Annotated in this window: 96 protein-coding genes (2 of these 96 running past the window's edge); 17 read left to right on the top strand and 79 right to left on the bottom strand. The window is 55.2% G+C overall.

Annotation, left to right across the window (positions count from 1 at the left end; genetic code table 11):
* The 6 genes from GZH47_RS21555 to gatC form a co-directional block, all read right to left on the bottom strand.
* Nucleotides 1–893, bottom strand: the 5' portion of a protein-coding gene (locus GZH47_RS21555) for a glycosyl hydrolase family 18 protein (protein ID WP_225446155.1). Its footprint begins 754 nt before the window's first position; the window shows 893 of its 1,647 coding nt (coding positions 1–893); its start codon is at nt 891–893; its stop codon lies off the left edge, out of view.
* Between the two features lie 279 nt (nt 894–1,172).
* The gene (locus GZH47_RS21550; RefSeq protein ID WP_162643108.1) at nt 1,173–1,610 is read right to left on the bottom strand and encodes a Fur family transcriptional regulator; all 438 of its coding nucleotides are present in this window, start codon (nt 1,608–1,610) and stop codon (nt 1,173–1,175) included.
* An 81-nt stretch (nt 1,611–1,691) separates the two neighbouring features.
* Entirely contained in the window at nt 1,692–3,659 is a 1,968-nt protein-coding gene (locus GZH47_RS21545; RefSeq protein ID WP_162643107.1) for a DUF4097 family beta strand repeat-containing protein, read from the bottom strand.
* 110 nt (nt 3,660–3,769) lie between these two features.
* The gene (gatB, locus tag GZH47_RS21540; RefSeq protein ID WP_162643106.1) at nt 3,770–5,212 is read right to left on the bottom strand and encodes an Asp-tRNA(Asn)/Glu-tRNA(Gln) amidotransferase subunit GatB; all 1,443 of its coding nucleotides are present in this window, start codon (nt 5,210–5,212) and stop codon (nt 3,770–3,772) included.
* A gap of 30 nt (nt 5,213–5,242) precedes the next feature.
* Nucleotides 5,243–6,700 carry an Asp-tRNA(Asn)/Glu-tRNA(Gln) amidotransferase subunit GatA gene (gene gatA / locus GZH47_RS21535; RefSeq protein WP_162643105.1) on the bottom strand — a complete coding sequence of 486 codons (1,458 nt, stop codon included), beginning with the start codon at nt 6,698–6,700 and terminating at the stop codon, nt 5,243–5,245.
* Nucleotides 6,701–6,735: 35 nt separating this feature from the next.
* Nucleotides 6,736–7,023 carry an Asp-tRNA(Asn)/Glu-tRNA(Gln) amidotransferase subunit GatC gene (gatC, locus tag GZH47_RS21530; protein ID WP_162643104.1) on the bottom strand — a complete coding sequence of 96 codons (288 nt, stop codon included), beginning with the start codon at nt 7,021–7,023 and terminating at the stop codon, nt 6,736–6,738.
* Between the two features lie 403 nt (nt 7,024–7,426).
* Here gatC and GZH47_RS21525 point away from each other — a divergent pair, with 403 nt between their 5' ends.
* Nucleotides 7,427–8,284: a hypothetical protein gene (locus GZH47_RS21525; protein ID WP_162643102.1), complete on the top strand. Its 858-nt coding sequence runs from the start codon at nt 7,427–7,429 to the stop codon at nt 8,282–8,284.
* 116 nt (nt 8,285–8,400) lie between these two features.
* On the opposite strand, the gene GZH47_RS21520 is transcribed toward GZH47_RS21525, so the two are convergent.
* From GZH47_RS21520 to sigY, 7 genes are all read right to left on the bottom strand, one after another.
* Nucleotides 8,401–8,781: an ATPase gene (locus tag GZH47_RS21520; RefSeq protein WP_162643101.1), complete on the bottom strand. Its 381-nt coding sequence runs from the start codon at nt 8,779–8,781 to the stop codon at nt 8,401–8,403.
* A 94-nt stretch (nt 8,782–8,875) separates the two neighbouring features.
* Nucleotides 8,876–9,649, bottom strand: coding sequence for an ABC transporter permease subunit (locus tag GZH47_RS21515; RefSeq protein ID WP_162643100.1), 774 nt, complete (start codon nt 9,647–9,649; stop codon nt 8,876–8,878).
* Nucleotides 9,646–10,641: an ABC transporter ATP-binding protein gene (locus GZH47_RS21510; RefSeq protein WP_225446154.1), complete on the bottom strand. Its 996-nt coding sequence runs from the start codon at nt 10,639–10,641 to the stop codon at nt 9,646–9,648. Before GZH47_RS21510 ends, GZH47_RS21515 begins: the two co-directional genes overlap by 4 nt.
* Nucleotides 10,638–10,841, bottom strand: coding sequence for a PLDc N-terminal domain-containing protein (locus GZH47_RS21505; RefSeq protein WP_162643099.1), 204 nt, complete (start codon nt 10,839–10,841; stop codon nt 10,638–10,640). The genes GZH47_RS21510 and GZH47_RS21505 overlap by 4 nt, the downstream gene beginning before the upstream one ends.
* Before the next feature lie 12 nt (nt 10,842–10,853).
* On the bottom strand, nt 10,854–11,078 hold the full coding sequence (locus tag GZH47_RS21500; protein WP_162643098.1) for a transcriptional regulator: 225 nt from the start codon (nt 11,076–11,078) through the stop codon (nt 10,854–10,856).
* Nucleotides 11,075–11,416 carry a DUF5345 family protein gene (locus tag GZH47_RS21495; protein WP_162643097.1) on the bottom strand — a complete coding sequence of 114 codons (342 nt, stop codon included), beginning with the start codon at nt 11,414–11,416 and terminating at the stop codon, nt 11,075–11,077. The genes GZH47_RS21500 and GZH47_RS21495 overlap by 4 nt, the downstream gene beginning before the upstream one ends.
* Nucleotides 11,397–11,954, bottom strand: coding sequence for an RNA polymerase sigma factor SigY (sigY, locus tag GZH47_RS21490; RefSeq protein WP_162643096.1), 558 nt, complete (start codon nt 11,952–11,954; stop codon nt 11,397–11,399). The genes GZH47_RS21495 and sigY overlap by 20 nt, the downstream gene beginning before the upstream one ends.
* A 231-nt stretch (nt 11,955–12,185) precedes the next feature.
* Here sigY and GZH47_RS21485 point away from each other — a divergent pair, with 231 nt between their 5' ends.
* Nucleotides 12,186–12,638, top strand: coding sequence for a DinB family protein (locus tag GZH47_RS21485; protein ID WP_192043652.1), 453 nt, complete (start codon nt 12,186–12,188; stop codon nt 12,636–12,638).
* Between the two features lie 135 nt (nt 12,639–12,773).
* Here GZH47_RS21485 and GZH47_RS21480 read toward each other — a convergent pair whose 3' ends face one another.
* The 7 genes from GZH47_RS21480 to GZH47_RS21450 all read right to left on the bottom strand — a co-directional run bounded on the left by GZH47_RS21480 (nt 12,774) and on the right by GZH47_RS21450 (nt 20,264).
* Nucleotides 12,774–13,547, bottom strand: coding sequence for an SDR family oxidoreductase (locus GZH47_RS21480; protein WP_162643094.1), 774 nt, complete (start codon nt 13,545–13,547; stop codon nt 12,774–12,776).
* 29 nt (nt 13,548–13,576) lie between these two features.
* The gene (locus tag GZH47_RS21475; RefSeq protein WP_225446153.1) at nt 13,577–14,509 is read right to left on the bottom strand and encodes an AraC family transcriptional regulator; all 933 of its coding nucleotides are present in this window, start codon (nt 14,507–14,509) and stop codon (nt 13,577–13,579) included.
* Between the two features lie 33 nt (nt 14,510–14,542).
* Nucleotides 14,543–15,628, bottom strand: coding sequence for a Gfo/Idh/MocA family protein (locus GZH47_RS21470; protein WP_162643093.1), 1,086 nt, complete (start codon nt 15,626–15,628; stop codon nt 14,543–14,545).
* Entirely contained in the window at nt 15,628–16,773 is a 1,146-nt protein-coding gene (locus GZH47_RS21465) for a Gfo/Idh/MocA family protein (protein WP_162643092.1), read from the bottom strand. Before GZH47_RS21465 ends, GZH47_RS21470 begins: the two co-directional genes overlap by 1 nt.
* Nucleotides 16,770–17,642, bottom strand: a complete 873-nt coding sequence (locus GZH47_RS21460) for a sugar phosphate isomerase/epimerase family protein (protein WP_162645359.1) — start codon at nt 17,640–17,642, stop codon at nt 16,770–16,772. Before GZH47_RS21460 ends, GZH47_RS21465 begins: the two co-directional genes overlap by 4 nt.
* Nucleotides 17,643–17,656: 14 nt before the next feature.
* Nucleotides 17,657–18,703, bottom strand: coding sequence for a mannonate dehydratase (gene uxuA / locus GZH47_RS21455; RefSeq protein ID WP_162643091.1), 1,047 nt, complete (start codon nt 18,701–18,703; stop codon nt 17,657–17,659).
* Nucleotides 18,704–19,031: 328 nt separating this feature from the next.
* Nucleotides 19,032–20,264, bottom strand: coding sequence for a M24 family metallopeptidase (locus GZH47_RS21450; RefSeq protein WP_162645358.1), 1,233 nt, complete (start codon nt 20,262–20,264; stop codon nt 19,032–19,034).
* A gap of 206 nt (nt 20,265–20,470) precedes the next feature.
* Here GZH47_RS21450 and uraA point away from each other — a divergent pair, with 206 nt between their 5' ends.
* A complete protein-coding gene (gene uraA / locus GZH47_RS21445; protein ID WP_162643090.1) occupies nt 20,471–21,787 on the top strand; it encodes a uracil permease in 1,317 nt (438 codons plus the stop codon).
* A 62-nt stretch (nt 21,788–21,849) separates the two neighbouring features.
* Here the strand turns inward: uraA and GZH47_RS21440 are convergent, their stop codons facing one another.
* The 30 genes from GZH47_RS21440 to GZH47_RS21300 all read right to left on the bottom strand — a co-directional run bounded on the left by GZH47_RS21440 (nt 21,850) and on the right by GZH47_RS21300 (nt 56,661).
* The gene (locus tag GZH47_RS21440) at nt 21,850–23,130 is read right to left on the bottom strand and encodes an MFS transporter (protein ID WP_162643089.1); all 1,281 of its coding nucleotides are present in this window, start codon (nt 23,128–23,130) and stop codon (nt 21,850–21,852) included.
* Between the two features lie 181 nt (nt 23,131–23,311).
* Nucleotides 23,312–23,794 (bottom strand): hypothetical protein, encoded by a 483-nt coding sequence (locus GZH47_RS21435; protein WP_162643088.1) that lies wholly within the window; start codon nt 23,792–23,794, stop codon nt 23,312–23,314.
* 159 nt (nt 23,795–23,953) lie between these two features.
* Nucleotides 23,954–24,379, bottom strand: coding sequence for a hypothetical protein (locus tag GZH47_RS21430; RefSeq protein ID WP_162643087.1), 426 nt, complete (start codon nt 24,377–24,379; stop codon nt 23,954–23,956).
* On the bottom strand, nt 24,376–24,522 hold the full coding sequence (locus GZH47_RS21425) for a hypothetical protein (protein ID WP_162643086.1): 147 nt from the start codon (nt 24,520–24,522) through the stop codon (nt 24,376–24,378). The genes GZH47_RS21430 and GZH47_RS21425 overlap by 4 nt, the downstream gene beginning before the upstream one ends.
* A gap of 33 nt (nt 24,523–24,555) precedes the next feature.
* Nucleotides 24,556–24,711, bottom strand: a complete 156-nt coding sequence (locus GZH47_RS33875; RefSeq protein ID WP_192043531.1) for a hypothetical protein — start codon at nt 24,709–24,711, stop codon at nt 24,556–24,558.
* Between the two features lie 15 nt (nt 24,712–24,726).
* Nucleotides 24,727–25,617: a hypothetical protein gene (locus GZH47_RS21420; protein ID WP_162643085.1), complete on the bottom strand. Its 891-nt coding sequence runs from the start codon at nt 25,615–25,617 to the stop codon at nt 24,727–24,729.
* A 19-nt stretch (nt 25,618–25,636) separates the two neighbouring features.
* Entirely contained in the window at nt 25,637–26,572 is a 936-nt protein-coding gene (locus GZH47_RS21415) for a type II secretion system F family protein (RefSeq protein WP_162643084.1), read from the bottom strand.
* Nucleotides 26,569–28,047, bottom strand: a complete 1,479-nt coding sequence (locus GZH47_RS21410) for an ATPase, T2SS/T4P/T4SS family (protein WP_162643082.1) — start codon at nt 28,045–28,047, stop codon at nt 26,569–26,571. Before GZH47_RS21410 ends, GZH47_RS21415 begins: the two co-directional genes overlap by 4 nt.
* Nucleotides 28,044–28,907, bottom strand: coding sequence for a CpaE/TadZ family protein (locus GZH47_RS21405; protein ID WP_162643081.1), 864 nt, complete (start codon nt 28,905–28,907; stop codon nt 28,044–28,046). The genes GZH47_RS21410 and GZH47_RS21405 overlap by 4 nt, the downstream gene beginning before the upstream one ends.
* Entirely contained in the window at nt 28,904–29,629 is a 726-nt protein-coding gene (locus tag GZH47_RS21400; protein ID WP_162643080.1) for a CpaB family protein, read from the bottom strand. The genes GZH47_RS21405 and GZH47_RS21400 overlap by 4 nt, the downstream gene beginning before the upstream one ends.
* A 177-nt stretch (nt 29,630–29,806) precedes the next feature.
* Nucleotides 29,807–30,481, bottom strand: a complete 675-nt coding sequence (locus GZH47_RS21395; protein WP_162643079.1) for a cell shape determination protein CcmA — start codon at nt 30,479–30,481, stop codon at nt 29,807–29,809.
* A gap of 25 nt (nt 30,482–30,506) precedes the next feature.
* Entirely contained in the window at nt 30,507–31,196 is a 690-nt protein-coding gene (locus GZH47_RS21390; RefSeq protein ID WP_162643078.1) for a hypothetical protein, read from the bottom strand.
* A 215-nt stretch (nt 31,197–31,411) separates the two neighbouring features.
* Entirely contained in the window at nt 31,412–33,040 is a 1,629-nt protein-coding gene (locus tag GZH47_RS21385) for a response regulator transcription factor (protein ID WP_162643077.1), read from the bottom strand.
* Nucleotide 33,041: 1 nt separating this feature from the next.
* Nucleotides 33,042–34,967 carry a cache domain-containing sensor histidine kinase gene (locus GZH47_RS21380; RefSeq protein ID WP_162643076.1) on the bottom strand — a complete coding sequence of 642 codons (1,926 nt, stop codon included), beginning with the start codon at nt 34,965–34,967 and terminating at the stop codon, nt 33,042–33,044.
* A gap of 249 nt (nt 34,968–35,216) precedes the next feature.
* Nucleotides 35,217–36,974: a type 2 periplasmic-binding domain-containing protein gene (locus tag GZH47_RS21375; protein WP_162643075.1), complete on the bottom strand. Its 1,758-nt coding sequence runs from the start codon at nt 36,972–36,974 to the stop codon at nt 35,217–35,219.
* Nucleotides 36,975–37,042: 68 nt separating this feature from the next.
* On the bottom strand, nt 37,043–37,930 hold the full coding sequence (locus GZH47_RS21370) for a carbohydrate ABC transporter permease (RefSeq protein ID WP_162643074.1): 888 nt from the start codon (nt 37,928–37,930) through the stop codon (nt 37,043–37,045).
* Nucleotides 37,931–37,951: 21 nt separating this feature from the next.
* A complete protein-coding gene (locus tag GZH47_RS21365; protein WP_162643073.1) occupies nt 37,952–38,923 on the bottom strand; it encodes an ABC transporter permease in 972 nt (323 codons plus the stop codon).
* A 274-nt stretch (nt 38,924–39,197) separates the two neighbouring features.
* Nucleotides 39,198–39,548, bottom strand: coding sequence for a type II toxin-antitoxin system PemK/MazF family toxin (locus tag GZH47_RS21360; RefSeq protein WP_125664969.1), 351 nt, complete (start codon nt 39,546–39,548; stop codon nt 39,198–39,200).
* A gap of 2 nt (nt 39,549–39,550) precedes the next feature.
* Entirely contained in the window at nt 39,551–39,832 is a 282-nt protein-coding gene (locus GZH47_RS21355; RefSeq protein ID WP_090644307.1) for a CopG family ribbon-helix-helix protein, read from the bottom strand.
* Between the two features lie 521 nt (nt 39,833–40,353).
* Nucleotides 40,354–41,550 (bottom strand): alanine racemase, encoded by a 1,197-nt coding sequence (gene alr, locus GZH47_RS21350; protein ID WP_162643072.1) that lies wholly within the window; start codon nt 41,548–41,550, stop codon nt 40,354–40,356.
* Nucleotides 41,551–41,823: 273 nt separating this feature from the next.
* Nucleotides 41,824–43,116, bottom strand: a complete 1,293-nt coding sequence (locus GZH47_RS21345) for a LolA family protein (protein WP_162643071.1) — start codon at nt 43,114–43,116, stop codon at nt 41,824–41,826.
* A 264-nt stretch (nt 43,117–43,380) separates the two neighbouring features.
* Nucleotides 43,381–45,915 carry a glycosyl hydrolase gene (locus GZH47_RS21340; protein ID WP_162643069.1) on the bottom strand — a complete coding sequence of 845 codons (2,535 nt, stop codon included), beginning with the start codon at nt 45,913–45,915 and terminating at the stop codon, nt 43,381–43,383.
* 148 nt (nt 45,916–46,063) lie between these two features.
* A complete protein-coding gene (locus GZH47_RS21335; protein ID WP_162643068.1) occupies nt 46,064–47,827 on the bottom strand; it encodes a sensor histidine kinase in 1,764 nt (587 codons plus the stop codon).
* Nucleotides 47,828–47,850: 23 nt separating this feature from the next.
* Nucleotides 47,851–49,419, bottom strand: a complete 1,569-nt coding sequence (locus tag GZH47_RS21330) for a helix-turn-helix domain-containing protein (protein ID WP_162643067.1) — start codon at nt 49,417–49,419, stop codon at nt 47,851–47,853.
* A 90-nt stretch (nt 49,420–49,509) separates the two neighbouring features.
* Nucleotides 49,510–51,180 (bottom strand): extracellular solute-binding protein, encoded by a 1,671-nt coding sequence (locus tag GZH47_RS21325; protein WP_318653377.1) that lies wholly within the window; start codon nt 51,178–51,180, stop codon nt 49,510–49,512.
* A 72-nt stretch (nt 51,181–51,252) separates the two neighbouring features.
* Nucleotides 51,253–52,155 carry a carbohydrate ABC transporter permease gene (locus GZH47_RS21320; RefSeq protein ID WP_162643066.1) on the bottom strand — a complete coding sequence of 301 codons (903 nt, stop codon included), beginning with the start codon at nt 52,153–52,155 and terminating at the stop codon, nt 51,253–51,255.
* Nucleotides 52,156–52,201: 46 nt separating this feature from the next.
* A complete protein-coding gene (locus GZH47_RS21315) occupies nt 52,202–53,065 on the bottom strand; it encodes an ABC transporter permease (protein WP_162645356.1) in 864 nt (287 codons plus the stop codon).
* Between the two features lie 275 nt (nt 53,066–53,340).
* Nucleotides 53,341–54,648 carry an NAD(P)H-dependent oxidoreductase gene (locus GZH47_RS21310; RefSeq protein WP_162643064.1) on the bottom strand — a complete coding sequence of 436 codons (1,308 nt, stop codon included), beginning with the start codon at nt 54,646–54,648 and terminating at the stop codon, nt 53,341–53,343.
* Nucleotides 54,649–54,665: 17 nt separating this feature from the next.
* Nucleotides 54,666–55,424, bottom strand: a complete 759-nt coding sequence (locus GZH47_RS21305; protein ID WP_162643062.1) for a phytanoyl-CoA dioxygenase family protein — start codon at nt 55,422–55,424, stop codon at nt 54,666–54,668.
* 115 nt (nt 55,425–55,539) lie between these two features.
* On the bottom strand, nt 55,540–56,661 hold the full coding sequence (locus GZH47_RS21300; protein WP_162643061.1) for a mandelate racemase/muconate lactonizing enzyme family protein: 1,122 nt from the start codon (nt 56,659–56,661) through the stop codon (nt 55,540–55,542).
* A gap of 185 nt (nt 56,662–56,846) precedes the next feature.
* Between GZH47_RS21300 and GZH47_RS21295 the strand changes: the two genes are divergently transcribed.
* Both GZH47_RS21295 and GZH47_RS21290 read left to right on the top strand, forming a co-directional pair.
* Nucleotides 56,847–57,524, top strand: a complete 678-nt coding sequence (locus GZH47_RS21295; protein ID WP_162643059.1) for a GntR family transcriptional regulator — start codon at nt 56,847–56,849, stop codon at nt 57,522–57,524.
* Between the two features lie 22 nt (nt 57,525–57,546).
* A complete protein-coding gene (locus GZH47_RS21290) occupies nt 57,547–58,038 on the top strand; it encodes a DinB family protein (protein WP_162643057.1) in 492 nt (163 codons plus the stop codon).
* A 195-nt stretch (nt 58,039–58,233) separates the two neighbouring features.
* Here GZH47_RS21290 and GZH47_RS21285 read toward each other — a convergent pair whose 3' ends face one another.
* Genes GZH47_RS21285 through GZH47_RS21270 form a run of 4 tightly spaced genes read right to left on the bottom strand, consistent with a single transcriptional unit; the run spans nt 58,234 to nt 61,808 of the window.
* A complete protein-coding gene (locus tag GZH47_RS21285; protein ID WP_162643055.1) occupies nt 58,234–58,644 on the bottom strand; it encodes an antibiotic biosynthesis monooxygenase in 411 nt (136 codons plus the stop codon).
* A 29-nt stretch (nt 58,645–58,673) separates the two neighbouring features.
* On the bottom strand, nt 58,674–59,507 hold the full coding sequence (locus GZH47_RS21280) for an ABC transporter ATP-binding protein (RefSeq protein WP_162643054.1): 834 nt from the start codon (nt 59,505–59,507) through the stop codon (nt 58,674–58,676).
* Nucleotides 59,504–60,535, bottom strand: a complete 1,032-nt coding sequence (locus GZH47_RS21275) for a FecCD family ABC transporter permease (protein ID WP_162643052.1) — start codon at nt 60,533–60,535, stop codon at nt 59,504–59,506. Before GZH47_RS21275 ends, GZH47_RS21280 begins: the two co-directional genes overlap by 4 nt.
* A 4-nt stretch (nt 60,536–60,539) precedes the next feature.
* Entirely contained in the window at nt 60,540–61,808 is a 1,269-nt protein-coding gene (locus GZH47_RS21270) for an ABC transporter substrate-binding protein (RefSeq protein ID WP_162643050.1), read from the bottom strand.
* A 283-nt stretch (nt 61,809–62,091) separates the two neighbouring features.
* Here GZH47_RS21270 and GZH47_RS21265 point away from each other — a divergent pair, with 283 nt between their 5' ends.
* Together GZH47_RS21265 and GZH47_RS21260 are read left to right on the top strand one after the other, a co-directional pair.
* Nucleotides 62,092–63,006, top strand: coding sequence for an ornithine carbamoyltransferase (locus tag GZH47_RS21265; protein WP_162643047.1), 915 nt, complete (start codon nt 62,092–62,094; stop codon nt 63,004–63,006).
* A 202-nt stretch (nt 63,007–63,208) separates the two neighbouring features.
* Nucleotides 63,209–64,765, top strand: a complete 1,557-nt coding sequence (locus GZH47_RS21260) for an MDR family MFS transporter (RefSeq protein ID WP_162643045.1) — start codon at nt 63,209–63,211, stop codon at nt 64,763–64,765.
* A 62-nt stretch (nt 64,766–64,827) separates the two neighbouring features.
* Here GZH47_RS21260 and GZH47_RS21255 read toward each other — a convergent pair whose 3' ends face one another.
* The 5 genes from GZH47_RS21255 to GZH47_RS21235 all read right to left on the bottom strand — a co-directional run bounded on the left by GZH47_RS21255 (nt 64,828) and on the right by GZH47_RS21235 (nt 71,736).
* Nucleotides 64,828–65,664 carry a carbohydrate ABC transporter permease gene (locus tag GZH47_RS21255; RefSeq protein WP_162643043.1) on the bottom strand — a complete coding sequence of 279 codons (837 nt, stop codon included), beginning with the start codon at nt 65,662–65,664 and terminating at the stop codon, nt 64,828–64,830.
* Nucleotides 65,665–65,667: 3 nt separating this feature from the next.
* Nucleotides 65,668–66,558, bottom strand: coding sequence for a carbohydrate ABC transporter permease (locus tag GZH47_RS21250; protein WP_162643040.1), 891 nt, complete (start codon nt 66,556–66,558; stop codon nt 65,668–65,670).
* A 202-nt stretch (nt 66,559–66,760) separates the two neighbouring features.
* The gene (locus GZH47_RS21245) at nt 66,761–68,113 is read right to left on the bottom strand and encodes an ABC transporter substrate-binding protein (RefSeq protein WP_162643038.1); all 1,353 of its coding nucleotides are present in this window, start codon (nt 68,111–68,113) and stop codon (nt 66,761–66,763) included.
* 249 nt (nt 68,114–68,362) lie between these two features.
* Complete coding sequence (locus tag GZH47_RS21240; protein ID WP_162643036.1) at nt 68,363–69,922, bottom strand: response regulator; 1,560 nt, start codon at nt 69,920–69,922, stop codon at nt 68,363–68,365.
* Nucleotides 69,916–71,736: a cache domain-containing sensor histidine kinase gene (locus GZH47_RS21235; RefSeq protein WP_162643034.1), complete on the bottom strand. Its 1,821-nt coding sequence runs from the start codon at nt 71,734–71,736 to the stop codon at nt 69,916–69,918. Before GZH47_RS21235 ends, GZH47_RS21240 begins: the two co-directional genes overlap by 7 nt.
* Before the next feature lie 513 nt (nt 71,737–72,249).
* Here GZH47_RS21235 and trpS point away from each other — a divergent pair.
* On the top strand, nt 72,250–73,236 hold the full coding sequence (trpS, locus tag GZH47_RS21230) for a tryptophan--tRNA ligase (RefSeq protein ID WP_162643031.1): 987 nt from the start codon (nt 72,250–72,252) through the stop codon (nt 73,234–73,236).
* A 199-nt stretch (nt 73,237–73,435) separates the two neighbouring features.
* Here the strand turns inward: trpS and GZH47_RS21225 are convergent, their stop codons facing one another.
* Complete coding sequence (locus GZH47_RS21225) at nt 73,436–73,954, bottom strand: SgcJ/EcaC family oxidoreductase (RefSeq protein ID WP_162643029.1); 519 nt, start codon at nt 73,952–73,954, stop codon at nt 73,436–73,438.
* Between the two features lie 71 nt (nt 73,955–74,025).
* Here GZH47_RS21225 and GZH47_RS21220 point away from each other — a divergent pair, with 71 nt between their 5' ends.
* From GZH47_RS21220 to GZH47_RS21210, 3 genes are all read left to right on the top strand, one after another.
* Complete coding sequence (locus tag GZH47_RS21220) at nt 74,026–75,141, top strand: undecaprenyldiphospho-muramoylpentapeptide beta-N-acetylglucosaminyltransferase (protein ID WP_162643027.1); 1,116 nt, start codon at nt 74,026–74,028, stop codon at nt 75,139–75,141.
* Nucleotides 75,142–75,456: 315 nt separating this feature from the next.
* On the top strand, nt 75,457–75,645 hold the full coding sequence (locus GZH47_RS21215; RefSeq protein ID WP_162643025.1) for a hypothetical protein: 189 nt from the start codon (nt 75,457–75,459) through the stop codon (nt 75,643–75,645).
* Nucleotides 75,646–75,883: 238 nt separating this feature from the next.
* Nucleotides 75,884–76,165 carry a chorismate mutase gene (locus tag GZH47_RS21210; protein WP_162643023.1) on the top strand — a complete coding sequence of 94 codons (282 nt, stop codon included), beginning with the start codon at nt 75,884–75,886 and terminating at the stop codon, nt 76,163–76,165.
* Between the two features lie 171 nt (nt 76,166–76,336).
* Here GZH47_RS21210 and GZH47_RS21205 read toward each other — a convergent pair whose 3' ends face one another.
* Nucleotides 76,337–76,837, bottom strand: coding sequence for a hypothetical protein (locus GZH47_RS21205; protein WP_162643020.1), 501 nt, complete (start codon nt 76,835–76,837; stop codon nt 76,337–76,339).
* Nucleotides 76,838–76,928: 91 nt separating this feature from the next.
* On the bottom strand, nt 76,929–78,017 hold the full coding sequence (locus GZH47_RS21200) for a CobW family GTP-binding protein (RefSeq protein WP_162645355.1): 1,089 nt from the start codon (nt 78,015–78,017) through the stop codon (nt 76,929–76,931).
* Between the two features lie 149 nt (nt 78,018–78,166).
* On the opposite strand from GZH47_RS21200, the gene GZH47_RS21195 reads away from it, so the two are divergent.
* Nucleotides 78,167–79,333, top strand: coding sequence for a CobW family GTP-binding protein (locus GZH47_RS21195; RefSeq protein ID WP_162643018.1), 1,167 nt, complete (start codon nt 78,167–78,169; stop codon nt 79,331–79,333).
* A 194-nt stretch (nt 79,334–79,527) separates the two neighbouring features.
* Nucleotides 79,528–80,691 carry an MFS transporter gene (locus tag GZH47_RS21190; protein WP_162643016.1) on the top strand — a complete coding sequence of 388 codons (1,164 nt, stop codon included), beginning with the start codon at nt 79,528–79,530 and terminating at the stop codon, nt 80,689–80,691.
* 66 nt (nt 80,692–80,757) lie between these two features.
* Here GZH47_RS21190 and GZH47_RS21185 read toward each other — a convergent pair whose 3' ends face one another.
* From GZH47_RS21185 to uxaC, 3 genes are all read right to left on the bottom strand, one after another.
* Complete coding sequence (locus GZH47_RS21185; protein WP_162643013.1) at nt 80,758–81,402, bottom strand: SdpI family protein; 645 nt, start codon at nt 81,400–81,402, stop codon at nt 80,758–80,760.
* Nucleotides 81,386–81,670 carry an autorepressor SdpR family transcription factor gene (locus GZH47_RS21180; RefSeq protein WP_162643011.1) on the bottom strand — a complete coding sequence of 95 codons (285 nt, stop codon included), beginning with the start codon at nt 81,668–81,670 and terminating at the stop codon, nt 81,386–81,388. The genes GZH47_RS21185 and GZH47_RS21180 overlap by 17 nt, the downstream gene beginning before the upstream one ends.
* Nucleotides 81,671–81,889: 219 nt before the next feature.
* Nucleotides 81,890–83,299 (bottom strand): glucuronate isomerase, encoded by a 1,410-nt coding sequence (gene uxaC, locus GZH47_RS21175; RefSeq protein WP_162643009.1) that lies wholly within the window; start codon nt 83,297–83,299, stop codon nt 81,890–81,892.
* A 191-nt stretch (nt 83,300–83,490) separates the two neighbouring features.
* Here uxaC and GZH47_RS21170 point away from each other — a divergent pair, with 191 nt between their 5' ends.
* Entirely contained in the window at nt 83,491–84,348 is an 858-nt protein-coding gene (locus GZH47_RS21170) for a helix-turn-helix transcriptional regulator (RefSeq protein WP_162643007.1), read from the top strand.
* A 135-nt stretch (nt 84,349–84,483) separates the two neighbouring features.
* Entirely contained in the window at nt 84,484–84,654 is a 171-nt protein-coding gene (locus GZH47_RS21165) for a hypothetical protein (RefSeq protein WP_162643005.1), read from the top strand.
* A 71-nt stretch (nt 84,655–84,725) separates the two neighbouring features.
* Here the strand turns inward: GZH47_RS21165 and GZH47_RS21160 are convergent, their stop codons facing one another.
* From GZH47_RS21160 to GZH47_RS21145, 4 genes are all read right to left on the bottom strand, one after another.
* Nucleotides 84,726–86,120 carry a UDP-N-acetylmuramoyl-tripeptide--D-alanyl-D-alanine ligase gene (locus GZH47_RS21160; RefSeq protein WP_162643003.1) on the bottom strand — a complete coding sequence of 465 codons (1,395 nt, stop codon included), beginning with the start codon at nt 86,118–86,120 and terminating at the stop codon, nt 84,726–84,728.
* Between the two features lie 184 nt (nt 86,121–86,304).
* On the bottom strand, nt 86,305–87,165 hold the full coding sequence (locus tag GZH47_RS21155) for a phytanoyl-CoA dioxygenase family protein (protein WP_162643001.1): 861 nt from the start codon (nt 87,163–87,165) through the stop codon (nt 86,305–86,307).
* A 28-nt stretch (nt 87,166–87,193) separates the two neighbouring features.
* Nucleotides 87,194–87,601, bottom strand: a complete 408-nt coding sequence (locus tag GZH47_RS21150; RefSeq protein ID WP_162642999.1) for a hypothetical protein — start codon at nt 87,599–87,601, stop codon at nt 87,194–87,196.
* Nucleotides 87,602–87,638: 37 nt separating this feature from the next.
* Nucleotides 87,639–88,247: a transglutaminase-like domain-containing protein gene (locus GZH47_RS21145; protein ID WP_162642997.1), complete on the bottom strand. Its 609-nt coding sequence runs from the start codon at nt 88,245–88,247 to the stop codon at nt 87,639–87,641.
* A 398-nt stretch (nt 88,248–88,645) separates the two neighbouring features.
* On the opposite strand from GZH47_RS21145, the gene GZH47_RS21140 reads away from it, so the two are divergent.
* Nucleotides 88,646–88,870 (top strand): hypothetical protein, encoded by a 225-nt coding sequence (locus GZH47_RS21140; RefSeq protein WP_162642995.1) that lies wholly within the window; start codon nt 88,646–88,648, stop codon nt 88,868–88,870.
* Between the two features lie 140 nt (nt 88,871–89,010).
* Here GZH47_RS21140 and GZH47_RS21135 read toward each other — a convergent pair whose 3' ends face one another.
* Nucleotides 89,011–90,486 carry a sulfatase family protein gene (locus tag GZH47_RS21135; protein WP_162642993.1) on the bottom strand — a complete coding sequence of 492 codons (1,476 nt, stop codon included), beginning with the start codon at nt 90,484–90,486 and terminating at the stop codon, nt 89,011–89,013.
* Nucleotides 90,487–90,743: 257 nt separating this feature from the next.
* Between GZH47_RS21135 and GZH47_RS21130 the strand changes: the two genes are divergently transcribed.
* Entirely contained in the window at nt 90,744–91,547 is an 804-nt protein-coding gene (locus tag GZH47_RS21130) for a helix-turn-helix domain-containing protein (RefSeq protein WP_162642991.1), read from the top strand.
* A 208-nt stretch (nt 91,548–91,755) separates the two neighbouring features.
* Here the strand turns inward: GZH47_RS21130 and GZH47_RS21125 are convergent, their stop codons facing one another.
* From GZH47_RS21125 to GZH47_RS21085, 9 genes are all read right to left on the bottom strand, one after another.
* Nucleotides 91,756–92,583, bottom strand: a complete 828-nt coding sequence (locus tag GZH47_RS21125) for a hypothetical protein (protein WP_162642989.1) — start codon at nt 92,581–92,583, stop codon at nt 91,756–91,758.
* Between the two features lie 20 nt (nt 92,584–92,603).
* On the bottom strand, nt 92,604–92,963 hold the full coding sequence (locus GZH47_RS21120) for a VOC family protein (RefSeq protein WP_162642987.1): 360 nt from the start codon (nt 92,961–92,963) through the stop codon (nt 92,604–92,606).
* 1 nt (nt 92,964) lies between these two features.
* The gene (locus tag GZH47_RS21115; RefSeq protein WP_162642985.1) at nt 92,965–93,987 is read right to left on the bottom strand and encodes a dienelactone hydrolase family protein; all 1,023 of its coding nucleotides are present in this window, start codon (nt 93,985–93,987) and stop codon (nt 92,965–92,967) included.
* Between the two features lie 83 nt (nt 93,988–94,070).
* Nucleotides 94,071–94,820: a hypothetical protein gene (locus GZH47_RS21110; RefSeq protein ID WP_162642983.1), complete on the bottom strand. Its 750-nt coding sequence runs from the start codon at nt 94,818–94,820 to the stop codon at nt 94,071–94,073.
* Nucleotides 94,801–95,376 carry a hypothetical protein gene (locus tag GZH47_RS21105; RefSeq protein ID WP_162642980.1) on the bottom strand — a complete coding sequence of 192 codons (576 nt, stop codon included), beginning with the start codon at nt 95,374–95,376 and terminating at the stop codon, nt 94,801–94,803. The genes GZH47_RS21110 and GZH47_RS21105 overlap by 20 nt, the downstream gene beginning before the upstream one ends.
* Nucleotides 95,377–95,381: 5 nt before the next feature.
* Nucleotides 95,382–96,248, bottom strand: coding sequence for a GNAT family N-acetyltransferase (locus GZH47_RS21100; RefSeq protein WP_162642978.1), 867 nt, complete (start codon nt 96,246–96,248; stop codon nt 95,382–95,384).
* A 22-nt stretch (nt 96,249–96,270) separates the two neighbouring features.
* The gene (locus GZH47_RS21095) at nt 96,271–96,792 is read right to left on the bottom strand and encodes a hypothetical protein (protein ID WP_162642976.1); all 522 of its coding nucleotides are present in this window, start codon (nt 96,790–96,792) and stop codon (nt 96,271–96,273) included.
* Between the two features lie 146 nt (nt 96,793–96,938).
* Nucleotides 96,939–97,772, bottom strand: coding sequence for a sugar phosphate isomerase/epimerase family protein (locus GZH47_RS21090; protein WP_162642974.1), 834 nt, complete (start codon nt 97,770–97,772; stop codon nt 96,939–96,941).
* 104 nt (nt 97,773–97,876) lie between these two features.
* Nucleotides 97,877–98,020, bottom strand: partial view of an oxidoreductase gene (locus GZH47_RS21085; RefSeq protein WP_162642971.1) — the final stretch only. The gene runs 933 nt beyond the window's last position; only the last 144 of its 1,077 coding nucleotides appear in the window; its start codon lies beyond the right edge, outside the window; its stop codon occupies nt 97,877–97,879.

Here is a 98,020-nt window from a genome sequence, read left to right as displayed (position 1 = left end):
TCGAAACTGTTGCTGAATACCGCCCAAATCTGCATATTTTGCTTATGCGCCCAATTGACGTAGTTCATGTCGGCTTTACCTTTGATGCTGCCATTGCCGTCCGTCAGCTCGAACCAGGTAGGCGACACGACATTGACGCCAGTTAACTCCCCGATCGCATCCGGACTTGGCGTTTTCGAGTATACGGCTTCCCAGGTTAAATTGATTTTGGTCCCGATTGCCTTCCATGCCTGGTATGAAGGCACGTCCTGCAAAGGCTTGATTTGCTCGATGTTGGTCAAGGCGACAGAAGACTTGTCCGCATAACCAAGCGTACCATCGGCGCTTTGGACCAAATACCATTTGTCCTCTTCACCCCATACACGGACTTCCTTCTTCTCCGCGACGCTTTCGTAAATCGGCTCCTTAATCGAAGGACCGCGACGAATCGTCATTTTCCCCTTCGACTTCGCCCCTAATTGGACCGCATCGCCAGCCGAGAGAACCGTAACAATATTAGTGTCGGCATTGTAGCTTACTTGCAGGCCAAACAACTCCTGAAGCGGCTGCGTCGGAATATAGGCAACCTTATTCACGACTTCGGCAGCAATCCGAAGCTGGTAAGGTGATTTGTTCAGCTTTGCGGTCAAGGCATTCGTCTGCATGCGAAGCACTTTGTTAGCCGTCGTCAGCACGATGGAACCTGTCTTGCTCTCGTAATAAACTTCTTCTTTCAATCCCAGCTGATCCTGAATAAACGAGATCGGAATACGGATTTGCTCCCCGTCGATCAGGGCGCCTTGCTCAATAACTTGTCCATGGTATAGCAGAGGATGCTCTGCTCCGTAATCGGGCTTGACGATCGTATTGTTAGGCGCGAGCCGATCCCAGCCGAGCCAAATGACTATGAGCATCGCGGAAACCCCGCATCCTGCAACGAGCCACTTCAACCATCCACCGCTTCGTCGTTTAGGCCGATATCGAACCGTTTCCACGTTGTAAAACGCTCCTTTCATATAGACATGCTATTCCCGAAAACCGGAAAACATGCAAGACAAGATGAACCGAAAACCGCTCTCGCCGGTTTCAGCAGGTTTAGGAAATCGATTTTGCCCAAAATAAAAACGCGCCTGATGTCGAGCTTGCTCAACCCCTGCGCGTTCGTTCGATTTCATAATCGGTATCGGACTTGATTAGTTGGCCCTATGCCGCGATGCGCAGCCCGCGCACTGTCCATAGATCTCCATGCGGTGACCTTCCACCTTGAACCCGGTCTCCTTAGTAGCCGCGGCCTCAACATCCGTCAAAGGCGGATAATCGAAGTCGACGATCGTGCGGCAAGTACGGCAAATCGCGTGATAATGCTCGGATAAATCGGCATCGAACCTGCTGGAATCGTCCCCGTAAGTCAGTTCCCGAATCAGTCCCGCTTCGACAAACAGCCGCAGGTTATTGTATATGGTGGCCACGCTCATGCTTGGAAACGCAGGCGAGAGCGATTTATAAATTTCGTCCGCAGTCGGATGAGTCATGGAGTGCATGAGAAAACTTAAGATTGCGTGACGCTGCGGGGTCATACGGACGCCGGTACTTTTCAATTGCTCCAAAGCTTGTTCCACGGTCGCACCCATGCCCTACACGTCCTTTCTGCATTAGTTTAGAACCATTGTACGTGGATCGTTTTCAATTTGTCAATAAAACCGGGAATCATTTCATGGTTTGTGACGATTTACCTCGATGCTGCTATTCGCGTCAATGTTGATACGATAGGTGCCCGAACCGATGGTTCCGCGAATCGTTTTCTTATTGATCGTGAGGGGCAAATCGCTCGCTACATCACCGAATGTAACGGACCCATTGACGGAATAATTGCCCATTTCGGGAATTTGGACATGGATTTCACCGATCGAGCTGTTAATGTCCCAGTCGCCGCCTACGGTGCTGCTCGAAATTTGAATATCTCCGTTCAGCGTATCGGCCCTTACCGTGCTCTGCGCTTCATTGATTCCGATCTGCCCGTTCTTCGTATCCGTGTCCACATCGCCGGTCACGCGCTGCAAGTCAATGTTGCCGCTTAGCGTCGATCCGTCAAATCCTCCGGTAATATCTGCCGCCTTGATGTCGCCGTTATAGGTATCCAGTGTTACATTGCCTTCCAACTCCGTCGCAGCAATACTGCCATTCTTCGTCTCCGCGTCAACAGGACCGTACATATGATGAACGGTTATTTCTCCCGATGTCACTTTAATGGTCAAACCGCCGGTAAGTCTAAGATCCGCCGCTTCGACAGAGCCATTAACCGTACCGATACGAAGCTCGTTCTTAGGAGAATCTACTTTATTAGACGTGCTTCCCTGGTCTGAGGTTGCAGCATTCGCGCCATCGGTATTACCGGTGCCGTTCGATCCATTGGTGCTGTTGTTGCTGTTGGTGCCATCGGTGCCGGCTGCGCCGTTCGTGCCATTCCCCGCATCTTCCGCTGCAAGATTCGTTGCACTTGTATTATGAGATGCAGCGGTATCGTTGTCGACGACTGGCGGTTGGGCTTTCGTTACGAACGGAGAGTCCGCCGGAATAGTGACTATCATATTCATACGCGGCTTTCGTTCCCCGTTAGTACCATACGGATGACCTTGCGCCTTAATTTCAAGTTTCCCTCCGCCGTTCACTTCGACTGTCGACTTCTCGGCCGTATCGTCCGCTTCGTCCTTATCCGAAGAGTCGACCCACATTACCGTTTCCACGACAACGCCGTCCACATCGCCCTTCTTGACCGTCACGTTTCCGTTCGTATTGTCAATTGTGATCGCGGTCGTTTCCGGAAGCAGCGGCTGGTGGATCGCATCCTTCACATAGCGAAAGCCTTTCTCCTCGCCGAACCCGCTCGTTCCGGTCAAATTCACTTTAAACTCATCCAGCCACCGAAAAGGCATGGCGGCGTACTGGGTGACCGCAAACGCCGTGATCGTTATGACAGCGGCTAGCAAAGCACCGCCGATATCAAAGGAAAGGCGCCTTGACGACTTCCGATAGGCCATGCTCGAGATGACGATCTCGATGCCAAGCAGCACGAACGCCGCAGGCCACCACTGACCGAGCAGCCCGATATCGTTTCGTCCTTGCATTTGATCCCATAAAAGCAGCGCGCCTACCGCTACGAGTACGGCTGCCACCGTGTACCGTCCCATTTTGACCACGGCATTCTTCCTCCTTAACACGATCAAGAGCGCAAGCATACAGAGCAGCAGTCCGGGCGCGTAGGTTCCAAACGCCTCGATCAGAGGCGAAAAATCCAACGACGTCTGCACGAGAACCAATAAGACGCAGCTCAATCCTACGGCGGCTATGCCTTGCAGAATCACAGTCAGTCCCGCGCCATGCCCATCTTGATCCGCTTCCGGATGCTGCCCTTCCCGGCGAAGCTTGGCAGCCAATTGAAGCGTTCCGAACACGCTGTAAAACCAAAAACAAGGCACGCCCAAACCAAGAAATATAATGAACAACGCAAACTGGCCGCCGCTTTCATCGGCCAGACGTATGATAGCCGCGATATCGGTCAGCGTTCCAAGAAGGAGCAGCAGCCCTGCCGCGGCTCTGCCGAGCAGCAAATGCCCGCCGCCGGGAATCAGGAAGGCGATCAAGGGCGCTAGGAATGTTTTGACTCGTGATGTTTCGCGCATGGGCACCATCCAATCCTACACAGTCTTCTATCCATATTGTAACATATTCAGCACGCACGAAAGAGGCATGTCCGCGCGTGACGGACATGCCTCTTCGATAGCCTACGAAATTATTGATTGAGGCGAGCGAGCAGCAGCTTGTTGACCAGCGCCGGATTCGCTTTGCCTTTCGTTTCTTTCATGACTTGGCCGACAAGGAAGCCGATCGCTTTCTCTTTGCCTGCTTTGAAATCCTCGACAGACTGCGGGTTTGCGCTTACGATCCGGTCAACGACTTCGGCAATCGCGCCTTCGTCGCTGATTTGGACAAGCCCCTGCTCTTCGACGATTTGCTGCGGACGCTTGCCCGTTTCCAGCATTTCTTTGAAGACCGTCTTCGCGATCTTGCTGCTGATGATGCCTTTCTCCATGAGACCGATCATCTCGCCGAGCCCTTGACCCGTAAGTTTGATGTCTTCCAGCTCCAGACTCCCCGCGTTGAGGTAGCCCAGAAGATCGCCCATGATCCAGTTCGATACCGCTTTAGCATCGTTCGTGTATTGCAGGCTCTCTTCGAAGAAATCCGCCAGCTTCTTGGACGCCGTGATCACTTCCGCATCATAGGAGGGCAGACCGAATTCAGCCGTATAACGGGCTTTACGGGCATCCGGCAGCTCTGGAATGGACGCAAGGACACGCGCTTTCCACTCGTCGTCGATATGGATTTGAACAAGATCCGGGTCCGGGAAGTAGCGGTAATCATGTGCTTCTTCCTTGCTCCGCATCGAGAATGTCTTGCCTTGGGTCTCATCCCAGCGACGCGTTTCCTGCACGACTTTGCCCCCGCTGTCGAGGACGTCGGCTTGGCGCATCTCTTCGTACTCCAAGCCGCGCTGAACGCCGCGGAAGGAGTTCATGTTCTTGAGCTCGGCGCGAGTGCCGAACTGCTCTTGGCCGTAAGGCCGGATACTGATGTTGGCGTCGCAGCGGAGCGAGCCTTCTTCCATCTTCACATCCGAGACGTCGCAGTAGAGCATGATCGCTTTCAGCTTCTCCAGATAGGCCTTCGCCTCTTCCGGCGTACGGATATCCGGCTCCGATACGATCTCGATAAGCGGCGTACCGACGCGGTTGAAATCGACGAGGGAACCGAAGCCGCCGTCTATATGCGTCAGTTTGCCCGCATCCTCCTCCAAGTGGAGGCGCGTGATGCCGATGCGTTTCGTTTGGCCGTTCACTTCGATGTCGATCCAGCCGTGCTCGCCGACCGGTTTATCGAATTGAGAAATTTGATACGCTTTTGGCGAATCGGGGTAGAAATAATTCTTCCGGTCGAACTTGCTGATGTCCGCGATCTGGCAGTTGAGCGCCATCGCGGCTTTCATCGCATATTCGATCGCCTGGCGGTTCAATACCGGCAGAACGCCGGGGTGTCCGAGACAGACCGGACATGTATGAGAGTTCGGCGGCGCGCCGAAGGACGTGGAGCAGCCGCAGAAGATTTTACTCTTCGTATGCAGCTCTACGTGGACCTCCAGGCCGACGACCGTTTCGTATTTGTTCGGTTCAAACATGGTTTCGCCCTCCTGCTTCCTAGCCGTCCGCTACAGTTGCGGACGTTGTTTGTGATGCTCAGTATGCTGTTCGTACGCATGCGCGGCGCGAAGCACCGTACGCTCGTCGAATGCTTTGCCGATGATTTGCAAACCGACCGGCAGCCCGTTCGCGAAACCGCACGGCACGCTGATTGCAGGAACGCCTGCCAAGCTGACCGGGATCGTGCAGATATCGTTCAAATACATCGTCAGCGGGTCGCCGACCTGCTCGCCGATCGGGAATGCCGCCGTTGGCGCCGTCGGTCCGATGATGAGATCGAAATTCTGGAACACGTTGTCAAAGTCCTGTTTGATCAGCGTGCGCACTTTCTGAGCTTTCAAATAATAGGCGTCGTAATAGCCGGAGCTGAGCGCGTACGTGCCGAGCATGATACGGCGCTTCACTTCTTGGCCGAAGCCTTGGCTGCGCGACTTGCGGTACAAGTCAAGCAGGTTATCCGGATTCTCCGCGCGAACGCCATAGCGAACGCCATCGAAACGGGCCAGGTTGGAGGACGCTTCCGACGAAGCGAGCAGGTAGTAGGTCGCGACCGCATATTCCGTATGCGGCAGGGACACTTCCTCCCACGTAGCTCCGAGGCTCTCGAATTGCTTAAGCGCGGCAAGAACCGCTTCTTTCACTTGCGGATCGATGCCTTGTCCCAAATATTCCTTCGGAACGCCGATTCGGAGTCCCTTCACGTCGCCGTTCAGCGCGCTGACGTAATCCGGAATTTCGACGTTCGCCGAAGTGGAGTCGTTCTGGTCGTAGCCGGCGATCGCTTGCAGCACATAAGCCGAGTCCTCGACGTTCTTCGTCAGCGGACCGATCTGGTCGAGCGACGAAGCGAATGCCACGAGGCCGAAACGCGATACGAGGCCGTAGGTTGGCTTCAACCCGACGATGCCGCAATATGCAGCCGGCTGGCGGATAGAGCCGCCGGTATCGGAGCCAAGCGCGAAATACACTTGTCCTGCCGCGACGGAAGCCGCCGAGCCGCCGCTCGAACCGCCCGGAACATAATCCGTGTTCCACGGATTGCGCGTCGGGTGAAAGCTCGAGTTCTCGTTGGAGCCGCCCATGGCGAACTCGTCCATGTTCAGCTTGCCGATCGTGACCGATTGCGCGGCCTTCAGCTTCTTCGTGACCGTTGCGTCATAGATTGGGTCGTAGTTGCGCAGAAACTGGCTTGCGCAAGTCGTGAGCAAACCTTCGGTGACGATATTATCCTTGATGCCGGCAGGCAGGCCGAAAAGCAAACCTTGCTCGCTGCCGTCAGCCAGCGCTTTGTCCAGCTCGGCGGCCGCGGTGCGAGCGCCTTCTTCATTCAAGGTCAAGAACGCTTGGATGGAAGCGTCCGTCGCGGCGATACGCGAGAAAGAAGCGTCCACCAGATCAGCGACCGACAACTCTTTCTTTCTCAATTGATTATGTACTTCCTGAAGGCGTAAATCGAAAAGTGCCAACAGCCGTTCCTCCCTTCATTTCCTTGCAAGCGAATTTATTCCAGCACGGCCGGCACTTTAAACTGGCCGTCTTCATCTTCGGGCGCATTGCGCAGCGCGGTCTCGTTCGTAACGGACTCGCGAATAACGTCATCCCGCATGACATTGTACACCGGCAGCACGTGGCTGGTCGGTTCCACATCATCGGTTTGCAGCTCGTTCAGCTTCTCCGCGTATTTCAAGATCGCGTTCAACTGTCCGGCGAATTGTTCCTTCTCTTGCTCGGAAAGCTCCAGCCGGGCCAGATTGGCCACATGCTCAACATCTTTAATCGTGATGCTCATCGTCTCATGTCCCGTCCTTTCCATCGATAATGCACACATTCTACCTATTATAACGCAAGGCTGGAATTAAACTCAATGCAAATGCATCGGCTCTCGCAGGAGTGCGTTATGATTGTCGGAATGCAGGAAGACTGCAGCCCGATCGACGTCCGTTTACCGCTCGAAGCGCGAGCACGAAAAACCTGCCGGCGGAAGCCGGCAGAATCGGAAGATGCAAATGTAATTCAAGTGCGGATCATCGGAAGGAAAGAAGGATTCCAGAACAAGGTCTCTAATATGAAGCCAAACTTCATTTGAAGCTAATGGAACGCTTACGCCAATTTAAGCTTGTTTTAAGGTTGGCTGACCATACTGGGAACTGTAACCAGCTTTACCCACTACAATTATTTTGGAGGGAATACGAATGAAGATGAACAAAACGATGAAATCCTTGACGATCGCGGCGGCACTCGCCGTCATGATTCCACTGAGCGCATACGCGGCTACGGATACTACAACCACGACGGATTCAAGCGCTTCGAGCAGTGCGGCCGCGACGCAGAAAGATACGACGCAGGCACCGAAATTCAAGCAAGGCGGCTTCCGCGGCGGCGCTGTCAGCCAGGAAGTGCTGGACCTGCTTAAGCTGGACGCGAAAACGCTGCAAGAGAAGCTTGCCGCAGGCAAAACGCTCGCGCAAATCGCGGACGAGCAAGGCGTTACCCGGGATGCGCTGAAAGCTGCCATGACGACGGCCTTCGACAAGCAGCAAGCGGAACAAAAACAAAAGTTCACCGATAATCTCGACAAAACGTTGGACGGGCAGATGAAATTCGATCAAGGCAAAGGCATGGCAGGCCATAAAGGATTCGAAGGCCGCGGCGGCGGAATCGGCTTCGGTAAATTGGATCTGACCGCGTCCGCCAAACTGTTTGGTTTGAGCGCAGATGAGTTGAAGAAAGAGCTGGCCGCGGGCAAATCGCTGGCGGACGTCGCCAAAGAGAAAGGCGTTGACGTTCAAACGCTCATCGATGCGCAAAAACAAACGATCGTGGACAGCCTGAACGCTGCTGTAACGGCAGGTAAAATGACGCAGGAGCAGGCGGATAAAGCGATCGCGAACGCTGCCGGCATCGCCGAGAAAATCGTCAACGGCACGCAGCCCAAAGCCGGCGAACGCGGCGGCGCGAAAATGAAGCACCGCGCTGCAGAGAGTGACCAAACGGGATCTACTTCCGATTCCTCGGCCGCTGCGTCTGCAGGGGAAACCAGCGGCGCATAAGTCTAGAAGTCTTGCTTCAATGAGTAAAAAAGCCTCCATCCCGAGTCGGGCTGGAGGCTTTCTATTATGCCGCGCTATAGGCCGGCTATCGGACTGCATCCATCATTACGGATGGATTAAATCCACGCTTTCAATCGTACTTGACGCATGAAATCTTCTTTGGACTGCGGCTCGTTGCCGCTGTTGTCCTCTTCTTCCGGTTCCTGATCCCCGTTCATGATCCGATGGAACAGCTCTGCATTATGCGTAGCCAGCGCGAAATCGATCAGCGCTTCCCGCTCCAGCTTGTCGACTTCCAGCTTGATGAGCACTTCTTCAAGCTCGATATCGGCCGCCGGCACGTAGAAGTTCCGGTTCGCCTTCGGCACGCGAATCACGTAATCGAACGCATTGTCGGCATTCCGGTCGTACGCAATAATATAGCCATACTCCCCGATCGGGAGGCTTTGTTCAAACTTATCGGACATGATTATGATGCGTTGTCCTAATTTATACATTTTGTCAGCTCCTGTCACCCAATAGCCGTTACTCTATGAATCTATCCTACTAAAAAACGAGCTGGAAGTCCAATAGAGCGAAGCGGCGATTCGCCTAGAGCGCAGGGCGTTTGCGGAGGGCGAAGGCTGCCGTTTCGAGAGCCGCTGCCAAAACGCAAAATGTGACGATAACCGACAGCCAGCTTTTGCTAGAATCCGTATCGAGATACTGTGCCGCTGCCAGTTTGGGCAGCATGCCCGGGCTTGCGCCAAGCGCATCCGGCAAGAGCGATCCCAATACTGCAAGCAAGGCAAGCAGTCCAAGCGAGCATGCCGCTGCGGCCGCACCGCTGCGCAGAAGAGCGCTGAAGCATAGCGTAAGCGCACCTGCAAGCACGAGCCACAACCAATAGAATAGAAACGCGGCCAAGCTTCCTCTCCATTCGGGCGTGCCGATCAACACGCTCGTATAATAATAAGCCGCGCCGAAGCCGGCGGCGAACGCAATGCCGATCAGCGTGATCTGTGACGCCAGCTTTGCTGCGACGTAGCCTCGAAAGGCGATCGGTTTTACGAGAATCATGGCCGTTATGCCCCCGTTCCTTTCAGCGGAAATGCCGTTCATTGACGACAGAGCGATGATCAACAGCCCAATTGTATTGAACTGCTGCAGCGTCTGCGCCATCATTTCGCCCGCGGTCGGCATGGGGATGGAGATGACTGCCCCTTCCGGCAAATTCCCCGCATGCGCAAGAATATCAGGCATAAAGTACGTCGTGACCGGCTGCATGGCGCCGAGCAGCAGGAATACCAGCGGCACCCAGATCAGTTTATAGGTCCGAACGAGCTCCAGCCATTCTTTGCGGTACAATACCATCCACTTCCTCACCGCGCATGCACCGCCTTCAAAAAGATATCCTCCAGCGAGGCATGTCCGACTTCAAGCTTCGTGATCGGCATGGGGATCGCCAGCAACTGCTGCAATATATAGGTCTTGGCTTCTTCTGCTTGCAGGACTTGAAGCTTGGCGGAGAATTCGCCCGGCTGCAGAACGGCGGATGTGATGGATGGATGGGAAAGCCGGTTCAGCCAATCAGCCAGCCGTTTACGTGCAGGGCCGTTATCCTCGACTTCCACCGTGATGATCGGCGTACGATGAATGCCGCGAATCTCGCTGACGGCTCCGCTGACCGAAACTCGTCCTTGCTGCAAAATAATCACATCGTCGCAAAGCTCCTCTGCATCGTGAAGCACATGCGTCGAGAAAAGGATCGTCATCTCCCTTTTCAATTCGCGGAGCAGCTCCATCACCTCGCGTCTGCCTACAGGATCGAGCGCCGAGACCGGCTCGTCCAGTATGAGCAGCTTGGGACGGTGAATAAGTGCCTGCGCTAGGCCTAGCCGCTGTTTCATGCCGCCGGAATAACCCCCGATTCTTCTCTTGCCTGCAGCGGCTCCAAGACCTACGCGATCCAACAGCTCCTTGCATTGCGATGCTGATTCGCGGGCTGATAATCCGCACAGACTACCAGCAAAGCGGAGAAACTCGCTGCCGCTCATCCAGTCGTAGAAAGCCGGAATTTGCGGCAAATATCCGATAAGGGAACGCGGATCTGCTCCTGGCGCCAGGCTTTGAAAGCTTACGCTGCCCGATGTGGGGGCGAGGAGGCCGGTCAGAATGCGGAGCAGCGTCGTTTTGCCGGCTCCGTTCGGACCGAGCAGCGCCGTGCACCGGCCTTCGAACAACTTCAAGTCGATCTGGTCTAGCGAGCGGACAGAACCGAAATTTTTCGATACGGCGCTTATTGCAACCATTGCTTTTGCCCCGGCGAAGGGCAGTTGGCCTGCGGAAGTCATCCCTTCGTTCGCTCCCTTGCTCACGAGGATTTCCGCCCCGCCACGAAGAACACGATGGACCCGATGAGATTAAAAACGATGATGATCAAGATCCACAGCCACTTGGGACCGCGTGTACGCTCCGCCCGGACGCAAGCGACGATCGCCGTAATCATAAGTACGAGCTCCACGATGCCCAGCGGAACTAGGATGGAGACAAGCTGCGAGGTTGAAAGTTGATCCATGATATAAGCCTCCTAATCAATGTTGGAATTCCCGCCGCCGCGTTTGTTCTTCACGCGCTTCGGCATACGGACGATTAACCAGTAGAACAACAACGGGATCGGGAATTGCACAAGTCCCCAAATGCCCCAAAACCACGGATATCGACTATGCTTGCGCGCATCCGAGAACAACCAGTTGGCCTGGCACAACAGGATGACGACGACGGCAATGACCAGCGCAATTTCCGATCCTGTCATCTGTGGCTCCTCCTTGATTTGCTTGTTCGAATGAAGCCGAAGACCAGGAAGACGCCGCCGCCCGCGAACACGGCAGCCTGCAGGACAGCGAACATAAGCAGGCTGCTCTGCCAGAGCAGCAGCATGCCGCACAATACGATCGCGCTAATGAACCAGAACGCATAACGCTCGAGCCGCTGCCGACGGCGCCGTTCTTCCCTGCCTTCACGCACGAGCCTCGCGAAAGCTTCCTCATTCATAGGCGGCGGCACAATCGCTTCATCCCACATCTCCACCTGCCCGCCCAGCAGTTCCTGGAACATCTGCTCCTGACCGGCATCATCCTCGCGTTTTTTCATCGCCCTTCAGCTCCTTCCTCAGCTTGGTCAGCCCGTTGTGCAGTCTGGATTTTACCGTTCCGACGGGAATGTCCATCCAAGCGGCGATTTCCTCGTACGCGTAGCCATAATAATATTTCAGCAAAATCGGAACGCGCATGTCGTAGGACAGCCCGCCAAGCGCATCCAGCGCGTCCGGCCAATCCTGCTGCTGCAGCGCGGCTTGAAACCGTATCCCCTGCAGCGCCTGCTCTTCCGACTGCCATCGGCGCGATCGCTGCTCCTTGCGCATTTCATCGATGTACCGCCTGGTTGCAATGGAGATGAGCCATGTTGAAAACTTGCTCTTGTGCTGAAAGCTTCCGATTCGCTCGATCGCCCGCAGCATCGTGTCCTGCACGAGATCCTCCGCCATGGGTTTGTTCATCGTAACTTTGAGCATATATTTGTAAAGCATGCCGTAGCTGCTGCGAAGCAGTCCCGCCAGCGCTTCGTCGTCCCCGCGAACGGCTCGCGCAATTTGTTGTTCGTCTTCCGTTAGCGGCTCTGCGCTGGACATGCTCCCGCTCCTTTCGGCTCTCAATGCAAGAGGTATTGTTCTCGTTATCGCCTATATGACGATGAGGGATACGCTTTTGTTCACTTGGGAAAAAATAGCTTTGGAAATTATAAAATGTCATTTGATTTATGGGAACAAATGTTCTACTATAGGGTTAGTGGAAAAGAGTGGGAATAACTGGAGGAGTCCGAATGCACAGGATTATTCGAAGGGGGAATTAGAGTGATCAAGATGTTTCAGTATAACTGGATGGTCAGAGAAGAATGGTTTACGTGGTGCGAACAAGTCTCGACCGAAGAATTGCTGCGCACACGAATCGGCGGAGCCGGCTCTATTCTCTATACCTTGTATCATATCGCCGATGTGGAATGCAGTTGGATTCGCAGTATACAAGGAATGCCCGATATTCCGGAAAATTATGCGAGTTGTCGGACGCTCGAGCAAGTAAGAGCCATTTCCGCCGACAGGATAAATGAAACGAAGAAGTTCCTTCATACATGGTCTGACGCGTTCGATACGGAGATTGTAACCGCCTCGTGGATGAAGGACCCGTTTACGAAAGGCGAGATTTTGCGTCACGTCATTGCACATGGAATCCATCATACGGGGCAGTTGTCCATTTGGGCAAGAGAGCTCGGACTTCAACCCGTATCGGCAAATTTTATCGGCAGAGGGTTGTTCTAATCCAGAAGGATGCATACGTACGGCGCATGAAAAAACGGCCGCTCCCGGGCAACGGGAACGAACCGTTTGATTTGGTTCAATTGTTCATTTGTTCATTTCTTTATTAGTAGTTCGCTCGTTTAGTCGGAGCACTTGTTAGATCGTCATGGCGCCGAAGCCGCCGTCTACGCGGATCAGCGAGCCCGTTACAAACCCGGAAGCCGCTTCCGACGCCAGCCAAACGACTGCGCCCTGCAGCTCCTTCGGATCGCCGAACCGTTTCATCGGCGTATGTCCCATGATGCTGGCTACCCGCTCAGGCGACAGGATTGCGCGGTTCTGTTCTGCCGGGAAGAAGCCAGGGATAATGCCGTTCACGCGGATGCCATGCGGGGCAAATTCCCTAGCCAGAAATTGCGTCATGCTGTTGACCGCATGCTTCGACGCCGAATAGGTGAATACACGCGAGAGCGGCGGCCCCGCGGAGACGGAGCTGATCGTAATGATGCTGCCGCCATGGCCGGCTTCGACCATCGATTGGCCGAAAACTTGACAGGCGAGCATCACGCTCTTCGCATTCACGTCCATGATGGTATCCCATTCTTCCTCGGAGATATCGAAGAACGGAGTCGCGCTGTTCGTTCCCGCCGTATGCAGCAGAATATCGCTCCGACCGTTTGGCGACCAGGCATTGATTTCGCCGGCAACGCGCAGAAGATCGGCTTTGGATACAGCGTCCGCTTGAAAAATCGCGGCACGGCCGGTAGCGAGCAAATGCGCCAGCTTCGGCTCGGATTTCTCCGGATTGCGAACGACGAGCGCCGCATGCGCGCCGTGTTCGATGAGCGCCTCGGCCATAACGCTGCCAAGCGTGCTGCCCGCGCCGATCACGACCGCGGTGCGGCCCGTTAAGTCAAATAACGTCGTCATGATATGCTGTCGCCTCCAAGGGCGGCGAATTAAGTCAGGCTCCCGCTTTCGGCTGTCAGCTGCAGCATGCGCCGCCGGTACGATTCCGGGCTTTCGCCCACGGTCGTCTTGAACAACCGGCTGAAGTGCGGCAGCTGGTGGAAGCCGACGGCGCGGCATACGTCAGACACCGATTGCCGCGGTTCCAGCCGAAACATCATTTTGGCCTGATTGATGCGCCGATTATATAAATATTTGAATACGGTCGTTCCCGTAACGTCTTTGAACATATTGGACAGATACGGCTTCGTCAGATGCAGCGCGCCGGCAATGTCATCCAGCGTAATCTCCAGCGCATAATGGTCCTCAAGGTAGGAGATCACGCTTTGTACATGCTGCTCCTTCAGCGAACGGTGTTCCCGGTCGTTAACGGGCGCGACGCACCAGTCCCGAATCAGATGCAGCAGCTCGATGACGCGAATGACGAAACGGTCATAGGACATCCGGACTCCTGCTTCGTTGGTGCGTTTGTACAGCCGGTTCATCTCGGCAAGCAGCATCTCCAACTCTGCCTGATCCGCCGGGCTGAGCGAGATTCGAATGTTGCGCAAATTCTCGAACGGCTTCAGCAGCATCGTCGCCGTATCGGGCTGAAGAATGCGATGCACGTATGCCGGGTCCATATGGATAATCGTGCGAATATACGGCTTCTCCGGCGATGGATTGGGACAATGCAGCGTCATGCCGTGCATAAGGATTAAATCTCCGGGCTGAAGCGTAATCAGCTTGTCACCGATGAGATAATTGCACTCGCCTTCCTGAAAATAATACATTTCATAGAACGCATGCGAATGAAACTGCGCGCCGGGCATGGGTAAATCGTTGCGGTACATGAGTTCAATCGGCTGCTGCCATTGCATCGTGAGCGGCATTTCTGACCCCTCCAAATGGTTGCCCGTATCCGGGCGAGCTATTGAACTCATTGTATCATGCGCTCCCTTCCAAGCCCATAGCGGCTACAGCCGAACCGCTTTATTTTGCGCCGCGATGCAAAGCTCCGCCGCCTTGAATGCATGTGCCTGGGTCATCGCATTCTCCGTACGGTTCAAGCAGTCCAGAATCAGCTCGCCGAAGTACGGGAAGCCGACTTGACCGCCGACAGTCAGGTGATGCTCCCCCTCGTGGTTAACCAGATAGACGTGGTCGCCGCTCCGGTCGCGGCCGATATCGATGTATTTGCGCAGCTCGATGAATCCGTCCGTGCCAAGAATAATCGTCCGTCCGTCACCCCATGTGCCGAGCCCGTTCGGCGTCAGCCAGTCGACGCGGAAATAGTTCGTCGCCCCGTTGTCTCCGATCAGCGTCGCATCCCCGAAGTCCTCCAATTCCGGTACATCGGGATTGTTGTAATTCGCGACTTTGCTGCTTGCGACCGTGGCGTCTTGGCATCCGGCGAAGTACAGGAATTGCTCGATCTGATGGCTGCCGATATCCGTGAGGATGCCGCCGTACTGCTCCTTGCGGAAAAACCAGTCTGGACGCGAAGGCTTGTTCAGTCTGTGCGGGCCGGTCCCGATAACCTGAACGACCCGGCCGATGGCGCCTTCTTGGATCAGGCGGCCGGCATAGATGGCGCTCTCCACATGGAGCCGCTCGCTGTAATAGACCATATATTTGCGTCCCGTCGCTTCGGCAGCCGCGCGGGCGTCCTCCAGCTGCTCCAGCGTCGTGAACGGCGTCTTGTCCGTGAAATAATCTTTGCCGTGCTTCATTACCTTGACGCCAAGCGGACCTCGATCGGACGGAATCGCCGCCGCCGCTACGAGCCTGACTTCGCTGTCTTCCAAAATGACCTCAGGCGAAGAAGCCGGACGCGTCTGCGGATACGACTTCATGAATTGCTCGACTTTAGCGGGATCCGGATCGTAAACCCACTTCAACGTCGCGCCCGCTTCCAGCAATCCGTTCGTCATGCCGTAAATATGGCCGTGGTCCAGGGCCATCGCCGCGAATACGAATTCGCCCGGTCCGCAGACGGGAGCCGGCTTTACGATCGATACTGGCGCGTAGTTCATCCCGTCACCGCGATTAACCGCCGCCATCAGTTCTTGACCTCGGCCGGCTGCGCGCGCTTGAACTTGCTGGATGCGATCCGTTTGTTCAGCTCCGCTTCATGCAGCGCTTCATCAAGCGGCAGCTCGACCCAATCGTCCAGCCATGTGGACAGATGCATCGCATTGGAGAGCGTCAAACCGAAAATGCCTTCTTCGCCCGGAGCGACAAGCGGCGTGCCAAGCAGCACGGCGTCCGTGAAGTTCTGGAGGATGCCTGCATGTTCCGGGCTTGGGCCTGCGGCCGGCAGGTCGATTTTCCATACTTCCGGGGTAGCGAACGGTTCTTTGTTACGCGCGTTGAACGCCGCTTCGTCTTCGCGCAGGCGGTAGAGCGTCATCCGTTCTTCTTCGATCACGATCTTGCCGCGGCTTCCCGATACTTCAAGACGATTCGTGCCCGGAGCGTCGGACGTCGACGTAATGAAAACGGCCGTCGCGCCGTTCGCGTATTCCGCGTATGCCGTCACGTCGTTCTCGACTTCGATGTCGCGATTCTTGCCGAATTGGCAGAAAGCGCGCATGCGCGTCGGCATCATGCCCGTCGTCCACTGCCACAGATCGAGCTGATGCGGACATTGGTTGATCAGCACGCCGCCGCCTTCGCCGCCCCAAGTCGCCCGCCAAGTGCCGGAATCGTAATACGCCTGCGTCCGGTACCAGTTCGTGATGATCCAGTTGATGCGTCTGACCTCGCCGATTTCGCCGGATGCGATCAGCTCGCGCAGCTTCTGATAGAGCGGGTTCATACGCTGGTTGTAGACGATGCCGAATTTCTTGCCGCTCAATGCAGCCGCATCGTTCATCTCCCGGACCTGCTTCGCGTAAACGCCTGCCGGCTTCTCGATCAGCACATGCACGTTCTTGCCGAGCGCTTCGATGGCTTCCGATGGATGGTCGTAATGCGGCGTTGCTACGATAACCGCATCCACGAGGCCGGAATCGATCATCTCTGCCGCGTTCTCGAATACGGCTACTTTGCCGGCGAAGTGCTCCTTCGCCCATTCCCGCTTGCTTTCGAAACCGTCGCACACAGCAGTCAAAACCGCGCCTTTGATCTTGCCGGAAGTGAGGATCGAAGCGTGCCCCGACCCCATGTTGCCAATGCCGATAATGCCGTATCTTACTTGGTTCATTGGATTTCCTCCATCCATATTTTCATTTGATTGGCATACGTTTGAAGCATCGTGCGTGTATCGAATGTGCCGCTGAAATCCTCCACGCCGAACCAGCCGTCATAGCCGACCGCCTTCAAGTCGAGGAGCACCTGCTTCCAAGGCACGACGCCGTTCGCAATCGGCGCCCAGCCGCTGTTCCAGGCCACCGGCTTCAAGTGATCGGCCGTTTCTCCAGGAGACGCAGAATGCCAGCCTGCGTTCTTCACATGTACATGCGCTAAGTATGGTCCCAGCAGTTCCATGCCCATCCGGTAATTCTCGTAGCCTTCGTGCACCATATTGCCTGGATCGTAGAGCACGCCGATCGCGTCCGGATTGAACGGGGACACGAGTCGATGCGCCAAGGATGCGCTTGGCGTGATCGTCACATGATGCGTCTCGACCAATGCCTTGATGCCGTAATCCAAGGCGAGGCGCTCGACCTCTTTCAAATAATCCGTCGCCTGTTGAAAAAGCTCTCCATACGGTCGGCTTCTGTCATAGGACGGCACGCCGACGCGAACCATCGATGCATCTAGGCGTTTGGCAAGGCGCATGACCTGCTCGGTTCCTTCGATGTCGCCGCAGCTCAAGTAAGGCGTCACCGCGATGGACTGCCGGTTATGGCCGATTGCGGCTTGACGGAAGCGGCTGATTTCCTCATCGCCCGCCTTCGGCGAAATCGTGCATTGGTTGTTGCCCCAGAAGGACGGCTGTTCTATCAGCAGTTCAGGCGGCGTCTCCTTGCAGCGCCATTCCAAACCCGCGATGCCTGCGGCAGCGGCCGCTTCGCAAAGCTCGTCAGGCGTCAAATCCGGCGCCGCTACAGTAAATATCGAAAGTTTCAACATACGCTTGTTGTTCAGCTCCTTGTTTTGGAAATCGCTTCCCAGATGCCATTCAAATATGCGGCGCCGAGCGCGCGGTCGAACAGGCCGTAACCCGGACGGCCCTTCTCGCCCCAAATCATTCTTCCGTGGTCGGGACGAAGCGGACCTTCAAAGCCGGTTTCGTACAGCGCTTCAAGCACCCGTGTCATGTCGATCGAGCCGTCCGAGGAGAGATGGGAAGATTCTTGGAACGAACGCGGTCCCGTACGCAAAATGTTCCGCGTATGCGCGAAATGCAATTTGCCTTGCGATCCGAAATGACGAATGATGTCCAGCAAATCGTTGTCCTCGTTAGCGCCGAGCGAGCCCGAGCAGAACGTAATGCCGTTCGCCGGACTGTCGACATGCTCCGTCAGCCGGCGCAGCTGCTCCATATTGCTGACGATGCGCGGCAAACCGAAGATCGGCCAAGGCGGATCGTCGGGATGGATCGCCATGACGACGCCAGCCTCTTCCGCAACGGGAATGATACGCTCCAGGAAATAAGCCAGATTGTCGAACAGCTTCTCTTCCGTTACGTCCGCATAGGCTTCAATCAGTTGTCCCATTTCTTCCTTCGAGTAGCTGGAATCCCAGCCGGGCAAGGACAAGTCGCCTAGCACCGGATCCATGCGGGAAATCGTCTCGTCCTCGAACGTTAATGTCGTCGAGCCGTCCGGCAGTATATGCGCCAAGCTAGAACGCGTCCAGTCGAAGACCGGCATGAAATTGTAGCAAATGACCGGAACGCCGACCGCTCCCAGCCTGCGAATCGTTTGACTGTAATTTTCAATCATTCGATCGCGGGTAGGCTTCCCGAGCTTGATGTCCTCATGGACGGGAACGCTCTCGATCACGGCTATGCGAAGCCCCGCCGTCTCGATCGTTTCCTTCAACGCCAAAATGGATTCCATCGGCCATGCTTCACCGACCGGCACGTCGTACAAAGCCGTTACGATACCGTGCATGCCAGGTATTTGGCGGATATTTTGCAGCGTGACCGGATCGTCTTGACCAAACCACCTGAACGTCATTTTCATATTGCGCGCACCTCTTATATCCAAATTGTAAAGGCTTGCAATTATATTTTCATCTTAATCCAGCCTCATTGTAGCACAGGCCTGTCAGAATAAAGCCGGCTGCGGCAAGGAGATTAACCAGAGTTAAATGAATGGCGTTATTGGTTCGTTTGAATCAAGGCAGTCCCCGTAAAACAAAAGCTGTCCGCAGGATCCCTTAGGTTCCTTTGGACAGCTCTGGGTCGGACTTCGGTCGGCTTCAGATCGGATTTCAGTCGGCTTCCGGGCAACTTCGGACAACTTGTGGAGTTGTCATGCAGCAGTCACGACATACTCATCGTCTCAGCCGCTAAAGCACGATTAGCCCTTCAGACGATTTCGTAAGCTGCCTGCAGCCATCGTCAGTAATGAGATAACTGTTCTCGATGCCGACGACGCCGCTGCCGGGAAAGGTGAATTTGGGCTCGACGGCAAGCACCATTCCCGGTTCTAACGGGTTGCCGAAGCCGCGGGCCAGCACGGGCCATTCATCGACTTCCAACCCGATGCCATGGCCGAGGAACTTAACCTGGCCGGTGCCGAAGCCCATGAAATGGCCAGCGAGTCCCGCTGCTGCGGCATCCTCCAGGGAAGCGGCATAAATCGCATCGCATGCCGTTCCCGGTATCATCAGCTGCTCCGCATGGCGAATAATTCGCTCCGATTGGGCATATGCCGCCGCCAATTCGTCAGACAGACCGCCAATGACCGCGGTGCGCGTCTGATCGATGACGTAGCCGTCGATACAGCAGCCGATATCGATCAAAACCGGCTCGTTGCGCAAAATCGTCTTGCGGCTCGCGCTCTGCGGGGCAGCCGGACCGAGACCCAATCCTCCTGCGGGTCCGTCGAAAGCGCTCGGCATCGCGACGGCTGCGCCGGAACCCAGCATCCCTGTCATGATTTCCATATTGTAGCTGCGGGTCCGCATGAGGCCGATATGTCCGCGGATGCGCATTTCGTATTCGATGCGAGCCATCAGCTCCAGCTCCGATATTCCTTCCTTTAGAATCGGAAGCGCTGCGTCCAATGCCTCTGCCACCACCGTAGCTGCCGCTTCGATTCGGCCAACCTCCCAGGGCGACTTGATCATGCGCACGCTCCGAATAAGCGAGGATCCGTCGATGAGCGAACAGCCCCGCTGCCCGCCTGCCGTGATTTCGGCCAGTTTCGCGAAGGTTGCGGCCGGCAGAACGTCCATCTCGGTCGCTATCTTGATCGGCTTGCCCGCCGCCGCGACATCGCCGCCGAACACGGACGGATGTCCGCCTGCCAGCTGAGCGCGGAAGCCGCGCAGCGAAGACATGGCCTCCACCGCGATCGCCGACTCCTGTTCCGCCCGCTCCAAGCTGCGTCTCACGTAGAAAACCGCTTCGCCCTCGGCAGGGATGAAAGCATATCCTGCCTGCATCGAACCCGTAAAATAATATAAATCCACATGCTGCGTCACGAGAAAACCATCAACGCCTTCTTGTATCAATCGCGATTGCAGCCGCTTCACGCGTGCCGCTATTTCTTCTTGATCAACCTTCCCGATGTCCATGCCGTTCACGTCTTCCCGCTCCTCGCTTCTTCAAGGTCGTTTGCTCCTTTCATTACAACAAATGAAAGGCCGGCGCGTCAACTTGCCTTGCCGCCATACTTGAATGCGGATTGAGAATACACTTGTCAACCAACAATAGTCTATGTAGAATCGATAAAGTTGCGCTCGCATCGAAGATTCGTACAAACATGGAGGATTTGAAACTAATGAAACAACAAGAAATCGGCGTCCTCGACAGGCCGCCTCTCGCGCAAAGCCTCATGCTCAGCATACAGCATTTGTTCGCCATGTTCGGCTCGACGGTGCTCGTCCCCAACCTGCTCGGCGTCGACCCGGCGATATGCCTGCTCATGAACGGAATTGGGACCTTGATTTACTTATTTATCGTGAAAGGAAAAATTCCCGCCTACCTCGGATCAAGCTTTGCCTTCATCGCCCCGGCAGGCGCGGTCATCGGCAACAATACCGTTCATGCGGACGGCTATGCGGCGGCGCTCGGCGGTTTTATCGCTGCCGGGGTCGTATTTACCGTGATCGCCCTCATTATAAATGCTGCCGGGACCGGCTGGATTCATATGCTCTTCCCGCCGGCAGCCATGGGCGCGATCGTGGCCGTAATCGGTCTCGAACTCATTCCCGTCGCGGCCGGAATGGCCGGTTGGATTAAATCCCCCAACGCGGCGGCGGCTGATGTCTGGGTGCCGGATGCGACGACCATTACGATTTCGACCGTGACGCTGCTCATTACCGTACTGGGTTCCGTGCTGTTCCGCGGCTTTATGCGCATCATTCCCATTCTGGTCGGCATCGTCAGCGGCTATCTGCTGGCCTACTTGTTGAATGTCACTTCGTTCGGCGACGTGGCGAAGAGCGGCTGGCTGGAAGCGCCGACCTTCACGATGCCGTCTTTCGAATGGGCCGCGATCCTTACCATCGTACCCGCTTCGCTTGTCGTCGTTGCCGAACATATCGGCCATTTGATCGTCACCGGCAACATCGTGCATAAAGATTTGTCCAAGGACCCCGGCTTGCATCGCTCGATGCTGGGCAACGGCGTGTCCACCATCTTGTCCGGCTTCCTCGGTTCCACGCCGAATACGACGTATGGCGAGAACATCGGCGTCCTAGCGATCACGCGCGTGTACTCGACGTTCGTCATCGGAGGAGCAGCCGTCTTCGCCATTGTGCTATCGTTCATGGGCAAATTCTCGGCGCTCATCTCCGGCATTCCGCAACCCGTAATGGGAGGCGTCTCCCTGCTGCTGTTCGGCGTCATCGCTGCTTCCGGCTTGCGAATGCTCGTGGAATCGAAGATTGATTACAGCAAGCCCACGAACCTGTACTTAACGACAATCGTACTCGTTACCGGCTTGAGCGGCGCGAAAATCACGATCGGCAACTTCTCGTTGTCCGGCATGGCGCTCGCGACGGTTACAGCGATCTTGCTCAGCCTGCTGTTCAAACTATTCGAAATCACGCGGCTGTCCAACGATGCGGAGGCATCGGAGACTTCGGAACATTAATTCTGCATAACAAACGAACAGGCTGTGCGGTGTGTTCCCGCCAGCCTGTTTTTTTTCACACGTTAACCTTCTATCCGGTGAGCCTGTGATCGCTGCCGCTTCGGCAGCAAGATAAGCAAAAAACAAATCGCGCCCAGCACGCGAGTCGAACCGATGATGATCATGCTCGGCGAATAATCTACCCAGCTGTACAAGCGCATCCCGACGATTGGCGCAAATACCGCCGAGACTTGTGACAACGTGGTATATATGGAAATGGCCCGATGCCGCGTCTCTTGGGGAGCAATCTCCAACAGCCGGTTGAATATGGACTGCTGGAAGCCGCCTGTGACAAGACCTCCGAAAAAATCGTACGCATACACATAGGTCATCGACGGTGCATGTGCCCACCCGAAAGGCGATATAGCAAGCATCAACGACGACACGAATACGGTAATGCCGTTTCCTTTGCGGTCGGCTAATCGTGCCCATAAACTGAATGCGACCAGCGAGCCAATCGCGCCCACTACCGTATCGATGCTCATCTGCGTGTTCGTAGCATGAAGAACGTCCGCTTTCAGCTTCGAATAAATCGGCCAAGCCACCATCCATGCGAATGTATAGAGAATCGCGCTACCGCAGAACCAATAGAAAGGCCGGCCTCCTACGCCAGAGAAGAGCTTCCCGACCTTTAACCTTGGAGGAAACGCGCTCGGCAGGCTCGGCACCGCCTTCTCGCTCTCCGCATGAGGCGCAATCGATAGTTCCTCGCTAGGAATTCGCAGCTTGCTGAAGTACCAGGTCTCCGCTAATGAAGCTGCAAAACCTAGTAATATCGCGGCTTGATAACCGATCGGATAAGAGAACTGATCGATGCCCCAGCCTGCCGCCAGCGCGGTCACCATACCGGATATGCCTATCCAGATGTTACGCTGCGCGAACACTTTGTTTCGATAATTCGCGGGAATTATTTCTCCCATGATGGATTGATAGGACACCGCGATAATCGTGTTGGTCGCGCCATAAACGCTAACTAAAGCGATCAAAGCTGCTTTTGCCGATAAATCGAGATACGGTATGAAGAAGAGCAATAAGTAGCAGAATCGGCTCGCTAAGATTAGACCGGAGATGATCCGTTTCTTTTTCTGGAAACGATCCAGAATGAGCGAGGCCGGAAAAGTAAGTAAAATCGTGAGTATCGCGGGAACCGAGGATAGCAGAGCATAATCGTTATTCGTAGCTCCAAGGCGAGCCGCTATGATCGGAATGAAAGGCGTGACGAAATTAAACCCGATGGACCATGCAATGCCGTTATATAGATTATTTTTAATGTTTTGACGCAAAACGCGATGCTCAGCCTTCATCCGATTCACTCCTGTAGGGCGTGCTATAGCATCATTCTAATTCGTAACCCTCGGAATGAATAGAGCCCTTTGCAAAAAGTAAGCTGCGCTGGCATGCGAGACGCTTGAGAATGGTTTTTTTTCGTCTAAAACGAACAATCCGACAAGCGTCCGGATAAGCGGTTTGTTCGTTTCGCGAGTATTATGACGTCAGCTCTGCCGTGCCTTTAATCGTCCACTCAATCGGATCGATGACGTTGAACAGACGCGGGTATACGATTTTGGCGATGAGTACGACGCCCGGCCGGCGAAGCGTAACCTCGTAGTCATAGCTATCGTTCCGATATGTAAACGGAAAGCTCCGGTCATCGTTAATGACCATGAAATCCACGATTTCGACCCGCTCCTTCAAATAAGCATCCGGCAATGGATTGCCGTTCTCATCGAGCTGCAGGTTCCGCTGCAAATAGATGCCCGCTTGCCCGAAGGCGGCCGCTTCATCGATATGCAGCCTTCCCTCCCCCAATGCTGCGGCGTCCACTTGCTGGGCGGCGGCATGCGCGGCGCGGTTCACGGCGTGCTTGCCTTGAAATAAAGCCGCGACGGCCATCTCCTCATCGGTCTGAAGCGCGTGCAGCAGCATCCAGATGACCGACATCAGTATTACGAGCATAAGCTTATGCATCGTCGTTCTCGATCCTTTCCCGCAATCGCAGCAGGCCGCCATATGACAGCCCCGCTTCAAGAGGATGCTGCCCGCCGCCCGCCTCCTCTGCGCTAATGTCTGCTCTACGTCCCAGCATCGTCCCAGCAAAATCCAAACAACATCGAATCAACGTTTATTCTACGGGACATATTCGCTCATTTTCGTTCCGGCTGCTTTCAATCGATCGTCCGCCGAAGGAGGCGACACGCCAATTAACCGATCGATATTGAAGAGTCCTTCGACAGGGTAGCTTGCCGTCAGCGTCAACGGCGCGCCGCGCGGCAGCGGCTGCGCCTTATCCATCGCGTTCGCGCCGTTGTCCGACGTGACCTCGAACGCAAGATCCGCCGGATTCAAGCCGTAGGCAGCAAGCCGCTCCTTCGCTCCCTGCAGCATCGCTGCGTCAATGTAGCCATAATCCCCGCTCGCCCCGACCTCCAGCAAATAATCGACCTCTTGCTGCAATACCGCCTGGCGAACGATAAGAACATGCTTGTAAATTGGAGAAAACATGAACCAGCACATCAAGGCAGCAAGCAGCACGAACATGAGCAGACTCTTCATGGGCTCATCCTCTGAATGCCGTCGCTCATATGATGGCCGGACAATTCCAGCTGTCGGTTCATGCCGTCATCGCCGCCGGTCACGCTGCCGTAAATCACGATAGCGACGATAATCAGCAGCAGCGTCATAAGCAGCGAACGCATGGTCATGCCTCCTTCTTGTTACTTGGCATTCGCTTAAGGCGTGGAGAGCATGGTGCTGATCTTGGTGTTAGCAGCATTGCCTTGCGATTGGATTTGCGATTGGGTACCCGTCGTATCCTTGGAAATAATAGCATTGAACAGCAGAATAACGACGACCAGCATCATGACGGTAATCAAAATATTGCGCATTTGCGTTCACCTCCTTTAATTAAGGGATTGAAAGAGCGTCTGCCCTTCCCGGACCCAGGGATAGATAAAGATTTGAAACGTGTATAGAATCGGAATGCCCGCGAGAACGAACAGAAAATAGGACGTCGATTCCTTGCGGCTGTCCTTGGCCAGTTCCAGCTTCTCCTTGTAGTCCTGGATACGTTGGCGCAATAACTCGTAATACTGCTCGCTCTCATGCAGGCGCAGCGAATCGATCGTTTCCACGAAGCTCAGTCCCTCTTCAGTACCGAGCCGCAGCTTAAGCCTGCGAAGCGCTCCTTCCGCATCGTGATACCATTCGCCGAGCAGCGTCTGCAAATCTCCCCGCATCGTGCGGGTAAAAGGCAAACAGCGCATTAGCTTGGTATGAATGTGGAGCGAGGACCCCGAGAGGTAAAGCAGCTGATTGCTGACAATGTAAATCTCTTTGGTCATGCGTTCCGCTCTCGTCTTGCGAACCGCCTCCAGCCAAGGCTGATCCCAGAAGAGTAATAACAAGAAGACAACCAGCACCAACGGTGCAGCCACTGGAGGGAGCGAAGCAATCGGCAGATGCGCCACCCCATAAGCCCCCGCGCTCCAAATCGGCGTTCCCGCCAGAAACAATCTGCGCGGCAGCACATACAGCGCTGCATCTCCCGTAAAGCCGCATCCGGCAAGGAGACGTTCCCGTTCCTTGAAAGACTGTGAGCCGCGGTTCAATCCCGCTAGATGGAGCCAGCGGTCGCTCACCGTATGCATCCGCCATTTCAACAGCGCCAGGTGGGCGAAGCGTTGGCGCTTAAAGGAAACCGCCTTCAGCAGAAAGAAGACGAGCACGACGCCGAGCGTATACTGAACGGCGAGCGCGGCCCACATGAGGAGAATGCCAAGTTCATTGCTCATAGTCGGCGCGAGACTCCCTTCACATTTTTTTCCGCGAAAGCCAGAGACCCATGACGAACGACAAGAAGATCATGACGGCTGCATTCAAGAGCATGTTGCGGCCGCCGGGGTCCAGCACGTAATACCGATACGCATTCTCCGGGCTGTAATGGAAATTGACGCCCATGAACAACAGCAGAAACAAGAGCGGCGAGAAGTTCGCCAGCCGGATCTCCAGCAGCTTGTTGCGTTCCTGTTGATTAGCCCGGCGCGCCTTGCGCATGTCCGTAATGAGATCCTTCAAGTTGTCCGCAATGGGATGTCCCTCCGACAACCCGGCACGCACGATATTAATAAAATAGTCGGCCCAAACATGGCCAAGCGACGCTGCGAAGATCCGAAGGCTGGCCTCATCATCCCCGCGAACGGAAATATTCCGGTACAGCTGTTCGAATACGGCCTGCATCGGCCCCAACATCCGCTTCTCCTCCACCGTTCGCTGGAGTGCCGTGCGAATCTGTCTACCGCCGCTAACTAGACAGCATTGATAAAACAGCTCGATCGCCGGCAGGAAATCGATGCGCGTCTTCATCTGCCGGTGCACCTGCATTGATCGGAGCAGCAAATACGGCAGTGTCCCCAATACGCCGCCAAGCAGCAGCAGCCCCTTCATGCTCTTGAAGAACATGACGCCGAACGCAGCGCCTGCCAGAAGAAGCAGCAGGCTGAGAATGACGATCGAACCGGGACGCAAGCTGGATTGCAGCGATTCCAGCAGCTCGGACAGGTGGCGGTACGCCTTATCGTAACGCTGCAAGTACCTCGCCAAGCGTTCCCCGAGACGCCGCTCCTTCCGATAGTTCAACCTTCCGGCGATCTGCTGGCGGTGGAGCCAGATATCCAGCAGGCTTCGGACTGCCACGAACAGCGTACAGAACAAGGCCGCGCCGATGATGACTAGCCCGAAACCGGTCATGTCGCCGCCCACGCTCCTCCGTCCTGAAGCAACCGCGCAGAGCGCACGGCACCTGCGGCAGCAGGAACAATCCCTAGGCTTTGATCCGGCCAAGCATCCGTCCACTCCTGCCGCGCTCCCAGCTTCAATCTGCCCAATGCTTCAGCGGATGGAAGATGCGGATAATGCCATTCCCCGCTCCCTTCATCGAAGACCGCCCATTCCCTCACCGCCGTATCTCCCTTATCCCAGCCGATCTCGGCTAGGCGAACCAAGCGGCGGCGTCCTCCGATCAATCGCATTTCAATGCCGATTTGAGTCACATATTCCGCGATTCGCTTCGTCAACCGGTCGGGATTCATGACTCTGCCATCCTGCAGGCACATATCGGCGATTGCCTCCGGGACGTCTTCGAGCGTATTGGCATGCAGCGTCGTCATGCTGCCCGCATGTCCGCGGGTACAGGCCCGAACGTAGATATTCGCATCTTCGTCCCTGATTTCCGCATGAATAATTCGCTGCGGGGACTGCCTGAGCGCAAGCTTGAAAGCCTGCGCCGAACGATGCTGCGGATCCTCCTCGTCGACTTCGTATTCAATGACGTTCTTCGCCGGAAAGTCCCGCTGCAGCATCAGTTCGTGCCTGCCCTCGATCGTCACGAGGCGTTCCTCGTCAGGCAGTTCGCCGATCAGCGCCTTGATCAGGTTCGTTTTGCCCGAGTTGGTCGGACCGATGATCACAACATTGAATTTGGCCTGCAGCACGGCGAGCAGCATAAGCCGAAGCCGCTCGCTGATCGTGCCGAATTCCGGCTCGCTCAGCTGCCCCAGCTGGAAGCGGCGCACGGTATAGAACCGCAGCGTAAGCGTCGGTTTCGCCGTAAATCCGAAACCCGTCATCGTGACCCGCGTGCCGTCGCGAAGCATCACCTCTGCCCAGCGCTTGCGCGGAGTAATGCGATCGTTGTTGTACAGCACGAGATTTTGCTGAATCCGCTCTACCTCGCGAAGCGATGCAAAAGTATAAACGGAAGGACGGGCTATACCCCCTCGAACCTCGAATACCGCCGTGCCGACGACCTGGATTTCTTCCAAACCGTCCCGATTCCGGAGCACGAGCTCCAGCACGTTCATGCCGATCACCTCCGCGAACAATGCTTCCGCGAGTGTCGAATAGGGATGACGGTAACCGGGCAGCTCATGAATCCGCTGGCGCAGCAGCCTGTCCGCAATGACCGCCAGGATACGCTCGCGGTCGTCGGTATAGCCCAGCACCGCCCGGTTCAAACACTCGTTGTATTCTCGCCGTTCTTCCTCCGCTTCGCCCCGGGGCTGCGCCAAATACGACCGGACGTCCTCCGCCAAACGGCGGAAATCCCGAAGCGGCTCTGCACCGGCGCCAGCAAGCGAGGCGGCATACGCATCCGCATTCTCCTCCGACTCTCTCAGCTTCGATGAAAAAGCAGCCGGCGAGAAACGTGCCTGATCCTTCATCATGAGCTCACCCCTCCGCGATGCATCAGCAGCTTCTTGTACCAAGGCTGAATGGCCGGCTTCCGCTGACGCTTCCATCCGTTCGCGGTGGCGATCGCTTTCGCGGGTTCCTGCATCACCTTCTTGCCCTGTTCATTCTCAGCAAGCCATTCCTCCAGCGTTCCGCTATCGAGCTGAGCGAGCATCGGTTCCGTCAAAGCATGTTCGCCCAGCAACGGCACGCCGAGTTCATTGCAAATGTCTCTCACATGAAACCCTCCCTTACCCCATGGTGCATGAATGACAAGACTTTGAAACGAATCTGCCGGAATGCCATAAACCGGAGCCAATTGTTTCACCCAGCGCTGGCCGTCCTCTTGAAAATGCGATAACGCTCCTGTCGTAACGACAATTCGCGTGGCCGCCCGGCGCAGCGCGCATAATGTCGCGGCATTGTCCCAGTAGGCACCGACATCGGCGACTACGACGTCGAAAACCTGCTCTGCGACGTCAAGCAGATGATCAATCTCTTCCATCGCGTAAAACTCCGCTTGATCGCGCAGCATATTGCCGAACAGCACATGCACGCCTGATAATCTGCGGCAGCGATGCATGGAACGAAGCAGCTTCTCGGGATGCAGCGCCCTCGTCGCCAGCTCCGGCCGCAGCGAGTCTAACGTCACGGACGGCTCGTCGATGCCGAGATACCGATGCGTCTTCGCGCTCTTCAAATTGAGGCACAGAAATCCGACGCTGCCTCCGCTTTCCTCTGCGATTCGGCACGCCGCGGCGAAGGCAGCCGAGGATGTACCGATATTCGGCGTCGTACCCACGAACGCAATGAGCGGCGCCGCGGCCCCGAGTCGTGCTCCCTCGCGAATCATGGCGAATCCCCCGCCGCCGCAACGCCGACATCAAGCGATTCCGGCGAGTAGGCGATGACGACTTTGCTCTTGCCGCTCTTGCACAACGAGTCCAGTCGGAGCCACTGTTCCTCCGTCAAATTCAAGTTGATATAATCGATCATGCCGATGGCATCGCGTCTGGATGCATACATGGCTTCCTTGTCGCCGCTTGCCGTCGACATCAGGCTGGAATTCTTCACATCGTCGATTTCCATGTTGCCTGCCGTCTTAACGGAAGCGACCGTGACGGCATCCTCGAACAGCCGCTCCGACGCCGCCGATTCTCCTGAAGCGTAAACCATCACTTTATCGCCTGCCCGGATGCCGTTCGACACGGATAACACATAGTCGCGCGGAATACCGAAGGTCGATTGGCTCTTGTCCGGCAGCAGCCGAAACTTATCGACCTTCCACCGCAGCAGCGGCTCGTTCGCCCCTAGCGGAACGACGACTTCCATGCCGTTCAGTCCGTCCTTCGCAAGAAGCATCTCTTCCGAATAGGAAGCCTTGGCAATCTGCCTCACTCCAAGGAGGTCAGGCTTCAATCGTTCACCTGCCGCGACGAACCGTACAGGCACGACGACATCCACCGTCTCTTGAAACTTCACCTGCCTTAGCTGAAGCACATAGATGCCATATACGAGCAGCCCCGACAAGAGCGCAGCCGTTACCGAAATCAACACATTGCGTTTGCGATTCATAACCCCATCCCTCCGCGGCAAATAAGGACCGAAAAACAAAAAGAACGCAAGCCGGGCGTATTGCCCGAGCTTGCGTTCTTCGCATAGCGGTCGCTATTGATCTGCACATGTAATATTGACATCATCATAGCAGACATTATTTATGCTGTCTACATGAAATTGGAAATTCATCCAGCGCTATCGTTTCACTTCCTCATTCACTTGCGATGCGCCGATCCGCCTCAGCTGCTTGCGGTATTCCACAAGGCCGATTTTACAGCCCGGTCCGATCGTGACGTTCGCGCCTCGCACGACATCGGCAGTCGTATTCTCCAAGTAAACGTAATCGCCCTCGATCAGCTCGGCCGTCAGCGTCATCGCACCTTGACCGGAGAACAGCTGCTTCAGTCCGCCCCATTTGCTTTGACGAACCACGATTCGATTGCCGGCGATCTCCTTGACCCGGCAGGGTCCCCAAGTCCGGATATCAACCTCTCCCGCATTCAATAATCCATGGATATTGAAGCCGCCTCGCGCTTCGAAAGAGGTGGCTTCGCACTCGCCGCCATGCACGTCGAGCTGGCCTCTCAGCTTAACGGCGCGGCCGCGAATGCTGCCCGAAATATCCAGCTGACCAAGAATGCTAATCTGATTGCCGACCAAGTCGCCGTTAATGACGACTTCCCCGACTTGTCGGTAGTTTCCCGCCCGCAGCGTACCCGATACGTCGAGCGTGCCCATGCTGCGGAAGGATTCGCTTTCAAGCGGTCCGAGGATCTGAGCCTCGCCCATAACGCGGACGTTATGGAAGCTCCCGCCGTTCGTTGAACCGGTGCCGGTAATCTTCATATTCCGTTTCATTGTCGCTTGCATATTCGTTTCCTCCTCTCGTCCCTCATTACCCTTGGATTTGTTGGCGCCAGCGTACCTGAGCCTGCGGATGTATGACCAGATCGGTGACGTACTCCACCCTGTCGATGTCGCAGCCCGGACCGATAATAACCGTATTCCCGCGGACGAATTCCGCCATCGTCTCCTCAAGCTCGATAATTTCTCCTTCGATCGTCCGTGCTTTCATTTGCACATGCCAGACCGGAATAATCGATTCAATCAAGCGCCGCAGACCGCCTTTGCCGGCATGTTTAACCGTGATTTGCCGACCTTTGATGCCTTCTGCATCGCAGGGTCCTTCCAGCATGATTTCGAGCTGGTCGCCCGTCAGCCAGCCGGCTACGGACAGCGCTCCCCTCACTTTGCTCTCCTGCGTCTCGCAATTGCCTCTGACTTTCATATACCCGTTCATGACAAACTGATCCGCCTGCAGCGGGCCGTTGATCGTCAACTGGCCTTCAAGCTGCGCCTTACGCGTCTGCAAACCGCCATGGCAGGTCAATTTGCCTGCGGCCTCAAGCCGTTCTTCCGCCCGAATGCCGCCATCCACCGTCGTCATGCCGTTCGATGTGAAGACGAAGCAGTCGATGGCATCGCCTGCTTTGCATACCCCTTCCAACTTTACGCTATGGTACTGACCGCCTGCAGCGCTGCCGATGCCCGCGATTTCCAAATCCGGCCGACTCGTCACTCTCATTGTTCATTCCTCCGCTTTCGTTTCTTATGCTTTCATTATGCGCGTTGCAAGCGATCGAAGACAGCGGCGGGAGATGGAACTTCGGCTCAGCCCTCAGACGGATGAGCCGTGCGGACGTCCAATGCGCAAGAAACCCAGTACCGTTATCGGCACTGGGTTGTAATCGGTTCTGCTGCTCTACGAATCTGCTGCTCAGGCTCAACAGGTCAACAGCTCTACTGTCCCACCCTGCTGCTGCCAAACGCATCGAACTTCGACCGGTACTCCATCGCGGAGATCCCCTCCAGCTCGCGGAACACGCGGTTAAACTGCTTCGTATTCTCGAAGCCGACCTGCTCGCCGACTTCATAAATCCTGGCATCGCTTTCCTCCAGCAGCGCCTTGGCCTTCTGGATGCGCACCCGCTTCAGATAGACGACGAAGCTTTCGCCCGTGAATTCCTTGAACGTTTGGCTGAAATACGAATAATTAAGCGATACGTGGTTCGACACCATCGCCATATTGAGATCGCGATGGAAGTTCTCATGAATGTAGCTGACCGCTTTCTTCATTTCTTTGTGCTCGGCATGCACGGACCGCAGATTGCCCACATAGTCGCTAAGCCGAAGCAGCAAATCCTCCGCGGCATGATAATAGTCATGGATCGATTCAAAGCTGTAAATGCTGCCGACCTTCTTGTAAATCCTTAGAATCTCCACCGACTCTTCCCCGTATTGGTGGAATACGCCGTCGAAGACGAGCTCGTTCAGCTGCTTGCTGATCTCCTCCAAATAAGCGATATCGAAGGCGGTCAGACGTTTCGGATCGAGCAGCTCGGCAAGGATCTGCTTCATCTCCCGGTCCCGGTCCGTCCCCAGCATATTCGCCAGCTTGCGAATGTCCTCCAAGGGAACAGGCTGCCCGGCAAGCCGTTCCTTCTTGCCGTCGAAGACGAGCAGCGCAGGTTCCCGGCTCGCTTGCAGAAATCCGTACTTCAACGCTTCCTTGGCCTGCGCGTAAGCTTGCTTGACTTGGTGAGGGGCAGCCATGCGATCGCTGAGACCGATCAAGCCGGCCACATGATTCTCGCTCATGAAATCCAGCAGCGTATGCAGCGGCTCCACCCGCTCGCACAGAATGACGAGCCGATCGTCCTTATCCTTAAAATAGATCCGGCTCCCGCACTGCTCCGCCGCCAGCTGGGCAATGAGCGTTTCCGCCGTCCTCCCGCCCGTCAATCCGCCATGTACGTTCAGCAGCGCCACATAGTAATCGGCTGCCGGACCGGAAGCATCGCCTTCTCCGGCCGCGCTTGATCGGCCATCCGCAGGAGATGAAGCAGACAGCGTTCCCCAGCCCGCCTTCTCGCAGCGCTCCGTAATTTCGCGTTCTTCCATCGCCGGATGCAGAAAGATATAATTCAGCTGGCTGGCAAGCAGCTCTTCCCTGTAATGATGCGCCGCTTCCAGCCGCACGGACAGCTCCGTCTTGCGTTCCAGATCCCGCTCAGCCCGCTGCAGAGCGTCGAACAATTCATCGCGCACGATCGGTTTCAGCAGGTACTCTTTGACCTCGTGCTGCATCGCTTCTCTCGCATATTGAAAATCGTCATAACCGCTCAGAATCATCACGATCGGCCGCTCTTCGCCTTTGGCGATTTCCCCGATCAGCGTCAATCCGTCCATGCCGGGCATCCGGATATCGGTAATGACGATGTCGACCGGACGCTCCCGAATGACGCCGAGCGCCTCCTCGCCATCAGAGGCGAACAGCAGCGCATATCGGTCCGGCTGCCCGCGTTCGATAATCGCTTTCAGACCCAGCCTTATATTCTTCTCATCGTCAACAATGAGCAATGTACGCATGTCAGACCAGCCCTCCGCTTACGATAAAGTAGGGAATACGCATCTCCACGCGCGTATATGCCCCCTCGCCGCTCTCGACGAACAAGCCATATTCCTTGCCATAAAACAGCTGTATCCGCTGATGGACATTACGCAGTCCGATGCCGCTGCCCTCGCTCTGCTTCTCGTGCGGCACTACCGCCCGGTCGCTGGATGCGGCGACCTCGGACTCGTCGGAGGCGATTTTCCGGTTCAATTCCGCTGCCGTCCCTGCTGTCATTCCGACGCCGTTGTCGGCAATTACGATGACGATGGCCTGATCGACCAACGCCGCCGATATGCAAATCACCATGTTTCGGGCCTCGGAAGGCTTCATATTCATGCCGTGTTTCACGGCGTTCTCCACGATCGGCTGCAGCGACATCTTTAGCAGTTCCTGATTCATGTAATCGGGCGGCACGTCGATTTGCAGGCTTACCGTATGGTCGAACCGAAGGTTCATGACGGCAATATAATTAGTGATATGGCCCAGCTCATCCTTCAGCCGCACGTATTCGCTCTTCCATCGCAGGTTGTAGCGCATCATGCCGCCAAGCGATGTGAGCGCGTCCGAGATCGCGGGTTGATTCTCGATTTCGGCCAGCATCTTGATATTCTCGAGCGTATTGTACAGAAAGTGGGAATCGATCTGATTCTTGAGCGACCGCAGCTCGGTCTCTTTGGAAGCGGCTTGCTTCGTCACGGCATCGGCGATCAGTTCATTGATTTTCTTCAGCATTTTCCTGAAATGATGGGCAAGCTCGCCGACCTCGCCCCCGCCGCGTATCGTGAAATCGAAATTAAAATCTCCCTGACGGACCCGCTTCATGAAATGAGCCAGCGTATGGAGCTTCTTCAGAATGAGCGCGTTCAGCACATACGTTGAAATGGAGAGGATGACCAGCAGAATGATATTCGCGAAAACAATCCGGTTCCGCGTCCTATTGATATCGGCAAACACGTTTTTAAGCGAAACGACGTTCAGTACGTAGGCATCGATCTTCTCCACATAGATGTAATTGCCCAGGAATGGAGTCTTGTTCCATCTAAATGAAAAGTCGCCTTTCGCACCTGCCATATGCTCGCTCAGCTCGCCGCGAATGTCCGCTTCCGTCATGCCCGTATTCGCCAGCAGCGTTTGCTTGGCCTGAAGCGTTTGATCCCCGTCGCTGAACATTTTTCCTTCCCGATCGAGAACGAACATTTGCGACTGGCCTTCGTCGTTCGCGCCTCGAAACACGTTGGGGAAAACGTTCGGCAGCAGCATATCCACCTGCATGATCGCGACATGCTTGCCGGCCGGATACTCGATCTCGCGCAACAGCGAAAGCTTCGGCCTGTCTTCCTTGGCGTCGGCGACGATCGGACGAATAGGTTCGCGGTCCTTCCGGTCGAAATACCACCATTCGGTGCCGTTCAGCTCATTGACCTTCTTGTACCAAGGTTCGGATTGGATGCGTTTCTCCAGCAGAATGACCGGCCAGATTTCGTTGATTCGCATGTTGTTGGAGAAGAGCCGAATATGCTCGATGCTCGGATTGTTGAACTGCAGGCGCTGAATGCTCTTGACGACGGTCGTATCGAATTCGATCAGCTCCGACGCGTTCGGTTCGCTGGTTCGCTCCAAATAACTGCGCACGTCCATGTCGGATTGAATCAGCTGCGCCGTCCGCTCCATCGTCTCGAGATTGTTGTTCATGTTGATCCGTTCGATCTCGAGCTGATTCTCGCTTTTCTTGACGATGTCCTTCATATAATTGCCGTTCAGCTCATTGAAGATGTAGAACGAGATTAATAGACTCGGCAGCAGCAAAATAAGAATATACGCAATAATGAGCCGCTTCTGCAGAGAAAGCCGTTCGAGTTTAAAGAGGTATTCGCGTGCCAGAATACGCAGCCTGCCGGCCAAAACAATCACCGTCCGTATGGTGGAATGTACGCTCGAAGTATCGGCGATTGCCGCCGCTGAATCCCTCTTGCCGTAACGATTATTATAATATAAAACATAGCCTAGGAGCCGGACTTCCTCAAAATACCCGTGAAACGGGCATGAACAGCCGGCGCCCTCCCCTCGAAACCAAGCTGGGGGCGGCAATGCTGCCCTGCTTGGCCGAAGGCGATAGACCGCCGGCTGTTCGTATGCGTGATTACGTCACGATTATTTTAGAAACTCTTGAAGTTTAGTTACATTGGACTCGTAGTGCGCTTGCTGATACGCCTGCACCTTATCGAGACCTGCGCTCTTGCGCTTGTCGAGGAAATCGTTAAACTGCTTATCGAAGTCTTCGTCCGATTTGCTTAACAGCAGCTTCGGCAGCGTTTTACCCCACGCTTGAGCGATCTTCGTATTCGCTATACCTTCCGCGGAGTTGCCGGTCGGATCGATTTGATCGAATTGCGAGAAGCTGGTCGTCTTGCCTTTCGTCCAATCTTCCATTTGTTTCGAAGGTTCGACGCTAGGCGGCGCCCACTTCAGGTTCATGTTCGTGTCCATAAGCATCCAGAACGTAAACGATGCGCCGTATTTCTTGTCGAACGCGGAGCGATCCTTGTTCATCAGGTCGAGTACTTCCGGCTTGAACACTTCTTTGCCGTCAACCGTATCGTACGTCTCGCCCGGGATACCCATGTACAGGTCTTTATTGCCTTCCTCGCTGATCAGGTAGCTGAGGAATTTGATCGCTCTTGCTTTGTCCTTGACCTTCTTGGAAATGAGCGTTACCGTCCAGCCGGAGATGCCAGGGCCCGACAGCGTCGGCGGATCAAGCGCTTCGTCGCCCGGTCCGTCGATGGCGATGTACACCGAATTCGGGTCTTTGACGAACAGCGCGTTCTCCTGCGTAGCGAAATCGCTGCGTTGGTACAGCATGGCGAAGTAACGGCCCTGCGCGATCTTCTCTTCCATCTGCGGACGCTTGTCGATGAAGATGTCCTTCGACAACAGTCCCATTTCGTTCGCTTTGCGGAACGTCTTGAGCCAGCTTACATATTCCGGATCCGTCCGGCGGTCGTACAGCTTGCCGTCTTTCTCGTATGGAACGGCCAGGAAGTTCTGCAGATAGCCTTCCAGCGAGTAGTTGCCCGTGTCCGTGAATTCGTGCAGGCCGAGCGGAATGAGCGGCTGGCCGTTCACGTCTGGGAACTTCTCCTTCGCCATCTTGAGCGCGTTCAGGAAGCCTTCCTTCGTGCGCATATCCGGCTTGCCGAGCGCTTCGTACATATCCTTGCGCACGACGAACGTTTGGTTCGACGTATAGTCGCCCGAGAATTTCTGGAAGTCCTTCGGCGAGGACGAGGCGTTCGGATAGCCGTAGAAATTGCCGTCCGTTTGCGTGTACCACGATGTTTTGGCCGGATCCGCTACTTTGTAGAAATACGGATCGTATTCGTCGGCCAGCTTGTTAAGCGGTTCTACCAGGCCGCCTTCGATCATCTTCTTCACGTTGTCCTCGGACCAGCCAAGCGTAATGAAGTCGGGAAGGGATCCGGAAGCAATCATCGTGTTCAGCTTCTCGTTCTCGTTGCCTGCCGGCACGATGAAATTGATGTTCACGCCTGTCTTCTTCGTAATGTACTGGGAAGTCGCGTCGACGCCCCATTTGTTCGGGAACCAGGAGAAATTAAGATACCAGTCGAACGTGATCGGCGATATGTCGCTTTTCCAACCGGGCTCGTCCGCGGACACGGCCGTGGCATTCCCCGTCGTCGCATTGCCGGCTTTGTTACCGCTTGCATCATTGGTCGTTTTACCGTTGTCCGCGGTCGCAGTATTGTTCGTCGTACCGCCATTGCCAGCATTGCCGGCATTGCTGGCATTACCGCCATTGTTGTTGTTGCCGCCGCAAGCAGCCAGCGTTGCAACAAGCGCAGTGGCCGTCGTTATGGCCAGCAAACGTTTCACATTTCCTTGTCTCATGTGCGTTCTACCCCTTTGCTTCGCTTATTATAAGTCCCTTCCGGCAGTGATGCCAGGGGACGAACAACCTAACCTTTAATGGAACCGATCATCATGCCCTTGACGAAATACTTCTGCAAGAACGGATACACGATAACGATCGGCGCCGTGGTCACGACCATCGTCGCAAGCTTAACCGACTGAGAGGACACGGTCTTCGATATGCCGCCCGGCATCGACGCCATCATGATGTTCGAACTCGACTGCGCAATGACACGGAACAAGAAGGTCTGAATCGGCTGCAAGTTCATGTCGTTGATGTAGATCATGCCGACAAAATAATCGTTCCATTGATACACGCCGTGGAACAAGGCGATCGTCGCGATAACCGGCATCGAGACCGGAATGACGACGCGGACAAAGATGGAGAAGTCGTTAGCGCCGTCGATCTTCGCGGCTTCCTCCAGCCCCGCCGGAATTTCGCGGAAGAAAGCCAAGAAGATAATCAGATCGAAGAAATTAAACATCGCTGGAATGATGTAGACGAGGAAATTATCCAGCAAATGCAGATCGCGAGTAAGCAAATAGGATGGAATGAGTCCGCCTGCGAAGAACAATGTAATCGTACCGATCAGCATATAAACTTTACGACCGACCAGCTCCCGCCTCGAGAAGGCATATGCGACCATCGCGGTGAAGAATACATGCAGCGCCGTACCAATAATCGTCTTGGCGACCGTAATGCCCATCGCCTTTATAATGCCGGGATTTTGAAATACCGCCTGGAAGCTGTCGAGGCTGGCGACGCGCGGCCACCAGTAGATACCGCCTCGCATCGCGTCCTGTCCGTCATTGAATGCATTGACGAGCACATACCAGATCGGATAGATCGTGATAAAGCAGATCAGCAGCATGACGATGACGTTGAATGCATCGAACGTTGCCTCGCCGGCGGTCTTCCTTCGAAGTGTGAACATATTTGTCAAACCACCTTTAACTTAGAATAGCGATGTATCGTTCAGCTTCCGCGATACCGAGTTGGCGATTAACAGCAGAATGAGCGCGATGACTGATTTGAACAATCCTACTGCCGCCGAGTACGAGAAGCGGCTGCTGATAATCCCCGTCTGATAAACGTAGACGTCGATAACGTTGCTGGTGCTTTCATTGAGCGAATTCTTCAGGACGAAAATTTGATCGAAGTTCGAATTAAGCAGACCGCTGACTGCAAGAATGAACAGAATCGTGATTGTGCCCGCAATGCTCGGCAGCGTGACGAACCACATTTTCTGAAACCGTCCGGCGCCGTCGATCGTCGCTGCCTCGTACATTTCCGGAGACACCCCGGCGATGGCGGCGAGATAGATGATCGCGGACCAGCCAAGCTCCTTCCAAATATCCGAAGTAATGATGATGGACCAGAAGTAACTCGGTTCCGCCAAATAACTAATCGGCTCATGGATGAAGCCGAGTGCCATCAGCATTTTATTGACGATGCCCACATCGGCGAGCCAGGTGGTCAAGATCCCGCCTAGAATGACCCAGGAGAGAAAATGCGGCAGATACGAGATCGTTTGTACCGCCTTCTTCAGCCGAATGGAACGAAGCTCGTTCAAGAAAAGCGCGAACACGATCGGAAGCGGAAACCCGATGAGCAGTTTAAAGAAACTCATGCCGATGGTGTTCCATATGACGCTTTTCAACTCGTCGTCATCCAGAAATTCGCGGAAGTGCTCCAGCCCGACCCAGGGGGCATCGCTGATGGACTGCACGATATTGAATTCCTTGAAGGCGATGATAACGCCGTACATCGGAATGTAGTTGAATATGATCATCCATGCTACGCCGAGCAGCGCCATTGCTTGCAAATACTTCTGGCCGGCCAACTTTCGGACAAGCTTCTTGAACTTCGTTTTGCGGTTGATCGGCTGTTCTTGCAAAGACAGCTCATAGCTCAGATTGGCACTCATGTTGAAACCTCCAAAACCCGCAGAATTGTAAGTGCTTTCATTCGTTATGTGCTTATTGTATACGCCTATGCATGGCGTGCATAAGGTCTCATTTTTTGCTTCGTGGCGCAAAATTTCGGGTGGAGCCGCGTGCTGGATTGTGCCTGCTTGGCAAGGTAACGGACATGCATACACAGCAAAAAGGCAGGCATGAACGCGTTTGAGGCGTTCATGCCTGCCTTGTGACAGTAAAAATAAAGCTCGCAACAGCCGAATGATACGTATTCAATAAGCGTTAAAAATCGATAAGTCCGACGCTGATTTGGAGGGCTTCGTCGACCTTGCGCATCGTTTCGTCGTCGAGGTGAGTGATTTTGTCGGTGAGCCGCTGCTTATCTATCGTTCGGATTTGCTCAAGAAGAAGCACGGAATCCCGGTCGAACCCGTGGGAGGCCGCATCGATCTCGACATGCGTCGGCAGCTTCGCCTTCTGGATCTGAGCCGTAATGGCCGCGACGATCACGGTCGGGCTGAAGCGATTGCCGATATCATTTTGAATAACCAAAACAGGACGAACCCCGCCCTGCTCAGAACCTACGACAGGTGACAAATCCGCAAAAAACACATCGCCGCGTTTAACGATCAAGCTTACACCCCGCTTACGAGTCGGCCGAGCGTGTCGCCGGCATCTTCCTCCGCTTGAAAAGCTTCCGAAGCCATTACCAGGTTGATCTTGGCCATCTCCAGATAGCCCCGCTGCATCGAATCCCGAATTTGACGCTTCTTCCGTTCAATCAAATACAGTTTCATAGCCTGACGAATAAATTCGCTTCGGTTCGAGTTTTCTTTGGCGACGATTCCGTCGACTTCCTCCAGCAAATGATCCGGTAAACTGATCATAATCCTTTTGGTATTTTGCAAATTGGCCACCGAACTCGCACCTCCAAAACATTTCCAGGCAAGGTGAAACGGTCAGCACCATACATTGTGGTGCTGCGCGTTTCATTCCGTAGAATTCTAAGCAAAGTATAAGAGTAAACCTGATACATACTTAGAATTAAAGGTGAAACGGCATTCGCCGTCTATACGGCGAGGCGCGTTTCATTCCGAAGAATTCTAAGCAACAGTATAAGGTTTCTAACTTATACAGGCTTAGAATTAAAGGTGAAACGACTATCACCGACTTAACGGTACAGCGCGCTTCATTCCCGAGAAATATAAGCCTATTCGATCAAAAACTTATAAAAGCTGGCTTATATTTCAAAAAACAGTAACAGTATGTCATTGTTTGATCCGTATTATACACCCTCATATGATATGCAACCCGTATATCAAGTATGCTGCATCCATAGACTCGTCACGCGATCTCACTCGTATATACGCTTTCCCTACAATATTCGAGGCAAGACGATAAATTCCTCTAAAGCACACTCAATTCATGCCGAGGAAAATTATTCCGCATCGGACAGCAGCGGATTGATCGATGCCAGGATTTCCGTCCCCCGCTTATAGATGCGCGGCACACGCGCCGCGATCATGCAGGTCACTTCATAATTAAGCGTGCCGAGCTTATCGGCGACTTCCTCGGCCGAAATAAACGCTTCGCCTTGCGCGCCGATCAGCACGACTTCTTCGCCGTTATCGACCGGCGGACGTCCGGCAGCCGCGGCGGGATCCAGCGCGATCATGCATTGATCCATGCAGATCGTGCCAAGCACGGGCACGCGCTGCCCGCGGATCAATACTTCCGCTTTGCCCGTAAGCATCCGGCTGTAACCGTCGGCGTATCCGACGGGAAGCGTGCCGATCCGCTCCTTGCCCGAAGTGAAATACCGGGTGCCGTAGCTGATCCCCCAGCCTTCCGGGGCTTCCTTAACCATAACGACTTCCGTCTTCAGCGTCAGGACCGGTTTCAAGTCGATTCGCGTGTTGTTCACTTCCGTCGACGGGTAGAGGCCGTACATGCTGATGCCCAGGCGCAGCATGCCCCCGCCCATCTCCGGCGTATCGATGCCTGCGGCGCTGTTCGCCGCATGAATAATCGGAATATGCAATCCTTCTGCCGCGAGCTGCTTGACGACGCCGGTAAAGCGTTCATGCTGCAGCCGCGTATAGCTCTTGTCGGCTTCATCGGCGCGGGCGTAGTGCGTGAACATGCCTTCTACGCAGAGGTTCCGTTCCTCCATCGCGCGTTTGATGAACGGCAGCGCATCGTCTCCGGCCAGCCGGCCGAGACGCCCCATGCCCGTATCGATCTTGATGTGCACCGACAGCTTGCGGCCGTTATCCGGCAATGCCGCCGCCGCTTCGATGATATCGTCGCGGAACAAGGCGATGGCGATATCTTCGTCCCGCGCGGTCGCAAGTCCCTCCGGCGGAACGAATCCAAGCACTAGAATCTTCACTTTCAGTCCGGCTCTTCTGAGTTGAAGCGCCTCGTCCAGAAATGCGACGCCTAGAAAATCGACGCCGCAGCGTTCCGCTTCCCTTGCCACTTCCACGGCGCCGTGACCGTACGCATTCGCCTTCACGGATGCCATTAACAGCATCCCTTCCGGTATGGCCGCACGGAAAGCAAGCAAATTATGCTTCAGCGCATCCAACGATATCTCAGCCCGCGTCGGGCGATAATAGCTCGCCGTATTCAAGTTGCTCCACCTTCATTTCCAAAAAGTAAACGCCTGCCGCAAATGGGCAGGCGTTTATCTCAAAATCCAAGCCCGATAAGTGCCGTTTCGGCTTATCCGGTTGACGCTTGTATTTCACCGGAATGAAACGAGCCGCACCGCCGACTAGGACGGAGCGGATCATCCCACCTTGTTTATCCCATAACCTTTATGTTATACGGTAAAGCTTACGGCTGTCAATGAAATGGGGCCCGAACGAGAGGGGCAAGTGTTGGAAAAACCGCTTTCCGGCCATTATTTGGACATCTCTCCCTGGACGGATTGCGCGACTTTGACCATCTCGTCCACCGGCAGGTTATCGGTTCCGCTCGTAATCCGGAACTCCGTGCCTTCGTACGTCCATGTGAGCGTGCGCTGCTGGTCATCGCCGCTGACCGAGCCGTAAGTGAAGCCCATATCGACCAGATCGCCCTTCGTGGAAGAGACGGCGACATCCTTCGGCTGTGTTTCGATCAACGTATAATCATATGTTCCGGTGTAACGGATCATAATGCCCGGATTGCCGCCGAACACGATGTTCTGGCTGTCTTGCTCCGATACGCCCTCAGGTAAGTACATCGCATCCATGCCTGTGAACGTGCTGTCCGCCGAGGCAGATGTGCTATCGTCAGTAACTGCCGAACTATCCGACGTATCCCCGCTGCTGTTATCCTCATTGGTGCTGGCATTGTTGTCCGGGTTGTCGCCGTTCTTATTGCCCGCATTATCGGCGTTGTCCGCGTTGCTGTTCGTTGCGGCATTGTCCGCCTGATTCGCATTGTCCTGCGCGGCGGCATTGCTGCTGTTGTCCGTCGTTGCGGCCGCATTCTCGCTGTTAGCGCCGTTATTCGCGTTGGACGCGTTGCTGTCGTTGTCCGGGCTAGCCATCGTCGCCTGATCGCCGCCTGCTGCCGGCGTGCCCATGTTTTTCTGCGTATCGAATACGCTCTTCTCCAGCTTGGAGCCGAATTTGAACGAGTCGAATTTGACGGAAACCATGACTGCGTTGTTGGCGTCGCTGACCTCGACTTTGTTCGGCGCATAGTCGGATTTGTTCAGCCAAATTTTCTGGCGGGCCAGGGAACCGTTCTGATAATTCGCCATCACGTCAAACACGTAAGCGTCGTTATCGACCGCGAATTGTCTGGAGTTGTCCAGCAAAATGCTTTGGACGAGCGTTTGGTATAAGTATACTTGGCCTTGGTTCGCCGGCCAGTCGCTCTGGAAGCGGAATACTTTGTTAAGGCGCGGCGTCAGGACGAACACGCCTTCATCGTTGCGGAGCACGATCTGGGTGATGTCCTTCTTCGCGTTCGTGAGCGCGATGCGGTAGTACTGCGGCTTCTGATAGGAAACTTCTACTTGGTAGACCAGCGGCTGCTGGCCCGTGTACAGCGTCATCTCGCCTTTGCCCGTGTAGCTGTCCAAACTGCTTAACGTTTTGTCCAAATCCTTGACAACCGATTCCGCGTCCTTAGTCCCGCAGCCCGCGAGCACCGCCGTGAGGCAAAGCAGGATAGCCGCTATGAAACTGAATCGACGACGCATGAGATCAACCCCTCATCACATTTTTTAAACGTATCCGGAGTGGTACGGCAGCCCATGCGGATATCACGCACAGGTCGCGTACGGGACAAGAGCCGTTTACGCTTGACTTGTACTAATTTGTATGAGGGGACTTGGACGAATATGCAGACAAGTTGCGGCTTGGACACAAGAGATCAGCAACGCCTGCCGTCGGTGAACGGCCTTCAACGGGAAAATGCAGAATGGGGCGCCGCATCGATACGCGGCGCCCCTTCTAAGTCACGCTTAATTAATTACTTTGAAGGCGTCCAGTACAACATAGCAGTCCGATGAAGCCGCATTTTTCGTACCCGTCACGACCAGCTTGATGGTATGCGTTCCGCTGCCAAGCCCGGATTTCTCGTAAAGTACCGACTGCTGCGGACCGGTGCCCTCCGTGTACAGATCGACCGTCGCATCCAATGCGCCGTCGATATATACGGCTGCATTGCCGAGATTATGCTGCCGGTAGCCGATAAGCTGAATACGATTGCCCGTAAACGTAAACTGCGCATAATCGTTTGTCGTCTTCGAATACTTCTCTGTATCCGCGAAGTCGCCGGTCCAGTTATCTTCTGTCCAACTACCGCCGTAGACGATCGCAGAATCACGGTCATCCGTCATTACGACGGATTCAGCGACAATAACGACTCGGTCCGCCGTAACCACATAGCCCGATGAAGCGGCGTTCTTCGTACCCTTCACGCGCACCTTCAGCGTGTGATTGCCGCCTGCCAATACCGGGCTGGTCCAAAGCAGCGCATTATCTACCCGCGACGCGGCATAGAAGTCGACATCCGCTTCCGTTCCGCCGTCAATGGACACAGCCGCAACGCCGTGATGGGCGTCCTTGCTGCCATAGAGTTTGATTTGCTTGCCGTTGAAATCCACCTGGTAGTAGCTGTTCGTCGTCAGCGAATAGTGATCGTCGCCGTTGTACGTGCCAGGTCCCGTAGACGTATTCCAAGTACCGGCGTATTCGAATTGATTCAACCCGGTGCCGGTCGTCGCATCGTTGACCGTCGTTTCCGTTCCGGCCGCAGCGGTGCTTACATTGAGCGCGCTGCTTGCACCCGAAACATTGCCCGCGGCGTCTTTGGCCTTCACGGAGAAGGAGTAAGCCGTTCCGGCCGTCAAGCCCGTGACGCTCGTCGATGTGCTTGTCGTCGATCCGGCCAAGGAGGAGCCCTGATAAACGTCGTAGCCCGTAACGCCGACGTTATCGGTCGATGCGCTCCACGATAAATTGACCGATGTTTGCGTCTGCGATGGCGATGTCAATCCGGTCGGCGCCGTAGGAGACACGGTATCGGAGTCGATAACAACTCTGTCAGCGGTCACGACATAGCCGGTAGAGCTGGCATTCTTCGTTCCTTTGACGCGAACCTTAACGGAATGATTGCCCGCCGGCAATGTCGGACTGGTCCAAAGCAAAGCGTTGTCGGCTCTGGAAGCCGCATAAAAATCGACATCTACTTCGGTGCCTCCATCGATGGATACCGCCGCGATACCGTGATGGGCGTCTTTCGAGCCATAGAGCTTGATGCCCGTGCCGTTAAAATCCACCTGATAATAGTTGTTCGTCGTCAACGAATAATGATCGCCGCCGTTATATTTGGTACCGCTCCCCGAAGTCGCCGTCCACGTCCCGACGTATTCGAATTGGTTCAAGCCGGTTCCCGTAACGGAATCGTCGATCGTGCCCGCGCCGCCCCCGCCGATCCCGCCGGAGCCTGGGACGATGTTGACCTCGTCGAGCGTCAGCACTCTGGAATCGCTGTAGAGGTCCTGCGTTTGCGTGTTCGTGTTGCCGTTGGTCAAAAATTCGCCCCATGTCATAAACCAGCGGTATTTCGTTTGCGTCCCGGCAAGCGTCGTTGGACTAGGATGTTGGCCGCTCTCGCCGATGGATATGATTTTCCCCTGGGAAAGGGTCTGAAGATCGTCGTAATAGCTTTGCTGATAGTCATTGTTGTAGACATCCACGGCAAGCACGTCGACCTTGTTAATGCCCGGGAAGTAATTCGAGTACGGGGCACCCCAAGGGATGTTCGGGGTGTTGGCATTCCACACCCAAATCAGGTTGTTAAGGCCGTGGTAATTCGTGAATCTATCGTACATAATGTCCCACAGCTTATCGTAATTGGGCTGCTGTCCCCACCAGAACCAGCCGCCGTTCATCTCGTGAAAGGGCCTCCATAATACAGGAACGCCCGCATCCCGCAACTGTTCCAAGTAGCTTGCGACTAAATCGATATTGGCAATCAATTGATTGTATTGCGTCGTTCCGGGAGTCACGATTTGATTGAACTCCGTCTCGCTGGTTCCGGCTTGCACGCATTCGGCCCAGCAATAACCCGTTCCCGGTTTATTCGCGTGATACATCATGGTCACGATTCCGCCGTTCTCGTGCCAGTCGATCGCGCTGTCCACGACCGCTTGGCGCTGATCGTCCAACTGCGCTTCGGTTTGACCGGAAATAGCACCCAACTCATAACCGTGCACGGCCGGATATTTGCCGGTAATGGCATAGACCTGATTCGTCCAATAATCCGGCGCTTCGAGGAAATTATGCTGACCCGACAATATATTCGTGCCTTCAATGCTGTACAAATAGGCGAGTAGATCTTTGGCTGCCTGGGATGCGTCAGGGTTAATAGGAGCCGAGGCGGCGGCAGCCTTCTCCGAGCTGGCCGCATACAGGAAAGGCAGTGCAATTGCCGTGATCATGATGACGTGCAGCATCTTCTTCAACCATTTCGGAACACGTGGAATCATCATTATTCCCCCAATTCGCGAGTGTTCGCTTCCTGGCCATGTTTCACGCCCCGGGCCCGAAAGCTACATCCATAATGATAGTTTCGAATACCCGGATGAACAATGTGACTACGCAACGAATTCTAGCAGTTTGAACGGAAGACGCAGCTCCTTAGCCCGTCCTCTCCGCTGGTGCATTCTCGTCCGGATCCATGAAGCATGGAATTTCGATACGGATTGTCGTACCTTCGCCCGGAACGCTTTGAATGTCGACGCCATACGCGCTGCCGCACTGCAGCTTTATCCGGTCGTCCACGTTGCGTATGCCGTAGCCGCCGCTCGCTTCACGATTCAGCACGCGCTCGATGGTTTCTTGCGACATGCCGACGCCATCATCGGATATCATAAATACGATATGATCCTTGTCTTTATAGGCGTATAGATGGATATGGATATGATCGCCGTTCCACGCGTGCTGAAGCGCATTTTCGACGAATGGCTGCAGAATCATTTTCACTGTGCTGTAGGAGAGCACGTCGGGATCGATTTCGGTCGTTACATCGAGTCCGTCCGCAAACTTGATTTTCTGGATATCAATATAGGTTTGGATCTGCTGAATTTCGTGATCGACGGAAATAATCGTCCTGCCTTCGTTGAGCGACAATCGATAAAATTTAGCAAGTCCCATCACCATCCGATGCAGCCGTTCGATTTCTCCGAACCTGGCAAGCCTGCTGATCGAGGATAAGGTGTTGTATAGAAAGTGAGGATTAATCTGTTCCTGGAGCAGCGTCAGCTCCGCTTCCTTCTTCTTTAAATTGGATATATAAACCTCTCGGATCAATTCGTCGATATGCTTCCCCATATCATTAAAGGCCTCCGCAATTTGGGCAAACTCGTCGTTGCCTGAATACGAGATTCGTTTACGGAATTCCCCCCCTCGGAAGGCATTTAAGGAAGCGATGATTTTGTAGATTCGGACGGAGAACATGCGGGAGAGAATAACGCTGATCGCCATTAAGACGAGAAAGCTGATCAAACAGACAAGCACGGTAATCTGCCTAATGGAATCCGCGTTCGCCTCGAGCAGCTGCGTAGGGATGTACGCTACGATCCGCCAGTTCAATCCTTCGAGCCGTTCTTCGATATTGAGGTACCCGGACTTCTTGTCTCCCGCGGTCGGCTGAAGCAGCGCTTCGTCTTGATTGCCGGAAAAGAAGAGCGGATGGTTCTGCTCGTCGTAGACATACACCGTCGATTGATCGCCAATTTTCGTAAAATCGATGGAATCGAAAATTTCGCTTAGCTTAGCGGAAACGCGAAGAAAGCCAATCTGATCGGTCTTGGCATAATCATTCAAATTGCGAAGCAGCGAAATGTTTCCGTATTGCGCGTCTTCCGCGACTTGCATCCATTTCATCGCTTGATTGGCACCGTAAACAGTCGATACTTTCCATGGGTCGTACCAGGGCTCACCATCGATTCTGTCTAATTGATAGATGTTGTACCGCTTGCCTAGATCAAGCGGATTCTCTTTATTATTCTGAATAAAATAATACTCCGGTATGGTCTTGTTCTTCACGTAGGCCTGTATGTTGATGTGAAGCGCCGACAGATCGAGCGCGTTCTGGAAAGTCGGTTTCAAATGCTTGGTCAACGTCTCGTAGCTGTTCCAGCCGCCCTCGTTGATGCCAAGATAGCTCGTCAGCTGCTGATCCATGTAAAGCTGGTCGGACACGCGTTGAACGTCCATGATTTTATACATGATATTGTCCCGCATCTGCAGCAGCGTGCCTTGGATGTTGGAACGGGATTGCGTTTTGGCCGAATCCACCGATGACCGGTAGGAGAACGTACCGATGATAATAACAGGCGTCATGATCAAAATAATGTAGGATACCATCAGCTTGAACCGGAACGAAAGCTTGATCCTCATATGGCCCCCCGATTAATTGACATTCAGCATTGCTTGCGGAAATCTCCGGGAGTCATCCCCGACCATTCCTTGAATTGCCGGCTGAAATACGCGATGTTCTGATAGCCTGTCATATGCGCGACCTCGTATATTTTCATCTTCGGATTCTGCAGATGGGTTCGGGCGGCGGACATTCTCTTACTTATCAGATAACTGCTGAAGGTTTCTCCTGTTTCGTCTTTGAATAATACTCCGAGATGATTCGGGGAGAAGGAGAAGCGGTCGGCCACTTCCTTCAAGGTCAACTCCGTACCCAATCGCCGGTCGATATACATGCGGACTTCTTCGATAAGCTTTCTGTTCTTCTTCTGGCTCTTCATATGAAGCTTCTCCGAAACCTCGAACAACTTGCGCCTGAACCACGAAATAATGTCGTCGATGGTCTCGAACCGGTGCAGGACATCCAAGCTATGATAATCAAGGCCGATCATCTGGTAGAGATCTTCATTAATGCCTTGCAAATACTGCTCCAACTTCGAAATAAGGTGCAGCAGGAAGGTACACACCGTGCTCTTCTGCTCCAATCGAGCGGCAACCGCAAACAAATCGAGCAAACAATCGTCGACCTTCACGAGGTCATACTCGGATGCCGCCTTGAAGAGCTCGGACAAAATGCTCTCCAAATTGCTGCCGTCCGCAATCGGCGGGGCATCCAGCTCTTCATAGGGAATCAGTCTGCCCTTTCCGTAAAACAGCTTCGCGTACAATGCCTTCCTGGCCTGCCGATACGAGAGCGGTATTGCCTCGGGATCCTTGATAACGCTTCCAATACCGATCGTAACGGAGGCAGGAAATTGCTGCTTAACCTGCTCAATAAGCCTGTTCAATTTCGCTGCAAGGTTATCGCCTACTGTAATCAAGCCGATTCGATAGGAATCCAGTTTGCACGGGTATCCGATCGAATCCGACTGGCACGCCTCCGTGATAAAATCAAGCCATTGCCCGATCTGATCGAGGCGATGCTCGGATTCATTCAAAGTCAGCCTCCAAGAGACATCATCCATTTCAATGATTGCCGCCGCATAGGAGGCATCGCGGCTTCGCATCCCCATCCAATCCAGCTTCTTGTGTAACTCATCCCGATCGCCTATACCTTCCAGCCACTGACGGATGAATTCATTGCGAAGGTATGGAATCGACTGCCTGTACGTATCAATCCACGACTGCTTCTCCCGCTCCTCGTCCAGCTGCCGCCCTACCGCCTGCATTACTTGATTGAATTCCCCGTCGTCCACCGGCTTCAATACATAGCTGCTCGCGCCCAATTCAAGTGCTGTTTTGGCATAGTGAAAGTCCTCGAATCCGCTTACGAATACGACTTTAAGTCCCGGAAGCAGACCCAGTGCCGACCGCGCGAGCTCAAGACCCGTCATTCGCGGCATGCGCACGTCCGTCACCAAGATATCGACCGGCTGCTCGTTTAGAAAATCAAGCGCAGCGAAACCGCTGTTTACCGTCCCAATGACCTGCATGTTCAATCGTTCCCACGGAACGAGCCTTCGAAGGCCTTCCAGATCGAGCCGTTCGTCATCAGCCAGCAATACCGTGTACACAGCCAGTCTCCCTTCGCGATTAAACTGGTAAAAAAAGAGAGTATACCTAGTTTCAAGTATACTCTCCTTCTAACGATCGGCAAGATGCAACTAATTGCCTTCGACGATGGTCTGGTTCTTATGCCACGCGTTCGTTTTAAACGTCAGCACCTGGTCGAATCCGACCTTCCGCGCATCCTTCTCCGCTTGTGCCAGCACGGCATCGACTTCAGCGTCGTTCTTCGCGAAGATCGCCTTGGCAAGCGCCTCTTTGGCGATTTCGCTAACGCTCTGCGCCGCAATGCCTTCCGCTGTATCCGGAAGCGGATCCAGATTGACGAATTGCGTCGCGTTCATCGACGTTTTCCAGAACACATTCGTTTGCTGAACCGTCGACCAGTTGCGTTTCTCCTCCGGCAGCGCCATCTCGATTTTCACTTTCGCGCCGTCGATGAAGGTCGTATTGCCCACGAAGTTATACGATTGCAAACCGATCTTGTCCTTTTCTTCCGACGGCATCGATGTCCATTTATCGTTCGGCACCGGGATGCCGTCTCCGTCAACCGAATCCCACAGTACGCCCTGCGGACCGAACCATACGACCTGCTGGCCTTCCGGACCTGTCATCCAGTCAAGGAATCGGAAGATCCCCTCCGGATCCTTCGCGTTCTTCGTAATCACGTTTACGTTCCAGCCGAGCGAGTTCCAGTTGTTCGGCGTGATTTTGTTTTTGTCGAGACCTTCTTTGTGAATCGGCCAGACGGCCATATAGCCATCCTCCGGATCTTTCTTCTTCAATTCTTCATCCGGTGTACGTCCGAGATTGGCTGCATCGCCCGCGGCAATAACGGCTACGCGTCCGTTGACCAGCTTTTCAGAGAGCTGATCGCCTGTTTGCGTCAGCGCATCCTGGGAGATCAGTTTCTCCCTGAACAGCATGCTGACGTATTTCAAAGACTCGGCATAAACCGGATCGCCCCAAATCGGCTTGAATTGATCGCCGTCCACATAGACGGAATGGTCAACCAGCATCGGCGGGTTATTCTCTTTGAAGCCGGTATAGATCATGCGATGTCCCCAGCCTGCGGTATCGATCTCAAGCGGGATGACAGTCGGATATTTCTCTTTGACGAGTTTCAAATAGGCATGCAGATCATCGAAAGTTTCCAGTGCCGGCGAACCGAGCTCCTTGTAGATTTTCTTCTCGATCAGCCAGCCGGAGTTTCCGTTGGGCGTGGACGTATAGTAGTTCGGCAGCTGATACAGTTTGCCATCCGGGGAACGAAGCAGGTTCAACGTGGCTTCCCCGACGTATTGCTTGAAGTTCGGGTATTTATCCAAATAATCATCAAGCGGCACTAATGCCCCTGCTGCCCGCAAACGCTCTACGCCCGGCCCGCGGTCCATCAAGATGAGATCGGGGAGGTTGTTGGATGCAATCATCGTATTGAGCTTGGCTTGCGACGCGCCTCCGGTAGCGACCTCCTTGACCGTTACGCCCATCTTCTCCGTGATCCATTTGGAGATCATATCTTGTCCCCACGAAGTGATTCCCCACCAGTCGTAATTTCCGAAATACGAGAATGTCAGCGGCTCCGCTTTAATCGGTTCGTCCTCGCTCTTGTCAGCCGTCCCGGCTTTCGGGCTGTTTGCTTCCGCCTTGGCATTCGTCTCTTTCCCTTTGCCATTGTCATTGCCATTGCCATTGCTGCATGCGGATAGAATAAGAGCCGCGCCGAGCATGCTTACAAGTACTGCCGACCACATTTTTCCGGCCTTCAATTGAATACCCCCTGTTTACGGAATGTATGTGCAAGCTTTTCTTACCAGCTTATCACCGACTCTATCGTTCGATCAGCCCTTCAGTGAGCCAACGAGCACGCCTTTGACGAAATATTTCTGCACGAACGGGTAAACCAATATGATCGGCAGGGTAGCCACCATCATCGTGGCCGAAGATAGCGATTTCGTCGTTACCGACTTCAACCGGTCCAATGCGTCCAGCGCCGAGGCGTTGCCTCCCGAAGCTTGCGCCAATTGTTCCGAAACGATATTGGAATTCAGAATCTGATTCAGCAGCGTTTGAATCGGGATCAGATCCGGATTATTGATGAAGATCGTCGCCGTGAACCAGTCGTTCCAATGGCCGACTGCCGTGAACAACGAGAGCGTCGCTACGACAGGACCGGACAACGGCAAAAAGATGCGGAAGTAAATGCTGAAATGGTTCGCGCCGTCGATTTTGGCGGATTCTTCGAGTCCTTCCGGCAGCTCCATGAAGAAGGTCCGAAAGATAATCATGTTCCATACGCTGATCAACCCGGGGATAATCATGACCCAGAAGGAGTCCATCATGCCGAGCGCGCGGCAAACGAGGAAGAATGGGATTAATCCGCCGCTGAAATACATCGTGATGATGCAAAAGATCATGTAAAACTTCTTGCCGGCCACGCCTCTGCGGGACATCGCATAGGCGAAAATCGAGGTGCAGAAGATAGCCAGAAAAGTACCGATGACCGTTCTCAGGACCGAGACGAGGAAGGCATGCAGCAGGCGTTCATCCCTGAACACGATTTTGTAGTTGATCATCGTAAAATCGCGGGGCCAGAACGTGACGCCGCCAAGCGACGTATCCGTCCCCGAATTAAGGGAGATGATCAGACTGTTCCAGAACGGATACAGCGTCACGAAGGCGAGAATGACGAGAACGATATAAATACAGAACTGTAAGACGCGGTCTCCGCTGCTCAAATGCATAAACGGTCGCTCCTTCTTGTATTAATCGCTGCCGGGATCTGGCGGATTACCACAAGCTCGACCCCATGCGGCGGGCAATGCGGTTGGCCAGTACGAGCAGCCCGACGCTGATGACTGCCTTGAATAGTCCGGCAGCCGTTGCATACGAGTACCGGTTGCTCAGGATACCGACGCGATACACATACGTGTCGATGACATCGGAGACATCGCGTAGAATCGGGTTGCTCCCAAGCAGCAGCAGGTCATCGAAGCCCGCATTCAAAATTCCGCCTACCGCCAAGATCAGAAAGATAATGACAACCGGCATGATGCACGGGATCGTAATCAGAATCATCATCCGGAAGCGGCTCGCCCCGTCGATCGAAGCCGATTCATACAAGTGCGGGTCAACGCCGGCGATGGCCGCGAGGTACACGATCGTCGCGAAGCCGATATCCTTCCAAATGCCCGTCGTTACGATGATAGTCCAGAAATATTCCGGCATGGACAAGAAATTAATCGGCTCCTTGATCAAGTGAAGCTGCTGCAGCAAAATGTTGATGCTCCCGTTATCGGTGGAGAGCATGGACATCGCAAAACCGGCTACGATCACCCACGATAGGAAATGCGGCAAATAGCTGACGGTTTGCACGATTCGCTTAAACACCATGCTTCTGATTTCGTTCAGCAGCAGCGCCAATACGATCGGTGCCGGAAATCCGAAGAACAGCTTGAGCAGGCTGATCATGATGGTATTGCGCATGATTTGCCAAAACTCGGGCGCCTCGACAAACATCCGGAAATGCTTGAATCCCACCCATGGGCTTGCCCAGAAGCCTTCGAACATGTTGTAGTCCTGAAACGCCATCAGCACGCCGTACATCGGAATGTAGCTGAAAATAAAGATCAGCACGATGGAAGGGATGATCATGAGCTGCAAATCCCACTGGTTTCTTAATATCTCGAGCAGCTTCGGCTTCGAAGTACGCTTGGTTTGTTCCGTCGCTGCAAGGATGGATTGCTGTGCCTCCAACTTTTTCCCTCCTCTTGACCGGTTACATTTAGTATAGAAAAGAAGGGGAACCGTTCCTATGAGAGCAAGCAATGAAACCTATCACTTTTCAATGGCAGTTCGCTATAAGGGCGCAACAAAAAACAATCCATTCGGCCTCGTATAGAAGCGAACGGATTGTTGATCGTTCCGGATTAGAATTCGTTCAAACCGTCTTGAATTTCCCTCAACCGCCAAATGAAATCAGTGCCCCGTTCCCGCAGCATACCGTAGGTGATCATCGTTCCCTTCGGAATATCTACGCCGGCAACCACATGCTGAGCGAGCGCATAAGGGAGTCCGTCATCTGCCGAAGAACCGACAGCCGCCACCAAATGCGCACGCACCGATTCGCCGCCCATGCCATCAAGCGTCTCTCCTGCTTTGACATGCCTCTTGGCTACGGCCACGACGTCGCTTGACGCCCGGGGTTTAGGGCTTCCCGTTGCCTCGCCGAGCAAGACGGCTTTCGCGATGGATATAGGTGTCTCCATGCCGACAAGATGATGCGCGCGATAGATGATGCCTTGCGACCCGTCCGATGACATGGGTATGCCTTTCTCCCGCAGCTGGCGCCGGACGAAGGGATCCGGGCTTCCGATGACAATGAAGACGCCGCCATTCAGATGATCCCGGTTGAAGTCGCCCGTGTATGGGACATCCACGACGTCGACAACGCCGCTCCGATTCAAAATGCCCCCTTCAACGCGGAGACGGAACGCTTCCGGAATCTCCACAAGCGGTATCCGGGGCTTATGCATGCCGGGAATATCCGGTACGTAACCGGTCATATTCGCCATGCACGCCATTTCGATTTGATACTTGGAACCGTCCCAATACGCGATATCCGTATCCCGCATGCCATTGCGGTCATTCAGACGACGATCCGCCTCCTCCTGTGAGTGGACCGTCATCCATTTACCAAGCACGGGGACGTCGAACCCTAACGTTTGCGCCCAATCGTACAACCCCTTCGCCAAACTGGGCTGATCGCCGTCGGCGAGCGTATAGACGACTCCTTCTTGCTCTGCCAGTCTGCGCAGCGCCGGACCGACACCTACGTCCGCTTCGATATTAACCATCACCACGTGTTTCTTATGCCGTAAGGCCTCGTAAGCGAACTGCGCGCCGAATACTGGCAATCCCGTGGAATCCACGATGACGTCCAGGTCGCATGCCAGCATATCGAAAGGATTCGCAGCGATGACGGGCTTGCCTGCTTCGATCGCCTCTTGAATGCCGGCCGGAGAATCAGCGCCGCGAATATCATTCTTATCGTGGCCGGCAGCCATATACGCCTCAACCGCATACTGTGGCTGAGCATCGTACAGTACCGATATTTGCAGCCCCTTCATGCGCGCGGCCTGGATGACAAGTCCGGCGCTGAACCGGCCTGCCCCCGCCACGCCTACTCGAATCGGCTTGGATCTGGCCGTCAATTGCCGAAGCAGCAAGTTATCCAATTCATCGTCCTCCCGGGCTATTGGAACACATGCGGAGCATTGGGCCAAGGAGAAGCGCCCAGCAGCATGTTCCTCAGCGGCGTATTCGCTTGGTTCTCCAGCAGTCTCTGACTCGGCTCATAACCCGGCCAAGTCCGGAGGAACAGCGGTCCGTAATTATAAATGAGCGATCTTCGCTGTTGATTGGACTTGTTGTCCATGGCGGCATGATACGTGGCCCCGTCGAAGAGCACCGCCGTGCCTGCTTTGACATTCATGCGCACATGTCCAGGCATCTGTTCGCCATGATCGCTGGACGGAAGCAGCTCATCCGGCATATGCCGGCTGCCCGGGAGGAAGGATAGACATCCGCCGTCATAAGGAACGTCTGCCATGAAGTAGAACACTTTGACCATGAACGGAACCCGCTTCTTGCCAAGATGCATCGTCGTGGTCGTGTCGCGATGCCAGGAAGCATGCGTAACCTGTCCGGGATGTTTGATGAACAGCTCGTTGTCGATCATCGTAAACGCATCGCCGAAGACATCGCGCATCACGCCCATCATGCGCGGATGCTCCATTAGCTGCAGATAGAGTTCGCCATGCTCGATGACGCCGCTGACCTGATCAATATTCGGCGGCATGACATTGCCCTTCGCTTTGTAATCCGCCAATGTCTGGTCCATCGCCGCATTGTAAACGCTTAACTCTTCCGGATTTAGAAAATCCTCGATCGCAAGGTAACCGTCCCGCTCCCAAGCCAACATTTGTTCCATCGTCAAAGCATGCAATTTCATCGGATAGGCCTCCTGTTTAAAGTGATTGCTTCTGGCATGATGCTAAAACAATGCTAAAACAGCCGCTGCTTCCTAATAGTAGATCATTGTCGTTGTCGTTGGTGCGGCGCGCAAGTTACGTTACGAGATACTTCTTCACGGTCTGCTCGTCGAGCTCGATGCCCAGACCCGGGCTTTCCGGCAGCCGAACGCAGCCGTCCTTGATCGCAAGCGGATTCGCTACGGCATGCCTGGCGAGCGGGGAATCCGAGAGCGTATATTCAATCAAGTCGCCTTGCGGCATGCTCGCCGCGAAATGCGCGCTCGCCGCCACCAGCACGCCCGTCTTGAACGCATGAGGAACGACCTTGCGGTTGCGATCGTAAGCCATAACGGCGATCTTGCGTGCTTCCGTCAGCCCCCCGCAGCGTCCTAGATCCGGCTGCAGAATGTCGACTCCGCCTTCGCGCAGCAGTCTGTCGAACGACCTTCTGCCGCTCTCCTGCTCGCCTGTCGCGATATAAATGCCGGCTTGCTCCGACAACAGCTTGTAACCGGTTAAATCGTCCGGCGGCAGCGGTTCCTCCATCCAGTACACGCCGTAACGCTCGAATTCCGCCGCCATCCGGATCGCGTGCTTGACGTCCCAGACTTGGCCGACATCGATCATAAGCCGGTTCTCGTCGCCGATGACCGACCGGATCGTGCGGACAAGCTCGATATCGAAGGCCTGCGATACGCGTCCGATCGGGCCCCAGCCGAATTTGATTGCTTTGTAGCCGAGGTTCATGTACTTCTCGGCGAGCTTGGCAGCCTCTGCAATCGTGTCCGGCATAAGCAGGCTGGCGTAGACGGGTATTTCCCTGCGATAGATTCCGCCCAGCATTTGAGCTGTCGGACGGTTGGCAGCTTTGCCGATGATGTCCCAAAGCGCAATGTCGATCCCGCTCATCGCATGAAGCACGGGACCCGTTCGCCCGTAATAGAGCGCGCCCATGTACATTTTGTCCCACAGCCGCTCAACCTCGAAAGGATCTTCGCCTATTAACAGCTCCTTGAGGCCTGTCGCGATCGAATGCGATGGCGGGGCTTCGATAACGGCGCGGGCAACGACCGGAACAGAGTCGATTTCGCCGATTCCGTCGATCCCTTCGTCTGTCCGTACCCGGACGATCAACGTGTCCTGCGTGCCGTCGCAGCGCGACGCGTCGACCTGGGGAAGCTTCAAATAAAGCACTTCTACATCCGTGATCTTCACGTGCATGGTCACCTGCCTACTGTATGAGTTAGAGAATATTCCGCATGCTGTTCACGTTCAAGGCGAGTATAAAATCATTTCGTAAGATTGTCAACAATCTTATTGTTTATTTTTTTTGACAGGAAGATGGGATTCGCCTATCATTGACCTATCTATTCATGTCGAGATCAGCGAGGTACGCAAGCATGGACAATTTCAGCTTCAAAGAGCAAAAGCCAACATCATTAAGACATCGAATAACGGATGACATACGCAATGCGATTCTGAACGGCCAACTGAAGCCGGGCGATAAGCTGAGGGAAAGCGCGATTGCCAAAGAAATGGGCGTCAGCCGCGGACCGATTCGCGAAGCGATGAGAACGCTCGAGCAAGAAGGTCTCCTGCACTCCTCGCCGTACAAAGAAACCGTCGTAGCGGAATTCTCGCAGGAGGAAGTCATCGAGGTGCTCATACCGATCCGGCTTACGATCGAGCTGTTCGCGATTCGCTCCGGTCTCTCTCAAATGACCGATGCGGATTTCGCGCACATGCAAACCTTCGTCGATGGCATCCGGGAAGCCGTCGAACGGGAGGATCCCGCCGGGATCGTGAATAACGACATTGCCTTTCACGAATACATCATTCAGGCGTCGCGCGCCAGCAACGTCATGAATATCTGGTCGAGCATCGTCAATCGGATTCGCTTGCATTTCTTCATCCAGAACCCGATGTACAGCGACCCTCGCCAAATCTACGAAGAGCACGACATTCTCCTGCAGGCGATGAGAGCGAAGGATATCGAGCTGGCATGCCGGCTTATGAAGGCGCATATCCATGACGAGAACGTAGCCTTGTTGCAGCCTGCTCTCCCGGACGATAAATAACGCGGCAAAGGGGCGTTTAACGATGTACGATTTCATTGAGGCGTTCAAGAAGGATTTGAAAAGCTATCCTCCGGACAGGCTGCGGCGCATCGCCAAACAGGGCGGCTGGTCGCTGGGGCAGCTGATCGACCATCTCATCGCGGTAGCTGACGAATATTTGTCCCATGTCGCCTTCTGCGCGCAGTCGGTCGAAGAACAACCTGCCGGCAAGACCGAAGCCGGCGAGGACGTATATCTGCGCGGCGCGTTTCCGCCTATTCGCATCAAGCTTCCGGATACGCCGGAGTTTACGCCGAGCAACGAACGCAGCAAAGAAGAGCTGCTTGCGGGATTGGACCGGATCGAACGCGACATGCTTGCCTGGGAGCTGCAGCTGGAAGCGATTAATCCGAGCATGAAATGGCAGCACGGCGGCTTCGGCTGGCTAAACGCGCGCGAATGGTTCGACTTGATCGGCATGCATACCCGGCATCATTTTCGGCAGAAGGCGGAGCTGGAAGCGCTGACGGCGTGAGTGACGATCTCAATAATAGAAACAAAAAACCTCCGGAACCGTGCGATTCACGCACGATTTCGGAGGTTTCTTGTTCGCCTGAACGAGACGGTCAGCCGCCGCGGAACGCAGCAGCATAGAACGCCGGCTGTCTCCGACTGGCGGCTCTCCGCCTTGCGCCTGAAGTCCAGCCCCTCTCGGGTGCCGGCTCCGGCTTTATTCCGCCTCAGCGGGCAAATGCGTCACGACGACGTTGTATCTCGTTACTTTGCTGCTAATGATCGGACTGCTTGCCGGGGCGCCGGTTGCTGTGCTTCCATGGCTTCCATGACCGCTCCCGTGAGCAGCAGCGGCCGGAGCTTCCGCACGTTCGGCTCCCGCAGTCTCGGCACGCCGGCCATGCGCATGACGGAACGAGTCGCTATTCGTCCAAGCTTCGAAAGCCGCCTCGCTCTCCCAAGCCGTGCATACCCGCACCTCTTCCGTCTCGTCGGACAAGACGGCATGCAGGACGTCCATGCGCACGAAACCCGGGAAGGTATGAACGCTCTTAGGCGAACGGAACCGTTCCAAGATGGCGTCCGCCGCGCCCGCTCTGATTTCGAATCGGTTTTCCACAATAATCATCGGTCGAATGCCTCCTCGTTATGTTTCGATTATGCCGTAACGTATGCGTTCATGCCCTCAGGCTCTGACTTTGCAATGCCGCACGGCAAATAAACAGGTACGCCGTCATCGTAATACAATTTCGCTTCAATGCCAAATACCTCGCGGAAGAACTCCACGCGGAACACGTCGCCCGGCGTGCCTTCCCGCACGATCTCGCCCTGCTTCATCGCCACGATGCGATCGCAGTAACGGGCCGCTTGATTCAAGTCGTGCAGCACCATGATCACGGTAATGCCCTGCTCGCGGTTCAATTGCCGGATCAGCTCCATTAATTCCAGCTGATGCGCGATATCGAGATACGTCGTCGGTTCGTCGAGAAGCAGCAGCTTAGGCGTCTGCGCCATGCACATCGCAAGCCACGCCCGCTGCCGCTCCCCGCCCGAAAGCTCCTGCAGCGGCCGATGCTGAAGATCCTGCATGCTCGTCACTTTCAGCGCCCAGTCGACGACATCTTCGTGCTTGCCCCTGCATTCCTCGTACCATTTCAGATGCGGATTGCGTCCTCTGCGCACGAGTTCGCGTACCGTGATGTCCTGTACCTGCTCCTGCGTTTGCGTCAGCATCGTCATATGCCGGGCGATCGACTTCGTGTCCATGCTCGCCATATCCTTGCCGTCCATCGTAACCGATCCGCCTTGCGGCGAAACGAGCCTGGCCAGCATGCACAGCACGGTAGACTTGCCCGAACCATTGGGACCGACGATGCCCAGCCATTCGCCGGGCGCCGCACTTAGATCAAAGCCGTTAACGATCGCTGCTTCGCGTCCGTACCCGTACTTGAGATCGGCTGCACTCAGCGCTTGCGTCGTCGTCTTCGTCATCGTTTAATCCCCCTTCGCAGCAGATAGAGAAAGAACGGCGCTCCGAGCAGCGCGAGCAGAATGCCGACGGGAAACTCGATCGGGTCAAACCAGCTGCGGGCAGCCGTGTCCGCCGCAATAATCAGCGCCCCGCCTCCGATCGCGGAGATCGGCAGGAAAATCCGATAGTCGTTGCCGACGAGCAAGCGCACGATATGCGGCACGACCAAGCCGACGAAGCCCACCATGCCGACGATGCTGATCGCGGCGCCCGCAAGAAACGTGGAGAGCAGGATAATAAGCAGCCTGCCGATTTCGACGCGGCTGCCGAGCAGCTTGGCGGCATCGTCGCCCAGAACGAGCAGGTTGGCTGTTTTGATCAGGAAGACGGAAGCGATCAAACCAGCAATCGTGTAAGGAAGCAGCGTATCGAAATGCGGCCAGCTTCGGCCGTTCAGGCTTCCCGACATCCAGGGGAGGACGGACTGCACTTTCTCGCTGTTCAGAATCATCAAGGCCGTCATCGCCGCGCCGAGCAGCGAGTTGACGGCAACGCCTGCCAAGATGAGCCGCAAAGGCGAAGCGCCGCCTTTCCACGCCAAGGCGTAGACGACTGCGGCAGCAGCCAAAGCGCCGAGAAACGCGGAGATCGGCAGATAAGCGATTTTCTCCGGAAACAAGATCATAATCGCGACCGCCGCTAGACCGCCGCCGGACGATACCCCGATAATGCCGGGATCAGCAAGCGGATTACGGAATACGCCTTGCAGGAACGCGCCCGAAACTGCCAGGCAAATGCCTGCCAGCATGCCTGTCAGGACGCGGGGAAGCCGCAAATTCCATACGATTTGCCTCGCTTCCGAATCGGAAGAATGAAAGAGCGACGTCCACACGTCGCGAGCCGGAATCGAGATGGCGCCGGACATCAGGCCCGCAAGCGCGGCAGCGAGCAGCAGAACCAAGCTGATGATCAGCACTGCGCTTCCGCGGGCATTGCGAGAGAGCGCGGCTTTATGCGCGCGCTCTCTGCCGGATACAAGAGTAGACATCGGATTACTTCACCTGCAGCAGCAATTTGTTGATCGCTTGAATCGCTTGCGGTGCGCGCAGCCCCGGGTTTGCCGCGAACAAGTCGGATGGCAGTACTTCGAAACGGTCGTTCTTCACGGCCGACAAGCTCTTCCAAGCCGGATTCGTCTCGAATTGCTTCTTGAAGCTTGCTTTGACTTCAGCTGCATCGCCGTGGGTAATGAACAGGATCAGATCCGGATTAGCCGCGATGATCCGCTCCAAGCTGAGATCCGCGTACTGCGGCATCGAATCCATTGCTTTGAAGTTGGACGCGACGTTCTTGCCTCCGGCAAGCTCCAAGAAGTTGCCCGGGTAGCTCGTCGGCAGCGCTACGACGAAGCTGCCTGGAGCGCCGTATACGATCAGCGTCTTCGGTGCCGTGCTCGGTTTCTTGAGCGAGGAGACATCGGCATTCATTTTCTTGATCAACTGTTCCGCTTTCGCCTCTTGGCCCAGTACTTTGCCGTACAGACGGACGGAAGCTTGAATTTCCGTAAACGTGTTATGCGAGTTGAACATCACTTGAGCGCCCAGCTTCTCAATCGTCGCCTTGCTGGATTGGAGCGCCGGGCTGGCAATGACGAGATCCGGCTTCACCGAAGCCAATTTCTCGAATTCGATGCCGTGCGTGCTTCCGACTTCGGGAGCGGATGCCGCAGCCGCAGGGGATACCGCGCCGAGCGCAGTCGAGCGGCCGACAACCGTGCTTCCGAGCGCATAGATGATTTCCGTATCGGAAGAGGAAAGCGTAACGATGCGTTTCGGCTTCTTCTTGAGCGTGAACGGGCCCGTGCTCGTGTTTACGGTCAGCGTGCTGCTGATCGCGACGGCAGCCGCGCTCTTGCTGTAGGAAACCCATTTGCCGAAAGCTTCGGAAACGAGTCGCAGCGGCACGAACGTCTTGCCGTTTACGATGGACGGAGCTGCTTCGAGCGTTTGCGCGGCGCCGTTTATGTAAGCCGTGCGGGAACCGACCGTCAATTTGACGGAGACATCGCCTTGAACCGCGGATACGGTTTTGTTCTTCGCGTCCCAAGTCGCCTTGCCACCAAGCGCGCTTACGATGCCGCTGTAAGGAACCAGCGTACGGCCGTTAACGATCTTCGGAGCGGAATCCAGAGAAACGGACTTCCCGTCCAGCGTAACCTTAATTGCCGTGCTTGCAGCGCTTGCCGTATTGCTCAAACTTGTTACCGGCGTTAGCAGCACGGCTGCCGCCAACACACCACGAGATAATACTTTCAAAAACACAAAATCAGCCCCCCTGATCGATAATGAGAATCAATATCAATTAGTACAAGTAGATATTAATCGATAATGATTCTCATTGTCAATTAAAAATTTAATCATTTGCGTCAGCTTTTCTTCCGCTTTTTATGATTGGTAACACCCCTGCGAACCCCCTTTAGCGGCGAATGCATTTTCATGCAAATAAACTGAATATTTATAAATTGACTTCTGCATAAACACTCATTATAGTGAATATAAATACTTTTATATTGAATAATTATTCACACATGCGAGGTGTCCAACGTTGAAACATTTTCTTTCCCTGCAAGATCTGGACCGGAACGAATTGATGACAATCATCCAGAACGGCATCGCCATTAAGCGGCAGCCTGAACGATACGCAACCGCCTGCGACCGTAAAGGCGCACTGATGCTTTTTCAGAAAACGTCGACCCGGACAAACCTGTCCTTCCAATCCGGTATCAACCAAATGGGCGGTTACGCCGTACCGATGGACTGGAACGCCAGCAACTTCAGCATCTCTCCCATCCGGTACGAAGCCCGCTACGCGTCGCGCAATTGCGATTTCATCGTGGCTCGTTTAAAGAAGCATTCCGACTTGCGGGAACTGGCCGCCTATGCGACGGTACCCGTCATTAACGGCTGCTGCGACCGTTATCACCCTTGCCAAGCGCTGGCTGATCTGATGACGATCTACGAGGTGTCCGGAACCTTTGAAGGCATTACGGTCACCTATGTCGGCATCCTCAACAATGTCGCCAATTCCTTGATTGCCGGCTGCGCGATGCTCGGGATCCGTTTGCTGCTTGTCACCCCCATCGTCAACGAAGCCTCGTGGGACGGGGAGCTGATGGACCAAGCCATCGGCAGCGGCCTCGTGACGCGAATGAACTCGTTAACGGATGCGGCTGCCCAATCCGATTACGTCTACACGGACACGTGGATCGACATGGAGCATTACCACAGCGCGGACTATGAGGCGGTCAAAGATTTCCGCATGCAAACGATGCTCCCTTATCAGCTGAACCGCAAGGCGCTGAACGGCAGCACGCCGTATATCATGCATGACATGCCGATTCACCCCGGCTTCGAAATCGAAGAGGAACTGATCGAATCCGCCAGCTCGGTCATCTATCAGCAGGCGGAGAACCGGATGCACGCGCAAAAGGCGCTGCTGCTGCATTTGATGGAGAGTTGATGATCGGTTATAGAGAGGACGGCCTCGCGGCTTCGGAAACGAAGCTTCGGGGCCTTTCGTGTTTTTGCGAGTATGGCGCCTGCGTTCATGGGCTGCCTCTCTCGGTCCAATGGACGTCGCCCGCATCGGTCCCGCGATTGATTCCCTGCTTCGCTTTATAACCTATAATCAGGTCAGCTAGTGAAGACAGGAGAGATATCCAATGGTTGAAACGAACAAAACCAACAAACGGCTCGTGCTCGCGGGCCTGATGCTCGGCTTGATTTTCGCCGAACTGGACGAAACGGTCGTCTCGACGGCGATGCCGACGATTATCCGCGAGCTGCACGGCTTGTCGCTCTACGGCTGGGTCGCGGGCGTCTACATGCTCGCCGCCACGATGTTCATGCCCATCCTCGGCAAGCTTGCCGACTTGTACGGCCGCAAACGCGTGTACTTAAGCTGCATGGCGTTGTTCATCGCGGGTTCCATCGTGAGCGGCTTGGCCGGGTCCATGACGATGCTGCTCGCCGGGCGAGGCATTCAGGGTATAGGAGCCGGCGGGCTCATGCCGCTCGCGCTCGTTATTATCGGCGACACCTATCCGCTGGAGCAGCGGGCGAAGATTCAGAGCCTGTTCGGTCCGCTGATGATTTTGCCCCAATTGCTCGGTCCGACTGTCGGCGGATACATGGTCGGTCACGTGAATTGGCACTGGGTATTCTTGATCAACATCCCTGTCGGCCTGCTGGCCGCGGCGGTGCTCAGTATCGGCATGCGCGAATCCCGGGGAACCGAGAAGAAATCGATCGACTGGCACGGCGCTTCCACGCTCGTCGCCGCCCTGCTCTCCCTGCTGATGACGCCGGTGCTGATCGACAACGAAGGCTTGTCTTGGTCATCGCCGGGCATCATCGGACTGCTGGCACTGTCCACGCTGTTCACGGGTCTGTTCGTCTTCATCGAAAGTCGAGCGAAGGAGCCCATTATTCCGCTGCGCCTCTTCCGCCATCGGTCCGTCGTCGTCCTCTCCATTATCGTTCTGATCTTGATGCTCGGCATCATGGGCGGAATCGCGACGTTCCCGTTCTTCGCCCAGAACGTCATGGGACTGACGCCGACGGCATCCGGTTATCTGATGCTCGCTTTCATGGCCGGCGCGATTCCGTCCAGCATCGTGAACGGCTTCCTGATTACCAAGGTGCCGTACCGCAACTTGTTCATCGTCTGCTTCCTGCTCCCGATCGTCGGCTTCTACCTGCTGACGCAAATCGGCGTCGCTACGAGCGTCCTCTATGTCGTCGTCACGTTCTTCATTCTCGGACTCGGCATCGGCGTCCTGTTCGGCAGCGACAACCTGATCGTGCAGGAAAGCGTCGACAAAGCGGACAGCGGCTCGGCGCTCGGCACCGTCCAGCTGTTCCAGTCCCTCGGCGCGACGATCGGACTGAGCATTTTCGGCAGCCTGCTGGCGCGTCACATCAATCAAGGCGTGTCGCAGATGGCCGATCAGCTGCCCGACGGGACGGCTAAGAACATCGCGACCGGCGGCATTCCGGAAGGACTCCCGCACGATCTGCTGATCAAAGTGCAAACCGTTTTCTCGGAGGCGTTCCAAAATATATTTACCATCTCGTTCGCCTTCGTCATCGCCGCCTTCATCGCCTGCTGGTTCCTGAAGAAGGAAGTGCTGCAGAAACGGGAGGAAGATCCTGTTGCGGATGGGGCTGCGACTACGGGAACCTCCTCCTCTGCCGGGGCTGCCTCTGCTGCGGAGTGATCGAGGCGCGAAAAGGCCAGCTGCGCGAGGCAACCGGCCTGGAGATATAGGATAGATGCGAACTATTTGACCGAACCGCTCACGATGCCCGAGAAAATATAACGCTGCAGGAACAAATAAATGATGACCGTCGGGATGAGAATGATCACGACCGCCGCGCTGATCAAATTCCACTGCGCGCTGTTGACCCCGGCGAATTTCATGAGCGACGTCGAGACGACGCCTAGCTTCTGCGCCGGCATGTACAAGTACGGAATGTACATGTCGTTGTAGATCGAGATCGTCTTGATGATCGTCACGGTGGCCGTCGCCGGAATGAGCAGCGGGAAGATGACCGACCGGAAGATCCGGAACAGGCTGGCCCCCTCCATCATCGCGCTCTCGTCCAGGTCGAACGGAATGCCGCGGATGAACTGCAGGAAAATATAAATTTGCACGACGTCCGTGCCCAAGTAGAGCAGCACCGGCGCCAAGTGCGTGTTGAACAAGCCCAGGTTCTTAATAATGGAGAACGTCGCGACCTGCGTCGTCACGGAAGGAATAAGCGTCGCCAGCACGTAGCCGGCCAAGATGACGCGCTTCAGCTTGAAGTCGAACCGGCCCAGCGCGTAAGCAGCCGTCGTGCCGATCAAGATGTTGCCGATGAGGGAAAGCACGAGAATGATGCCCGTGTTGTAGAAGGCGCGTCCCATATGACCGATTCGCATGACCGTTCGGAAATTGTCCATATTGAAGAAGCTGTTCGGCAGATCGAATACGCCGGAAGCGTTGTACTCCTCTGTCCCTTTGAACGCGTTCAGCACGACGACGGCCGGCGGAAACAGCACCGCGAACACGGCCAGCGACAGAAGGAGGTAATGCACGGCCTGCAGGGGACGTTTGCGTTTAAGTAGCTGCATGCGTTATCGCCCCTTCTCTTCCCGTAAAATAAGTTTGCGCTGCACCGTGATGACGACAATGACGATCGCCAGCAGCACGACGCCCATGGCCGAAGCCAAGCCGTAATTGCTGTAGTGGAACGCCGTATCCACCGTCTTCGTCACGAACGTTTCGCTTGCGCCCGCCGGGCCGCCCTTGGTCATGATAAACGGCAAATCGAACACCTCGAGCGCGCCCGTCACGGTCAGCAGCATGCTGAGCTCGATGATTTTGAGCAGGCTCGGCCACGTAATGAAGCGAAAGGACTGCCATCCGTTCGCGCCGTCGATGCGCGCGGCCTCGTACAAATCTTCGGGGATCGACTGGAGCGCCCCGATATAGATAACCATGTTGAAGCCGAGGTATTTCCACATGGAGATGAGTGCGAGCGAAATGTTGACCATATGCTTATTGCCGAGCCAGCTCGTAATGAGATCCCCGAGCCCCAAATTCGTAAGCAGCGCGTTCAAGGAACCATGCTGCGCATCGTATACGTACGAGAACATGTAGGCGATCGCCACGCTGTTCATGATGTAAGGCAGGAAGATCAGAACGCGGAATCCATTTCGTCCGCGAAGCTTCCGGCTCAGAATGACGGCAAAGTAAAGCGCGACGACGTTCTGCAGAATGCCGCCGAAAAAATAATAGAGGTTGTGCCCGAATACGCTGAAAATCTCGCTATTATGAAAAATCTCGCGGTAATTATCGAACCCGACCCAGCCTTTGTCCGAGCTGTAGCCGTCCCAGGAAGTCAAGCTCAGGTAAAGCAGGTTGGCGCCGGGATACAAGGAGAAGAGTATCAGCAGGGTGACTGGGAGCAGGAGAAACGCAAACAGAATGACCGTCTTCTGCTTCTTGTATAGGGAGGAATACATCGTTAGCCCTTCCTTAACCGTATTTGTTGCCTCGTTCCGCGGCCGATAGTAAAAGGGCATGACCGCGGATGTCATGTCATGCCCCTTCGGCAGCCGCTGCGGAATTGGAGGAATTTAAGGTGTTGCGTGCCGTCCATTACTTCGGGATAGCGTCCGCTACACAGTGGCCGTTAATTAGCGACCGTTAGTTGGCAACCAACCGTTAGTTGGCAACCGCCGCGCGCGCTTCTTTCCAACGTTTGTTGTAGTCGGCGAATACCTTCGCCATGTCTTTGCCCATGATGACGTCTTGCGCCAAGCCGCTCGTGTCGAACTGCATTTTGTTGCCGATTTTCAGGTACTCGTCGCTCTCGGCTTGCATCTCCACGACTTTCGGGTTGAAGGCCATGAACTCGGCCAGCTGAGGCAGCGCCGGTTTCTTGTCCTTCAGCACTGGAATGAAGCCGCCGAAATCGTCATAGCCGGATTCCTCGACGAGCCATTTCAGGAATGCCTTGGCCGTTTCCAGGTTGCCGCTCTTCTTGCTGACGGCATACGCGTAGTCGGGGCTCAGCAGCGCTTTCGCTTCGCCGCTGTTGTCGATCGGGAGCGGGAAGAAGCCGACGTCCTCGGATTTGGCGCCATTATCGATGACTTGAGGCACGACCCAGTTGCCCAGCAGATACATGGCCGTCGTACCGGAAGCTACGTCCTTCTTGGAACCTTCCCAGTTCGTGGACATGAGGTCCTTCTCCGCATAGCCTTTGTCGACGATCGTCTTGATGATCGACATCGCCTGACCGTAAGGTCCGTCCATCGTGAACGGCTCGTCTTGACCGGCCATCGTGTTATGAAGCGCCGGGTCGTTCGCGAAGAGGAACGCTTCCTGATCCCAGCCCATGAGCGGCCATTTGTCCTTGAAGTTCGTGGACATCGGAATGATGCCCGCAGCCTTCAGCTTCTCGCAAGCTGCGTAGAATTCGTCGAGCGTCTTCGGAACCGCCGTGATGCCGGCTTTCTCGAACGCCTTCTTGTTGTACGTGATGCCCATCGCCGAGCTGCCGGAGACGATGCCGTACAATTTGCCGTCTTGGCTGCTGTAATTGTCCTTGAAGTACACCTTGTCGTTCAGGCCAAGATCGTCCAGCGGCGCGAAGAACTCGGGCAGCTTTTCTTTCGTGACCGTCTTCGGCACGAGGATGACATCCGGGAACTCGTTGGACGCGAGGCGTACTTTCATGGATTCTTCATAGTCCTTGATCGCTTCGAATTCGACAGTCGCTTCCGGATATTTCTCGTGGAAACGCTGCGCGTAGCTCTTCAGTTCCGTCTCGACAAGGTCCGTGCGGTTCGTCGCGAACGTGATCTTGCCTTTGATCGCGCTCTCCGGAGCGGCGGCCGCGGCATCGCCGTTCTCTGTCTTGGCTCCGTTATTCGCGCCAGCCGCTGCCTGATTGTCTTCTTTTGGGGCTGTGCCTTCGTTGGCGCTACCGTCGTTGCTACCGTTCGAACCGCAGCCTGCGAGCACGACGCCGCAAAGCACGGTTGAGAGCATTAGAGATGCCCATTTCTTCATTTCTTGCTTCCCCCTTATCGCGTATGGAGCATAATGGTATCGGTTACAAGTTCAATTATGGAGGGATTTGAGAACGCTTTCTACGTAACGGTTTTGGATTTATTGTCTTTGGTTTGGGTAAAGGTTGAAGCTGTGATTCCGTCGCGAGACGGAAATACAGCTTCAGCCACTTCGGAAGCATAGGCTTAGCGAAAGCTGCTTATACAGTTCTCTCCTGCTTCGGAAGCACTGGCTTAGCGATTGTCCTGCTTATCTCCCCAGCGTCTGGTTCCGATATTGCTGCGGCGTCACGCCGATGGTTTTCTTGAACAATTTATTGAAATAAATACCGTCGGCGTATCCGACCATTTCCCCTACCTGATAGGCCTTCAAATCCAGTCTTTCTTTCAAATATTCCTTCGCTTTCGCCATGCGGACCATCGTCACGTATTCGGTAATCGTCTGTCCCGTCTCTCTCTTGAACAGATAGCTGAAGTAGCTGGCATTGAGGAAGACGGTCTCCGACAGCACCGTCAGCTCGATCTCTTTGCGGTAATGTTCCTGTATCCACGCCTTCGCCTTCTCGATGGCGCGATTGCCGTTCGCCGTCCTGCCGGGTTCAAGCGCCTCCATGACCTGAACGGCGAAGGAAACCAGCCAATCCCGGACATCCTGTATGGCGTATAGAGCCGCAGCCCGTTGATGGAAGTCGAAATTGCCGCCCTGCAGTCCCTGAAGCGCATCCGCAAATCCATCGATACGGGTCGCCAAGGTATAGAACAAATGATTGGCCAAATGAATGACCTCCTCGTAGCCCGCCTTGCCCTGCTCCGCTTCGGCGAAGAAGCGCGGCAGCAATGCCTTGATCGCCTGCGCGTCCAGCATCTCGCACGCCGTCTTCAGCTGCTCCTCCAGCACCGGCGCAGTCAGCCGCCATGGCTCCGCCTTCGTCTTCAAATCCGCGGCCGATTGAAGGACATTGCCCCGGTCCGCGCTGAAGAGATGGCGGCTGGCCGCCAGTGCGTCGCGGTAGGCGCGGCTCCAGCCCGCGGCGCCTGCCTGCGGATCCGCGAAGCATTCGCCGATGGCAAGGAAACCTCCGCCTCGGATTTGCAAATGGTCCATGACGCGCAGACTGACAGCGCGCAGCGCGCGCTGCGGCTGCTGAACCGCTTCCCTGCCGGACAGCAGTACAACCGCTGCGACGAGACCCTCTTGCATCACGACCGCTTCCCGTATCTGCTCCTTCAGCGCATGCAGATAATGGAGCAGGCTCTCTTGAACGAGCGGATTGGAAGAGCGGAATACGAGAATCGCGCCCTGTCCCTCGTTCGGAAGTACCGACTCTTCGCCCGCGCCACCGGCGAGCAGGCGCCGAAGCCGTTCCTCGCGCTGGCCCGCTTCCAGCTGACGCGAGGAAAGTTCCTGGCGCTCTTCGTCCGCGCGCAGCCGCTCTCTTCGCTGCGCAACCTTCCCCAGCAGAACCGCGAGCTCCTGCGCATCGACCGGCTTCAGCATGTAATCGTCGACGCCGGACTGGATCGCCCTGCGCGCATACTCGAAATCATTGTAGCCGCTCAATATAACGCACGGCATCTCGGGGTGCTTCTCCCTCAGCCGCTCGATGAAGCTCAGGCCGTCCAAATACGGCATCTTAATATCCGTAATAATCAAATCCACGCTCGCGCCCAGTTCCTCCAAGGCGGCGAGCGCCTCTTCCCCATCCTCGAAACTGCCTGCAACCTGGTATTCACCGCTCAGCTTGCCGATCATTTTCGCCAGCCCGAGCCGGATGATCTCTTCATCGTCCACGATCACGATGTTCAGCACGGCAATCCCTCCTGTTCATTCCAGCCGTTAGGCGACGGATACGGCAGCGCCAGCGTCACGATCGTGCCTTCGTTCACGCGGCTGTCGATCGACACGCCGAAGGATTCGCCGTAATACAGCTTGATGCGCTCATTGATATTTTTGAGCCCGATGCCCGACTTCATGGCCGTTTCCCCCGTCTGCCCGCCGATATACGATTGCAAATGCGCCAGAATAGCCGGCGGTATGCCGTTCCCTTCGTCCTGAATATAGATATGCAGCCGTTCTCCGGCGATCTTGGCGAAGACGCGAATATGAACTTTCACCTTCTTGCCCTCGAGTCCATGAAGAATGGCATTCTCGACGATCGGCTGAAACGTTAATTTCAGCACGTCGTAACGCAGCACGTCGGGCGGCAGGTCCGCTTCCCAATGGAATTGGTTCTTGAACCGGTATTTGAGCAGGTTCAGATAGTTGTCCAAATGCTGCAATTCCTCCTGCACGGACACGGTCTCTTTGCCCCGGTTGATGCTGTACTGCATCAACTTGCCGAGAATGAACGTCATGTCCGCCACCTCCTCGTCGTCGTTCAACAGCGCCTTCATCCGGATGGTCTCCAGCGAGTTATAGATAAAATGCGGGTTGATCTGGCTCTGCAGCGCCTCTAGCTCCGCTTCCTTCTTCCGATTCTGGATGACGTAGATTTCGTCGATCAGATCCTTGATGCGCCGCAGCATCCGGTTGAAGTGAAGGCCCAGCACGCCGACCTCGTCCTTGTTCTTGACGCGGAAACTGATGTCGAGATTCCCCTGTTGGACCTCGATCATCAGATTAGTCATCGTGCGGAGCGGTTTGGACAGCCGGAACGAGAGGACGATCGAGACGACGAGCGCGGCTATGACGATGAGCACAGTGGCGATGGTCGTCAAGTTGCGCGTGATTTTGGCATCATGATGCAAATGATCCACAGGAATATAGACAATCGTGTTCCAACCCGACACATCCGAGCGATTATATGTCGCAATATAATCGATGCCGTCCACCGCCGTCTCCACGGTTCCTGTGCTGCCCTCGATGCCCTTCAGCATGGCCGGGTTGCCGAGCGGCTTGCCGATCCATTGCTTGCGGCTGTCATAGATGACGTTGCGGTCCCGGTCGACGATCAGCGTCATCCCCTTCGTGATGGCATCCATCTGCTCCACGGTCTCCTGAATCGCATCCAATTTCGTGTCCACGACGATCGTGCCGATGGAAGCGAACGAATTGACGTCGCGGATATCCCGAATAACGGAGAATACATAGTACGACGGGTGGTTCGGAATGGAAATTTCCTGCGTGCTCAGAATCGTCGGGTTCCCTTCGGCGCGTTCGGCGATCGACTGCCATTCGGCATGCCGCTGCTTCAGGTCCGGACGAACGGCATCGGTTTTGATGCGATAGAAGAGGTTGCCGTAATGATCCAAAATGTACGTGGAGCTCATATCCTTGTTGAGGTTGTTCATCAGCCCGATATAGAAATCGATTTTGTTCTGCTTGGCCAAATCCAGGCTTGGCGTCACCAGATATTGCTGCAGTTCCTGGGAGTATAGCGGGATTTTCGTGACCACCATCATATTGGCAATCGTCTCTTCCAGCTTGCTCTGGAAATTCGCGATGACCTGGTTCATATATTGCGACGTGTTTTTGTTAATGGAATCGACGTAGTTCTGGTAAGAAATATAGCTGATCGCGATAATCGGCGTGATGATGAGGAATACGAACACCGCCGTCAGCTTCTTCTGCATGCTGCTTTGCACCTTGAATATCGACCCGACCCATCGTACGGCTCCTTGCATGGCGATCCCCCGTAATCGTTTTCATTTTAATGTTCATCGTAACGTAAGGCCGCCGGTTTGATCAATCGCTTTTTCCCTTGACTCGCATATGATGCTGTACTATACTGATTGCTAACCATTACCAAAATTGGATATGCGCAAAGCTATGAATGGAAAGAGTACTCTTGCTGCGACTGTCAAAGCGAGCCGGCGATCGGTGAAAGGTCCGGTACTTTCGAGCAAGACGAATGGCTCCGTTCGCTTCAATCCGAACCTCGGCACGCTGTTGTCGGCCAGTAGGCGTTGACGGCATTCCCTCCGTTACCTCGGGGAAGCATGCCTATGCTTTCGAAGCTGCGAATGCTGCATTCCCAGTCTCACGACTGTGAACGCAAACCAATCGCCTTAGACATGAGCAGAGCGCGGCCTTTTGGCCGAATTCGGGTGGTACCGCGGAGTCCGACACTTCGTCCCCTTTTTGGGGATGGGGTGTCTTTTTGTTTGTCCAAAATCGAATTTCGTGGAGGTCATCGCATGAAACGAGTCTTATCGGGCATCAAACCAAGCGGGGACATGAATATCGGCGGGTATGGGGGCGCCCTGCACCAATTTCTGACCATGCAGGACGAATATGAATGCTTCTTCTTCGTTCCTGATCTGCATGCCATTACGGTGCCGCAGGATCCAGCCGCGCTGTTCCGGCGCTCCAGGGAGATCGCCGCCTATTACATCGCCGCGGGGATCGATCCGAAGAAAGCAACGATTTTCGTCCAGTCCCATGTACCGGCGCATGTCGAGCTCGGCTGGCTGCTGGAAACCCAGGCGCATTTCGGCGAGCTGGGCCGGATGACGCAGTTCAAGGAGAAGTCGCACGGCAAAGACGCCGTCAGCTCGGCGTTGTTCACCTATCCGGTGCTGATGGCCGCGGACATTCTGCTGTATCGGGCCACGCACGTCCCCGTCGGCGACGACCAGAAGCAGCATCTGGAGCTGACCCGGGACTTGGCGATGCGCTTCAACAACCGGTTCGGAACGACGTTCGCGCTTCCCGAGCCGATCATTCAGCAGATCGGTTCTCGCATTATGGGCCTCGACGACCCCGCCAAGAAGATGAGCAAAAGCAATCCGAATCGGAACAGTTACATCCTGCTGCAGGACAGCCCCGAGGAAATCCGGAAGAAGCTGGCGCGGGCCGTGACGGACTCCGAAGGGGTCGTTCGTTACGACTGGGAGCAAAAGCCGGAAATCAGCAACCTGATCGAAATCTACGCGGTGTTCGCCGGAGAATCCGTGGATACGATCGAACAGCGGTATCGCGGCGTCGGATACGGCCCGTTCAAACAGGATATCTCCGACGCGGTCACGGCGAAGCTGACCCCTATCCAGAGCCGGTTCAACGAAATCGTCGACTCGGAGGAACTGACCGCGATTCTGCGGCAAGGCGCGCTGAAAGCCGCCGCCGACGCCAGCGAGACGCTGCGGAAAGCGAAGCAGGCGATGGGACTGCTCACGTTGGATTGATTGACGGGAGTGATCGTGCGATGGAGCGCTGTCGCTTAAGTGCTAGACTCGCAAGCTCTTGATGAATGAAAAAGGCGCATTCGTCCGAGGACCCGTAGTCCTTGGGCGAATGCGCCTTTTGTCATTTAGAAACCAGCTTCTCTTCCTTCATTCCTAGCGGCGAAGCTACCTGCCTCAGTCGTTAGCGAAAAGTTCCGTCCTATGGCCTAAGCAGCTTGCGCAGCGCTTCGGTAATCGCCGCTCCCCGCTCGGGCTCCATATGAAACTGCGCAGGCGTATTCTGGAACAAGGCAATGAACCAGCGGCCATCACGCTTCACGGCCGTCAGGGAATGCTGGGCATTCAGCTTCGGGTCGATATCGGACGCGCCTTCCGCCACGAGCCCGGAGTAGGCGCGAAGGATAGCCGCCTCGGGCGTAACCAGCTTGACGGATTTGACGATCGCGCAGTAACGCGGGGTCTTATGATTCGCGAAGATCGGCGCCAGATGATCATGAACGCCCTGTCTGCCCGAAGCTTCGCTCCCGTCGAATCCGATTAATTCGCTGTCCTCCGCGAACGAGGCGGCCATCCCTTCCGCGCTGCGGTCGTTCCAGCCAGTCAGCATGTCTTGGTACAAGCGAACGACTTCGATTTCATCCGGCTGCACGTTTTCGTCATGCGCACGGCGCAGTTCCGCATACTGTTGAATGACGTAACTCAATTCCGGCAAGAACATTCACCTTCACTCCCTATTGAAACGATTCTGTGATACGCTTATATGACTGATTCTATCAAGGAGAGCCGCCTATGCCAAATGCAATCCCCGCTCGCCCCCAGGGCGAGAAGCCGCGCCGGATCCTCTTCACCGGAGGCGGATCGGCGGGACATGTGAGCGTCAATCTTGCGCTCATCCCGCTCCTTCAGTCCCAAGGCTGGAACGCCGTGTACATGGGCTCCAGCAGCGGCATCGAGAAACAGCTCATCGGCAGACTGGACGATGTCGATTACTACAGCATTTCGACGGGCAAGCTGCGCCGTTACGTCGATCTGCAGAACGTGAAGGATCCTTTCCGCGTCGTCAAAGGGGTCTTCCAAGCCTACCGGCTCATCCGGAAGCTGCGGCCCAGCGTCGTCTTCTCGAAGGGCGGCTTCGTCTCCGTCCCCGTCGTGCTCGGCGCCTGGCTGAATCGCGTGCCCGTCATCATCCACGAGTCGGATTTGACGCCGGGGCTCGCGAACCGGATCGCCAATCCATTCGCCCGGAAGGTTTGCGTGACCTTCGGCGAGACGACCGCCAGCATCAAAGGAAATAAGGCCGTGCACGTCGGCCCGGTCGTCAGAAACGAACTGCTTCGCGGCAATGCCCTGAAAGGGCTGCAGTGGAGCAAGCTTCTCCCCGGCAAGCCGGTCCTGCTCATCATGGGCGGAAGCCTGGGGTCGAAAAACATTAATGAAGCGGTTCGCCGCAACCTGCCGGTGCTTACGCAGACGTATCAGATCATTCATCTCTGCGGCAAAGGCGAGCTCGACGATCGCTGTAACGGCGTGAAAGGCTATCGCCAGTACGAGTATGTGCACGATGAGCTGCCTGATATCGCAGCATGTTCGGAGCTCGTCATTTCGCGCGCCGGCTCGAACTCCATCTTCGAGTTTCTGGCCCTGCGCAAGCCGATGCTGCTCATTCCCTTATCCAAGAGCGCGAGCCGCGGCGATCAGCTGCTGAATGCGGAATCGTTCCGGAAAGCCGGCTTTTGCGAGGTGCTTCAGGAAGAAGAACTGACGGACGACGCCTTCTTGGCCGCGATTAGCCGGCTATATGCCGACCGGGAGGGCATTCGCGCCCGGATGCGCGAGCGCGACAGCGGCCCTTCGGCAGTAGAAGCCATCACGTCGCTGATCCGGGAAAACAGCCTGCGGCGATAACCGTCGCAGCTGTTTTCCTGCTTACTCGCGGCTGCTCCGTCATCACGTACCGCAGCGAGCCGCTGCTCACAGCAGCAAGCCGCAGCGCACAGCAAGCCCCGGCAAATCCCCTTCATTTCCGCTTAGCAGCGGAAGCGGAGGGGATTTGCGTTTAAAGGGACGATACGCTTACTCGCACCGCTGCCTTCATGGATGCACGCGCCGATGCGCGAGCCTGCGCCCGCAACTAAATTTCCTTCCCCGCGGGTACAAGCCCGAACCCTATCGATTCATTTTCATAGAAATAGAAATGAGACTTTAAGGAGGGGATCCTCCATGGCTGCGCTATTGAATCGTTTTCGCGGAACATTCGTCGTGCTCAAAACGGTGTCATCCGAAGAAATCGGAGGCCGGATCGTCAAAATAAACAACGGCATCGTCGTCTTAAAAACTTTATTGGGAACCCGTATATACGTACCCATCTCGAAGATCACCGCCGTCATTACACGCGGAATGAATAAATAAGGATCAGAATATTGGATGCGGCGTCCTCTACGGACGCCTTTTCTTCGTACCGGCCCGCTTGAAGCACCGTGCAGCACGGCACGGGTGCCGGCCGCTAAGGCTTGCAGCTTGCAGCTCGCCGCTTGCCGCTGGAAATCCGCTCCGTTTACAGCGCACCGGGAAATATGGTAATGTGAAGCATATCTCACTTTACTACGTAGAAGCGTTTACGCGTGAAATTTTCGAAGGAGTGCATAATATGGCAGATCTGGCTGAACTGAGAACGAACATCGATGATATTGACCGGCAACTGATTGCCCTGCTTGCCAAGCGCTTCGCATGCACGGAAGAAGTCGGCATCTATAAAGAGCAGCACGGCCTGCCCGCCCAGGATGCGTCCCGTGAAGCGCAGCAGTTTCAGAAAATCGCGCAGTACGCGCAAGAGCACGGGTTGAATCCGGAGTATGCCGCGGCTATATTCAGGCATCTGATGGATCTCGTCATCTCCAGGCATCTGGAGCTGCAAACCGTCAAAAAGTAACGAGATGCGAGCGAGCAAGGCGCATGGGGCTAGTGCGGACACGCTAGTGCTAGCATGTCTGTGCGGGGGCCAGCGAGCTAACCGATTGTCCCGCGCCACGCGCAAAAAAGCAGCAATCGAGCAGCAGGCGGTTGGAACGCCTGACGCTCGTTGCTGCTTTTTACGTTTCAATCAAGATTGGGATTTCGCGTCTGCCGATTTCTTTTCTTCCTTTTGCTTGATCATGCGGTTCTTGCACAGCTCGCGGATTTCGTCCTGCAGCTGTCTCGCGGTCTTGCCCTCCGTCGAGATGCCGAGCCGTTTGGCCGTATCTTGCAGGCGGGCCATGTGCTGCGCTTTCTTCTCGGATTTGAACTTCTCCCACTTGGCCGGATTCGCTTCGCGGGCGGCCTTCAGTTCCTTATGCAGCTGCTCGGCGCTTTTGCCTTCCGTGGCAATGCCGAAATACTGCGCCGCTTCCTGCATGAACTCCAGCTTGCGGGCTTTGCGCGCCTCGCTTTTATGGCCATGACCGCCGCCGAAGCGCCAATGGTCGCGTTCTTGCTCGTGCTGCGCTTGCAGCTGCTCGGAAGAAGGCGTCGCCGCCTGTGCGCAGATCGGCATCGCAGTCAATAGCAGCGCGGCCGCCGTTCCCAGCGCAGCGAGTTGCTTGCGCCATGTTGGTGTTTTCATCTCAATCAGCTCCCTTCGCGGGCCATGCTTCGACCCATTCTGAGGTAGCTTGTCCATCGGAAATGCTTTTTATCCAACAATGCCCATTTTATTATGGTTCGAGTTTCGCCAGCTCCGCCAGAAGCGCATCCTTGTCGAAATGCTCTCCGATAAACACCGCCACGTCGTGCACGTCCCCCTGGGGCGTGATCCGGATGAACTCCGTCTCGCGGTACGCGAACTGGAACAGGAATCGGCTGTTCGTATCCAAGAACGTCACGATGCCTTTCGCCCGATAGACGTTCTGCGGCAGCTGGTTCAGCAGCTCCTCGAAGTCGTAACTGTTTACCGCCCCGGCAAAATAATGCGTCAGCGTCATCACGTGCGCGTGCGATTCATGCGTATGGCCGTGCGCGTGCCCGTGCGCATGATCGTGGTCCTCATGGCTGCAGCCCGGACCGCACTCGTGGCCGCCCGGAGCAGCAGGATCCGATGCCGCGGAAGACGAGGAAGATGCGGCCGCGGCGGAACTTGCCACGGCGCTAGCCGTCTCCGAGCCGCCCGCCGGGTCGAAAATCGCGAGATCGATGACGCTGCGAACCGTCACCGTGAGCGGCGCGAACGCATTCAACTCCCGCACGAGCTGCTCAACTTCGACGAGCTCTTCCGGCGCAAGCTTATCCGCCTTGTTCACGATCAGATCGGTCGCGCAGCGAATCTGCTCCTGCATCAGCTTGAACGTGCGGCCGCCGCGCTTGCTGCGCGCAAGCAGCTCCGGTCCGTCCACTACCGTCGCGATCGTGCGCAGATCGATGCGCATCAAGAGCGCGGCTTCCGTCACGGCGTCGATAATTTCCATCGGATTCGCGGCGCCCGTCGATTCGATCAGCACCACGTCCGGCTCATGCTCCTCGATCAATTCCTTCAGCTCGAGGCTAAGATCGCTGCGGATCGTACAGCAAATGCAGCCGCCCAGCATTTCGGCCATCGGCACGTCGCCGTCTACGAACTGCCCGTCCAAATTGACGTCGCCGAGCTCGTTCATAATGATCGCGACTTTGATGTCCTGTGCTTTATAGTAATCGACAACCTGGTTAAGCAGGGTCGTTTTGCCGCTTCCCAGAAATCCGGACAGCAGATGCACGGCGACTGCGCGGCCGTCCTGCCGGATTGGTGATCGGGTTGGTTCTCCGCCTGACATGGTCATTCTCTTCTTCCTCTCTTGAATAAACTGGCACCATTATACCGTTCCCCGCCGGATTTTAACAGCATCGCCGAAAATGGTGTTAATTCCGGACCGAGCCGCATAAAGTTCATGAATGTGAACCTTGGAAGGAGGGTGTGGCCAACATGGAGCAACAAGCGATACCGGTGGTCGTCCTTAGCGGTTTTCTCGGCAGCGGCAAAACGACCCTGCTGCTAAGGCTGCTGCAGCAGGCCAAGTCGAACGGTCTGCGCGCATCCGTGCTCATGAACGAGATTGGCGCGGTAGACGTCGACGGCATGATGGTGAGCAGCGAATCGGCGTATCAGCTGTTGGAGCGCATTACGGAAGGCTGTCTCTGCTGCAGCAAGAAGAGCGAGCTCGCGCAGTGTCTGGAGCGGCTCGCGCTCATGCAGCCGGACGTTATTGTCATGGAGCTGACCGGCGTCGCGAATCCGGAGGAAATCGTGGAAGCGATGACCGAGCCGGCCATCATCGGCAAAGTCGCGCTGCACCGCATCGTCACGGTGCTCGATGCGGAGCATGCGCTTGATTATAACAGTATTTTCTCTTCGGACCGGGAGCTGATCCGCACGCTTCGCCGGCAAATCGAGGTCGCCGATATCATCGTCGCCAACAAATCCGACTTGATCTCGAACCGCACCGCCGACAAAGTCAAAGGCCTTGTTCAGGACCGCAACGCTTCCGCCTTGTTCGTCAGCGCGGTGCGCTGCGAGCTTGATGCCTCCATCATTCTGGAAGGCATTCCCGCGGCAGCCGACCGGCGGCAGCCCGTCATCTCCGGGACGCGGCCGTCTGCGACAAGCGTACGGGCGCCAGGCGCGGCGGCAAGCATTCCGCCTGCATCGCCACGGTCCAGCGGCGAACGCGCTGGCGGCACGGCAAACATCAGATCCGCCGCGCAGCCATCCGTACGCATGAACGCGGGCACGGCGGCGGGCAGCCGTCCGGCAGCCGCAAGCACGGCCGCTCCCGGTGCAGCCGCGAACCAAACCGCGGTCCCGGGCTCGTTCTCGCGTATCCGGACGGCCTCCATCTACACCGATCCGGCTGCAGGTATCACCCGCCGCCAGTTCGAAGCCTTCTTCGGCGGACGCGGCAACGGCTGCTTGCGCGCCAAAGGCTATATGCCCTACGGCAAGGACGGCGCCCTGATGTTGTTTCAGCTTGCGGGCAAACGGATCGAATGGTCACCCAGTACTTACGACGGCGCGCCGTATTTCGTCATGATCGGCATCGATCTGGACGAAACCAAGATCCGGCAGGAATGGGCCCGTCTCACGCGCAAATAAGCGTCACAACATAAGGAGCGTTGAACTGACAGAAGCCAGCCGCCGGCTGGCTTCTCTTCGTCATTGTCTGCTTGGTTACAACACGGAGCAAGCGTTTACGCCGCGCCAAAGAGGATTTTCAAGATAAACAAGGAACTAAATAAAGAACGACAATCAACGCTAGCGCAGCGCGAAGGAAGGTAAGTAACGGACTCATGCAAGTCAAACTCGGTTATTTCTTGTTTTTCTATGTCTTCTTGTACATGGCCAATGCCGTCTACGGCACATTCATCCCGCTTTATTTTCAACACATCGGATTCACGCAAGCCCAGATTGGCACTTTACTCGGACTCGGCCCGCTGATCGCCATTCTCGCACAACCGGTCTGGGGGCTATTCAGCGACCGCGCCAAGACCAAAAACAGCATTCTACTTCTGCTGATCGGCTGCAGCGGGCTCACCGTGATGTTCTATCCGCTGTCCGACCAATTCTTCTATCTGCTCATTTGCATCTGCATCTTCACGTTCTTCCAATCTTCCATATTCGCGATTGGCGATGCGGTCACGCTGGAGACGCTGGACAAGCGGGGCAGAGGGAATTTCAGCCTGATTCGGATGGGGGGAACATTCGGTTTCGCCATCATGTCGATCATCTTCGGGCTCCTCGCCAAGAAGCACATCGATCTCCTGTTCGTCGTGTACGCGTTTCTGCTCGCGATCACTTTGCTGCTCGTACTGCGGTTTCCCGCCATCGAAGGCCATCAAGCGCGGAATCGCAAAATGTCCGTCTGGGTGCTGTTCCGCAACCGGAAGCTGATGATGTACATCGGCGCGAATTTCGTTTTCAATATCACGCTCGGTTATTATTATGCCTTCTTCCCGCTCTACTTCAAGGAAATGGGAGGAGACAGCGCGTGGCTGGGCTGGTCGATGCTCATCTCGTCCCTGAGCGAAGTGCCCTTCCTGCTGCTGTCGCATCACCTCTTCAGACGCGTTCAAACCTGGCATATCCTGCTCGGTGCCGGGGCGGCCGCAGCGCTTCGGTGGTTTCTGTTCTCGCAGATTCACAGTGCCGCTTGGCTGCTGCCCGCCCAGGCGCTGCATGGCTTGATCTTTATCGTCCTATCGGTGACGCTGGCCAACGTCATCAACAAAGAAGTCCCGAACGAGCTGAAGGCCAGCGGCCAGACGTTAAACGGACTATTGACCATGGGCGTCGCCCGCGTGATCGGGAGCTTGGCCGGCGGGGTCGCCAGCGAATGGTTCGGCATGCGCAACATGTTCTTCTATAATTCCGTGCTTACCTTGGTATGCGTCGTGATCTTCGCGATCGTCTTCAAGCTCCAGCAAAACAAAGAAACGGCGGTTTTGCATGCGTAGGCATGCCGATCAATGAACCAAAGAACCTCCAAGTCCGCGCGGACCTGGAGGTTCTTTGCTTTGAGCTTAGCTCTTCAGACGGGCAAAAAGCACATACGAGTAAACGACCGGAATGAGCGAAGCGACGACAATAGCGGCGATGAACACGGCGACCGAAGCACTGCCGTCGAAGAAAGCCGCGATTAGCGCAATCAACCCGCCGAGCATCATCACCGGGCCGCCGAAGCGATGAGTCTTGCGCCACACTTCTTCATTGGCCAGCGTCCAAGGCGTACGAATACCGAACATGTAATTGGGCCGGACCTGCGTCATGTAATTGCCCATGACAGCGAACAGCAGGCCGACGGCGATCAGAATGATTTTCCGAATATCGATGTGATACCCCAGATTGTAGGCGACCATCATCCATCCCGCCGCCGCAAGCAGCAGTGCGGCGCCGAAACGGCTGATCTCGAATGCCGTCGTAAAGCTGGCGAAGTTCGCCCGCTTCGGGTCCAGGCTGCGCCGGATGCGCATCAGCAGCGGCACGAAGCCGAGCAGCGCCAATACGAGAATCGCCGTGTTCTTGCCCATCGTGCCATTCACTTCATTATTCGCGCCGAAATGCGTCGCCATTGTCTCCGGCAGTTGATCGTATAACAGCAAGGCGCCGATCGCGGGAGATAAGGCGAGCAAGAGATAGAGGATTTCGCGTTTATTGTTCATCGTCATGCGCCTTCCCTTCTTTACCGAGAATCTGAAACATCCAGCCGATCACGTCTTCGACGACCGTCGTATGCAGCGAGTAGATCATACTCTGCCCCTGCCGTTCATCCAGTACGAGCCCCGCCTGCTTCAGCAGATTGAGGTGATGGGAAATGCTAGGCTTGCTTATGTGAAAATGATCCGCGATTTCCCCGGCGCTCCTACTCCGTTCCCGCAGCAGCCGTAAAATTTCCCGCCTCGTCGGATCGGCCAGCGCTTTGAATGCGTCATTCATTGCTTCACCCCTCCAGATATTTAGAACATTATCTAAATATCTAATTAAATCTTATACCTGACTGAAGTTCCTGTCAACGCGCGTCTCTCCCCTTTCCCAGGCATCTGCAGGCGATAACGAACTCCCCTACTCCTCCATCCCGGCAGGCATCACCCCAACGATGCAAAAAAAGAACCGCCGCGAACCAGCAATGGCTGCGGCAGTTCTTCAAGCGATCCTTTAAAATCTGAAATACGCCTTCGCGTTGTTATAGCTGACGCCCTGCACGATCTCCCGCAGCAGCTCCGAATCGTTCGGCGCTTCGCCTTGCTCGACCCACTCGCCGAGCAGATTGCAGAAGATGCGGCGGAAATATTCATGCCGCGTGTACGACAGGAAGCTGCGGGAATCCGTCAGCATGCCGACGAAACGAGGCAGCAGACCCATGTTGCCCAGCGATTTCAGCTGCGCCAGCATGCCGTCCTTCGTATCGTTGAACCACCATGCGGCGCCGAGTTGGATTTTGCCCGGAATGCCCCCGCCTTGGAAGCTGCCGATCAGCGCCGCGAGCACATCGTTATCCGTCGGATTGAGCGAATAGACGATCGTCCGCGGCAGCTGGTCGTCCGCATCCAGCCGGTCCAACAGCCGCACGAGCGGCACGGCCACCGGACTGTCGCCGATGGAATCGAAACCGGTATCTACCCCGAGCGAGGCCAAACGGCGCGCATTATTGCTTCGGTGCGCATTGATATGGTACTGCATCGACCAGCCCAGCTCCGCGTAGAGCCGTCCGAGGAACAGCAGCGTGTACGTCTTGTATTTCTTCTCTTCTTCCAGCGTCACGCCTTCGCCGAGCAGCGCCTTCTCATAGATAAGCGCCGCTTCCTCGTGCGTCGTCTCGGCCCAAGGCACGTAATCCAGCGCGTGGTCGGATACCCGCCCCCCGACGGCATGGAAGAATCTCGCCCGCGCATCCAGCGCATGCAGCAAATCATCGTAGCTCGCCAGCTTGCGTCCCGCCGACTCGCCTAGCTTCTCCAGGTAGCCCAGATACGCGGGGCGGTTGATTTCAAGCGCCTTGTCCGGGCGGAAGGAAGGCAGCACGCGGAAGCCGAGCTGCGACTCCTGCGCCGCGAGCAGCTGATGATGCTCCAGCGAATCCGCGGGATCGTCCGTCGTGCACACGACTTCCACGCCCGCGCCGCGGATGAAGTCTTGAACGGCGAAGCCGCCGCCTTGCAGCTTGGCGTTCGCTTTCTCCCAGATGACCGGCGCGTTCTGCTCGTTGATCAGCTCCTCGATGCCGAACAGCCGCCGCAGCTCCAGATGCGACCAGTGGTATAGCGGATTGCCGATCGTCATCGGCACGGTGCGCGCATATGCCAGGAACCGGTCGTAGTCGCTGACGCCTTCCCCGCCGGTGATGTACTTCTCTTCGATGCCGTTCGCGCGCATCGCCCGCCATTTATAATGGTCGCCGTACAGCCAGACTTCCGTCAGGTTCGCGTAGGTTCGGTTCTCGTAAATCTCCTGCTGGCTCAGATGGCAGTGATAATCAATGATCGGCATATCGGCCGCGTACTCGCGGTACAACCGTTTGGCAGTCTCGTTATGCAGCATAAAATCGTCATTCATAAACGCTTTCATAATAGAACAGACACCGTCCTTTGCCTTAGAGTATACCTCCCCAGCATAACGCAACATTTGCGCGGAATCGCGGCCTTTCTTGCCGAAATCCGTTCCGTCTTCACTTATTTTGCGCTAAAATAGGGCTATATCGCGAGGTTATCCAGCAATTAAGACGACCCCGAATCCATCGGCGAACGGAGGAACGGACCATGAAGCTGCAGCCGGACCAGCCTTTCACATTCGGCGACGAAGAAGGCGATTTCTACATCCAACAGGTGCGTCGGACGAAGCCGTTCGGGCGGATGAACCATATTCACCATACGTACGAAATCTATTATTTGCTGTCGGGCGAGCGAGTGCATTTCATCGATCGGCGGACCGTGTCCCTGACGGCGGGCGATCTCGTTCTCGTCAACAAAGGCGTCGTCCACAATTCCTCCGAAATCGGTTCCCCGGAGCATGAGCGGATCGTCATTAATTTCAGCGACGGCTTCCTCGGGACAGGCCATCCGCTGCACGACCCGCTGCTGCTGGCGCCTTTCTCGCAGCAGGCCTGCTTGTATAAGCTGAGCTCCCAAGAACGCGTCTTCGCGGAACAGCTGCTTGGCAAAATGATCGCGGAAGCTGCCCAGCAGCGTCCCGGCCATGAAGTGTACCTGCGCTTGCTGCTCACGGAGCTGCTGCTGTTCGCCGCGCGGCATCCCGTGGACGAGCGGCCGGAATCGCCCGAACAGCAAAATTCGCTGCATCAGAAAATCACCGAGATCGCCGCGTTCATCGGCGGCAGCTACGAAACGAAGCTCACGCTGCCCGATCTGGCAAAGCGGTTCTTCGTCAGCCCGTATTACTTGAGCCGCTCCTTCAAGGCGGTGACCGGGTTCACGCTGATCGAGTACGTCAACCTGACCCGCGTGCGCGAGGCGCAGCGGCTGCTTCGGGAGACGGACCTCAAGATCATCGCCGTCGCCGAGCGGACGGGCTTCGAAAGCGCGGGGCATTTCGACCGCATGTTCAAGAAGCTGACAGGAACGACACCGCTGCTGTATCGCAAGCTGAACCGGATGTAGCGGGCGGGGTTCTGGTTATGGGCCTTATGTCAATTTACATGACATTGACATCCCATTCCCTCTAGTCAGCAGCCGCCGATTAGGCTATACTTCTTGCAACAGCTATCCCAGCGATGAAGCGAGGTGTATCGTAAAGTGAGTCCGCGTTTGCTTGTCGTCGTCAGCATCTTCTTTATCGGATACGGAATCGTCGATATTTTGTTCGTGAACTACGTGCTTGGCGTCGCGCTCCTGCTCGTCGGCGTTTGGATGAACGTCAGCGCCTACAAGAAGCGCAAAGCGCTTCGTCAGGCCAAGTCGCAATAGCCTTAAACAAAAGCGGGGATGGAAGCACGCCGAAAGCGTGCATCCATCCCCTTCTTCGATTGCCCATTTCCTTAATCGCACTGCTTCAACGCCTCGCAAACCTCTTCCAGCTTCAGTCCCCGCGACCCTTTCACGAGCAGGACATCATCCGGCTTCAACAGGCGGCGGCAGGCGGCAACGAGCTCTTCTTTGGCCGTAAAATGCTCCACTTCTCCTGTGAAATCCGAATCGCGGAGCGTATCCGATAGGATGCGGCTGAGATTGCCGATGGTATAGACGACATGGATTCGTGAAGGATCAATGCTTCTGGCCAGTTCTTCATGAAAGGCATGCTCGGCCTCGCCCAATTCCAGCATGTCGCCTAGAACCAATACCCTTCTCTGGAAACCGTCCAGATTCGAAACCGTCTCAATGGCTGCTTTCATCGAGACCGGACTCGCGTTCCAGGCATCGTTAATCATCAAGAATCCGCGCCGGGCGGCGATTCGTTCCATTCTCATCCCCGTGATTTCGGCATGAGCAAGTCCGGCTTGCATATCCTGCAGGGGGATTTGAAAACGGTCTGCCACGGCAATCGCAGCGAGTACATTCCAGACATTATGACCGCCCAGCAAAGGCACCGAAAATGCCTCGTTATGCTTGTTCATTGTTACTGTGAAGCCGGTTTGATGATGTTCAATGGTTAATGGAACGTAATCGTTGGTTGAAGCTTCCCCGAAGCGAATAACGTCTAGCGTCGCTGGCAGGTTTCTCTCCGCGAGCGCTTGCGCGAGTAACGGCTCATCCCCATGAATAATCAGCGCACCGGCAGGATGCAAGCCCTCCAGAATTTCCAGCTTGGCTAGCGCAATGCCAGCCCTGGATCCCAGATTCGACAAGTGCGAGACGCCGATCATCGTGATGACGCCCACGTCGGGTCTCGCGATCTCCGACAGCACCTTCATTTCGCCGGCATGACTCATGCCCATCTCCAGTACAACCACTTCTGTCGTTTCTTCAACGTCCAATAACGATAAAGGGAGTCCATACTCTCCATTTAGATTGCCGTGCGTTTTGTGAACGGTATAGTTCGTGCTTAATATCGAAGCGACCATATCTTTCACCGTCGTCTTCCCATTGCTTCCCGTTATCCCGATCACTTTGACGTTCAATTGGCTTCGGTAGGCTTGCGCAAGCCGTTGCAGCGCCTGCAAGGTGTCCTCTACGATGATGAGCGGCAGGTCTTCGGGGATCGGAACATGATCGGCTTGCCATAACGATGCCGCCGCGCCTTGCTCGAAGGCCTTTTTCACGTAACGATGACCATCATCGATCCTGACGATCGGAACGAACAAATTGCCGGCTTGCAGCGTTCTTGAGTCGATTGAAACGCCCTGAACGGTCTCCATTTCGGGAGCATCGCACATAGCGGTTAGCTCCATGACTTCCATCATGGACGCGATCTCATGAATGGTACGTTTGATCACACGATCCCTCCTTGGCTCCTCACTATAGTATGACATATTGCCCTGTAAAATTTCACCAAACCATCTAGTGGGGCATAGCGCCAAATAGCAACATCGGCGGCTTATCATCGCTTTAGTTAGCAACGACAAGCCGCCGAATAAGTTGCGTGATCGCTAGCCAGGCCAGCAATCCCGTCGGATCAGATTATTCCTCGCCCCATGCATCCAATCCGAGCAGTTTGCGCCCCAGCGGAGTCAATTCAGGCGGTCCTTCAAACGCGGTCTGCTCCCAATTGCGAGGATCTCCAGGGAAGGCGCTGTGACGTTGAGGCGCTTTGCGTTCCCGCCACATGTCCACGCGCTGCTGCCGCGACTCCTCGTTCCCCTCGGGATACATCGTAATGTATTGCGCATAACGAGGAATAGTATTCCGGTTATGCCCGTTTCCGTGCGCCAGCAGCACGTCCCAGATGACCAAGTCGCCGGCTTTGCCAGGAATGACTTCGACCTCGTAGCCCGTCAGATCCGGCACGCGCGGATTGCGATCGGCCGGCTGCCTCTGGAGATAGGCCTCCAAATCCCGGTAAATCGAGGGTACGCATTGAAAACCGCCCTGGTCCGGAGCCGTATCGGCCAAATAGAGCACGCCCTGCACGCGCCGCCCTTTGGGAATAGGAGAAGGAAGGTTGTTCGTATCCGTATCCCAGTGGATAAAGCTGTTATCGAGGTGCTTTTTATCCGCTTTCGCAGGCGGCTTCATATTGACCCGGTCGATGCTCACCCAGAGCTTCTGCTGATTCAGCAGCTGCGCGAAGGCGTCGTAGACGTCGGGCAGCTGACGGTTATCCCACATCGATTGGTGATGATACAATTCGACCATGCCGTCTCCGTTCATAACGCCTTGAGGCGGATTGTACCAGTTATCGGGATCGGATCGATCCTGCCCGAGACAAGACCAAATCGCCTCGATCACCCGGTCGCAATTCTCTTTGGACACGATGCCTTCCAGCTTGACGTAGCCGTTCTGTTGGAAAAACTCCACCTGCTCCTTTGTAATCGCCGCCATCCTGTACGCCTCCCGAATTGGATTACGTTCACTGACTCCGAGCGTAAATCATTTTCCTCAATGCACTCGTCGGCTCTGGAGGGATTTCATATCCTTGGCCGCTATCCGCCCGATCGACGAGCAAGGCGGTTCGCCCGTCCTCGTTATCCACGTTCAACACGAATTCCTGCTGGGTGTGATCGGAATAGGAAATGCTCATCAGAAACACAACCCCGTAGTCCAAATCACCTTGCATGATTTTAGCTTTATCGATTGCGTGCTTGAAGGTCTTCAACTCTTCCACCTCTGTGATGACCTTCTGGTTGAACGGGGGATCGGACAATTCCTTGCATAGGTCCGCGCATACCAGCGTAATGGAAGTGATCGCTTGATCCTTCACAACCTCAGCCTTTGAACCGCAGCCCGCACTTCCCATTACGATGAATAGGATCGCCATGAGAAGCCATATTCTTCGGATCGCACTTCCTCCTCCTTTACAGCGCCGACGGCAAGCCATTCAAGCACATGGTGATACAATTCGTATGCTGCTGCAGCGCTTCGATCGTTTTCGGATGTGGCAGCGAATGGATGAGCGGATAGTCGATTTCGTCGTATGCTGGCCGTACCGGAAAAGCCAGCTTCTCTTCCGAGACCGAAAATTGCGCATCGATACCGATCTTATTGCCGCGTGCGTCCAGGCGTACCCATCTTCCTATGCTGGTTAGATAAACGGCATTTAGCGCATGAACGCAATGACCCGTATCCGGCGTATCTCCCAACGTAAGCCGTTGATAACAAAAGCCCGCGGGAATTCCTTTGCTCCTTAACAGAGCGCACAGCAAGTTTGATTTTGCGTAACAGATGCCTTCTTGATCGCGAAGCACTTCCGAAGCTTTACAGGTAATTCGAGTACTCCGTATATCCCACGAATGCGATATTCGATCACGAACATATTCATAAGCATGCTTAACGAAATCCGTTTCATCTAAGGATGCGGTATATAAGAGTGATGATAATTCTTGAATTGCAGGGTGACTGAAATCAACATGCTCGGTTTCCGCTACATAATCTTCCCAGACGTTCGATTCACATCGTATGGTCATCTCATCTCCCCTTTAGTCTGATTCGGCAGTTCCACCCAAGTTCATATTCTCATAACTCGTTCCTATTTGTCGAACCTAATAGTTAGCAGGTTTTCTTAACGAGGGGCAGAATACTATTTAAGAAATGAGGTGGTTTACATGCTTACGTCGATTAACGATCTTTTTGATAAGTTTCTTCACTCGCTGACCGGCGTGTGGATCGGTACGCATATCGAAATCGTCCGAACCTCTCAATACGAGATTGTTTTTGAAAGAAACCCATCTATCGATCCATTGTATCGGTCGGCACTCTATGCGATCCGTTTCGAGAACAACCAATTAAGAAAAACCTTAATCGGCCTTTGCGAATACTACGCAGCGACTGCTCGCAAATTGAGAAATACGGCAAACAAGCCTATATGCTGCCGGACAATATGCTTGCCCTTGAACCGCTGATAATCAAGCCTGACTATTTTGATTTTGATACGTGTACGGTGACGCCGGAAGAAGAAGGCGGCAAGATGGCCGGTATTTACTGGTCGGTCAAAGATCAATCGGATCATTTGATTGTTCTGCACGGGTGTCGAGGGGATCATTATTACTTTCCTCGTGTTAGGAAGGACTTGGTGGAGTTCTTTAGCTGATAGCGGAAGAAGCCTGACGATACTTCTATTGCTGAAAGGAATAACTTCACGAGTAACAGGGATGCCGCATCGGCATCCCTGTTTGTTCGTTCGACTGCTGCTAGCTGCTTCTATGATCCTTCTTCTATTCTTGCTATAGACTACGAGTTCAACTGCCGTTCCATCTCTCGCGGATGGCGCCGGATCAGTTCCTCCACCGCATCTCCGCGCCCCGTTTGGCGAAGCCGTTCGGCGTATTGAGGCAGGAAGCCTTTGGCATGATAAGGCCCGCCTTCTTTGATAACCGTCCATAGCGGATCGACGTCATGCGGCATCGTCGACATCATATCGTCATGCCACTCGTTCAACAGGTAGACGGCCTCGCGGCACAGGTCCGGCCTGTCCTTCGCGACATTATGCTGCTCATGCGGATCCTCGGCTAGATTGTACAGCATTTCCTTATCGAACAGATGATAGCCGTCGTGGTAGGTGCGGATATACAGCCAATCCCCGAAGCGTACGCTGCGCTGGCAGACATGGGCGCATTGCGAGACGACGAGATAATCCCGTCCGCTCTCCTCGCCGGTCTTCAACACGCTCGCGTAACTGTTTCCGTCCCAGCTCGGAGCCGGAACGCGGCCGAGCAGTTCGGCGACCGTCGGCGGAAGATCGAGATGATAATGCAGGCCGCGGTCGACGGTCCCCTGCTGCAGGCCCGGCCAGCGAATGATCATCGGAATGCGGCAGGTGCCCTGATCCGCCGTTCCGTGTTCGCCATAAATCCCCAGCTCGCCCATGTTCTCGCCGTGGTCCGCCGTGATGATGATGACCAGCTCCTCCATCACCCCTTTGCGCTCCAGCAGATCGAAAATGGCGCCGATATTCTCATCCATGAATCGGATACCGCAATCGTACCCGTCAATCATGGTGCGCAAGCCGTCCATGGAACGAATTTCCCCGGGATGGCGCGGATACTTCGGCGTCGTCTCGCTGTCGTACATGTTGATTTCGCTCGCGCTGTGAGGCCCTACTTTGCGCATATGTCCTTCCAATACATCCTCGGTGATCCAGGCCGGCAGCGGCTCGTTCTCGAACGGATTGCCGAAGGAAGCCGGAGCCCGGTACGGCGTATGCGGATCCCAATAGTTGACGTAGAGCATCCAATCGTCCCGCTCCGCGTTGCGCTCGATCCAATCCAGCACGACGGGCGTGACCGTCTCCCCCGATTCCATGCCGCCTTGCCCCGTATTATGGATTTCGTTGAAGCCCGCATAGAACGTCCATGCCGAATGCCGCTCGCCGAACGGGCTGATGAGCGACGTCTTCATGCCCGCCTGCCGGAAAAGCGCCGGGAAGCTCTCGGATGCCAGCCGGTCGCGGAACTGGCGCCCCGCTCCTTCGTGCCGGACGTCCGCAGCCGTTCCGCCGTGGCCCACGACGCCGTTGTGAATGCCGAACTGGCCGGTCATCATCGCCGTACGGGATGGAAAACAAGGCGCATCCGACGTGTAATAGTTGTCGAAGCGCACGCCTTCGGCCGCGATCCGGTCGATGTTCGGCGACGTGTTCCGGCCGTAGCCGTAGCAGCCTAGATGGTCGGGCCGCGTCGAATCCAAATCCAATAGTAATACTCTCATGCTCATCTGCTCCTTTACTGGTTAGAAACAAGAAGATTGCGAGGATCGGCGCGAGCCGTATGTCTTGAACGAATGGCAGCTTATCTTCACTACTGTAGCTGTATTATAGGTTTCGCCTTTGCCGGGAGTCACGTACATTTCGATTCCTTCTTGTACATTTCTATTCCTATCTTTCATTCGGCATTTAAAGCAGCGATTTACCATAGCTCCATATTATGATAGGATTTTATCAACTTTTTAACAGGGAGCGCGGTCGCATGATTCAGATCCTAAGTGTACATTTCGATCATTATATCCCCCATTGGCGCACGCAGCCGGAAGCAATCGGGTACAACGTCATGGTTCTCGTCACAGAAGGCAAAGTACGCTACCAGATCAACGGCGAAGACATCGTCGCGGAGCAAGGGGACTTTCTGTACATCCCGCAATCCACGCATCGCTGCGGCGAGAATCTGCCCGGCTCCCCGCATCAGAAATATACCGTCCTGTTCACCTTCGAGCCAGGCAGGAATACCGGCATCCCGTTTCTCGACCAACGGCGGTTCCTGCGGTTCCGGCTCGCGAACTTCCAATATGCCCAGCGGCGGTTCGAACGCCTCTACGAAGAAATGCGCGGCAGCGAAAGCTTCCGTTCCGTCATCTGTCTCGGCATCGCGCAGGAGCTCCTCGGCATTCTGTCACGCGAGCTGGAGAAACCGGAGATGACGCCGATCAAGATGCAATACGCTCAGATCGTGCGGCATTACGTGCTGGAGCACTACCGCGAGCCGATCGAGATCGAGCAGCTCGCCAGGCTGATCCATCGTTCGCCGAATTACACGACCGCCTTGTTCAAGGAAGTATTCGGCCATCCGCCTATCCGGTACATGCATCAACTGCGGGTGCTCGAGGCCTGCAATCTGCTGCTCAATTCCGACATGACCATCGCGGGCATCTCGCAATATTTGGGCTATTACGACTCCTCCTACTTCTTCCGGATCTTCAAGAAATACAGCGCCATGACCCCTGCGGAATTCGTCGCCCGCGGCCGTCAATCGGAGCTGAATCCGATTTTTTCATGACCTTCGGCTTTCCAGCGCTTCAGACCGAGGTTGGCTATGAATTTCTGTCGCGGCGGCAGTTTCCGGGCGTTAACCGCCTGGGAGTGGATTAGCGGAAAAATCAAAAAGGCAGCCTCCGTTAGGAGACTGCCCCTCTTACCCGTTCATGCTGTTTACCGTCAACCACGCGCCATCGCAATCAGGATACGCCGCCCTGTTCCATCTTCACTCAATTCAACACCCGCAGCATCTGCACGACCGGGCGGCCGTCGCCGCTCAGTCTGATTTCGCGGCTCCGCAGCTGCGAGGAGCCGTCCCCGTCCAGGAAAATCCCGCCTGTGAGCTGGCCCGCCCCGATCTGCTCGATGATCGCAAATCGGAAATCGGCCAGCGTCCCTCTCGTCGTGCTCACGATCAAGTACAAGCTGCCTGCGGTATCGTAGACGGCCGCCGAACGAAGCCGGTCGTCATCGATATTCGGCGAATGCTCCGCTTCGACTTGGCTGAGCCATGCCTCGTCCCGGTCGAGGCTCATGCTGATGCCCCCTTGCGCCCAAAAGTTCGAGCGGTCCGTGACGCGCAGATCCGCTGACCGGCTAACGGTCTGCACGCTCAGCTTATCCATCGTGCCGTCCCAGACGAGCGTCCCGCGGGCGTACTTCGCATTGACGTCGCCCGAACCGTAGGCGCCAGGCTCCGCATTGACGGGCATGTCGTCCACCTCCGCAATGCTGAGCAGCGACTCGTCGTAGAAGAACCCGCCATTCACGCCGTAATAGGGTCCGGCTGCGACATTGGCATGGATGGATTCCGGCCGTACATTGCCCGGACGCGTCTTCATATAATGCAGCTCCATGCCGTTCGCGGCGGTGGCTTTACCATATGCATAGTTATGGGGCATGTTCAATTCATCATCCTTCGGCTGGCCGCCGAAAGGACGGATGAGCAGGAACATTACGGCGCCCAGGACGAACACCAGGGCAAACCCGCCGCAAATGACAGGCAGCAGCAGCGATTTCCGCTCCGCAATCGGCGGCTTGTGTTCCGCGTGCTCCATCCCCTCTACGTCCGCGTTGTTCACGGCGTTTCCGACAGATGCCAGCACACCCCGGACGGATCAATCAGATGCACCTCGCGTTTGCCCCAGGGATAACGCGTCGGCTCCTTCGCCTTCATATTGTAGGCTCCGCCTTGCACCATCGCTTGAATGCGAGCCCACCAGCCGTCCAGATCGTCAACGGCCAGCTCTAGCATGAATTGATTTTGAAAAGCCTGATCATCAAAATTCTGCAGGTAAAATTCCTGTTCGCCGATCCGGAACACGCTGATCGACTCGTCGGCGTACCGTTTCTCAAAACCCAATTCTTCGAAAAAGCGCTGCGCGAGCGCATAATCCGCACCCGACGGCACGAAAGGCCTCAGTCGATGGACGTTCATATTATGCCTCCCGAGCAGGCCAGAGGCTTGCGAACCAGTCGTAAGCCAGCTTGCCTGAAATCATGTGATCGCCTTCAAAGCGGTCGTATGCGAGCAGCGATTCGGAATCAAGCAGGCCATAGATAGCCTGGAGTTGATCATAAGCCTCATCGACCGCGTGCAGCGGGAAGATCGGATCCTTCGTCCCCGCCTCGATCAGCAGCGGCCTTGGCGCGATCAAGCCGAGCACGTCGGGCATTTCCGCAAGCTGCGACAGGCCCGGAATAAAGTTATCGATGCAATGGAAGATGGACAAGATGCTCGCTTGGAACGTATTCGCGAACCCGCTGACGACGGTGGCCGCCAACCGTTCATCGATCGCCGCGGCGAACCCGGCTACCAGGCCTCCGCCCGAAATGCCCATGCAGCCGATCCGATCCGGCGCCGCATCCCCGCGCGCGAGCACGTAATCCACGCAGCGCAGCGTCTCGAACACGCGATGGCCGGCCATCGTCTGCCCCATCGCCAGCAGATTGGTGGACAATCGGTAACAAGAGTCCCCTTTATCCGCATCCGCCGCCAGCTTGCGGTCTCCGAATCCGAGCAGCTCGGGTACGATCGTCAGATGTCCGCGCCGAACGAGCTCGAGGGCGAAATTCCGCTGATACCCCGCTTCCCCGGTCTTGTCCGAGCCGTCCGGGTTCAAACCGACGAGGTCGCGGCTGCCGTAGCCATGTCCGTGAAGCGCAATGACCGCCCCGCGATTCCGATCGTATTCCTTCGGAATTAAGACATACACCGGCATCGTAAGCGGCCCGAACGTATGAATGCTTACGCGCTGCCGCGTATAACTGCCGCAGTCCACGGATTCGAGCAGCACAGGAGCCAGCTCCTGCCGCCCTTCGGGAACGCCGAGCAAGGCAACGAACCGCTCCCGCAGCCGTTCCTGCCAAGCTTTCCACTCTTCCGTTGTCCGGGCCTTGAAACTCTCGGCCGGCTTCACGCTGTCATATAGATGCTGAAGATACTGATCTGGATTCCACATTTTCTCGTTCCTCCCATGGGCTTCTTATGTACATGCCTATTCATCGTACTCCGAATCGCGTCCGGGACCTGCCGGCTCTGGATTCACCTAAGCGACCAAAAATTAAAAGCCAGTACCGATAAACCGCAGATCACCACGAAAGCGAATAATAGTTTAAACCCTATATTCATCTGCTCGTTATCTATGGCCGCCTTATGCGCTTCACTAATAGCAAAGTGGTTCGGAAGCCATTTCTTGTCGTATTTCTTATTTGCCTTGCTGTAGGACCACTCCCATTTGACCTGCTTCTTGCTGACGACGATTTCACCGATATTCGCATAATTCCAATTGTCGAAGTAGCCAACGAACAAAATGAGCAGGTCTTTGAATCGGGCAAAGTCGTCTAATAGAAACAGCGAATAGCGGTCCAAATTATTTCGTACAACGAAGCTTTTCTCAATTTGGCCGATTTGCCGTCCTTCGAAAAAGATCAGCAGATGCAGGTTATGCTTTTTGGAGACCTCGTATATTGCCAAGCTTTCCGTCATGAATCCCACTTCGTAATAGCTGAGCATCGCTTCCGATTGAACGTGCCGCAAGGCGCCGATCACGTTGTCGTTGCGATCCTTTACCAAGCAAGCCTCCTTGACTTGTTTGCTCCAGAGCCATTTTAACGGAATGGCATTTTGCAATCCTTTCAGAGGCTGGAACTGCGTGCGATACGCCAATTCTCCGTCTGCTTGCATCGTCGTTGAGAAGACGCGCGCAGTCACGGGCATTTGAATATGAGAGATAAGTTCTTCTTGTTCTCTGACTTCAATGATTTTACTTGTATTAGCCTTGATCTGATTCAACGTAATGATCATCTGTTTGCTCTCCTGAAAGATACTCAAGAACGAGTTTATTTCCTTCTATATTCGGAATAAGACGGATGGCATTCAACTTGACATAGACATGATCCTGATAATTGAATAAGCTGACGCCTTTATAGTACGAGTCTGCCGTATGGATAACGACGGGGTCTTGTTCCGGCAAGGCAAATGTATATTTATCCTCCGATTGGCTCAGATACGCATAGAACACCCTCGCCCTTAAATAATAGGCGTTATCCAAAATGACCAGCGGATACATCGGCTCGCCTTTCGCATTAGGATGAATATCAAAGGATGCTGATTCAATGCGATACGTAGTGGAGTTCATAATAATGTTGCGGAGCTGATTGAAGGTCACGGGCACTTTCAGTAAATGAAGACTTATCCCTTCCAGCAGCTCGATCAGCCTGGCGATCCCTAACAGGATAAATCCGCCAACGACGCTTGCAATAATAACCCCTAGATTCTCATCGGCAAAACCGAAAAATATGCCAATGATTAAGACTAGAACACCTACGATGAATAAAGCGACTTGCACAAGAATCATCCTCCCTTCCGAAATGTATGTTCAGCAAAGCATGCCTGTTCGGTGAAACGGTTCCGCTCATAAAATCGCTTGGCCCCGGCATTCGACTTGGCCACGCGCAGCAGAATCGTCTCCTGTCCCGGCACGCTGCTCATGCGGTTGATGCAACTGTTCAACAAAATCCTTCCAAACCCGCGGTTCTGATAGGCGGGATCGATGACCAAATCACGAATATGCGTGCCTGCGATCACATAAGCGCCGACTAGCCGACCTCCCAGCCAAAAGGATCGCACCTGTCCAGCCTGTTCCCGGCTATGCAGACGCTGCAGAAAGGATCCGGGCTGACTTCGGAACCCGTCCGTCGGCCAGCCGTTCGCTTCATTTAACGCCGCATACGCCCTCTCGAACAAATGAATGAACGATTCCAGCATCTCCGACGTGAATCCGCGCTCCACGAGTTCCGCTGCGGATGGAGCGTGCTCGGACAGTTCGGACGATTCGGACGGTTCGGACCGCTCGAGCTTCAGCTCGTAGCCCTCCATATCCGATGCAAACCCGAGTTCTCTCGCGAACGCGATGATTTCGCTGTTTCTGCCATAGACATTGAAGCAGATTTCTCTGGTCTCATCGGCATTATGCAAGTACGGACGCATTCGTTCCCGCATCGCTTCGCATAAGGAATCCGGATCACTGTACTTCCGAAAAGCAGCGTATGCGATCACGCACTCCGGATGTTCCGCCACACAGAATATACCATGGTTCAGCGCCGAATTCTCAAAAAAATCAATGGAGACCCGCTGACTGGCAAGCGCTTCTCTGACGAAGCTTTCGGCACCTGTTGAAATTAAGCCAATCAATGGCAAGATGTTCATATTGTCATCCACGAGCGCCTTTCACTCCTCGATCTTAATTCGCTGTTTGAAGCGAGAACGTTTCTTGCAAATCGTCGCTCGGGAGCGCCTTTACCGAAATCGTATAGGTGTTGGACGTATCCTGCCGCATATGCTCCCATTGCGCCTTCGTAAAACATTCATTTTGCGACATGCCGCCGTACGCCGCTCCTTGCTCCAGCCCATTCAATCCGCCCTGCGACATCGTGGAAACTGTCGGCAAGAAGGAGGGGATCCCGTTCATGGCTACCTCGAATGAGGTAATCTCCCGCCTGTCCTTACCTGTATAGATGAAGCCTTCGCTGATTTCCACGGCATAGTCCGGTGCCTCACAGGGCTTAGCGGGATTTTGCCCATGCGAGATGAACGTCACTTGATCGTTCGGTTTATGGACAAGCTTGATACCGTACTCCCAATGAACGCCTTTCCCTTGCCACGCAATGGTGTTCGGATCATCAGAAGGAGCAGCCCCGCTGCATCCGGCCAAGCAAAGCGGCAACGCCAACATCGCTATTGGCATCAGCATTCTTATGTTCATCCTGTTCCTCCTCAACGGAAACGCTAACAATAAGACTATGAACAGGTGGAAAAAGTTGCGTTTTCAGCTCCTGCATCCTTTAGGCAAAATCGCAATTATACGCAAAAGAAAAGCAGCCGGCAATAGATGCCGACTGCTAATAGCGCTTATGGCTGCTCTACTTGATAGGCTGCCTTCAGATCCGCCAGCCCTTTGGCCGCCACTTCCTCCGCCGTCATGCCGCCAAAGTCGGTGATGAAGAGTTCCAGCGACAGGAAGCCGCGGTATCCGGAAGCGTACAGCTGCCGCGCGATGGCCGCCGTTGGCGCGACGCCTTCGCCCGGGAATACACGATCTGCGTCGGTAATGACTGCCTGCGGAGGATCCGCCGGATAGTCGTTCACGTGGAAGATCCCTATGCTGTCTCCGCTTACCTGCTTCAAATCCTCGACCGTGCTTCCGCCCGTGTACATATGAAACGGATCCAGGAGCAGCTTTGCGCCTTCGACGCCGCTTTCCCGCTTCACGGTGAGCGCTTCGTCCACCCGCGACAGCGTGCGCGCGCGTCCCCAGAATTCCAGGTACACATCGATACCGACGGTGCGCCCCAGTTCCGACAGGCGAGCAAAGTGGCGTCCCATATCGGCAAGCGATACATCCGCTACATCGCCGAAAGGCGGCGCTGCCACTGCGGCGCAGCCGAGCTCCGCCAGCATGCGCATCTCGCGTTCGGCTTGCGCGAAGCCTTCCTCGCGAACGGCTTCGTCACGGTCCGCCCACTTGAAGAACGCAATGGCGTTCGCCAGCGCGATGCCCGCGCGCTCCAAGCTTCCTCGCAATTCGCCGGTCGTGCCTCCAGCTTGGAGGTAAGCTTCAATATCGCCTACCCACAGCTCAATACCTTCATAACCGGCCTCTGCCGCGATGCGCACTTGTTCCAGCACGTTCAACTTGAACGGAAACAAGGTCGACGCATTGAGCGACGCTTTAAATGGGAACATGTTCATTCTCTCCTTCTCTGTAACTCTGTTACTTTGATCTTCTAGCAATCTATTATTCTAGCATTCTGTTTCTCTAGCATCCTATTCTCTGTTACTCTGATTCCTCAGGCAATCGGCGCCGCTTCGGCGAATGGGACCGGCAATGCCCGGCCTTCGTCGCTGCTCTGCAGCGCCAGCTCGATCAGTTGAATCGCCAGTCTTGCCTCTTCCGGCTTCACTTCCAATTCCGCTTGCCCGTTGATATGTTC

Origin of the sequence: Paenibacillus rhizovicinus (assembly GCF_010365285.1) — a bacterium.
Classification (GTDB): Bacteria; Bacillota; Bacilli; order Paenibacillales; family Paenibacillaceae; genus Paenibacillus_Z; species Paenibacillus_Z rhizovicinus.
The sequence above is the reverse complement of the archived record's forward strand: the minus strand, read 5'-3'. Positions and strand labels throughout refer to the sequence as shown.

Bases quoted from the DNA above. Each gene is read 5' to 3' on its own strand.
- GZH47_RS21550 (WP_162643108.1), bottom strand. From the start codon at position 1,610: ATGGGTGCGACCGTGGAACAAGCTTTGGAGCAATTGAAAAGTACCGGC.
- GZH47_RS21545 (WP_162643107.1), bottom strand. From the start codon at position 3,659: ATGCGCGAAACATCACGAGTCAAAACATTCCTAGCGCCCTTGATCGCC.
- gatB (WP_162643106.1), bottom strand. From the start codon at position 5,212: ATGTTTGAACCGAACAAATACGAAACGGTCGTCGGCCTGGAGGTCCAC.
- gatC (WP_162643104.1), bottom strand. From the start codon at position 7,023: ATGAGCATCACGATTAAAGATGTTGAGCATGTGGCCAATCTGGCCCGG.
- GZH47_RS21525 (WP_162643102.1), top strand. From the start codon at position 7,427: ATGAAGATGAACAAAACGATGAAATCCTTGACGATCGCGGCGGCACTC.
- GZH47_RS21520 (WP_162643101.1), bottom strand. From the start codon at position 8,781: ATGTATAAATTAGGACAACGCATCATAATCATGTCCGATAAGTTTGAA.
- GZH47_RS21505 (WP_162643099.1), bottom strand. From the start codon at position 10,841: ATGGATCAACTTTCAACCTCGCAGCTTGTCTCCATCCTAGTTCCGCTG.
- GZH47_RS21500 (WP_162643098.1), bottom strand. From the start codon at position 11,078: ATGACAGGATCGGAAATTGCGCTGGTCATTGCCGTCGTCGTCATCCTG.
- GZH47_RS21495 (WP_162643097.1), bottom strand. From the start codon at position 11,416: ATGAAAAAACGCGAGGATGATGCCGGTCAGGAGCAGATGTTCCAGGAA.
- sigY (WP_162643096.1), bottom strand. From the start codon at position 11,954: ATGTCCAGCGCAGAGCCGCTAACGGAAGACGAACAACAAATTGCGCGA.
- GZH47_RS21485 (WP_192043652.1), top strand. From the start codon at position 12,186: ATGTTTCAGTATAACTGGATGGTCAGAGAAGAATGGTTTACGTGGTGC.
- GZH47_RS21480 (WP_162643094.1), bottom strand. From the start codon at position 13,547: ATGACGACGTTATTTGACTTAACGGGCCGCACCGCGGTCGTGATCGGC.
- GZH47_RS21475 (WP_225446153.1), bottom strand. From the start codon at position 14,509: ATGAGTTCAATAGCTCGCCCGGATACGGGCAACCATTTGGAGGGGTCA.
- GZH47_RS21470 (WP_162643093.1), bottom strand. From the start codon at position 15,628: ATGGCGGCGGTTAATCGCGGTGACGGGATGAACTACGCGCCAGTATCG.
- GZH47_RS21465 (WP_162643092.1), bottom strand. From the start codon at position 16,773: ATGAACCAAGTAAGATACGGCATTATCGGCATTGGCAACATGGGGTCG.
- uxuA (WP_162643091.1), bottom strand. From the start codon at position 18,703: ATGAAAATGACGTTCAGGTGGTTTGGTCAAGACGATCCGGTCACGCTG.
- GZH47_RS21450 (WP_162645358.1), bottom strand. From the start codon at position 20,264: ATGGACATCGGGAAGGTTGATCAAGAAGAAATAGCGGCACGCGTGAAG.
- uraA (WP_162643090.1), top strand. From the start codon at position 20,471: ATGAAACAACAAGAAATCGGCGTCCTCGACAGGCCGCCTCTCGCGCAA.
- GZH47_RS21440 (WP_162643089.1), bottom strand. From the start codon at position 23,130: ATGAAGGCTGAGCATCGCGTTTTGCGTCAAAACATTAAAAATAATCTA.
- GZH47_RS21435 (WP_162643088.1), bottom strand. From the start codon at position 23,794: ATGCATAAGCTTATGCTCGTAATACTGATGTCGGTCATCTGGATGCTG.
- GZH47_RS21430 (WP_162643087.1), bottom strand. From the start codon at position 24,379: ATGAAGAGTCTGCTCATGTTCGTGCTGCTTGCTGCCTTGATGTGCTGG.
- GZH47_RS21425 (WP_162643086.1), bottom strand. From the start codon at position 24,522: ATGCGTTCGCTGCTTATGACGCTGCTGCTGATTATCGTCGCTATCGTG.
- GZH47_RS33875 (WP_192043531.1), bottom strand. From the start codon at position 24,711: ATGCGCAATATTTTGATTACCGTCATGATGCTGGTCGTCGTTATTCTG.
- GZH47_RS21420 (WP_162643085.1), bottom strand. From the start codon at position 25,617: ATGAGCAATGAACTTGGCATTCTCCTCATGTGGGCCGCGCTCGCCGTT.
- GZH47_RS21415 (WP_162643084.1), bottom strand. From the start codon at position 26,572: ATGACCGGTTTCGGGCTAGTCATCATCGGCGCGGCCTTGTTCTGTACG.
- GZH47_RS21410 (WP_162643082.1), bottom strand. From the start codon at position 28,047: ATGATGAAGGATCAGGCACGTTTCTCGCCGGCTGCTTTTTCATCGAAG.
- GZH47_RS21405 (WP_162643081.1), bottom strand. From the start codon at position 28,907: ATGATTCGCGAGGGAGCACGACTCGGGGCCGCGGCGCCGCTCATTGCG.
- GZH47_RS21400 (WP_162643080.1), bottom strand. From the start codon at position 29,629: ATGAATCGCAAACGCAATGTGTTGATTTCGGTAACGGCTGCGCTCTTG.
- GZH47_RS21395 (WP_162643079.1), bottom strand. From the start codon at position 30,481: ATGCAAGCGACAATGAAACGGAATATGAAGATTACCGGCACCGGTTCA.
- GZH47_RS21390 (WP_162643078.1), bottom strand. From the start codon at position 31,196: ATGAGAGTGACGAGTCGGCCGGATTTGGAAATCGCGGGCATCGGCAGC.
- GZH47_RS21385 (WP_162643077.1), bottom strand. From the start codon at position 33,040: ATGCGTACATTGCTCATTGTTGACGATGAGAAGAATATAAGGCTGGGT.
- GZH47_RS21375 (WP_162643075.1), bottom strand. From the start codon at position 36,974: ATGAGACAAGGAAATGTGAAACGTTTGCTGGCCATAACGACGGCCACT.
- GZH47_RS21370 (WP_162643074.1), bottom strand. From the start codon at position 37,930: ATGTTCACACTTCGAAGGAAGACCGCCGGCGAGGCAACGTTCGATGCA.
- GZH47_RS21365 (WP_162643073.1), bottom strand. From the start codon at position 38,923: ATGAGTGCCAATCTGAGCTATGAGCTGTCTTTGCAAGAACAGCCGATC.
- GZH47_RS21345 (WP_162643071.1), bottom strand. From the start codon at position 43,116: ATGCGTCGTCGATTCAGTTTCATAGCGGCTATCCTGCTTTGCCTCACG.
- GZH47_RS21340 (WP_162643069.1), bottom strand. From the start codon at position 45,915: ATGATGATTCCACGTGTTCCGAAATGGTTGAAGAAGATGCTGCACGTC.
- GZH47_RS21335 (WP_162643068.1), bottom strand. From the start codon at position 47,827: ATGAGGATCAAGCTTTCGTTCCGGTTCAAGCTGATGGTATCCTACATT.
- GZH47_RS21320 (WP_162643066.1), bottom strand. From the start codon at position 52,155: ATGCATTTGAGCAGCGGAGACCGCGTCTTACAGTTCTGTATTTATATC.
- GZH47_RS21315 (WP_162645356.1), bottom strand. From the start codon at position 53,065: ATGATCATCCCTTCCATCGTGCTGATCTTTATTTTCAGCTACATTCCG.
- GZH47_RS21305 (WP_162643062.1), bottom strand. From the start codon at position 55,424: ATGAAATTGCATGCTTTGACGATGGAACAAATGTTGGCTTGGGAGCGG.
- GZH47_RS21295 (WP_162643059.1), top strand. From the start codon at position 56,847: ATGGACAATTTCAGCTTCAAAGAGCAAAAGCCAACATCATTAAGACAT.
- GZH47_RS21290 (WP_162643057.1), top strand. From the start codon at position 57,547: ATGTACGATTTCATTGAGGCGTTCAAGAAGGATTTGAAAAGCTATCCT.
- GZH47_RS21285 (WP_162643055.1), bottom strand. From the start codon at position 58,644: ATGATTATTGTGGAAAACCGATTCGAAATCAGAGCGGGCGCGGCGGAC.
- GZH47_RS21280 (WP_162643054.1), bottom strand. From the start codon at position 59,507: ATGACGAAGACGACGACGCAAGCGCTGAGTGCAGCCGATCTCAAGTAC.
- GZH47_RS21275 (WP_162643052.1), bottom strand. From the start codon at position 60,535: ATGTCTACTCTTGTATCCGGCAGAGAGCGCGCGCATAAAGCCGCGCTC.
- GZH47_RS21260 (WP_162643045.1), top strand. From the start codon at position 63,209: ATGGTTGAAACGAACAAAACCAACAAACGGCTCGTGCTCGCGGGCCTG.
- GZH47_RS21255 (WP_162643043.1), bottom strand. From the start codon at position 65,664: ATGCAGCTACTTAAACGCAAACGTCCCCTGCAGGCCGTGCATTACCTC.
- GZH47_RS21250 (WP_162643040.1), bottom strand. From the start codon at position 66,558: ATGTATTCCTCCCTATACAAGAAGCAGAAGACGGTCATTCTGTTTGCG.
- GZH47_RS21245 (WP_162643038.1), bottom strand. From the start codon at position 68,113: ATGAAGAAATGGGCATCTCTAATGCTCTCAACCGTGCTTTGCGGCGTC.
- GZH47_RS21235 (WP_162643034.1), bottom strand. From the start codon at position 71,736: ATGCAAGGAGCCGTACGATGGGTCGGGTCGATATTCAAGGTGCAAAGC.
- trpS (WP_162643031.1), top strand. From the start codon at position 72,250: ATGAAACGAGTCTTATCGGGCATCAAACCAAGCGGGGACATGAATATC.
- GZH47_RS21225 (WP_162643029.1), bottom strand. From the start codon at position 73,954: ATGTTCTTGCCGGAATTGAGTTACGTCATTCAACAGTATGCGGAACTG.
- GZH47_RS21220 (WP_162643027.1), top strand. From the start codon at position 74,026: ATGCCAAATGCAATCCCCGCTCGCCCCCAGGGCGAGAAGCCGCGCCGG.
- GZH47_RS21215 (WP_162643025.1), top strand. From the start codon at position 75,457: ATGGCTGCGCTATTGAATCGTTTTCGCGGAACATTCGTCGTGCTCAAA.
- GZH47_RS21210 (WP_162643023.1), top strand. From the start codon at position 75,884: ATGGCAGATCTGGCTGAACTGAGAACGAACATCGATGATATTGACCGG.
- GZH47_RS21205 (WP_162643020.1), bottom strand. From the start codon at position 76,837: ATGAAAACACCAACATGGCGCAAGCAACTCGCTGCGCTGGGAACGGCG.
- GZH47_RS21200 (WP_162645355.1), bottom strand. From the start codon at position 78,017: ATGTCAGGCGGAGAACCAACCCGATCACCAATCCGGCAGGACGGCCGC.
- GZH47_RS21195 (WP_162643018.1), top strand. From the start codon at position 78,167: ATGGAGCAACAAGCGATACCGGTGGTCGTCCTTAGCGGTTTTCTCGGC.
- GZH47_RS21190 (WP_162643016.1), top strand. From the start codon at position 79,528: ATGCAAGTCAAACTCGGTTATTTCTTGTTTTTCTATGTCTTCTTGTAC.
- GZH47_RS21185 (WP_162643013.1), bottom strand. From the start codon at position 81,402: ATGACGATGAACAATAAACGCGAAATCCTCTATCTCTTGCTCGCCTTA.
- GZH47_RS21180 (WP_162643011.1), bottom strand. From the start codon at position 81,670: ATGAATGACGCATTCAAAGCGCTGGCCGATCCGACGAGGCGGGAAATT.
- uxaC (WP_162643009.1), bottom strand. From the start codon at position 83,299: ATGAAAGCGTTTATGAATGACGATTTTATGCTGCATAACGAGACTGCC.
- GZH47_RS21170 (WP_162643007.1), top strand. From the start codon at position 83,491: ATGAAGCTGCAGCCGGACCAGCCTTTCACATTCGGCGACGAAGAAGGC.
- GZH47_RS21155 (WP_162643001.1), bottom strand. From the start codon at position 87,165: ATGGCGGCGATTACAAAGGAGCAGGTGGAGTTTTTCCAACAGAACGGC.
- GZH47_RS21150 (WP_162642999.1), bottom strand. From the start codon at position 87,601: ATGGCGATCCTATTCATCGTAATGGGAAGTGCGGGCTGCGGTTCAAAG.
- GZH47_RS21145 (WP_162642997.1), bottom strand. From the start codon at position 88,247: ATGACCATACGATGTGAATCGAACGTCTGGGAAGATTATGTAGCGGAA.
- GZH47_RS21140 (WP_162642995.1), top strand. From the start codon at position 88,646: ATGCTGCCGGACAATATGCTTGCCCTTGAACCGCTGATAATCAAGCCT.
- GZH47_RS21135 (WP_162642993.1), bottom strand. From the start codon at position 90,486: ATGAGAGTATTACTATTGGATTTGGATTCGACGCGGCCCGACCATCTA.
- GZH47_RS21130 (WP_162642991.1), top strand. From the start codon at position 90,744: ATGATTCAGATCCTAAGTGTACATTTCGATCATTATATCCCCCATTGG.
- GZH47_RS21125 (WP_162642989.1), bottom strand. From the start codon at position 92,583: ATGGAGCACGCGGAACACAAGCCGCCGATTGCGGAGCGGAAATCGCTG.
- GZH47_RS21120 (WP_162642987.1), bottom strand. From the start codon at position 92,963: ATGAACGTCCATCGACTGAGGCCTTTCGTGCCGTCGGGTGCGGATTAT.
- GZH47_RS21115 (WP_162642985.1), bottom strand. From the start codon at position 93,987: ATGTGGAATCCAGATCAGTATCTTCAGCATCTATATGACAGCGTGAAG.
- GZH47_RS21095 (WP_162642976.1), bottom strand. From the start codon at position 96,792: ATGAACATAAGAATGCTGATGCCAATAGCGATGTTGGCGTTGCCGCTT.
- GZH47_RS21090 (WP_162642974.1), bottom strand. From the start codon at position 97,772: ATGTTCCCATTTAAAGCGTCGCTCAATGCGTCGACCTTGTTTCCGTTC.